This is a genomic window from Pedobacter agri, from assembly GCF_032678665.1.
GTDB classification, from domain to species: domain Bacteria; phylum Bacteroidota; class Bacteroidia; order Sphingobacteriales; family Sphingobacteriaceae; genus Pedobacter; species Pedobacter agri_A.
In genome coordinates this window covers 229,759-345,101 of record NZ_JAVTSH010000001.1, presented here as the reverse complement: position 1 = coordinate 345,101, position 115,343 = coordinate 229,759, and the positions used below count along the sequence as shown (strand labels likewise).

Sequence of the window (115,343 nt, the reverse complement as noted above, 5' to 3'; positions counted from 1 at the left end):
TTCCTGTTGGCATAAATAAAGTATCGCCATGTTCTAAGAAAACTTCATACCCTTCTACACCTTTTAAGGCAGGGAATTTTTCGAAATCCGGATTTGCAACATCGTAATCCTCTAAAGCATAGGTAGCGTTTGGCAGGCAATATAACCGGTCTTTCCACTTGTTGTCAAAAAGAACAATATGCTTTCTGCCACCAAAATGAGTATGAAAAATATGAGGTAAATCGATGTCGTAGTGCAAAAAGGTAACCGAGTTTGAACCACCAAAAAACATCGCTGGCATACTTTCGATAAAACCACCCATTAAATCTTTAGGAATTTTAACATCGTTGATTAAACTTGGAACTTTTTTAAATAAATTGAAAAAGAAAATCCTCAACTCTGTTGGCTCACGTTTAATCAAATCCAGGTAATCGCCGAATTTCATGTGTGCTGTTGCTGCATTAATGGGCTTAGAAGGGTCTGCTTTAGAGTTGTCGTACAAAGGAACTTCTAAATCGCCCCCAATTTCTTTCAAATATTCAGTAGTCCATTTTTCTCTCGCTGGCCAATCTTTTGTTAAGCCCCGAATCACTAATGGTTTTTTTGTTTTCAGGTAGTTTTTCTTGAAATCCTCAGGAGTGATATTCTCGACGATGTCTACTGGTTTTAAGATGAAACTCATGCGTTTTATTTTGGTTTTTGTTGCCGAACAACAAATGTGTAAATTTTATTTTACAAATAATATACCTCAAAAGAAATGTGACGAAAATTACTTAATTCTAATCTAGCCTTGCGTTAATGATTACTTAACATCAGGCCATAACTTTCCTGCCAATTATTTCTGCATAAGCTGCATCCCATAAATCGATGCGTTTTTGCAAGGCATATCTGGTTGTTTCTTCGGCTTCAGCCCAATAACTTTCGTCTTTTTCACAAAGTTTTTCTGTCATGGCCAAAGCCAAATGACTGTGGTGGTCGCCATCTACCTCAATATGGCGTTCGAGGTAGTATTTAAATATCGAAACGCGTTCGGGTTGTGTGCTGTTTAAATCGTTCACCATGCTAAAAAACATGTTCGGAATTAAATCTTCTCTACCAAAAGTAAAACTTGCCGCCTGTAAATGTGTTTTGCCGCTATTAATGGTTTCAAAAGTGGAATTAACGAAATCTCGAGCAGATTGAGGTACTTGTGCCAGTTCAAAGGCCATGTCAAAATCTCTTCCCTTTTGCAAGGAGCTTAAGAAGTTTTTAACTGGTGAAACATTTGCGCCACATTGCACCATTGCATCCAGGTAGAGCTCAAAATGACTTTTGATATTGCCATCTGCATCTACATCGCTCTCTTCGCCGGCAACTATTTCATTAATGAGCTGCCTGGTAACGGCGTCGCCAACCGGAAACCAGGGCAAAGTGGTACAGGTTAAGTTTATTTGTAAAGCCTTAAGTAACGACATAAAATCCCACACGGCATAAATGTGGTGCTCCATAAATACCTGAAGATCTTCGAGCTCACTAATTGCTGAATAAACTTTATGGTTAACAATTTGTTGCCTAAGCGGCTCAATGTTCTCTTGAATTTTTAAAATGTTGGGATGCATATTTTAATTGTGGGTTGAATATTTTATGGCGCTGATTATTCGCCTTAGAAATCATCCGATTTTTTATTTCGGTAAATTATGTAGAAGTGATTTTTTTGCCCTTTTGATGGCCAGATTTTCTTTCCAACTCATGTATTTTTCTCTGTAATTGGCTTTCATAAAATCATCAAATTTGCGCTGTAGTGTTAGGTTGTATAAACTTTTTGCTTTCACCTTCCAGCTTTTATCCCATGCCCGTAAGCTAATAGAAAATGAACCATCTAGATATTTCATCCAGTGCCAATAACCTGTAGGCATAAAAAGTGTATCGCCATGTTCAAGAAAAGCCTCAACTCCTTTTACGCCTTTTAACGCTGGGAACTTTTCGAAGTCTGGATTTTCCACATCGTAATCTTCCAAAGCATAGGTGGCATAGGGAATCTGATAAAGACGTTCCTTCCACTTGTAATCAAATAGAATCACATGTTTTCGGCCATTAAAATGTGTATGGAAAATGTGCGCCAAATCGATGTCATAATGTAGAAACGTTACTGATCCTTTTCCTCCAAAAAACATATTGGGGTATCGATCTAAAAAACCACCCATAAGTTTTTTCGGTGCGATATAGTCATCAAGTAATTTAGGTGCAAATTTTAAAGGATCGAAAAGAAATATGCGCAAATCTGTTGGTGTTTCTTTAATTAAATCAATATAAGCCGTAAATTTCATTTCAGCTGCTGCGGCATTAATGGGTTTTGATGGGTCGGCTTTTGAGCTATCGTATAATGGAATCATCTGCTCTCCAACTACTTGTTTCATGTAATCCATCGACCATTTTTCGTATGCAGGCCACTCTTGTGCCATGTTTTTTATAACCAGCGGTTTGCGGGGATTAAGATATTTTTTTTCAAAATCTACTTTGGAAATATCTTCCACCACATCTATTGGAGATAAATCGAACTTCATGTTATTAAATTGTTAATTCATCAAAATTAACGAGTTAAATCTGCAACGCCTATAATAGCTGAAAACTTGAAATACTATTGACAAAAAAGGTCGCTAACGATTAATAAAAAAACGCTCCAGCTTTCGGCTGGAACGTTAATTAATTATACGGGGACGTGATATGTTTCTTTTATATGGATGATTTTTCAATCAACACATATACTTACGATAAAAAAAAACAGCTGGTTTTTTATTGCTGCAATTTTTTTCAAAACATCTAAATTACTTTAGCATCACGTACTTTTTTTGAAAAAATCTTTGGGAAAAAGCGTTTGAGCAAAACGGCTTTAGTTTCTTTTCCGCCAATGTAAACCTCTTCTTTTTTGGCTTTTACTGCTTTTACAATTTCTAAGGCACAATCTTTTGCCGACATGGCTGTTTCATGCGCCTCGCCCATTACGTTAAGTGGTTTTCCATCTCCGGTAAGGGCATTATAGGTAACATTTGTTTTGATAAATCCGGGGCAAATAATTGTGATATCGATATTTTTATCAAAAACTTCTGATCGCACTGAATCGAAATAGCCATGCAAGGCATGTTTAGAGGCTGCATAAGCCGATCGTAACTTGGTTCCGAATTTGCCCACCAAACTGCTGATGACCACAATTTGACCGCCACCATTCCCGATCATGCTGGGTAAAACAGCTTTGCTTAAGGTAACTGTTCCCCAGAAATTGGTATTCATGATTTGTTGTTCTGTTTTTAAATCGGTTTCAAGTGCCAAGCCTCGTTGGCTCACGCCTCCGCTATTAATTAGCAAATCGATTTTACCAAAAATTTTAATGGCGTCCTGAGCCTTGCTTTCCAGGATTTCTGTTTCATTTAAATCAAACGGAAGCACATGCACATTGAACGAGTTTTGGCAATTTCCCTTTACCCTAAACAACTCATCGCGGTTGCGGCCCGAGATAATTAACTTGTCTCCGGCTTTGAAATATTCATAAACCAAGGCTTCGCCAATTCCTGATGATGCGCCTGTTATCCAAACAATTTTCGACATATACTCTAATTATTAAATTTTGAGTGATTAACGTTTGATCTCAATTTTTGCATTATTATCGAATCATTCAAAACTCACTCATTAATGATAAACAATTCAGCGGCAATATGGTCTGCAAAAAGCTTTCCATTTTGGCTTAATTTAATGGTGTCCGAATCAAATATTAACCAATCCTTGTCTTCAAAGCGCTTTAGATTGTGCATGGTTTCTTCAAAAAAATCTTTCCCGAAATCGCTGGCAATTTTTTTTAAATCAGTTCCCCACATGGTTCTTAAGGAAGTCATCATATATTCATTAAAACGATCTTCTAGGCTAAGCGTTTCAATAACTTCCGGCAACTTATTTCTTTCCAGGGCGTCAATATACATAGCGTTATTGGCAGGGTTCATATACCTGTTCTGCCCATCAAAACCATGTGCTGAGGGGCCGATACCGATGTAATTAATGCCTCGCCAATAATTAGTATTGTGGATAGCATAACATTCAGGTTTGGCAAAATTCGAGATTTCGTAATGATCAAAACCAGATGCCGTTAATTCGTCCATTAAAGTTACAAACTGTTCAGCGCTTTGGCTATCATTAACGGGTGTTTGCTTTTTAGTTTTAATGGCATGGGCCAAAGCCGTTCTGGGTTCTACAGTTAATGCATAAGCCGAAATATGCGGTACAGCTAGTTCAATCGCTTTGTTGATATTACCCAGCCATTTCGTATCAGTTAAAAGCGGATAACCATAAATCAGATCGAGCGTCAAATTTTCGAAACCGGCATCCTGACTTCTTTTGATGCAGTCTTCCGCCTCAATGGCATGATGTGCCCGGTTCATCCAGATCAAATCTTCATCAAAGAAAGATTGAATACCTACACTAAAGCGGTTAACGGGCAGTTGCTTTAATTCTTTTAGTTTTTGCGCAGTTAAATCATCAGGATTGGCTTCCATGGTAATCTCGGCATTCGAATCTATCTGATAATTTAAAGTGAGGGCATCGAAAATTTTTTGCAGTGCTGGCTGCGACAAAATTGATGGGGTTCCTCCTCCAAAGTAAATACTTCCAACCTGTCCTGGTATCCGATCTTTTTTCATTTTAATTTCTTTGCATATGGCTTCAACCATTTCATCAGCATATTTTAAGGAGGTGCTAAAATGGAAATCGCAATAGTGGCAAGCCTTTTTGCAAAAAGGAATATGGATGTAGATACCGGACATGCTTTTAATCTTGTATAAGCTTAAATAGCTTAATATAGTATTTAGTTGTTAATATGTTATTTGATAGCATTTTATGTATTCCAATTTTGTTTATTTTAATTTTATTCTTTCTTAGTTTATGCTATTTTTGTTACTCATGTGAGTAATTTGTTGATCTTTTGAGTAACAAAAATAACGAATGATAAGTGTAAGATACAAAGAACTTAAGTCTGGTAAGTTTAGTGCCTATTTAGATATCTATATGAAATCTGATGGCAAAGGTAAGCGCAATTATGAGTTTTTGGGAATTTATGTGAATAAGGATTATTCTAATCCGAAAAGTCGTGTAATTGGGGATTATCCCAAAAGTGGCCACAGATTTCCTGCTAAAGTGGTCACTTCATTTCACTCCAAAATGTGCACTGATTACCCCTTAAAGTGTGCAGTCGGCTGATTTTTAAGCTTTTTAAGCCTTAGATTTGCCCCGCTGGATTCATCTATCGTCTGAGGGTATTAGAATCTTTCCTGCGGTCTAAAACCGCCTCAAAACAAAAATAAATTCTGGAGATTGTTGCTGTGCTTTTCAAAGGCACTGAGGTGATGAACTGAAAGTTGATTGCTGAGTGTTCAGGCGGTCAGCAGCGCTGAAAACTTGTCCAGGTTGCCTGGAGACTCAAAGGGCTGGGGCATTGCCGAACCTTTGAACTGAAAATGATTTTGATATCTTTGATCGCACATCAGTGCCCTAATCCCAGACTCCGGGAACAAAAGCCGGATGCACAGTTTGCACCGGAATCAGGTGGCTACTATCCCTGAAATCCCCAGTATATCTTAACTTCGGTTAATTTTCATTCATTTTTTTTCTGAAAAGTGGAACCATAAGTTCTAACCTCTTGGCTGTTAATCAGGTCATGAATAAATAAGTCACAGGCATTGTATGTCGCATTATCATGCTAAAAATTGACAGGATGTTGCGTTAAAGCAAACTATTGAAGTGTATTTTAATTAGTATTTTTGTACAATTCAGTTTCTGAGAAGCGTTACACTCATTAGACCAATAACTACATCATTTGCCAATGTTTTTAGGGTCAATTCTTTCAAAACCTTTGTTGGATCCAGTGGTAAATCGAGTACAGTAGCCGCTCCACCTAGTATAAACTTTCCATTGTACATTTTTTTTGAATCCTCTCCTGAAACAATTTTTCCGGTTTGCAAATGAATACGATAGGGTCTTGGTTGTTTGAGTGAAAAAGCAAAACCATCGCTCATGTAATCCTGATCTATAGGCCACCACGTTTCCGGGTTTCGAAGCGGTAAAATCTCAGTAGTTCCATCAGTATAACTTATCACTATTTGACCATTTTCCAACTGGCTTTGCATAGGATTGGTGGAACCGGCCATTAAAAACCAAGCGTGTGATGCTTTTCCTGATAGGGGAATTTTTTTATCCTTTGGATAATTATCCCATTGAGAGGTGTAAATAATGTTTTTATCGGAGACGTTTCCTGGTGTTGCAAAGGTTATACCTTGCGGAAGAGTGATAATCCCTTTTTCTCCCGCAAGTTTTCGGAGCCCGCTGTCATTAACATCGAACTCATGCAACGGCTTAGGCCAGTCGCCAATTCCTTGCCAAGGCAATTGTAGCGTTGTCGCACTCGGGCGGGGAGTGAGGTATTTGTTTTTGAAGATTTGTGTGACTTTGTCATTGAAAAGAAGGGTTAAATCAATCAGTTCCAACTTAGTTGATATGCTTGTTGCATTCCAGTCGACAATTGTTCCTACCTTGTTTTTGACAGCTTCATTAATAAAGTTTACCTGATTTGTTCCTGTTACTAATGCCGACTTAGGCACGGTTATGATTGCTGATGATTGACCTGCTGGAATGGCCACAACAGCCTGAAAGTCATTTACTGAGATCGTTCCTCTAATTGGAGCAACAGCATTATTGATTATTCGGAATGTATTGCTATTTATTTCAGCATCCTCTTTTTTTAATAGTGTCAATTCAGGGGAAATGGTAAAACATAAAGGCATCCACCATGTTAATTTACCTTGGGTCACCTTTGCAAAGGCAGTATGCTCACCAGGTGAGTTACCTGTAATAGCATTAATAGCATCATTCGTGTGGGTAATTGAAGTGAATACTTTTTCGGGGTCGAATACTTTTATAATGCTTATATCTGGGGTGGTAATATTTACTTTGCTATTGTAAGCATATGTATTTTCCACACCTGGCAATGCCGGAGGGAGGCCTTCCCAGGCAATACTTATGTTGTATTTTTCACTTAAGGGGGCCTCAATCTGCACTATTGGACTACCAACAGCCTCTTCCAAATTTTTCCATTGAACAGCTGTGCCGTTGACAGTAATGCTTTTTACCTGTCCACGGGCAACAATCTGAAATTTTAAACCAAGCTTAACAGGAAGTTTTGGAATGATCGTATAATGATCGTTCATCTTCTCCCGCTTAAAATCGAAAGAAATGTCTGGCATGGAAAAACTTGCATAATTCCAGTTTTTAGGTAAACCTGGACGTATAGTCAATGTCCCATCTAAGGCGTTTGGAACAATTCCGAAAAGCCCTTCAACTAGTGCCCGGGAGAACATTGCGATAGGGTCTGCAAAGTCGCGATAAGCCTCGCCCCGGGCAGCATCATAATGGGAAATCTGCACAAAATTTCCTGGGCTGCCACCGAGGTACATAGATGCCAGAATCTCGCTCTTAAACAATTTATAACCTTCATCGATGCGGCCTGCCTGCCAATTGGCCAGTGCTGTGTGCATCGACTCCGCTAATGCCACATTATTCAATGACCATTGATACGGCATCCAACTAGTTGTAGAAACCGTATAATAACCCTCATCTTTAAGTCCCTTTGCCCTGACAGGAATATGAGGTATTTTTGTATCTATATAACGCAGGCTTTGGAAAGCCTGAAAACGGTCGGGTACCTCTGAATCTATGCTATGATATATTGTCCAAAGCGCTGCAGAAGGGTGAAGTGCTCTATTGCCCAAAGCATCCCTGAATTCAGCATAATGGCCGTCTTTTGGCATCCATAATATATCATTTATTGCTTTGAGTATTTTCTCAGCTTGCTTTTGGTAGGGAAGAGGATCTTCTCCGAGTAGCCTAGCAATTTGCGCAGCCTTTTTAAAAGCATAGTAATTATAAGACGAAGAGTGAGTTACATCTCCGCCACTATAATATAGCGCATCACTTGCCCAGATAACCGCATAAGCATCATATAGCCCGTTCCCGTCAACATCAAAATTTCTGTTTTCCCATTCAAGATGCCGCTTTAATAGTGGCCAGGTTTTCTTTACAAAGTCCAAATTGCCTGTCCACTCATAATGTCGAAGAAGCTCATCTATATAAACCATATTCATGTCGTAATGGTGTGCTTTGAGATTTCCTCCAGGGTCATTGCTAATGTAGCCTTCAGTAAACATACCAATGCCTAACTTTTCTTGGCTACGGGCCAGATGCATTGCTGAATCCGCAACGATCGGACCACTTGCTGGAGTAGTTACCTGCGAAGGTATATAAGCTTCGAAGTGACTTTTTGCCCTGTTGTGCCAGCCTAATTCATCCCCCACATAAGGGCCACGCCATCCATTTAGCCTCGTACGCCATCCAATAGATCCATGAAGATAGCTTGGTGCTTCCCAGATTGCATCAGCTGCTATGCCTAAAGCGCCACCAATGGTATTTATGTACGGATCTGGGGTGTTCACTACGATTCTATTTGCAAGTTTAAGTCGGGCATCTTCCGCCTCACTAAACAGATGTGGCAAATCAGAGTAGCTGATTTCTTTTTGGTTGCTGGGATTATATACCGTAAAATAGTTTTTCGTTCCAGACTTAATTTTTAGCGTTCCGCTGATTACAGGGGCTTTTGATGCAGATGAAGTATGTAATTCTATTGGGGAGGTTAAACGACTCGCATCAGCTAATTTAAGGGTAGATGAGGGGTCGAATAGTCCATTTAACTGTTGTATAGAAACTTGTTTTGATGCAGTTATCAGCCCATCGCCATAATTGAGGCTGAAATTTCCTGTTCCCAATTTGTAGTCATTGTTAACACAATATTCAGGTTTGAGATAGTAATTTGATTCGGGATCTGGTCCCATGTCTCCATCTCTGGAAAATTTCTTACCGCTAGCACCGCCAAAGGCATAATGGAGTATCACGGTTTTTTCAACCCCATCCAACATCGATTCAATTATAAATCCTTCTGCATTGGCCAGTGCAAGAATTTTGATATATAGCTTTGTTTTCTGCAGAAGTGGATCTTCAATAGTATAAAGCATTGCTCCAGGACTGTATCTTGCTGTAATTGTTTTAGCATTGGTCAACCATTTGCTTTCATTACCCACTTGAATGCCGAGTTTGAAGTTTCCACCCATACCTGGCATGTAAAGGGCAAATTCCGGGCGATCGCCAGTTTCCACCCTAAAAGTAGTGTTGGTGCCGTATAGTGCCCGAGTAAAAAGTCGGTCTCCATTAACAATGACAAAATCACCTCCATCAGGTTTATAACGCAATGCTCTTTCTTGCTTGTGCCATTGATCTGGCGACAATTTAACTGGAAAATTTTCTTGAGAAATAGAGATCATCGGAAGCAATAATATTAATATCACTAACAATGGTATGTTTTTCAAGATTCGAGAAAAAATGGATTTACCGATCATGTTGAATAAATTATATTTGGTTAGGTTATTATAGCGAATATGCACAGATTTTCTTCCCTTGCCAACCCGTACTGTGCTGACGGAGGTTGTCTTCTAGTAATGTGCTTCCCCTGTGTGCCTTTCTGATATGTCCAAAGTGCGGCTACATGCGCTCCGCTAATGCATAAAAAAGTCACACTAAGTCTATCACTATTTCCATTGCTTTTGAAAATGTGGAGTGAGATATAATGCGAACAAAGTCAATAAGCTTTTAGCAGAGGGTTTAACACAGTATGTCATAAATCCACTTTTGTATGAGGCGTATGTTATGATTATGAAACAGGTTTATTAAGCTTTCTCAAATGAAGATAATAATGAATTGTCAAATGTAAAAAACTCATTAGAGGAGTTTAATAATAGAATTTACATGGCTAGGGGACAAGATGTTCAATTAGGTTTCTTCGTTTTTTGAGACAAGATATTGTTAAGTCTATCGATCTATCGCCTACTACCATTATGCTTTAACATACTTGGTAAGGACGGCGTTAGAACAACATTTGCCAAATTCAATAATCATCATTTAAAAGAACATATCGCCAAGAGTATTAATAAATAGTACCAATGTAGTAACGACACAAAACGTAATATTTGTAGCAGAGTTCAAAAATTAAAGCTTACTTTTTTCGTTTACGTTGAATTCTTGCTCTCCGTATACAACGCCACTATCAGTAGTGCCTTGAATCACAATCTTGAATTTATCGGCAAGTTGACTATTTTTAAATGACAAATCAACTTCACCTTTATCATTCACCAAAATTCCATGATTCCAATAAGTTGTTGAACGGTAATCGTCCTGACCTGCCTCAACAACTTGATCGGCTTGATAAAATTCCTTGGAAATTTCAATGCCACTGATTTTGGTAAGTTCATGAACCTGATTGCGCTCTAGCCAACAACCAGAATATTTTACCCGGTCGATGGTAATTACTACTTTTGCTGTTTTAGTACTGTTATAACCATTTCTGGTTGTGAAGGTCTGATTATGTGTAGGCAAATAATAGCTATCGTCGTTGGGTATGGTTGTATTGTACAGGTGCGCTACGTTTTGGCAATTTAAGTGCCTAAATGAACATAGGTAATCTCCACAGAGATTGGTCTTTATTTTAGGTATGGGTGCTTTATAAAGTAAATCGCTTTTATTACCTTTAATGGTTACGTCGTTCAGTATAATAGCTCCTTTGTTTTTAGGAATCAATTCATAATCTGCTGTTTCGAACGCACCTGAGTTTTGAGAATCAAAATACTGTGCAATCTTTATCCTGGGTTCCTGAAAACTAATTTTATAGCCTTCTTTTGATTTCTCATTCACCATCATCCAGACTTTTTTATTTTGGCTCACAAGAACATCGTTATAAGCAAGTGTAAAGTCTCCTATTCCATCTGTATTGATAAGTTTGAAAGAGCTGTCGCTGATCAAGGTAATTGATGCAGCTCTTTTTATCTGGGCTCCATAACGCGATAAGCTGCCGCTAAAGGTTAAGTTTTTAAGTGTATCTGCAGTTGAGCTGGTTGGAACTTCGGCTAGTTCCGACCAAACATACTTCCTCCATCCTTTTACCATTAAAATGTTTTCCAGGTAATCAGCTTGCTGGTAACTCAAGTTGGCTTCAAGTGTTGATATGCCTTTCAATTCATTTTCTAATGAGAAATAACTATCAATTCTTTTCTGTTTGTCAGATCCTATCCTGTTATTTTGAACCACAGCTATTGATACAATTCCGGATTGCAAGGCTTTAGATTGTTCATTAGTCAATTTGATTTTTACCTTCGTACTATCTTTTACAAAATAGTTTAGCTCATTGGTAGAGATCGTAATGTTATTTTTATGATTGTAATGAGCAAAAAATAGTCTTTCGATGATCGGACGCTGCATACTGTCCAGAATGGTTATGGTACCGACACCCTTGGGCATGGCTTTCAGATCAACATCAAAACGAAGTTTTCCTGGACTAACTTGCATGGGCAAGTGCGCATAAGGTGTATTATAATCATGAACCAATACTGTTAAAGTTTGTGGTTTATTACATAGGAGGCTCACACTGAGCGTGTCATTTACTACCGCATGTTGTAAATTGATGGTAATTCCGTTCGTGTTTATTTTAGGTAATAAAAATTTGTTGGTATCTAACTTACTGGAATTAATCAGTTTGACACTGTATGAATATTTTGTGTCAGGAATAATTTTAAATTTCCCAATTCCATATCCTTCAGTTTCAATCGTATCTACAATTTCAGTTCCACGATACAAAACAGCTTTGCTATTTAGATTTTTTCCAACCGAATTTTTAACTTCCCAGGCCACTTGATTTACAACTCCATTAATCAAATTGCCACCTTCGGGATAAAACTTTACTTGAGTGGAAATATCTAATGCTTTAGGCCACTTAACTGTGGTGTATTTGACACGATCCTTATAGTCAATGCGGATAACGAGGTCGCTCTTATATTTTTCAATATCTGCTAAAGCAATCTTAATAAAGTATTTTCCATTGATATCCTCTTTAACAATTTCTTTGATATCATTTTGGTTTAAAAAAGATACCAGAGGTTTTTTCTCTTTTTTCTCTTTTTCAGCGACTATCTTAATTTCTACATTTAAAAAATCTTTGGCCTCAGGATTATTAATTGTAGTAGTTGTTTTAAATACATTATCGGTTAAGGATGCAATAATTAGCTGTTGACTATACCTTGCAACCGGTATATTACCCGAGCCAAGCACATTGGTGTAGGCGAACATCGTATAATTTCCTGGCGGAATGGTGTCAGGCAAAGTTAGATTCCCAAACGAAATGCCATCTTTCATTAAAAACCGATGTTCCAAGAGCATTTTGTCGTGGTCTTGCCGGCATAAATAAACACTTAAAAAATTATGATTATTGGATTTATGGGATAGGGAGTTTTCCAAATAACCGGTAAACCAAATCGTCTCGTTATTGGTGTAAAGTGTTTTATCAGTATGAAGAAACAACTTGTCATCTTTTTTCAGAAAGCTATATTGATCAAATTTTTGCTTTAAAGTTTCGTTGGTATCGGTCGCTTGTTGAGCCTGTAAGCTGGTAGAAAGGAATTGGAAAACTAAACAAAATAAAAAAGAATATAGGTATCCAAGAAAACGGGGATGATCAATACAAAATGTAGATCCAATCATTGAAACTATTTTAAGAGTGTTAATAATAGAGGGTGATTTTTTATTTCTAAAATAGAAAAAAAATGCATGGTTCCGCATTTGATTAGATATTTTTTAGATGTACATAGCTTCATAAGCTGTTTCAAAACCGTTGTAATTTTCAAGCTGATTCTGAGCTTTAGTCTATTAATGGCGTTATGCTTTTTCAACCCCATTAAATAACATCGATATAATGATCAGGGTGAACATCATTATTGTTTTTCCTTTTTGGAAAAACTCTTATGTCTACTGTTTTATATTATTCAACGATATTTTCCATTTAAGCGGAACAAAGGATTTATGGTTTAAGTATTTTGTATAATTCTTCGTTTATTGAAATGAAATTTATGCTTTAGGTTTTTTGGACTATTAGAAAACAACCGTTTAATTTAAAATGTGATTCGTCGCGTTTTTAAACAAAATTGATGAGAAATTGATGAGCTTTTGATGAAGGACAATCGATTGTTTAATAGTGAATTAACTTATTTTTCATCAATTCATCAAAAAAATAATATTAATTTCACACTCTACAAATTTGGAAGTCTTAGCTTGGGTAATGGTTATGGAAATTGAAAATACTGAGTTACTCAAAAAAGTTGAAATAAATCCTGATAAGATATCGGGAGAGCTATAATACGTGGTTTGAGATTTGTGGTATTAGATGTCATAGAAATGCTCGAATCTGGGATGAATAAGAAAGATATTGTTAGCCAACATCCAAGTTTGGAGATGCTAGATATCGAAGCTTGCATACTGTTTGCCAAAAAAAACTGACATTTATATCCGTAAACACAGAACTAAATTTTAATTACCATCAAATATTTATAGTGAAAATTAAATCTAGCTTGCTTAGATTGATATTGGCTATCACTCTGGCACTTGGCTTTAAAGTAGCATCTGCACAATCAGCCGTAACTCTCAATGTTATAGATGAAAGTAAACAGCCCATTCCATATTATACCATTAAACATAATAACAGGTACATAGTTGGCGATAGTGTTGGAAAGGCGGTTATTGATACAGCCATGATTGGAAAAAGTATTAGTATTCACACAGTTTATGGCGACTCCACAGTAACCATTTCAAAAAATGCCGAAATCATTTTTAGGACAGGATTAAACCTTGAAGAAATAAAAGTATATCCCTCATTCAAATTGTCGACAGAAAGGAAATTAATTATAAGAGAAAATATTTTTAAATCAGTTGATTATGCATTCTTGATTAACTCCCCGACTGAATTTGCCAAAGGATATAGCTTTGTAAAAAAAGTTAGAATTAAACAATTTTCAATAAAGGCACTTAAAAAAGAAGCATCCACTCAACAACCCATTCTCCATCTTTATCTTGTCGATAGCCTAGGGCAGAAAGTTCCGATAAGAGTTGAACAGTTTGCGGGCTTAAAACCTCAAATAGAACCAAAAACATTAAAATTTAATTTTAGGGATGTCAATATCATCCTGCAGCCTGGTAAATATTTTTTTAGTGTGGAGTTTTTGCCAATCAGCAATTCTACGAGAACTGTCAAAAGCTATTGGGTAACATTAACTCCAAGCATAACCGCCAATACAGCGGTAAAAAACTTAAGCGGCTGGAAAACCCAACTACACAAAGGTTATCAAATGGATCTTGTGTCAGAATTAATTTATCAGGATGTTTTGTAGGCATAATCTGCTTTCAAAATTACATCACCGCAATGCGGAAATGGAACATGTATTCGATTATTGTTTTCTATGATATTTTGAATAATCATTTTCTCATATCTTTTTTACCTACGTTTCTTCTAAACCGTTTACCATCTTTATTTCCGTCCCATACATCGGTAACAGCAGAAATTTTTATTGGTGCTTCATTGCCTTTCAAGATAAGCTTTCTACAAAATTTTCTAAAAACTCTATTCCATTTTCTTTTATCCTGCTTTTCAGAATTTCCATAGGCGTTTCCGAAAATCGGAGTTTTTCTAACTGACCTAGACATGATTTTGGGTGCTTATTTGTTACCTCAACGTTCTAACTTGCTGTAATTTAGCTTGGTATTCTATTACGGACATTGCCGCAAAGATACAGCATATTCTAAATCCATTTATTTTCTTTAGGTAAACAATGATTATTCAACTACTTTTGTAAGCTGAAAGTTTTGATTTAAAGCATGCCGAAATTCGTTTTCATTTTATTTGCGTTTTTATTGTGTGGAAATATAATAGCTGCACAACAAATTCCCGTGAATATTGATTCCGCATCGGTAGTAAAATATCAATACAAAAGATATCGACTGGATTCGGCTGCACTCGCCCGACAGAAATTTGTTACAGATTCTATTGTAAAACATACCTGGGCACTGCCCGATAGTTTAATTAATAAAACTATTTTGCTTGATAGTGTAGAGAAAGAATATCTATTTCCTTCACTCAATTTAATTGCATGGCATAAAAAATATCAACACTTAAAGAAAAAAGCAAACCCTTATCAATTGGGATCTCAAATTCCGAAAGGAAATGTTGGTTTGTTGGGCTTTATTTTTGCCATGCTCGTTATTTTCGCCATTCTCAAAAATGCATTTTCAAAGCAATTGTCGGCGATTGTGCAGTCATTCTTCAGTAACCGGATTTTAAATAATATTAATAAAGAGGATAATCTTTTTAGTTCCTGGCCATTCTTGCTGTTGTTTGTTCAGTTCGGTTTTGTGTTTGGAATGTTTTTCTTTTTAGTAGCGCAGTGGCGTGATATGTATCAGGCGAAGGAGGGCTTTCGGTTTTTCTTTACGATTTCACTCACGATTATTGGTTTCTATGCGCTAAAGCTTGTTGTTCTGAGGTTTTTAGGTTTTCTATTTAATGTGCAGAAACCGGTTGGCGAATACATTTCGATATTATACCTCAGTTATTTCAATGCTTCTCTACTATTTATCCCTTTGGTGGTCTCATTTGCGTTGTCTCCGCTTAAATATGGCGAGGTATATATTGTATTGGCGGTCTTATTGTTAGGTGTTATTTTCGCCTTTCAACTTCTTCGGGCCGGAGTAACTATACTTTCTAATAATAAGTTTTCTAGAATGCATTTAATTTTGTACTTTTGCGCCCTCGAAATATGTCCTATTTTAATACTAATTAAAACGATAGGATTGTAGCAGGAAAAGGAAAATGCAAGAAAAGAACGACTCTAGAATTCGCAAAGTAAAAAGTATTTTGGTGACTTTACCAAAACCTGAAACAGAAAAATCTCCATACTACGACTTGGCCAAAAAGCACAACTTAAAAGTTGACTTCAGGTCTTTTATTCATGTTGAGGGTGTGCCTGCAAGGGACTTTAGGAAGGATAAAATCAACCTTGCCGACTTTACGGCTGTAATTTTTACCAGCCGCAATGCCGCAGATCATTTTTTCAGAATTTGTGAAGAAATGCGTTATGATGTTCCGGCAGAGTTAAAATATTTTTGTCTGTCTGAAACTATAGCGCTGTATTTGCAGAAATATATTCAGTATAGAAAGCGTAAGATCTTCTTCGGAAAACAAACTGCTGCTGACCTGGCTGAGGTTTTGAAGAAACATGCAAACGAAAAGTTTTTATATCCTTGTTCTGATGTTGCAACAGAAGATACAATGAAATTTTTAGAGAAAAGTGGTTACGACTTTACACCAGCCGTGCTTTTTAGAACCGTAGTAAGCGATTTGTCAGATCTTGCGGAGGTTTTTTATGACGTCATCGCTTTCTTTAGTCCTTCGAGTATCCAGTCATTGTTCAAAAATTTCCCCGATTTTAAACAAAATAACACACGTATTGCCGCGTTTGGCGTGAATACCAGTAAAGCTTGTACTGATATGGATCTAATTGTAGATATTGCGGCGCCTACCCCGGGTGTTCCATCCATGACTATGGCCATAGAAAACTACATCAAGACATCTAATAAATAATACATTCGATAATTTATTTTCAGTCAACACAATAAAAGCGTAACTTTGCTGTTATAAGAAGGTTACGCTTTTATTGTAACGAAAATATTAGGTGATAAATGGCCACAAACTATGGCTATTCACCATAAACAAACGATTTAACTTAAAATATTTGCAATTGTTGATAATTTCAATGATTTTTGATAAAATTGCTCCTAACGTGCGTTGCACACTATATTTAATATGAAGAAAATCTACCTTCTAGCTATTGTGGGTATATCTGTATTGCTAGCAAGTTGTGGTCATGGTGGCCAGGGCGAGTTAGTTGGTGCATACAACCGAAAATTCAAAAATAACAGAATTCCTTTAGGAATGGTTTACATTCCGCCTGGTCACACGCCACTCGGCGGGTCTGACGAAGATATTACTTTTTCACAGAATGGCCCGAGTAGGATGACTACCATTCCAGCTTTCTTCATGGATCAAACTGAAATTTCTAATGCAGAATATCGTCAGTTCACCAATTGGGTTCGTGATTCGGTTGCGATTGCAATGATGGGTAATCCACAGCAGTTCATGATGACCCCAAGAGGCAATGCGCCAACACCGGTTGGAGGTGAAAAATATATCGATTGGCGGAAAGTTGGCACAAATGGTTCTAATATTTGGCGCAACAGAGGCAGGGGAGCTAACGGCGCTCAAGCCAGTCAGTTAGATGGTATGTATTATTCAGGTTTAGATGCCTTACCTGGCAAAAAGGAAATCGATGTACGCAAGTTGGAGTATTCATATGCAGAATTAAATATGGATAAAGCTGCTTTAGGACATAAAAATCCTAACAGCAAACGTCAGGATTATATTGACAGGTATACAGTTGCCATTTATCCAGATACAATGGTTTGGAAAACGGACTACTCTTATTCAATGAACGATCCGATGGTACGTGCTTATTACAGCCATCCATCTTATGATGATTATCCAGTTGTTGGCGTAAGTTGGGAGCAAGCAAAAGCTTTTTCTCAGTGGAGAACAAGATTATATGACGGTGTTGCCCAGGCTAGAAAAATGCCGGTTGGATCAAGATCTGATTATAGATTACCAGCTGAAACTGAATTTGAATATGCAGCCAGAGGTGGTAATACTAAAACAAAATACCCATGGGGTGGCCCATACATTAGAAATACAAAAGGATGTTTACAGGCAAACTTTAAACCGGGTCGTGGAGATTATTCAAGCGATGGTGGTATTTATACCGTTGGCGTGAGGTCATATTTTCCAAACGATTATGGTTTGTATAACATGGCTGGAAACGTTTCGGAGTGGACAATCACTGCTTATAATAAAGGTGCTGCTCCATTACTTCACGATTTAAGCCCGAACTTTACTTACGATGCAAGTGCTGGAGACAGTAAATACAAAAAACGCAAAATAGTTAAAGGCGGCTCATGGAAGGATACAGGTTATTTCTTACAAAACGCCGTTTCAACCTACGAGTATCAGGATACCCAAAGATCGTACATTGGTTTTAGATGCGTGTCATCTTATCCAGGTACCGACTTAAGAAATTAAACCAAACAAAAACTAAAACTAAAGAAAAACATCAAAATTTTATGGCAGCAAAGAAACAACCAGGCTGGTTACACGTAGCGATTTCATGGGGAGCAAGTATTGTAATTGTAGGGGCTTTATTTAAAATTCTTCACATCGGAGGAATTGTAGGTAACTATATGATTGGTATCGGTCTTGGTGTAGAAGCGATATTATTCTTCCTGACTGGATTTTTTCCACCAGAACCAGAGCCTGCATGGGAGAGAGTGTATCCAGAGTTAAAGGAAGATTATAAAGGCGAATTGCCAACCGTATCTGCAAGACCAGTTGCAGCACCTGTTTCAGCAGGTAATACTGCGGCATTAGATAAGTTATTATCAGATGCTAAAATTGGACCAGAATTAATCGAAAGTTTAGGATCAGGTTTACGTACGTTTGGTGATAAAGTAGCTACGATTTCAAATGTTGCTGATGCATCAACTGCTACAAATGAATTTACAAGCAAAGTAAAAACAGCTTCTGCTGGTTTCGATAATTTAAGTGCTTCTTTTGAAAAGGCTACAGCTAATTTAAAAGCAATGGGCGACAGTAATGTAGATTCTCAGGCTTATCACGACCAGGTGAATAATTTAGCTAAAAATTTATCAGCTTTAAATGCGGTGTATGAATTAGAATTGCAAGATTCAAGCGCACACTTAAAATCGATGAATAAATTCTATTCTAACCTATCTTTAACCATGCAGAACTTTAATGAATCGATGGAAGATTCTAAACAGTTTAAAGAAGAGGTGAATAAGTTGGCTAAAAACTTAGCTTCACTTAACTCGATTTATGGCAATATGTTATCGGCTATGAATGGCCCACGTGTATAATTTATCTAGTTTTTAATTTTTAGAAAAAAAGCTACATAAAATATGGCAGGCGGAAAAGAAACAACAAGGCAGCGGATGATCAATATCATGTATTTGGTATTGTTGGCCATGCTTGCCTTAAACGTATCAGATACAATTTTAGATGCATTCAAAAATATCAATGATAGTTTGGATACTTCTAAAAACAATGTAAACACCAGTATTAACCAGCTGTTTTCTGCTTTCGAAAATTCGAAGTTGAAAGAAGAACCTGCTCGGGCACAGCCTATTTATGAAAGGGCTAAACAGGCACAAGCTGCCGCTGATGAGTTGAACAATTACATTGAAAGCATTAAAAAAGAATTTACAACAGCTGGTGATGGTATTGATCCTGAAACTGATGATTTGGTAAACAGATCCAATCAAGATATTGCTCAAGACATCATGATCAACCAAAAGAAAGCTGATGAATTAAAGAAAAGAATTAATGCTACCAGAGAAAAATTAATCTCTTTATTGGATCCTGCAGATAGAGCAACTGTTGCTTTTTCTTTAGAGGCTAAAGATCCTGAAAGAAAAAGAAAAGGGAATTGGCAATCTACCTATTTTGGTGAAGGAACACCTTTAACAGCTGCGATGACCATTTTAACTAAATTGCAGGCTGACACCAAAAATGCAGAAGCTGAAGTAGTTAAAAAACTTTTCGGAAATATGGATAAGGCACAGGTAAACTTAGATCAGTTTGCAGCGGTAGCTGTAGCGCCTACATCTTATGTAATCCAGGGTCAGCCGTATACTGCAGAAGTATTTTTAACTGCAAGCGATTCAAGATCAACTCCTGATATTACCGTTAACGGAAATAAACTTTCTATTAAAGAAGGTAAAGGAACTTATACTGGCGGAACAAGCAGTGTGGGTGAGTTTACCTGGGTGGGTACGATTCGTGTTCGCCAAACTGATGGACAGGTTAAAGAGTACAAAACTCAGCCTCAAAAATATCAGGTAGCAAAGCCTTCAGCTAGCGTTTCATCAGATAAGATGAACGTAATTTATGCCGGTATTCCTAATCCATTTTCAGTTTCTGCGGCAGGTTTTCCTTTAGAAACCGTTAATGCAAATGCTTTAGGCGCTTCTATGAGCAAAATTGGTGGTGGAAAATATAACGTTACTGCCGACGGAAGTAAAGTTGGCGGTGAAGTAACCATTAACGTTTCTGCTTCGAGTGGAGGTAAAACAGTTTCATTAGGTAGCAGCAAATTTAGGGTTAAAGCTATTCCAAAACCAGTTGCTAAAGTTGGTGGAAGAGCTGGTGGCGATATTGCATCTGTTCAGTTGAAAAGCGAATCAGAAATCGAAGCAGATTTAGATGATTTTCCTTTTGATGTTAAATTTAAAATTCAACGTTACAAGTTAACGGTAATCAAACCACGTTCAGACGCGGTTACTATTTCTGGTAGTGGTGGTAGTTTTGCAGGAGCAGTAAAAGCTGCAATCAATTCTGTAACGCCTGGTACCAGAGTATTTTTTGAGGATATCGTTTCTGTTGGTCCTGATGGTCGCCAGAACGTATTACCTTCATTAGCATTCAGTGTTAAATAAGAAAAAGATGAAAAGGATTGTAAGCATCATTGTTTTAGCGTTATTTGCAACGGTAGCTTTTGCCCAAAAAAAACCAACCAAGCTGGCACCTAAGAAAACGGCTGTTACTACGGCACCAGTTGCTGATACCGTAGCAGCTCCGGTCAAAGTTGCTAAGAAAAAGCTTAAGGTTCCGCCTAAAGATGGTTTTTACGCTCGTAAAGATATCGATAGTACGGAAATGGTGCCATTGGCTGATGTACGTGAAGAAGATGTGTTTTATGCAAAACGTATCTGGAGGGAAATTGATTTAAGGGATACCGTGAATTCGGCGTTAAAATCACCAAAGTCAAGATTAATAGATGTCCTGTTATCAGCAATTAAGTCGGAAGAATTAACGGCGTATGCACCAATTGATAGTGTTTTAAATGAGGATGATGCATTTAATACGCCAATGACAGCTGATTCAGCAAGAATGGCTGCAGCAGGAACTGTTGAGGTTACAGATGCTAAAGCAGGTACTGTGAAAACGGTAGCTAATGATCTTAATCCAGAATCATTTTTGAAATTCAGAATTAAAGAAGACTGGATTTTTGATGTGAAACGTTCCATCTTCGAACCTCGTATTGTTGGTATCGCTCCAATGAAGTATAACGAGGTTTCGAAACAATGGCAGCCTGTTTTCTGGGTTTACTATCCTGAAGCCAGAGAAATTTTAACGAAAAAACGTTTGATTAACACCAATAATGACGCTTCTTCTTTGAGTTTCGATGATTTCTTTATTCGTCGCCTATTTAGCAGTTACATTGTAAAAGAGTCGAATCCAGGCGATAATAAGCTGAGAGATATTATTACAGATCCAAGACAGCGTTTGTATGAATCAGAACGGATTAAAAAATCGGTTCTTGATTATGAACAAGGACTTTGGGAATATTAAAAAAAAAGCTTCGATGAAAATCGAAGCTTTTTTTTTGCCCACTTGAGCTATTGGTTATTTAATTTATTACAAAAACCTCGGCCAGCGGATTAAAAAGATAAATTCTCTTATCATCTAAGCACACACAACGGTAGCGTTTTCTGATGCGTTCGCCCTTGGTAAAACGCCGACCATCTTTTATTTTGAAAATGGTATTTGCAGGAAGTTGTTCGAGGTGTAAGGTTTCGGTTTGATCGGAATCGTATTTTTTCAAAGCTCGCGACAAATGTAAATCCGAACAGCTTGATGCCGCAGGATTAGACATATAGTTATCAATGGCTTTGTGAATGTCTTCCGGGAAAATATTCATTTCAAAAAATGGAACCATCATCCGCTGGAAGTTTTTCTTCCACTCTCCACCATGTGGTTTTACTTTATTTTTGAAATCGTTCCAGGTGAGTAAATGGGCGAACTCATGAACCGTTGTAACCAGAAAAGCATAGTGGTTTAAATTGAAATTTACTGAAATTCGATGCCCTTTATCGCGATAGGGATGACGATAATCGCCCAGCTTGGTAGAGCGGGTTTTCGCGATTTTAAATTCGCACTGAAAATAATCTATCCATTTTGCAATTAGCGGTGCTGCCTGAGCCGGCATGTATTGCGCTAAAAGGTTAACTTTCTCCATTTAACCGCAAAGTTCGCAAAGTTTTCCGCAAAGAAACAAAGAATTTATAAGCCATTAACAATACGTTTTAAACCATCCTTTAAAAGAGTTACATTAAAATTCATCAATAAGCCAAGTTTATAATTTCCTAACTTCATATAGGTCAACGTTTGAGCAAGATGAACATCATTTAAGGCTTCAACACTTTTAAGTTCCAATACTAATTTATTTTCAATAAGTAAATCAATTCTGTATCCATAATCTAATTTTATTTCCTCGAAAAGTAAAGGCATAATTTTTTCCTTTTCTACAAATAACCCTGATTTCGAAATTTTGTAAAATAAACATTCCTTATATGCGCTCTCTAGCAAACCTGGGCCTAAAGCATTGTGTACTTCGATTGCCAAACCAATTACAATCCTTGATAATTCATTTTCATCCATAATTCTGAAATTAGCTTTGTGTTCTTTGCGCCTTTCTCTTTGCGTTCTTTGCGGTTAAACTAAAAACTATTCCTCCGATGGAAACAGCGACGCTAGTACCAGCTTAATCTCACCAAATGAATAATCTTTACCTAAGAAATCGCGAATGGTAGCCATTGATTTTGTTTTCTGGCTTTCTACCGCATCAGCAATATTTTTAATTTTGTTGGGTTTAACCAATTTCTGCACATCAATTTGCTGAGTCGATACATAATAAGCTAAATGGCCTTCAATCGTGCCAACCGAAAATCCACGCTCTTTCGCAATTTCTTCTAATGTTTTTCCTTGTTCATAAAGTTCAAAACTGATGAGTTTTGTGTCTATTTTCGGTTCTTTTCTCTTCTTATCGGCAACTGATTTTACCTTAATTGTCTCGCCCTTTAGTTGTAAAGCTTTTTGTAATTGTTTGTTGCGTTCTGTAATATTCAATAAAGCATCAGTATCAGCTTTGCTAAATTCCTTGCCATCAATAAATGCTTTTAATAAAGCTTTGCTTTTATGCATCTTTTTAAGTTGCTCATAAACCAAAATCTCCACCTCAAGTAATTCAGTTAAATAAGTTTTAATCTGTTTTTCTTCCTTTACATCCTCAATTTGAGTTAGAAATTTATCAGAAACTTCTTTAACCAAAGGATTAAAATATTTTAGGGCAGCATCAACCCTTTTTGAAACATTAAATAGTGTATGTTCCGTTTGTGTAGCAAATAAGTTTTTAAGCTGGTTAATAAAAGTGTCGGCAGTAGCAGTAATTTTTTGAAAATCCTTGTACAGTTCCATTGTCCAGCCATCGTATTTTTGTTTGGTTGATTTTGCCTCGCTTTTATCAAAAGTTTCTACATGCTCTTTTAGGTAATACCGAACCATATTTAAATCGAAAGCCGCTAATAAATAACTTCTAATGAAATCGTAGCTTTCGGAACTGATTTGTTGCGTTAAAACTTCAGCAGGTTGTTTGGTGTTCGAAAAATAGTAGATATTCTGATCCTGCTGCAAGCCATTTTCTCGTAAATGCGAGGTTAAAACCAGTCCTTTTAGCGAACGTAATCGCGAAAGTGCCACATAAGCCTGTCCGGGTGCAAAGGCATCACCAATGTCGATGACTGCTTTGTCAAAAGTTAACCCCTGACTTTTATGCACTGTAATCGCCCATGCTAATTTGATCGGGTATTGAACAAAAGAACCCGCAACATTTTCTGCAATTTCATTGGTGGCCTCATTTAATTTGTATTTTACGTTTTCCCAGGTATATGGTGAAACAGAAATTACGGTACGTTCATCCGGAAGTTCAATTTCGATGATATCCTTTTCAATATGGTGAACCACGCCGATTTTGCCATTGTAATAACGTTTGTCGGCGGTCATGTCGTTTTTGATAAACATCACCTGGGCCCCCACTTTAAGCTCTAAACTTTTCTCGTTTGGATACGCATATTCATTGAATTCTCCTGTGATCTTTGCATCAAAAAAATAAGATTTAGTTTTTAATTGTGTTAACCGCTCCCGATTGATGGCATCAGCCTTGTTGTTGTGGGTGGTTAATGTGATATAATTTTCATCGGTGGCAGGCTTAAAATCTTGTTTGAAATGCTGGCGAAGTAAAGCTGTATCTTCAGCGCTAACCTTATTATTCCGCAGATTATTTAATAAATCGATAAAAACTGCATCATCCTGGCGGTAAATTTTGTCGAGTTCAATATAAACCGGTGGATTATTTTGTAATGCTAAGGCATCGAAGAAATAAATGCTCTTGTAAAAACCCGCCATTACCCGCCATTCATCATTTTTTACCACTGGTGGCAACTGGTGCAAATCGCCAATAAACAGCAGTTGCACGCCGCCGAATGGAACATTTCTATTCCTGCGAATATAACGCAGGGAAAAATCAATGGCATCGAGCATATCTGCCCGGAGCATACTCACCTCATCAATCACAAGCAATTCAAGCTCCTGAATCATACGCCTTTTATTGCCCTGCATGTTCAAATGCTTCACAATGGTTCGGGGTGTGTTAAAATTGAAGTTAATATTTTGATTCATAATGCTACTTGCCGCATCAGGAAAGAACGCACCAAAAGGCAACTGAAAAAGCGAATGTATGGTTACACCAGAAGCATTAATGGCTGCAATACCAGTTGGAGCACAAATCATCACTTTTTTATGTGTCAACTGAACAAGCTTGCGCAGAAATGTAGTTTTACCTGTTCCTGCCTTTCCGGTTAAAAAAACATGTTTAGAGGTATAATTAACAAATTTCGCCGCAATTTCTGCTGGCATAGAAGTTTCTTCTAATTCTGGCATCTTGATAAAAGCAATTGATTAATGGATATGGCGGGATGATTTAAAATTAGCCAATATTTAGCAAAGTAACATATTACTTTGCTAAATTCGTGAGCATTAAATGATAAATATGCCCTTAAAAAATTCTTTTTATTTTACTTTACTATTGTTTTTATCGATAGCTGGTTTTGCTCAAAACACTCATGAGCCTTACATTCTAGTTTTGGGTGTTGCTCAGGATGGCGGTTATCCACACATGGGCTTTAAGAAAATCTGCTGTAGTAAGGCCTGGCAAAATCCTGCAATGCAAAAAGCGGTGGTTGCACTTGCACTGGTTGATCCGAAAGCAAAAAAATGGTATCTGTTCGATGCCACTCCCGACATTAAACAGCAGTTAAAAGATTTTGGTAAGCAAACAAAAAACCAATATCCTTATTTACCAGATGGTATTTTTATCACTCACGCACATATTGGGCATTACACTGGTTTAATGGAATTTGGCAGAGAAGTAATGAATACCAAACATGTTAATGTTTATGTTTTGCCAAAGCTTAAATCTTTTTTAGAAGATAATGGTCCATGGAGTCAGCTTGTAAAACTGAATAACATTAAAATTACTGCCTTAGAAGATGGCAAACCAATCGCTTTTGAGGAGAATAAAATAACTGCTTTTACCGTTCCTCATCGCGATGAATATTCAGAAACTGCAGGTTTTAAAATTGAAACCGGAGCGAAAAACTATCTCTTTATTCCCGATATTGATAAATGGAGCAAGTGGAATAAAAGTATTGTTGAAATGGTTAAACAGGTTGATTTTGCCTTTTTGGACGCCACTTTTTATTCTGCAGATGAATTGGGAAACAGACCGATTAGTGAGGTACCTCACCCTTTAATTGTCGAAACTCAAAAGCTCTTCGAGCAGGAACCGATAAGTGTTAAAGCTAAAATTCAATTTATCCATTTAAACCATAGTAATAAATTGCTGTGGGATAAAAATGCGCAAAAGGATTTTTCAAAAACAGGTTTTAATTTGGCGCAACAAGCCCGGGTTTATTAAACCCAACCCCTGTAGATATAATTTTTATTTTGCGGCAACCTTGAATATGCTGCCATGCGGAGGAACGAAGCATCTGAACAGATGAAACAGATTTTCCGTTTCTCAGAATGACAGAAATTTAGAAGATTGCAATGTAGGGCGAGACTAACACGAACCGAAGTATCACTGCAACTGTTTTTCAAAAATTGAGTTGTTTAAAATTAAACCACCCCCAACCCCACCTTGAAAATAAGAAGGGGAGCCGGTCAATGCTAAGTTATAATATGTGCATTTATTTATGAATTGGATTTAGCCCACAGAAACAAATTAAATGCAGAAATTTGCTTTCATTCTTACTAATCCCTTTCTAATTTAGGAGGGGCAAGGGGTGGTGAGATCTTTCCTAAGAATTGCTAAAGAAGTGATCTAAACCCGACAGTAATGAAAATACTTTTTATTTGCAACAACCTTGAATATTCTGCAATGCAGAGAAACGAAGCATCTGCAACCGATGAAACAGATTCTTCGTGCCTCAGCATGACAGGAGTTTTAAAAGATTGTAATGTATGGCGGGACTAACCCGAACCGAAGAACTACCGCAATTGCTTTTCAAAAACTGATTAGCCATTTGGTTTTCAATTAAACAATTAACCAGTTCAAACAGTTAACCAATTTTCTTATCTTTGCAGCCTGATGAAACAAAATTATTCTAATCTAATCGCTGTTAAATTCCTTTAACCAGGTTTCATCGCCATCTTTTACCCAAAATTTTATTATGCTTAACCCTGAAATAGAAAAACGTAAAACCTTTGCCATTATTAGTCACCCCGATGCGGGCAAAACCACATTGACAGAAAAATTTCTGCTTTTTGGTGGTGCGATTAATACGGCTGGTGCGGTAAAACGTAACAAAGCAAACCAAAGCAATACTTCCGATTTTATGGAGATTGAGAAACAACGTGGGATCTCGGTGGCAACTTCGGTAATGGGTTTTGAGTACAGCGGCAAGCGAATTAATATTTTGGATACGCCTGGTCACAAAGATTTTGCTGAAGATACTTACCGTACTTTATCGGCTGTGGATAGCGTGATTTTGGTGGTAGATTGTGTGAAAGGTGTGGAGGAACAAACGGAAAAATTAATGTCGGTTTGCCGTATGCGGAACACGCCGGTAATTATTTTTGTGAATAAAATGGACCGTGAGGGTAAGGAAGCTTACGATTTATTGGATGAAATTGAGGAGAAACTGAATATCAGTTTGTGCCCGCTTTCTTGGCCAATTGGGCAAGGACATACTTTTAAGGGTGTTTACAGCATCTACAACAAACACTTAAATTTATTCAATTCTGATAAAACAAAAGTAACCGATTCGGTTGTAGCGGCTAATGATTTGAATGATCCATCGCTATTGGATTACCTAAAGGAAAACGAAATCAGCACCTTGAAAGATGATGTTGAACTGGTTGATGGTATTTATGGCAAAATTGATAAGGATTTGTATACCGATGGATTGGTTGCACCAGTGTTTTTTGGCAGTGCGATTAATAATTTCGGTATCAAAGAACTTTTAGATACGTTTATTGATATTGCACCAAGTCCCCGCCACCGCGAAGCAGAAGAACGTGATGTTTTGGTTGAAGAAAAAAACTTTAGTGGTTTCGTTTTTAAAATCCATGCCAATTTAGATCCGAAACACCGCGATCGCATTGCTTTTTTGCGTGTTTGCTCTGGAAAGTTTGAGCGTAATAAATTCTACTACCATACCCGTCAGGATAAGAAACTGAAATTCTCGAACCCGATGGATTTTATGGCCAATGAAAAAAGCATTGTGGAAGAAGCCTGGCCGGGTGATGTGGTCGGTTTATATGATAGTGGCAACTTTAAAATAGGCGATACGTTAACTGAAGGCGAGAAATTACAGTTTAAAGGTATTCCGAGTTTTTCTCCATCTATTTTTAAAGAGGTAGAAAACATGGACCCAATGCGTACCAAACAATTGGAAAAAGGTATCGAGCAGCTTACAGATGAAGGTGTTGCGCAATTATTCGTGATGCAGCCTGGAAACAGAAAGGTAATCGGTGCGGTTGGAGAACTTCAGTTTGAAGTAATTAACTTCCGTTTAGAGCATGAATATGGCGCCAAATGTCGTTTCCGTACGTTGAGCTACACACGTTCGAGTTGGGTAACATCAGCTGATAGAAAAAAATTAGATGAGTTTGTGAAACGTAAGCAACAACATATCGGTTTTGATAAGGAAGCAAATCCGGTTTATCTATCTGATAGCGAGTACATGATTAATTTAACCAAACAGGATTATCCTGATATCGACTTTCATAAAACAAGCGAATTTAAAAGTTAATTGGAAGGTGATGCAACCAAATTCATTAATTCATCGTCTGATTAATATAAAGTTTAAGATGATGAAAAGTAAAGTATTTGCAGTTGCTTCAGTTTTATTATTTCCTTTGTTCATGCTTTCATGCGCAACGTTGAAAACTGATCCAAAATCGTGGACTATAATGACGCCATTGGCATCAGGTAACAAACTCACTGTTCATCTAGCAGATCAATCAGCGTTTAATGTGGAAATCGAGAATCCCACTAACGGTAATTTGATGATTAGGCAAGCCAATACCAAGGATCAGGTTGTTGTGAAAAATAAGATATCGATAGCTGTATTGGCTGGCAACAGTATCGAGGTTTTGAATGTTTCTAAAGGAACCATTAAACCGATAGTAAGGGTGTATAATCATACCGCAAAAGTGATTACTCAAGTTACTGCGATTAAATAGCATCTGCTTTGATTTAAGTTGACAAATCAAATTGCAAATCAATGATTAATCTGATCAAATTTCTCCTTTCCTTTGCGACATAATTTGAAACATCATGGTTAATTACAGCGAGATTTTTAACGAGCAGGGCATGGATTATCTAACCTACCGGGCCTTGGTTGATCAACTTTTGTTAGAAGGAAAGGCTACGGGCGACGTAGCTTACGATTTGCATTATACGAAGATGAATGTTCAACGCATGAATCGGGTGGATAAAACTGCTAGTCTTACAGCTGACTTAACTGCAACTATAAATCAGCTCGATGAAAATTATAAATTTTTAGTAATTACAGAAGGTTGGTGTGGCGATGCTGCACAAATTGTTCCAGTAATTAATAAAATTGCTACCGCATCTTTAGGGAGAATTGATTTGAAGTTTGTGCTGAGAGACAAAAATCTTCCATTAATTGATGCACATTTAACTAACGGTGGTAGAGCAATACCTGTATTAATCATTTTGAATGAAGCAGCTGATGAGGTTTTGGCAACCTGGGCACCACGACCACAAGTTTTGCAGGAGCTTTTAAAAGAGTGGAGAAAAGAAACTACCGAAATGCCAATTTTAGCTGAAAAGCTTCATGGTTGGTATGCAAAAGATAAAACGCTAAGTACACAAGCAGAGTTGAATGAAGTTTTGAAGGGGATTTAGAATTAGCTAGTCTTCACTATCTTTTTCATATCCTTCATAGTAATATGATTGTTCTATACCATTAAAGATAACTTCTCTACTATTCACCTCATTTGTTAAATTGGATAAAAGTAAGGTTCTTAATTCGAGGTCGTTGATTGGGCTACGCTCCATTGCCTGTAAGTAAAGGGTTTTATCGATAAACTGCCAGTTAACTAATCTTTCAATTTGTTTTTTTAAGATCATGTCTAACCAAATTCGCATTGTTCTGCCATTTCCCTCCATAAACGGATGCGCAATATTCATTTCGACATATTTAGCAATAATTTCTTCGAAAGTATTTTCTGGCATTAATTCTATTTTTGCCAAAATTTCATTCAGGTAAAGTGCAGTTGCGAACCTAAAACCGCCTTTTGAGATGTTTAGTGTTCGTATTTTACCAGCAAAATCATACAAATTATCAAACAGGTATTCATGTATTTTTTGAAGACCTTTAGTTGTGCCAATTTCAATTTTATCTATATCACCACTTTCAAATAACCGGAAAGCATTTTCCAAGCTTTTTTTATCAACGTTTCTCATATTTAATTGAACAACAAGTATTAGTGATTTTTTAGGCTTGCAAACATTAGGATATCTCAGCTAATCAACCGAAACTGTTAATCCTTCCTGTTGTAAAATTTTGCGGTAAACTTCCATTTCGGTAAAAGAACCCTCAAGTACGGGGCATTTACCATCATTATGCACTTTCCATGCAATTTTTTCTGCTTGAGATTCGTTATAATCCAGATATTTCATCATGCAATAAATCACATGATCAAAAGTATTTACATCATCATTCCACAAAATAAGGCGGTGTACGGTTTTTAGGGAAGTTAAAATTTCTTCGAGCGTAAAGGTCTCTTCTTTGGTTTCTGTAGACATGGTGCAAAAATAACTAATTTTATGGAAGATGTAATAGGTTAAATGGAAGATGGTTGTGATTATTGGGACATGAAATAATATTTAGTGCTTGCATTACATTTTCCATCTTACCTCACACATGTTCCATCTGTTTTAATACATTTGTTAACCAAATAATATGAGCATGCATCAATCTAAAATAGCAGGAATAGGTTACTACGTTCCAAAAAATGTATATACCAATACAGATTTAAGTCGTTTTATGGATACCAATGATGAATGGATCCAAGAGCGGACTGGTATTAAAGAACGTCGCTTTGCCGATCGGAACGAGGAAACTACCACAACGATGGGTATTGAAGCTGCGAAGATTGCCATTGAGCGAGCAGGCATTACCGTGAAAGATGTAGATTTCATCATATTTGCTACCTTAAGTCCTGATTACTATTTTCCGGGTTGTGGTGTTTTACTGCAGCGTGAAATGGGCATGGGTGAAATTGGCGCATTAGATATTCGTAACCAGTGTTCGGGTTTTGTATACGCTTTATCCGTTGCAGATCAATTCGTGAAAACAGGTATGTATAAAAATGTTTTGGTAGTAGGCAGCGAGAAACATTCTTTCGCCATGGATTTCGAAACCCGCAGTCGCAATGTTTCAGTAATTTTTGGCGATGGGGCAGGAGCGGTTGTACTTCAGCCTACAGATGAAAAAGGTAAAGGTATTTTAAGTACCCATTTACATAGTGATGGTGCAGATGCGGAAATTCTGGCCATGTATTATCCAGGTTCTCACGCCAATAAATGGATGAAAGATAAACCCGCTTTCCCTGACCAGGAATTGGGCGGATTATTTATGACGCCTGAAATTTTAGAAAGCGGCGCTGCATTACCTTATATGGACGGGCCATCGGTTTTCAAAAAAGCAGTGGTGAAGTTTCCTGAGGTAATTAAAGAAGCTTTGGCTGCCAATAACTTGACAGAAAAAGATATTGATATGCTGGTGCCACACCAGGCAAATTTACGGATCAGTCAATATGTTCAAAACCTGTTGGGCTTAAGTGATGATCAGGTTTTCAATAACATTCAAAAATACGGAAATACCACGGCGGCCTCTGTACCTATTGCATTGTGTGAGGCTTGGGAAGCTGGAAAAATAAAGGATGGCGATTTGGTTTGCCTTGCTGCATTTGGTTCGGGTTTTACCTGGGCAAGTGCACTAATCAGGTGGTAAGCAAAAAAAACAGTTGAGGATATTATGCTTTACAGTTAATATCCTCAAATTCTTTTTTGTCAGTTTCAATTTAAAAATTTCTCTTAGAAAAAAGCGCAACAAGTCCAAATAGTATGAAGGAAATACTAATGAAAAAAAAAACTATCAGTGTTGATGTAAAACCTCTGCTGATACCATAATCTTTGTGGTAGTATATAGATTTCTTTAAACCGATACTATTTTTATCAATATCGCTGCTTTGATCCACAATTCTAATCGTCTTATTGCTATAGTGGAATTGAAATACGGGATAATATACATAGATAAACCTTTTATTGTGAACACGTTTAACAGCAACAATCTTAGCTTCAGTTTTTGTGCCGAATAAAATTGGTTTATAGGATCCGATTATTCCATATGCCAAAAAACCGCCAAGTAAAATTAATATGATTCCAAAAGTTCGGATTATTGTCATGTTGTGATGTTGTTGCAGATTAAGTTAATGTATTTGTAAATCAGTTATAAATCCAAAAATGCCTATTCAAAGCTGAATGAAATTATGGAAACCGCTAAAATACTTATCTTGCGCATATCAATTTTATGATTCAAAAGTAATATAAAATGCGAGCAGTTTTACAAAGAGTTAGCCAGGCAAGTTGCACCGTAGATAACCAGGTTACTGGCCAGATTGAAACCGGATTTCTGGTTTTGCTAGGTATTGAAGAGGCAGATACAGCTGAGGATTTAGATTGGCTTGCACAAAAAATTGTGAACATGCGTGTTTTTAGTGATGAAAATGGACTAATGAATAAAGCTTTAGCGGATGTTAATGGTGATATTTTATTGATCAGTCAGTTTACGTTGTTTGCGTCCACAAAAAAAGGGAACAGGCCTGGTTTTACGAGAGCTGCAAGACCCGCTGTAGCAATTCCACTTTACGAACAAATGATTGAAAAATTGACCCACTTAACTGGTAAAAAAGTTCAAACGGGAATTTTTGGAGCAGATATGAAAATTGCTTTGGTAAACGATGGGCCAACAACCATTTTAATTGATACGAAAAATAAGGAATAGAATATGACCATTAATGAAGCACAGCAAACGGTAGATCAATGGATTAAAACTACTGGGGTAAGGTATTTTAATGAATTGACCAATACAGCAATTTTAATGGAGGAAGTCGGCGAAGTAGCCCGAATCATGGCCCGTAAATATGGCGAACAATCTTTCAAAAAAAGTGATGAGGATGTAAACCTGGCTGATGAAATGGCTGATGTAATGTTTGTATTGATTTGCCTGGCCAATCAAACCGGAATTAACTTAACCGAGGCACTGGAGAAAAATCTCGAAAAGAAAACGATCCGCGATGCGGACAGGCATAAGAATAATGAGAAATTGAAATAAGTAATTAATCCACAAACTCCATCAAAGTTCTGTATGCCACAAATCGATTTTTAAACTTTTCGTTTAACTTTTCCTGCAAGGCTGGTGCATAAGTACTTTGGTATTCATTGTAGTTTTCTAACGTTTCTGCGATGTATTGGGCACAATAAGTCACGCCTTCGTTTGGCGAATCAACAACCTTTAACAAGCGGTTCGAAACAAACATGCCAGTTGCCAGTACTTCTGGAATATGAATTTCCTGCATCCACTGCAACCATTCCTGGGCTGCACTATCATCTAAAATAAGGGTAACGTTATATAAAAACATGTTGCAAAGATAATAAATGTGCGTTAGTAAATAAGTTCGAAAGCGGATTTCTTATCTTCGGCAATAACTACTTTTTGAAAATACATGATTAAAATTTTAACTTCCACTTCAACTGAAGATCTCGAAGGAATCATAACACTTCAGCAAAAAAATCTAAAAGCTGGCCTGTTTCCTGAAGAAATTAAAGAACAGGGTTTTGTTACTGTTTCACACACGCTTGATGACTTGCAAAAAATGCACCAGCATGTGCCAAATATTATAATAAAAGATGGCGTTCAGGTAATCGCCTACGTGCTGGGAATGACTGAACAATCAAAAAACGATATCCCACGTCTGGTAGAAATGTATGAAAGTTTTGATCATATTCAGTTCAAAGGGAAATCGGTGGCAGAATATCAATACATTGTGGTGGGGCAGGTTTGTGTAGATAAGGCCTATCGGGGCCAGGGTTTATTCGATCAGGCTTACGAGGCTTATAGAAAATATTTTGAACAGGAATACGAATTTGCAATCACAGAAATTGCGACAATCAATCTGCGATCAATGAAAGCACACGAAAGATTGGGCTTTAAAACCATACATACCTATACAGATGGCTCAGCCACAGCGTGGAATGTGGTAGTTTGGGACTGGCGATGATTCAGATTTTGCTTACGAAACCCCATCACCTCTTAAATTTCTAAATCTTTTTCTTGCTTCTGCGCTAAACATACTTCCAGGATGATCTGTAATCAATTTTTGAAAATACAGCTTGGCCTGAACAACATCGTTTAGTTTTTTTTCATACAAGTCGCCGAGGGTAAAAAGTGCATCATCTGTCCAGATGCCGTCTTTAAAATCTTCAGTCATTTTTTTCAAAATATCTGCAGCTTTCTGAAACTCGTTTGATTTAATCAGGATTTTCGATTTGGTCATCATAACAGCATCTGCCAAGCCATTTTCAGGATAGGCAATGGCAATACTGTCTAATTTTTTAATGGCTTGTTCCGGACGATTTCTAAAAATCAGCATTTCGGCATCGGCATACATTTTCAAAGCATTGCTGTCTGTTGGTGTTTGAATATTGTCTGAAATTAATAAGCCTAAATTCAACGCATCGTTTGCAATTAACTGTGATGTAGCCGCTTTTAACACCAGGCATTGACCGCTGCTGTAATCAAAATTCCCCTGATAAAAAGAAAGTTTGGCACTGCGAAAACGGGCTTCGTTGCCTATAGGCTGGCCTTCAAATTGTTTACTTACTTGCTCATAAACTAAAAATGCTTCCCAGGGTTGGTTGGTTAAAATGTAAATATCTCCTAACTCAAGCTTTAACTGCCCGATATCTTGTCCATTTAATCCCGGCATTTGTAACGCCTCTTCAAGTCCTTTCTCTGCCTGTGCCGCTTGATTTAAATAATAGGCTTGCAGGTTTGCCAACCTTTTAATGGCAAATAGCGTGTTTTTATTTTTTCCATTTTCATCCAGTAAAACCTGAAAATCTTTTGCCAACAGGTCAAGTTCTGCTGTGGTATATTTTCCAGCGGTTTGTATATTATACTTGGTATTTAACAGCTCTATTTTCGACGGAAGATAATACTGATTCTCTTTACCCTTTGTTAAGAGGTATTCGTAAGCTTTAATTGCGGTTTCATAAGCACTGTTATCCACAAAAGTATAAATGGCATTAAAAAGTGTGCCTCCATCAGCTTTTGTTCTTTTATCAAAAGCAATTAACTGGCGCAAAGCCATGTCGTACTGCTGCTGTTGGATATAATTCCACGTGAGCAGCTGTATATAAATTTCGGCATCTGGTTCTTTCTGTATTTTTTTAAGAATTCCGACCTGAAACGTTTGGTAATCTGCTTTATCATCAAAAATCATTGGCAAAACAGCCTGCGCTTGTGGCAGCAGCTGAGGGATTGTCGCCAATGCATCCAGATATTCCTGCATCAACATGGGTTTATCCTTCTTAAAACGATAGATATTTAATAACTCATAAATAAATAACTGATCGTTTCCCAGGATTTTTCTGCCTTGTTTAAACGTTTGCACGGCGAAATCATAGTTTTCAAATCGGTAGAAGTTATTGGCCAGGTTTCTTATCTTAAATTCATCTTTCGGCAGATTATTAATAATATCGTTAAAAATCTTGTTCCCATTTTGAACGTCTCCCTTCTCCTGATATAGTTTTCCCAGAGCAATGGGATAAGCATCATTTTCCGGATGCTGCCTCATCAGTTTCTTAACTGCTTTTTCGGCAACATCATAACGCTTTAATTTGAGTAGTGAATTAAAATAAATATCGAAATATCCTTCATTATTAGGGCTTGCAAAAATCTTCTCTAATAAAACAAGGGCTTTTTCATATTCACCATCGCGATAGTATTGGATAATTAAAGGAGTTTCATCGGCAACAATAGATGGATTCGATCGCAAAATCTGAGCTTCTGAGCTAAAGGTCAAAAGAAAAAATACAAAGACGATTAATCGATTCATGATCTTAATTATAAGCTTTAAATGTAATTAAAAACGGCGAAAGCTAAAACTCTGAACAACAAACGTTGCCTAAATGGATTTAGTTTAGAGCAAAGCGGTGCAGTTTTAATTCTAATAATAATGTTACCTGCTTTTTATTTTGTCTCCATTTTATAAATACTAAATTGAGCCGCAGGTTGATTTTTATCAATAGGTAACATTGTTGGTGTAATGCATGGTTAACTAATCGGGATATTTATTTTTGTCATCCCGTGAAAAAATATTTATGTTGAGAAGAATTATTTTATTGGTATTAGTAGCTTCAATTTGGGGGTGTAAGGGCTCCCGGAATGAGCAAACCATACCTGTAGATGATTTTTTTAAAACCTTTGATAAAGCTTACTATCACATTTCTCCAGATGGTAAAAGTTTATCGTACCTGAAGCTACAAGACCGGAAACTAGACCTCTTCGTAGAGGATCTGGCCACTGGAAACAGTGTTCAGCTTACTCACTTAACCGAAAAAACAATCAGTTTTCATTTCTGGACCAGCAATAACGAACTGATTTATTATACAGAGGATGAATCAAAAGATCGGCGATCAGACATATTCGTTATCAATAAAGATGGCAGCAAACAAGTTCAGCTAAGTGCAAACGAGAAGACCCGGCTGCGGGTAATTGAAGATCAGCTGATTGATGATAAATACATCGTAGTTGCTTCAAATAAAAGAGATTCTACCGTTTTTGATGTTTACCGCCTAAATGTGCGTAACGGACAAATGGATATTGCCGCGAAAAATCCGGGGAATATCACGGAGTGGATGACTGATCATAAAGGGGTATTGAAGATTGCCGTAGCCAGTGATGGAGTGAATGAAACCCTTTTATATCGCGAAAATGAAACTCAAACTTTTAAGCCGGTTTTAACCAATAACTTTGAAACTACTTTCCAACCCATTGCTTTTTCGGAAGAAGAACCGAACGTACTTTACGCCATTTCAAACGTAAATCGCGATAAAAATGCTCTGGTAGCTTTAGATTTAAAGAATGGCAAGGAGAAAAAGGTGTTGTTTGCAAACGATACGCTTAATGTTGTTGATGCAAGGTACTCGCGTATGCAAAAGAAGATGTTATTTGTAACCTGCGAAACCTGGAAGAAGAAAAAATATTATCTCGATGATCAATCGAGGAACACTTACAGTAAGATCGATCAGCTTTTGCCGGGCTCTGAGTGGCGCATTATGGAGAAGGATAAAATGGAAAATGTTTTCGTCATCAGAACATTTACAGATAAAAATCCGGGATCTTATTATCTCTATACCGCCAGCCAAAATAAACTTAGAAAACTTACGGATATCAATTCTGCCATCGATGAAGAAGTGATGAGCGATATGAAGCCTATTAGTTTCATGAGTAGCGATAGCTTACACATTAACGGCTATTTAACCTTACCAAGAAATAAAAAAGCGACTAATTTACCAGTTGTGGTATTACCACATAACGGCCCGGGCGGAAGAAACAGTTGGGGTTACAATGCTGAGGTACAATTTTTGGCCAGCCGTGGTTATGCTGTTTTACAGGTAAATTACAGAGGCTCAGCTGGCTATGGAAAATCTTTTTATGCAGCTGGTTTTAAGCAGTGGAGTGATAAAATACAGGAAGATGTGAATGATGGCGTACGCTGGTTAATAAATAAGCAAATTGCGAATCCGAAAAGAGTAGCCATTTATGGAAATGGTTTTGGAGGTTATATTGCATTAAATTGTTTGTATAAAAATCCCGATCTTTATAGCTGTGGCGGATCAAATTCAGGTGTAATCAATTTATTCAGTTACTTGAAAACGATTCCTCCGTTTTTGAAGTCGAACCTGCAGATGTATTATGAGATTTTAGGAAACCCTGTAACCGATACTGATTATATGCGTTTCGCTTCGCCTGTTTTTCATGCTGATCGTTTCAAGTCACCCTTATTTATCGCACAAAATCCAAAAGATCCGAGGGTAAACGTAGCAGAAGGGGTTCAGTTCATTAAAGAGTTGAAAAAACGAAATGTACCTGTTACGTACATAGAAAAAGAGGAAGGACCAAATCCGGTATTACGCCAGCAAGGTAGAACGGCTTTATATAAAGCTTTGGAAGAATTTTTAAAAACAAACTTGAGTAAGAAATAGGTTATGGCCCTGGATAAAAAAAGTGGTTACCGGAAAAATTCCTCGCTTGGCGTTACCTTCATTATACTCATCTCAATTCTTTTCATCCTCTCTTTATTTTTAGCGTTTAATTACAGTAAAAAATCTATTGAGAACGAATTCGTATCTGAAAAGGTAAATGTTTTAGAGCAAAGCATCAAAGCCTACAACGATTTCTTCCAGAATAAAATGCCCGAAATTTCTTACTACAACGGGTTTTTAGATTCGGCAACTGCTGCAAAGTTTGTAGATACGGTAACAATTAAATATCCGTTTATTGCAAAAGTTACTTTCTACGATACCGAAGTGAAAAATATAGCGGTTAAGGATGGAATGAACGTAGGAAATTTATCTATCGGTCCGAAATCGATATTTCAGTTTGGAAAAACCGTTTCACCCGATTCGGTGAAGCTGTTTTCAGAATACGATACACGATCATTCAAAGTTGGCGATGATTTTAATGCCATGGCCTACAAACTGGTTACTTTTGTAGATCAGTTGGATACAGCCGCAGTTCCCACTCAGGAAGAGCTTTTTACCAATTTTTCGGTGGTTAAGTCGAATAAGATCACTTACCTAAATATTCCAAGGCGTGAGGATTTGAAGATTTATAAGGATATGATGCGCCGCAAGCTTAATCCGCTGCCCATTTATCAGCAGGATATGCTGGTTTTTCAGCTCGATCCGAACAAAATTAAAGTGATAAATACACGCCCTTTATTGTATCAGAAAATTGAGGTTGAGCCATTAACTTACGATCCAATTGATACTTCGGATGAAAACATGACCACTGAAATAGCGCTTCCTGGTGCATTTTCCGATTTCAAACTCTACTTCACTTCATCCAAATCATACATCAAGAAGGAAATATTCATCTATTTCATGCCAATTGCATTAGTGCTTTTGCTGGTTTACGGTGTGTTGCTATTGGTTGCTTTTTTAATTTACCGCAATTTGAACATCAATAGCAAAATGTTCAAGCTGCAGTACGATTTTGTGAATAACCTTACCCACGAATTTAAAACACCTGTTAGTGTGATTAAAATTGCAGGGAATAATATTAAAAGTGCAACAGCTTTAAGTCATAAAGAACAGCAGCTTTATGGCAAAATCCTGGATGAAGAGGCTGACAAACTGAATGGTTTAATGAACAAGCTGTTAGCCTTTACTCAAATTGAAAATAAGGCAATAAAGTTAAATCAGGAGCAGGTTAATATTGAAGATTTTATTGAAAGTACAATTGAATCGCACACATTAAAACATCCTGATTTCAAAATCACCTATGAGATACTTGGCTTTAAAAGTTTTATCACCGATCCGGTATTGTTAGGCAGTTTATTCGATAACCTGGCTGAAAATGCTTATAAATATTCAAAACCGGCAAACAAAAAGCTGCATATCAGTGCTAAATTAATTAAAGGTGTTTTGGTTTTTCGTTTTACTGATAAAGGAATTGGCATTCCATCTTCAGAATTAAACAATATCTTTAAAAAGTTTTTTAGAATACAGAATGAATACAACCAAATGGGAAGTGTGGGCCTGGGTTTGGCTTTCTGCAAAGAACTGGTTAACTTTATGCAGGGAGAAATTTCTGTAAAAAGCAAAGTGGGCAACGGTACAGAATTTAAAATTGTGCTGCCTTATAATAGTTGAAAGTAGAAAGTGAAAAGTTTTGGTCTACTTTGAATTGATTAGTTAAAAATTAAATATAGTGAAGTTCGATTGTTGTGCTTTCTGAACAACTTTTAACATTTCAACCTTAGAACTTTACAACATAAATACACAAATAATGTCTAAAGAAGTAAAAATATTAATTGTTGAGGATGATGAAAATCTTCGCTTTTTAGTGGCCCATCGATTGAAGACTGAAGGCTATAATGTATTGGAGGCCAATGATGGTGAATCAGGCGAGCGAATGATTATTGCCGACCAGCCGGATATTGTACTGTTGGACTGGATGATGCCAGGAAAGCAAGGCGCAGAAGTTTGCGAAAATGTACGTAAACAAGGTTTCGAAAATCTGATTATCATGATGACTGCTAAAGCGCAGGATGTAGATAAAATTGATGCCTATAATTTCGGAGCTTCAGATTATATCACCAAACCATTTAATATGGATGTTTTGGTGGCGATGTTGGAGAGTAAAGTAAAGTTCATTGTGAATAAAGATACTGCCGAAATTCACCGTTTTGGTAACATGGAGCATCATCCAAATATTCATACTTTATTCAGAGATGGAAAGAAAATTGAGTTGACGATTCTGGAAAACCGCATTCTGCTTTACTTTCTGCGTAATCCTGGGAAAGTGATCAATCGTGATGAATTAATGTTGGTGGTTTGGGGTTACAATTCTGACGTAAACACCCGTACACTGGATATGCATATCGTTCGTTTGCGTAAAAAAATCGAATTAAACCCTGATAATCCACAATTGCTGCAAACCGTAAGAGGTGTTGGTTACCGCTTTAACGCAGGTTAATAACTTATTGAATGATTGAGTGAGTGAATGAATGATTGATTGATTGAATGAGTGATTGATTAGATGATTGAATGTTTTTTTGCTTTTGGCAGAAAATTCACTCATTCAAAATTCAGAATTCACTCATTCAAAACTCACTCATTTCCTTAAGCTCTCTTCAGGGTGAAAACTGTGATTTCTGGCAAAACGCCAACTCTGCCCGGATATCCTAAGAAACCATAGCCAACATTAACATACAGTTGTTGTTTCTGTTCCTGGTATAAGCCAGCCCATTCTTTGTAAATATACTGAACCGGGCTCCACTGGTACTCTTTTAAACGAACACCGAATTGCATTCCATGGGTATGTCCGCTGAACATGGCATCAATCTGTGGATATTTTTCTAACACTTCGCCACGCCAATGCGATGGATCATGACTTAATAGAAGTTTAACCGGTAAATCATCGGTATTTTTTACCGCCAATTCCATTTTACCATATTTCGGAAAACGACCCATGCCCCAGTTTTCGATGCCTAAAATGCCGATTTCCTCGCCGTCAACCTTAAGCCTGCGGTTTTCGTTCATTAATAAATCGTAACCCATGATCTTGTGTACATCAACCATATCTTTCAGGTTTTTAACCTTTGCAGGCGATGATTCTTTTCCAAAATAATAATCACCATAATCATGGTTGCCTAAAGAAGAATAAACGCCTAAGGGTGCTTTAACTTTAGAGAAAATATCCTGATAATCTCTCACCTCATTGGTTAGGTTATTCACTAAATCACCGGTGAAGAAAACGAAATCAGGTTTCTCTGCAAGTAACATTTCTACGCCACCTTTTACCGCTGTTTTATTATAGAAACTTCCCGAGTGAATGTCAGAAATTTGAGCCATTGTGATGCCGTCAAAAGCTTTTGGAAGGTTTGGGAGAATTAGATTTACCTTCCGGATTTGATAATCGTAAGCCCCGGAAATGATGCCCCAACTCAAAGAAGTTAGCGGAACTGCCGCTGCCACTAAACCAGCTTTCACCAAAAATTCTGAACGCGAAATTGGTTCTGCCTCACTGATGGGCTGATCCTTTACCACTTCTTTCTTTCTAAAAAGCCTGATAAATAATCTGCGTAAATCATCTATCACCAAAAAAGGAAGCATAGCCATTTTGCAGGCAACGGTTAAAAAGAAAGCCACGAGTATAATGGCCCGGAGCGTTAGGAAAAGATTAAGATAGATACCTGCAAAAATGCCAACAATTAAAAGCATACTGAAAGTCCAGTATAAAATCCCGAAGATCTTCTTTGTTCGCGGTTTCCAGTTTTTAAATACGGCCATCAAGGCATTGAAACAATAAATATCGAAGGCGGTAATGAGTATGCAGGCTGCAATAATGAAAGGTAATCTTCCCATTTAGAGGTTTATTTTAAAATAAAAAAGCTTTGATATTTCTCTCCTGTCAGAAAGAAATATCAAAGCTAGTAAAATGTATAATTTAATTGCTATCTGAAATCGTCCTCATCTTCTTCCTCGTCAAATTCGGCATTAAATAAACTGCCGAACATATCAGAAAATCCGAAACCGCCATTTAAATAATTCTTACTCAACTGAGAATATTCTGCTAAGCCATGCAATACAAACTCCATCAGTAACAGCGTTTGATTTTCACTTAATTTAGGATGGAACTTTTTAACGGTATCATACAAACTTGGCACCAGCATCAATGCTTTTTTGTATTGCGAATTGGTTAAGGTGTCTGTTACATCAACATTGTTCCCTTCTGTAAACCACTCTGTAATTTCAGTATATGGATTGGCCGTTTTAGATTTCTTGGCTTTTTCCGGATCGGGAAAATAACGGGCAAACAAAGTTTTTACCGCTTTGCCAATTAAAGTAGTGGCTACATGAGCCGGACCTTCCAGTTCACCTTCATAAACCAATTCTATTTTACCAGTAATGGCAGGAATAATTCCAGCCAAATCAGATAACCTAACAAAGGTGTTTTTCTCGCCTGAAATTAACATTCTACGTTCGGCTGTGCTGATTAAATTTTCGTAAGCTGAAATGGTTAATCTAGCCGAAACACCTGATTTCTGGTCGATATATTCACTTTTACGGGCTTCAAAAGCAATCTGTTCAACTAAATCTTTTACCAGTCCGTCAGCTTCAATATTGTCTTTTTGTTCTACGGTAAGTTTCGCTTCCTGGAAAGTAATTTTACGCGAAACTTCTATGCTTTTTGGATAGTGGGTTAAAATCTGACTTTCAATTCTATCTTTCAGTGGTGTAACAATGCTACCACGATTGGTGTAATCTTCAGGGTTTGCGGTAAATACAAACTGAATATCTAAAGGCAAGCGTAATTTGAAACCACGAATTTGGATGTCTTTTTCCTGCAGCATATTAAACAAAGCTACCTGAATACGGGCCTGTAAATCTGGCAACTCATTGATCACGAAAATACTGCGGTGCGCCCTTGGGATTAATCCGAAGTGAATTACCCGTTCATCATTATAGGTTAACTTTAATGTTGCTGCTTTAATCGGGTCAACATCGCCAATTAAATCGGCAACGGTAACATCTGGCGTAGCCAGCTTTTCGGTGTAACGTTCGCTGCGGTGTAACCAGGCGATTTCAGTTTCATCTCCTTTGGTTTCAATTTCATGCTTGGCATACCATGAAATAGGATTTAAAGGATCATCGAAAATTTCGCTTCCGGCAACATATGGCACATATTCATCCAGTAAATTTACCATTAAACGGGCAATACGCGTTTTCGCTTGTCCACGTAAACCTAAAAGTAAAATGTTGTGTCGTGAAAGAATAGCAGTCTGCAGTTCTGGAATAACGGTTTCGTCATATCCAATAATTCCTTCAAACTCTGTTTTTTTATCGCGTAAAACTTTGATGAGGTTTTCTCTAAGTTCTTCTTTAACTGATCTTGATTTATAATTTGTTGCCTTTAATTGGCCTAAAGTTGTGTTTTGCATATATCTGTGTTATGAGTTACAGGGTGTGGTCGCATGTCTAAATCGAAAAATCATGAGCGACTGTAGCAAACTCATGACCCGAAACTTACAACCTTTAACTCCTGTTACTTTACTGTTTTTCTTCTATTTTTAATGTAATCTTCAAAAATGTATTCCCCTAAGCCATTTAAAGAGCTGTAAAAGGCCCTGCCACCATTAATTTCAGTAAACTGGCGAACAAACTGTTGCAGGTATGGGTCTTTAGCAATCATAAAGGTGGTAATCGGAATCTTCAACCGCTTGCATTGGGCGGCCATATTCAAGGTTTTGTTTATTACCTTTCTATCCAAACCCATGCTGTTTTTGTAATATTTTCCATTTTCTTTCAGGCAAGTTGGTTTACCATCGGTAATCATAAAAATTTGCTTGTTATGGGTTTTCCGGCGACGAAGTAAATCCGTAGCCAGTTCCAGGCCTGCAAAAGTGTTGGTGTGATAAGGCCCAACTTGTAGGTAAGGTAAATCTTTCACCGTGATTGGCCAGGCATCATTACCAAAAACAACAATATCCAAAGTGTCTTTCGGGTACTTGGTTTTAATTAACTCGGCTAAAGCCATGGCCACTTTTTTAGCTGGCGTTATGCGGTCTTCACCATACAGAATCATGGAGTGCGAAATATCGATCATCAACACGGTTGAAGTCAGGGTTTTAAAATCCTTTTCTTCCACTTCCAAATCACGGTCAGTCAAGGTGAAATTGTTAATTCCATGATTGATCTGGGCATTCTGGATAGATGCGGTCATATCGATCTGATCCAGGCTGTCGCCAAAGCTATATTCCCGGCGATCGGCATTTTTTTCTTCGCCAATGCCCGATTGATTGCTGTTATGATTTCCCCTTCCCGATTTTTTAAGCTTACCAAAAATCTCATCCAGTGCTGATTTTCGGATAGTCTGCTCTGTTTTGGCTGTGATCTTAAATTCGCCAGATTGATTATCTTCAGTGAGGTAACCTTTATCCTTTAAATCATCTATGAAATTACCAATGCCGTAATCATTATTGGTTAATTTGTATTGTTTGTCGAGCTCGTTTAACCAACTCAATGCCTCTGCCGCATCTCCTGCCGTATAATTTAGCAATTCGCTAAATAATTTCAGCAACTCATCAAACCCACCCTTTGGCGTATCGCCAGGCTTATAATCAGAAAAACGAAAACCTCTCATGTGCTTGTATTAACGATTTATCGAAGATAAAAGTTTCAATCTGCATTAATTTAAGCAGGGTGTCATATTTGATGAAGGGAAGAAGTGAAAAGTTGAAAGTGAAAAGTTGAAAGTAAAAAGTAAAAAGTGGAAAATGCAGACTGCTCACTGAAAATTGTCAACTGAAAACCAATTTGGGCGTTCCCAATCCCGAAGAAAGATCGGGAAAGGGTCGGGCTTTTCAGGGCTCCGCTTCGCTGCGGTACCAATGAAAAATTGGTACTGAACCCTTACAATCCCTAACGCAAAACCCATTGCATCAAAACTGTTTATTCGTCCGTTGACTGAAGTCAACGGCAATGAAATTTTTACGCTTGCGCTCGTTTTACGCTTGCGCTCGTTTCTAACGAGCGCATTAATAGCAATACGACTTTGTCGTATTAGGTAAAAACCTAAGTCTTAAATCAAAATAATTTTAAAAATCTAAAAATGTTCCAATACCAGAACAATGGCATTATTACTTAATGCTTCCAGCTCAACCTTTTCAACATCCCAAAGTGCCAATCCGTCTCGGGCATGCATCAACCTGCCTTCAATTTCAAATGCACCATCAATAACCAAACAAAAGAATTTATGATCAGGATTATTTAAAATGTAAGTTGCTTCCACGCGACCATCAAAAATACCTGCACTTAATTTAAATGATAACTTAGGTGTAGAAACGATCTCAATGAGCTGATTCTTGTTTTGATCAAAATCGAATTTAAAAAGCATTTCGCTCGCCCTGAGTAAAAACAGATCTGTGGTCAATCACGCTTGCGCTCGTTTCACGCTTGCGCTCGTTTCTAACGAGCGCATTAATAGCAATACGACTTTGTCGTATTAGGTGAAAACCTAAGTCTTAAATCAAAATAATTTTAAAAATCTAAAAATGTTCCAATACCAGAACAATGGCATTATTGCTCAAGGCTTCCAGCTCAACCTTTTCAACATCCCAAAGTGCCAATCCGTCTCGGGCATGCATCAACCTGCCTTCAATTTCAAATGCACCATCAATAACCAAACAAAAGAATTTATGATCAGGATTATTTAAGGTGTAAGTTGCTTCCACGCGACCATCAAAAATACCTGCACTTAATTTAAATGATAACTTAGGTGTAGAAACGATCTCAATGAGCTGGTTCTTGTTTTGATCAAAATCGAACTTAAAAAGCATTTCGCTCGCCCTGAGTAAAAACAGATCTGTGGTCAAACCAATTTGAATATAATTAATCACATCATTAGGGTAGGGATTACTAATCTCCAAAACTTCACCTTTACCCAAATTAAGCACTTGTACTTGTCCGGTATCAACAGCGAATTCCTTTCCGCCCTGAACAATATCTAAACCACCGGTAATAGGGAAAAATATTTGGTAGGAATCTTCTTTCGATAGGAAAAAAATTAACTTTCCTGCGGCTATCGACTCATCATTACAAACAAATAATGTTCCCGATGGCTGCCGGTGTTCATCGTTATATTTTTCAAAGTTAAAGGTACTGTATCGCCTTAAAATATTGCTTTCTGTTAATCCCCGTTGATCGGCTAAAAAAATCTTTCCAGGTGTTGGACTCATCCTAACTTATTGTTTTAATTGAATGGATACTTACAAAGGGTTGAATCTGAAAGAGATTCGTAAATGTCTCTTCCGTTTCAGCTTCAGTAAACTGAGAAACCAGCAAATGATTATCTATACTCTCATGCCACACCAATGGTTTCGAAAAAAAATTGATGGCGACCTTATGTTTTTCAATGTCGGTAAAATCCGAATTAATGATTTCGAACTTAAAATTTTCGAAAGTAAGAAAACGCCTGCCCAGGTTGTCCAGAATATCGGGTATAATGCCATTAAGCTGCCGCAAATAACCTGTAATGGCAGCGCTCACCAAAAAATGAAGTTTATCTGCCCCCGGAACATGCATTAACAATTCTGCAAATGAGCTGTATTTTCCATCTTGATTGTAAAACTGAGATTGCATTTTAAACTCTAAAAAGCTATCTTCATGAACAAACTTATCCCAATGACTGGAATTAGAGTCATCAATGATTTTCCGATAACAAAGCGTAATTATTTTTTGGGACATGGTATAAAATTAAAAAAGACGCCAGGAATTCCTAACGTCTGTCAAAATAAAAAAAATAGGACAAATATTATGCTTTTACGTTTAGTTTAAATGTAAGATCAAAACCAGCAGCAGTTGTTCCGGTTACTTTAGCAATTTCTACACCGGCCTTATCATCACTAAAAACATTGTCTGCGTTATTGTACGTATAACCATTCATTCCCTTTGCATAACCATTAACCAGCGCAACAGCACTTCCCGCACCTTCCGGAAAAGCAATTTGTGTTACACTTAATGAGGTGCCGCTTGCACTGTAAACATGTACGTGGATATGTGTTGCACGCCCGCTGTACCAACCTGGAAAAATAGAAGTAAAGGTTACCAGGCCGTTTGCATCAGTTGTTTGGCGGCCACGTAAAAAGTGAACGGATTGATAGTTGGTTGACTGCATACCCGTGCCACCATATTCAGAATAATTGCCTTCGGCATCGCAATGCCAGATATCTACAATGGCACCTGCCAGAGCAGCGCAACTGTTATTGATATTTCCTATGGTAATTTTGGCTGTCATTTTATAACCACTTCTGCCATCGGTAATATCGCTACGTACATACGATGCCGGAACTTTTGTAGGAAATGGGCCTTCCGTTTCAGTAGGTGCAACGGTACAGGTTCCATTTGTTCCTGCTGATGTATTTGCCGTTCCTGAACCTGAGGTCGTATTACCTTCTGTAGTGCCGGCTTTTTTACAAGCTTCGATAATTACCGGAGTGGAGATTGCCCCAATCATTAAACTCCTGATGAAATTTTTTCTTTCCATGGTTATACTGTTTTGCTTCGTTAAAATAAAAGTAGCAAACCTATTGCTGGGTAACGGCGATGTGACGATGTACAGCGATTTTGTATCGTTAAATGTTAAAAATTGATTGCATTTACCGTACTGCTGGGCGCAAAAAGATATCGATTAATAGATTTAGGAATAGAGGTATGGTTTTTGAGCATGCGTAATTTCATATTGTAAAAGATTAAAACTAGCTTTGCGGCAAATTAATGAAACACCTCGTTACCATATCACTCGTATTTTTTAGCTTAACACATTTGGCGAAAGCCGAACGCGTTGAAGGGCTAAAACTGTTAAGTGAATATTGTAATGAGCATAAAATCAGCATTAATAATGTAGGGAAACCAACTGTTCAGCTTAATGATGAGCATAATCCTTATTTATTATCTTATACTGCGCTTGCTTTAAGCGGCACCCAGGCTCCCTCAAAAATTGTTAAGTATGTATGCGTTAATCAAATAATCTCTGATTTAACCATTCGGAAAAAACCAAAAAACAATAGCCCTTAGTTTTCTTTTTGGCAAATCTTATTTAAGATTTCAACCCTCAATACACTATAAACAGCCAAATTGACTTGAAATAAGCCAATGGATTGGTTGTTGTCATACACTTTTTTATTAATAACAAATACGATTTAAAATATAATGTTAGGATTTTTAGCGAAGATTTTCGGAAGTAAATCAGAGAGAGATATAAAGGCGATTCAGCCATTGGTTATTGCCATAAATGAACATTACAGTAAACTTTCAGCCTTAAGCAACGATGAGCTGCGTGGAAAAACAATTGAATTCAAAGAGCGCATTTCTGCATTTTTGACTGAAATTGATGGAAAAATTTCGGCTTTAAAAACCGAAGCAGAAAGTGAAGATTTAGACCTTCACCAAAAAACAGCTATTTATGATCAGGTAGATGCCTTAGGAAAGGATCGTGATACAGAATTGGAAAAAGTGCTTTTGGAAATTCTTCCTGAAGCATTTGCGGTAGTGAAAGAAACTTCCCGTCGTTTAAGTGAAAACGATTATTTGGAAGTTACTGCCACACAGTTTGACAGAGATTATGCAGCCCGCAAAAGCAATGTGAAAATTGTAGGCGATAAAGCACAATGGGCTAACCGTTGGGATGCTGCCGGTACAGAAGTGGTTTGGAACATGGTTCACTACGATGTGCAGTTAATTGGTGGTATCGTTTTACACAGTGGTAAAATTGCCGAAATGGCTACGGGTGAGGGTAAAACTTTAGTTTCTACATTGCCTGCTTATTTAAACGCACTTGCCGGACAAGGTGTTCACATCGTTACCGTGAATGATTACCTTGCCCGTCGTGATAGTGAGTGGAATGGTCCATTATTCGAATTCCATGGCATTAGTGTTGATTGTATTGATAAGCATGAGCCAAACTCCGAAGAAAGAAGAAAAGCTTATGCTGCGGATATCACTTATGGAACGAATAACGAATTTGGTTTCGACTACCTGCGTGACAATATGTCGCAAACGCCTGACCAGTTGGTGCAGCGTAAATTACACTTCGCAATGGTTGATGAGGTCGATTCAGTTTTAATTGATGATGCCCGTACACCATTAATTATTTCTGGTCCGATTCCACGTGGTGATGAGCATGAATTTTATGAGCTAAAACCACGCATCGAACGTTTGGTAAATGCACAAAAAGCTTATGTTTCTCAAGCTTTAAACGAAGCAAAAAAATTAATCAACGCTGGTAATACCGGTACAGAAGAAGGCGAAGGTGGTTTAGCATTATTACGTGCTTATCGTGGTTTGCCTAAAAACAAAGCTTTAATTAAATTCTTAAGTGAAAGTGGTGTTCGTGGTTTGCTGTTAAAAACAGAAAACTACTACATGGCTGATCAATCTAAGAATATGCCTAAAGTTGATTCTGAATTGTATTTCTACATCGACGAGAAAAATAATCAGGTAGAATTAACGGAAAAAGGTATTGAATTGATTACGCAATCTGGAGAAGACCCTAATTTCTTCGTATTGCCTGATGTAGGTACTGAAGTTGCTGATTTAGAAAAATCGGCATTGCCTTTAGAAGATAAAGTGGTGCAGAAAGACGCTTTGATGCGTGATTATTCTGTAAAAGCAGAACGTATTCACTCTGTTAACCAGTTGTTAAAAGCTTATACCTTGTTCGAAATTGATGTAGAGTACATCATCGACGAAGGAAAGATTAAAATTGTTGATGAGCAAACAGGTCGTATTATGGATGGTCGTCGTTATTCTGACGGGCTACACCAGGCGATTGAGGCAAAAGAAAACGTAAAAGTTGAAGATGCCACGCAAACTTATGCAACGGTAACTTTGCAAAACTATTTCCGTATGTACCACAAACTTTGCGGTATGACTGGTACGGCAACTACAGAAGCAGGTGAATTCTGGTCGATTTATAAATTAGATGTAGTTGAAATTCCAACCAACAGAAATATATCAAGGGCTGATCAGCAAGATTATGTTTACCGTACAGTACGTGAAAAATATAATGCTGTAGCTGATGAAATCGTAAAATTAACCGAAGCAGGTCGTCCGGTATTGGTGGGTACCACTTCTGTTGAGATTTCGGAATTGTTAAGCCGTATGCTTAAACTTCGTGGAATTAAACACAACGTGTTAAACGCTAAAATGCACCAGAAAGAGGCCGATATCGTTGCTGAAGCTGGTCAGGCAGGTACGGTAACCATTGCTACCAACATGGCTGGTCGTGGTACGGATATTAAGTTAGGTGCGGGTGTTAAAGATGCAGGCGGTTTAGCCATTGTTGGTACGGAACGCCATGAATCTCGTCGTGTAGATAGACAGTTACGTGGTCGTGCTGGTCGTCAGGGAGATCCGGGTTCATCTCAGTTCTTCGTTTCACTAGAAGATAACTTAATGCGTTTATTTGGTTCTGAAAGAATTTCAAGCATCATGGTGCGTATGGGAATCGAAGATGGTGAAGTTATTCAACATTCAATGATTACCAAATCTATAGAACGTGCTCAGAAAAAAGTAGAAGAAAACAACTTTGGTATTCGTAAACGTTTGTTGGAATACGATGATGTAATGAACTCACAACGTACGGTAATTTATGCTAAACGTAAAAATGCCCTGTTTGGCGAACGTTTGGATGTAGACATGAATAACATGGTTTACGATGTTGCTGAAGATATTGTAAGTGAGTACAAACAAGAAGCAAATTATGATGGATTCAAATTAGAAGTAATTAAAAACTTCTCTTTGGATACTGCAATTAGTGAAAAGGATTTTGCTTCTACGAATGCAGCACAGTTAACTGAAAGATTATTTGAAGAAGCTGAGGCTTTTTATGCCCGTAAATCGGATGCGATTATCCAACAGTCGTTACCTGTTTTAACTCAAGTTTACGAAGAGCGTGGTCAGCATATCGAACAAATTGTAGTTCCGTTTACCGATGGTATTCGCGGTATTCAGGTGGCTGTTGATTTGAAAAAAGCGATTGAAAATAAAGGAAAAGAGGTGGTTCGCTCATTCGAAAAAACAATCGTTTTAGCCTTAATTGATGATAGCTGGAAAGAGCATTTACGTGAAATGGATGATTTAAAACAATCTGTTCAAAATGCAGTTTACGAGCAAAAAGATCCATTGGTAATTTATAAAATGGAAGCTTTTAACTTATTTAAAAACATGCTTAATGCGGTAAATAAAGAGGTAGTAAGTTTCTTGTATAAAGGTGGTATTCCGGTTCAGCAAGAAGCTGAAGAGGTTAGGGAAGCACCAGCTCCGGTAAAACAACCAAAATTGCAAACCACTAAACAGGAGTTTGGTGCAGAGCAACCAGGTGTTGAGTTTGGAGATACCCGTGAAGCAGTACCACAACAACCCATTCGCAAAGAAGCAGCTATTGGCCGTAATGAGCCATGCCCATGCGGAAGCGGCAAAAAGTACAAAAACTGCCACGGTGCAAATTTGTAAGAACAAGCTAAGTTGATTAAGCCAGGTATTTCCATCATCGTCACCCTGCATTTATTTCAGGGTCGTAATTAGAAAGATGCTGAAATAAATTCAGCATGACGGTATGCTGGCTCAACCTAATGGCCAAACTACCATTTGCACAACCCATAAAGAATGCCGATTTTTGCAAAGAATTCGGCATTCTTCTTTTTAAACAATTTGAGAATGCTCTTGGTTACTTACAAATGAAAATAACAATAACTTTTATATTTAGCTTTTTACTATTTACGGCATCTTTTGCACAAAGAGGAGAAGTAACGGTTATAAAAGATCCGTTAATTGATAGTTTAATTGCTAAACGTTCTGCTGTTTACAAAGCTCCTGGCGAAGTAAAAATCGGCAAACCCATTGTATCTGCTTATGGTTACAGGGTTCAGGTTTTTTACGGTTCCGATCGGCGGGAGGTATTTAACCAGCAAGCCCGTTTTAAAAGTCTTTATCCGAAATATAACACCTACCTGGTTTATAAGGAACCGAATTATTACATCCGCGTAGGCGATTTCAGAACCCGCCTGGAGGCGCAGCGTTTAATGAGTGAAATCCGTCCGGCCTTTCCAACATTATTCATTTTTAGGGAAAAAATTAATGCCCCACAATTAGATACGACCACTACTGATGATCAAAGATAAAATTCAAGAACTGGCTGCTACTATTTTCAACGATGTAGTAGGCTACCGTCAACATATTCATGCAAATCCTGAATTATCCTTCAAAGAATTTGAAACCTCAAAATTTGTAAAAGAAAAACTAACAGGTTGGGGGATTGAATTTACCGACTGTGCAAACACTGGCGTCGTTGGTTTGATTAAAGGAAATTTACCATCTGATAAGGTGATCGCTTTGCGGGCTGATATGGATGCCTTGCCCATTTTAGAAGATAGCAACAAGCCTTATGCCTCACAAAATCCAGGGGTAATGCATGCCTGCGGCCATGATGTTCATACCTCTTCTCTGTTAGGGACAGCCTACATTATCAATCAGTTAAAAAATGAATTTGGCGGCACTGTTAAATTAATTTTTCAACCCGCCGAAGAGTTACTTCCAGGTGGAGCGAGCATTATGATTAAAGAAGGCGTGCTCGAAAATCCAAAACCAAATTATATTGTTGGTCAGCATGTGATGCCCTTAATCGAATCCGGTAAAGTAGGTTTTCGTTCTGGCATTTATATGGCTTCAACCGATGAATTGTATGTTACGGTTACCGGAAAAGGTGGTCATGGCGCACAACCTCATCAAAATATCGATCCGGTTTTAATCGCTTCGCATATTATTATTGCCTTGCAACAAATCGTTTCCCGTAATGCCGATCCTCGTTTGCCATCGGTGCTATCCTTCGGAAAAGTGACGGCAAATGGTGCTACAAACATTATTCCTAACGAAGTTAAAATTGAAGGTACCTTTAGAACTTTAGATGAAGACTGGCGAGCAGAAGCGCACAAGCGCATGAAAAAAATGGCCGAAGGTATTGCAGAAGCAATGGGTGGAAGCTGCGACTTTGATATCCACAAAGGTTATCCGTTTCTGATCAACGAGGAAAAACTAACAGCCAATGCCAGATCATTTGCGGAGGAATTTTTAGGTAAGGAAAATGTAGTTGATCTGGATATCTGGATGGCTGCTGAAGACTTTTCTTTTTACTCGCAGGTAACAGATGCTTGTTTTTATCGTTTAGGTACTGGGAATGCAGCAAAGGATACGCGGTATTCTGTGCATACGCCAAAATTCGATATTGATGAAGATGCACTAAAAATTTCTACCGGTTTAATGGCTTACATTGCCTTAAAGCAACTCGGAAACTAAAGAAAGAGGGAAGATGTAGAATAGAAGATGGAATTGAGTTTCAGAATTAAAGCGTACATTATCATCAAACATTTTCCATTATCCATCTACCATTATTCAATACACCATTTTTACATGAAAAAAATACTTTTGCTATTAATATCATCTGCTTTCATCTTTAGTGGCTTTGCGCAGGAAATTCCACGTTTCAATCCCGATACCATCAAAACGATTACTTTGGATTCTGTTGTAAACATTAAAGCAGAGCGTTTAAACATTGAAACATTCATTAATAAGGTGGTGAATGATACCTCATTTTATGAGTCTTTCAGAGATATGAAGCGTTACAGTTTTATCGCTGAAAACCGAATTTTCAGCTACGATAAAAAAAACAAGGTTGATGGCAAAATATACCGCAAAATCAAACACAACAATGCGGGCAAATATAAAATGGAGTACCTGGTAAAGGAAGAAAGTGGCAACCTTTACAAAAAGAACGGCAAATATCAGTTGTATACCATCGAAATGTTTGATTATATTTTCATGAATGCTTACAACACGGATTTTGTTCCGAACGCTCCTGCAGGTGATGGCAAAGGCGGTACCAATGAGGGCTATAAAAGTAAACTTAAAACCTTGATATTCAATCCGGGTAGACCGGTAAAAGTTCCTTTTATTGGTAGTAAAACTGAAATATTTTCGGCTAATATGCGCCAGTATTACGATTACGCCTTTACCAGCGGCACTTATCTGGATTCCATTCCTGTCTATCGCTTTAAAGTTTCTGTAAAGCCAGATTTATCCAGCTGGACAAAAGATGGTATCATGATTAAAGAATTGGTTACCATTTTCGATAAAAGAAATTTTAACATTCTGGGTCGCTACGTAGATATGAAATACGGAAATATGCTTTTCGATTTCGATGTAAAAATGAACATTGAGATGGGTTATTTTGGTGAAGATAAATTGCCTACCAAGATCACCTATCAAGGCAATTGGGATTATCCTTTTAAAAAAGAAGAACGGGCCAGCTTTTTGATCGTTCACAAAGATTACAAGTTGGAAAAGGGTAAATAAGTTTAAAAACGCTTTTGAAAGATTTATTATCTTTAAACGATTATTTAAAGCAAACCCAATGCGATCTATTCCCACTTACCTGTTTAGGCTAACCGCCTGTGCCTTAATTTTCTGTAGCATACACCTCAAAGCACAGGTACTAACTACCAAACAAATTGATAGTGTTGCCGAGAAAACTTTAGCAGCTTTTGATGTTCCCGGCCTTGCTGTTGCTGTAGTAAAAGATGGCAAGGTGATCCATGCAAAAGGTTATGGTGTTCGCTCCCTGAAAAATAATTTTAAGGTTGATGAACATACACTTTTTGGTATTGCATCAAATACAAAAGCGTTTACCGCTGCAGCTTTAGGTATGTTAGTTGACGAAAAGAAAATTACGTGGGACGCTAAGGTTACAGACATTATACCTGAATTTAAATTATATGATGCCTACGTAACTTCGCAATTCACCATTAGCGATTTATTGTCGCACAGAAGCGGATTGGGCCTTGGTGCCGGCGATTTAATGATCTGGCCAGATTCTTCAACGGTTACTAAAAAACAAATTATTCACAACCTAAGGTATCTTAAGCCTGTTTCTAGTTTTCGTACCCAGTGGGATTATGACAACTTGCTTTATATTGTTGCCGGCGAAGTAATTGAAAGAGTTTCTGGGCTTAAATATGAGGATTTCATCGAAACCCGAATGATGCAGCCTTTAGGGATGACCAAAAGTGCTTTATCATTCAATCGTTTAAAAGATAAAACCAATATTATTGATGCCCATGCTCCTGTAAATGGAAAAATAACTGTGATTCCAAAAGACTTTACAGAAAACAGTAACGCTGCAGGCGGTATGAATGCCAGCGTGAGTGAGTTAAGTAAATGGGCGCTGGTACAACTCAATGGAGGAAAGTACGGCGAAAAACTCGAGAAAACGTTGTTTAGCAAAGCGGCTCAAAATCAGATGTGGACGTTACACAGTATCATTCCTGCTGGAAAAGGAGCTTACAACAGGCATTTTTTTGGATACGGCTTGGGCTGGTTCTTAAGTGATGAAAAAGGTTATATGGTTGCTGAACATACCGGCGGCCTTGCCGGAATGGTGAGTGAAGTAACGCTGATTCCGGATTTAAAATTGGGCATTATTGTATTAACCAATCAGCAAGCTGGCGGTGCTTTTACTGCAATCACCGAATCTATCAAGGATGGTTATTTCGGTATCACCGGAAAAAACCGGATTAAGGCTGCATCTGATAGTGAAAAGCAAGAAAAAGCTAACGGTAAAAAAGTAACCGACAAAGTTTGGGCAGATATAGCTAGTACCCAAAAAAACGCTAACAATAAGCCCGCTGTTAAAAATTATCTGGGTACCTATCAGGATGAATGGTTCGGAATGGTTACCATAAGTGAATTGAATGGCAAAATGCATTTCGAGGCAAAAAACTCTCCTAAATTAAGGGGCGATATGGTGTATTACAAAGGCAATACTTTTATTGTGAAATGGTACGACAGAAGTATGGATGCGGATGCCTTTGTTAATTTTTCGCTAGATTTTGAAGGGAAACCTACAGCCATCAAAATGGAAGCCATTTCTCCTCTAACCGATTTTAGTTTCGATTTTCAAGACCTCGACCTTAAAAAGGTTGATTAAATAGCTAACCAAATCCATATGAAAACATTAATTAGAACAAGTATTTTACTGAGCTTTTGCTTCATTGCATTCACTTCGATGACATTAAAACCAAAACGAATCATATTTTTCGGCGATTCCATTACACAACAAGGCGTTTCGAAGAACGGTTATGTTACTTTGATTAAAAAGTCGCTTGATTCTGCCAAATATGAAGTTTTAGGTGCCGGAATTGGCGGCAACAAAGTTTACGATTTATACCTGCGTTTAGAAGATGATGTGTTAAATAAAAAGCCTGATTTAGTGGTGATTTATGTAGGTATTAATGATGTGTGGCATAAACAATCTTCTCATACCGGAACAGATTATGATAAATACCTGAAGTTTTATCAGGCACTGATTAATAAAATTCAGGGGGTTGGAAGTAAAGTGATTTTAGTTACGCCATCTGTAGTAGGAGAAAAAAAGGACGGTACGAATGAATTAGATGCCGACCTAAATAAATATGCTGCAGGCATCAGAGAACTGGCAAAGAAGAATAATCTTCCGCTGTGCGACTTGCGAAAAATATTTGCCGAATATGAGGCCAGAAATAATCCGGAAGATAAAGAAAAAGGCATTTTAACCACCGACCGTGTTCACTTAAACGAAACAGGAAACAAACTGGTGGCTGAGCAATTGTTGCCATTGGTAAAATGAGGTTAAAAGTTATAGGTTATAAGTTGTAAGTCTGGACGCTTATAGTTTATAAAATTCACATGTAACTTATAACATTCAACTTGTAACTCAAAAAATGATAAACCGCGAAACGATAGATAAGATAATGGATACCGCCCGGATTGAGGAGGTAGTAGGGGATTTTGTGCACTTAAAAAAACGCGGAACCAGTTTAATTGGCAACTGTCCTTTTCATGGCGAAAAAACACCATCTTTCCACGTATCGGTAACCAAGGGAATTTACAAATGCTTTGGTTGTGGTAAGGGTGGCGATTCAGTACGTTTTATTATGGATCACGAAAAGTATTCGTATCCTGAAGCACTTAAATTTTTAGCCAATAAATATAATATCGAGGTTGAAGAAACTGAACTCACACCACAAGATGCCGAAGCCCAAAGTGCCAAGGAGAGTCTGTACATTGTTTCTCAATTTGCAGCAACATTTTTTGTAAAACAACTTTGGGAAACCGACGAAGGCAAAAGTATTGGCCTAAGTTATTTTAAAGAGCGTGGTTTTAGAGAAGATATCCTTAAAAAATTCGAGGTTGGTTACTCTCCTGATGTTTGGGATGCGCTAACGCAGAGTGCGACCAATGCAGGGCACAAACTTGAATTTTTGGAGTCAACAGGTTTATCTATCAAAAATGATAACGGGAAAATTTACGATCGCTTTCGTGGTCGCGTGATGTTTCCCATTCATGGCTTTACGGGGCGGGTGATTGGTTTTGGCGGACGAACGTTAAAAACAGATAAAAATGTTCCAAAATATGTAAACTCACCAGAAAGTGAAATTTATCATAAATCGAATGTGCTTTATGGCTTGTTTCATGCAAAGAAAGCCATCCGAGATTTAGATAACTGTTACCTCGCAGAAGGTTACGCGGATGTGCTTTCCGTACATCAGGCGGGCATTGAAAATGTAGTGGCTTCTTCCGGAACTTCATTAACTGTAGAGCAGATTAAGCTTATTGGTCGTTTTACGCAAAACATCACCATTCTATTTGATGGCGATGCTGCGGGTATAAAAGCCTCGTTGCGTGGTTTGGATATGATTTTGGAAGAAGGGCTGAATGTGAAAATCGTTTCCTTTCCTGATGGGCATGACCCTGATTCGTACATGCATCACGTAGGTGCAGGTGCTTTCAAAACCTATTTAGAAAATAACCGCAAAGATTTTATACTTTACAAAGCCAACGTTTTATTAAAAGATGCTGGCGATGATCCAATCAAACGGGCAGGCATCATTCGGGATATTGTAGAGAGTATTGCCAAAATTCCTGATCCAATTAAAGCTTCGGTATTCGTTCGTGAATCGAGTAGTTTGTTGGAAATTGAAGAAAAGATCTTAATGAGCGAACTGAATAAAATGCGCTCCGGTAAGGTAAAGAAAAACTTCGAAAGCAATCAAAGAACACAAAGCAATTTCTCAAACAATCAGGCCACTTCCTATTCTTCGGGTTCGCCAGAACCACTTGGGCCGCCAGATGATTTGTGGGATGACAATGCCGGGCCTGGCCATGTACATACCCCTGCCGAAACAGATGAAAATCAAGAGAAGGAAATTGTGCGTTTATTGTTGGCTTATGGCCATGAATTTGTCAACTGGGATAAAATTGATGACATGTACATTGGCTCTTTCATTATGCAAAACCTGGCCGATGTGGAATTTGAAAACATCCTCTGTAAAAAGATTATCGATCACTATAAAACGGAAATTGGTAACGGCCGCTTGCCTACTGCAAACCATTTCATCAAACACGAGGATAGAGATATTGCTGATTTAGCCATTACCCTTTCTACATCAGAATATGCGTTAAGTGAAAATTGGTTGAACAAACATCTGATTTATGTGAAGGATGAAAGTATGAACCTTAAAGCGACAATTTTGGGTGGGATTTTTCATCTGAAAAAGCGTAAAGTAGATAAGATTCTGACCAATTTGCTGAAGGAGATCAAAGAAGAAAAAGACACTGATAACCAGATGATTTTAATGCAACGTTATGGAGTGATCAAAGGAGTAGAGCGGGAGATCTCTAAATTTTTGGGGTCGGTGATTGTGAAATAACTTGGAAAAGGGAATTAGGGAATTGAAAATAGACATTCAAACTGCCAATTACCCACTGAAAAATGAAAACTTTCAACTGAAAACTATAAAACATGGCCAGTCATAACGACTTAGGTAAAGCAGGTGAAGATATTGCCAAACAATATCTGGAAGCCAGTGGTTATGAAGTGCTGGATGAAAACTGGACGTTTGGTAAAGCTGAGGTTGATTTAATTGTTTACAAAAATGGAATTATGGTTTTTGTGGAAGTGAAAACCCGAACATCAGTTGCTTTTGGTCAGCCGGAAGAATTTGTGCACAAAGCCAAACAGAAACAGATGGAATTGGCCTCAGCGGAATATATTGCGCTGATGAATCATCAGAATGATATTCGTTTTGACATAATTGCCATTACCTTTACAAAAAATAAAAATTATAACTTAAATCATATTGAAGATGCTTTTTGGCCTGAAGATTAATCAAATCAAAAAACTAATATTTGTTGGAATTATTGTTGCTTTTGTAAGCGCATGTAAGGATGATAAACCAAATGTTTACCGAAACTTCTTGTCGCCGATGATTGGATTAAATGTTCCGGTAGGGAATGAGTTTGAAACAAAAATTCAATTTGGTAAAGAGAAAAAGGTAGATTCAGTTGTCTATTTAATTGATAGCACAAAGGTTGCTGCAAAAACCGATACTTCGGCAGTTAAACTAAAAACAGAAGGCCTTAAGTTGGGAAGCCACATTATAACGGCGAAAATTTATGAGGGCACAGATGCCGAAGATTTAACAACCAACATTAATGTTTTAGCGGCTCAGGCTCCGGTTGAATACACCTACAAAGTCATCAAGACTTTACCTCATGATACCTCTTCGTATGTAGAAGGTTTGGAATATCATGATGGATTTTTCTATGAAAGTGCAGGAGATTATGGACATTCTAGTTTACGTAAAGTAGAGCCATCAACAGGTAAAATAGTACAATCTACACCTGTTGATAAGCAATATTTTGCAGAAGGCATAACCGTAATTGGTGATAAAATTATTCAGCTTACTTACCGTGAAAAAGTAGGCTTTGTTTATGATAAAGCAACGTTAAAAAAGCTTTCTGAGTTTTCTTATACCACCGGAAGAGAAGGATGGGGTTTAGCCTTTGATGGTGAGAAAATTTTAAATACGGATGGTTCAAATACCATATTTTTTCTGGATAAAGATAAATACAACCGGATCGGTTCAATTGATGTTTATGATAACAAGGGGCCGATTCAAAATTTAAATGAACTGGAAGTGATTGACGGGAAAATTTATGCAAACGTTTATACCACCAATGAGATTTTAATCATCAATCCTGAAAACGGTGCTGTAGAAGGTAGAATAAATCTGGCTGGCATATTTCCTTCAGATTACTTTAAAACTGAAGATCAAAAAGCAAATAATGTGTTAAATGGAATTGCTTATGATAAAGCAACCAGGCGACTTTTTGTTACGGGGAAAAAATGGCCATACATCTACCAGATACAGATTAGTAAGAAATAGCAAATTCATTAATTGTCATGCTGTGCTTGTCGATAGAGATTATTAATCGTTTCGACAAGCTCAGCGTGACAAATGTGGAGATGTATCTAATTCCCCGTTATTTCGACTATAGTCTACAAAGCTTAAAGAAATTACTCATCCTTTTTCTTCGGCTCCTCTAAAACCCCGTTAAATGTAATGGGCTGTTTATTATTTCCACTTGCAACCAATGTGGCATAGCCGTTTTTTGATACACTTAAAGTAAAACGGTAGTTTTCCCTTTTAACATCTTTGGTGTTGATCTGTACCGTATAGTTGCCTTTTTTACTGGTGGTTTGATTGTAGGTAAAATCCTTAGACGTAAATTTTATGCCGCCTTCGTTAGGATTGTAAGGCGCAGTAAAAGCCCTGCCATAAAAAGGCAAGTAAGCAACTACGCTATCTTTGGTAACTCTAAAATCATAATTGGAACCAGTGAGATTTATTGATCCTCCACCGCCAATATTTCCGGGCATCCTTTCCAAAACCCGCGAAACATCCAGATTCGCCATTGGAATAGCCGTGTTCGCAATGAAGATATAATTTTTTTCTTTGATGATTTTATCGGTTACTTCCTTATTTGTTTGGGCAAACAATGGCACTGACAATGCCATCAAAACCATGCTCAATAATACTTTCAATTGTTTCATAATGCGTGTGTTTTATTGTATAACAATTTAAAGATGTGCAAGTTTCATTGATTCCATAAACAAAATACTAATAAATGCTGAACAGTTCAATAGAAAAGGCGCAACATGATGTTGCGCCTCAAAAAATATAGTTTTAATTACTCCTCATGCTAAGCCTCCATGTATAATAGGTTAATCAAAATTGATTAGATAATATTTCAATCCTACTATATGCCCGGAAATATACAACCTAGGTTATTCATGAGCTTCGTTTTAAAAATTGCCTAACCATCTTGATCTACTTCTACAAAAAACACGGTTTTGAAGAATTCACCACTTTGAATTTTATAGGTGATGATGGTTTTATCTTTTCTTTATTAGGTTGTAACAATTGCGAAGATTATCTCCAGGCTTTATACTGGTTAATCAATCCGTTGGTTGAGCCATCATGACTCTCCACTTTTTGATCGCCTTCCAATTCAGGAAGAATTTTTTTCGCCAGTTGTTTACCCAATTCAACGCCCCACTGATCGAAACTGAATATATTCCAGATCACGCCCTGAACAAATATTTTATGTTCATACATGGCAACCAAGCTGCCTAGTGTGTAAGGTGTAACTTTTTTCAATAGGATAGAATTGGTTGGTCTGTTTCCTTCAAAAACTTTAAATGGCGCAATTTTAGCAATTTCCTCTGCCGATTTGCCATCTTTTTTCAGTTCTTCAGTTACCTCTTCTTCCGTTTTGCCATTCATTAAGGCTTCGGTTTGAGCAAAGAAGTTAGATAATAAAATTGGATGATGATCGCCTAATGGATTTAAACTTTGTGCCGGTGCAATAAAATCTGCAGGAATAATCCTCGTCCCCTGATGAATCAGTTGGTAAAAAGCATGCTGACCATTAGTACCTGGCTCGCCCCAGATAATCGGTCCTGTTTCATAGTCTACTTCATTACCGTTTCTATCCACATGTTTACCGTTACTTTCCATATCACCTTGTTGAAAATATGCCGCAAAGCGATGCAGGTATTGATCGTAAGGTAAAATGACTTGTGTTTCAGCATTGTAGAAATTGATATACCAGACACCCAGCAAACCTAAAATAACAGGGATGTTGCTTTCAAATTCTGCTGTGGCAAAATGATTATCGGTAGCATGTGCACCCGCCAAAAGTTCTTTAAAGTTATCGAAACCAATGCTTAATGAAATTGATAAGCCGATTGCACTCCACAAAGAGTAGCGACCGCCAACCCAATCCCAGAACTCAAACATGTTTTCAGTATCAATTCCGAAAGCCGAAACATCTTTTGCATTCGTAGATAAAGCAGCAAAATGTTTTGCAATATCGTCCTCTTTACCACCTTTTTCTAAAAACCATGAACGGGCAGAATGTGCATTCGTCATGGTTTCTTGCGTGGTAAATGTTTTCGAAGCCACTAAAAATAAAGTAGTTTCCGCATTTAAGCCTGATAAAGTTTCAGCAATGTGTGTACCGTCAATATTGGAAACGAAATGAATATTTAGGTGGTTTTTATAATGTTTCAATGCCTCGGTTACCATTACCGGACCTAAATCAGACCCGCCAATACCAATATTTACCACATCAGTGATTGCTTTGCCCGTGTAACCTTTCCAATCGCCGTTGATGATGCTGTTGCTAAACTTTTCCATTTTGGCTAAAACAGCATTAACCTCAGGCATCACATCTTTTCCATCAACTAAAACAGGTGTGTTGCTCAAATTACGTAATGCAATATGAAGTACCGAGCGATCTTCAGTTTCATTGATTTTATCACCTGCATACATCGATTTTATCGCTTCATCCAGTTTACATTCACGAGCCAGTTGCATTAAAAGCGCCAATGTTTCATCACTTATTCTGTTCTTGCTGTAATCAAGCAAAATGTCTTCAAAAAAAACAGAAAACTTATTGAAACGATCTGCATCTTCAGCAAAAAGATCTTTAATGCTTTTCTGATTAATATCAATAAAATGATCGGCTAAATATTTATAGGCCGCTGTTTCAGTAAAATTTATTTTTGGTAACATATTCTTTGTTTTTTGTAAAAGTAATAAAGCAAACTTTTAAAACTGTCTTTTTAATGTTCAAAATCATTAAGAATTTTTATTGTTGATTTTAGAGTGTAACTTTGAGGCAAGTCCCTATTGATATTGAGCATTCAACATTATTTAATCAGAAACAATTATGTTAGAAAATTTAAATCAATTGGTGCGTGAAAACGTACAGGAGGCCGTTGTAAATAACAGCGAAGTTCCGAACGAACAAAATTAAGAAGTTATTCAAGCTGCCTCAGGCTCTATTTTCGATAGCTTAAAAGATCAGCTTGCATCAGGAAATGTTGGTGGTTTAGCCGAAATTTTCAATTCAGGCAATGCCGAAGGTTCGGCCGTAACACAACAGGCTGCAGGTAATTTTACGGATAAGTTAGCAGGCTTAGGCATTAACGCAGAAACCGCTAAAAAGTTAGCTGCCACTGTAATTCCTGTAATTATTGGTAAGCTCACGCAAAAAACAGCTGATCCAAACGACAGTTCTTTTAATATCAAAGATGTTTTGGGGAGTTTAGCTGGCGGAAGCGATGGCAAATTCGATGTGAGTGATGTCATTGGTATGTTCAATGGCGGTGGTCAGCAATCTAATCAAGCAGGTGCAGCTCAAGGGGAAGGAGGAATCCTTGATAAACTCAAAGGAATGTTTAACTAGTTAACGATTATATTTATACTTTAAGCCATCCCAACGGATGGCTTTTTTTATTAGTTTTGAGTCAACTGATTCACGTATCTCATGATTAAAAAAATCTTTTTTGTTTTTGCTTTAGCACTCATGTCGCAGCTTATTGTTGCTTGTGTAGATTGTAAATGTTTACCGATTAAAACCGTTTATTACACCAATAAAGCCCTATTGCTTAGAAACATGGATTTTTCTTTGGCAGAGCCTAAAATTTCTAATGCTGCAATAATTTCGGGTGCTAATTATGGCATTCAAATCCAATTGCAAACTGAAATCATCGTTTTAAATAAAAAACAGATCAGATTTGGTTTGATGCAAACTGCATATGCTTGCAGTTGCCCTGAAGATGATTTTATTGCCAAAGATAATATTGCATCCTTAAAAATATTTTCCAATAATGATTTTGATGCCGCTCATCCAAAAAACACTGACCTGAGTTTATATTTCAAAGCCAAGAGAAATAATGCTATGGTTACCATAGCCGATTATATCGCTGCTATCAAGGATCAATTCGATGTTTATCCAAATAATTTTTACGAAGGCGTTTTTTTACAAACGATGCCAACCTTAAATAAAAAGCACAGATTTAAGATCGTTATTGCCTTAACCGATGGCAGGGTTTTGGAAGCCGAAACAACGGAAGTAGAGTTAACTTAAATATTACTCACTTAAGGAACCATCAGGCCGTGTAATTTATTGCACGGCTTTTTTATTTAAGGAGAACCTGAAAATTGTTAGATTAGTACATCCGTAAACCTAGACAGGAATCATGAAAAAATTTTACCTCGCTGTATTTTCTTTATTATCAATTAACGCCTTTGCACAAAAGTCTGATTTACGATCAGCGGTTACAAAAAAAGCTGATGCAATAGAAAAAAAAGTAATCGAATGGAGAAGAGATTTTCATGAACATCCTGAACTTGGAAATACCGAGGTAAGAACAGCGGGCATTATTGCCAAACATTTAGAATCATTGGGGATTAAAGTAACTACTGGCGTGGCAAAAACAGGCATAGTTGGCGTTTTGAAAGGCGGCAAACCTGGTCCGGTTGTAGCATTAAGAGCCGATATGGATGGTTTGCCTGTAGTTGAGCGTGTAAATATTCCTTTTGCTTCAAAAGTTAAAACGCAATATAACGGACAAGAAGTTGGTGTGATGCATGCTTGCGGGCATGATAGCCACATGGCTATTTTAATGGGCGTTGCAGAAGTGCTGGCTTCCATGCAAAAGGATATTCCCGGAACAGTGAAGTTTATTTTCCAACCTGCAGAAGAAGGTGTTCCGGCAGGAGAAGAGGGTGGAGCGGCATTAATGATTAAAGAAGGCGTTTTGGAAAACCCGAAGGTGGAAGCCATATTTGGTTTACACATTAATGCGCAAACGGAAGTTGGAAATGTGACTTATCGCCCGGGCGGAACCATGGCTGCGGTTAACGATATGAAAATTACCGTTACCGGCAGGCAAGCGCATGGCGCCTATCCGTGGAGCAGTATTGATCCGGTGGTGATTTCTGCCCAGATCATCAATAACCTTCAAACCATTGTCAGCCGGAATCTAAACGTAACCGAAAACCCAGGTGTGGTAACCATTGGCGCCATAAATGGCGGTGTCCGTTCGAATATCATCCCTGAAAAGGTGGAAATGCTGGGTACTGTCCGCAATTTCAGCAAAGAGGATGAAGCCATGTTTATCGAACGCATTAAAACCATCGCTATTAAAACTGCTGAAGCTGGTGGAGGTACTGCAGAAGTTAAAATCCCTTACAGCAATCATTATCCAGTAACTTTCAACGATATCGCTTTAACAGAGAAGATGCTACCAAGTATGCGGGCAACAGCCGGTGCAGATCACGTGATGCTGAAACCTCCTGTAACAGGTGCTGAAGATTTTTCATTCTTCCAGGAAAAAGTGCCCGGCTTATTTGTTTTTTTAGGTGGAATGCCAAAAGGAAAGGATCCTTTGAAAACCGCTTCGCACCACACTCCAGATTTTTATCTGGATGAAAGTGGCTTTACATTAGGGGTAAAATTGCTTTCAAACCTGACTTTGGATTATATGAGCATGAAGAAATAATTCCTTAATATCACGCTTCTGATATTAAATGAAGCGCCTGTGCCGGTTGATCAACCCAATTTTATATATTTGCCACTATGACCAAAGAACAAATTCAGGATTTAAGGGATAGAGTAACGTCCCTGAGGAGGCATCTTTGACGTCGATGAGCTACTATACGCCATCCGTGAAGAAGAAAAATTAACGATGGCGCCCGATTTCTGGGACGATCCAAAAAAAGCAGAGAAAATTCTCGCCGAAATCAGTTCAAAGAAAAAATGGACAGATGGTTTCAACCAAACCAATAATGCGGTGGAAGATGCTGCAGTCATGTTTGAGTTTTTTCAATCTGGTGATGCATCAGAAGCTGAACTCCAGGAGCAGTTTGAGCTGAGCAAAACTTCGGTTGAAGAGCTGGAACTGAAAAATATGCTTCGCAATAAGGAAGATCAGCTTTCGGCAGTGGTACAAATTACCGCTGGTGCAGGTGGTACGGAAAGTTGCGATTGGGCTTACATGCTCATGCGTATGTACATGATGTGGGGCGATAAAAATGGCTACAAAATTACCGAACAGGATAGTCAGGAAGGGGAGATTGCCGGCATTAAATCGGTAACGCTTCAGTTCGATGGCGATTTTTCGTATGGTTATTTGAAAGGCGAAAATGGCGTTCATCGTTTGGTGCGTATTTCACCGTTCGATTCCAATGCCCGTCGGCATACTTCTTTCGCATCTGTTTATGTCTATCCTTTGGTAGATGATACCATTCAGATTGACATTAACCCGGCAGATATTGAATTTGAAACTTTTAGGGCTGGTGGTGCTGGCGGACAAAATGTAAACAAAGTAGAAACAGCCGTTCGTTTATACCACAAGCCATCAGGCATTATCATCAAAAATCAGGAGTCGAGATCGCAACTTCAGAATAAAGAAAATGCCATTCGTTTGCTAAAATCTCAGTTATATGAAATTGAAGAACGTAAACGCAATGAGGCGATTGCTGCGGTAGAGGGTTCGAAGAAGAAAATTGAATGGGGATCGCAAATTAGAAGTTATGTTTTAGATGATCGAAGGGTAAAAGACCATCGGACCAATTACCAAACTTCAAACCCTGATGCAGTTTTAAACGGCGATATTAATGACTTTTTGAAAGCATATTTAATGGAATTTTAAAATCAAACGGTTAGCTGGCTAAATTTTAGTTTTTGTATATTTGATTTGATGATAGTTTTATAAGATCGATATTATGAATACATTAACGATAGAGTTAACAAACGAAAAAGCCTATAAAATATTGAAGGAGCTTGAGGAGTTAAAACTCATAAAGGTTATTAAGAATTCGGTAAAAGCCTCAACACTTCGTAATCAAATCAAAAGTCCTATGAGTTCAGATACTATTGATGTTCAATTGAATGATTTACGTAGTGAATGGCAGAGAGATATTTAGTTGATACGTCAGCGGCTATAAAATATCTGAATGGAACATTTCCGCAGATAGGTTTGGAGTACATGGATAATATTCTAGATGCAGAATCTATCATATCTTTTATCTCTGAAATTGAATTGCAAGTATGGAACCCGTTAAATCCAGAAGACATTACTATCTAACAAAAATTTGTATCAGTTTCATTGGTGCTTGGCTTAGAACATGATGTTATTGCCGAAACCATAAGAATTAGAAAAACTTATAACCTTAAATTACCTGATGCATTAATTGCAGCAACCTGTTTGGTACATGATCTAACATTAATAGCTGATAATGATAAAGATTTTTCCAAAGTAGCTTTGCTGAGATGTATTAATCCTAATAAATTATCCCTTCATGAATAAGTTCTCCATAATTTTAATGCTGTCGTTTTGTTCCATTTTTTCACAAGCACAAGAAGTAATTCCCTTGTACGCGGATAGTATTCCCGGTGCCAAGCCAACCCCTGCCACCTATGTGGAAAATACAGAGACGCGGGCAAACGGAACTTTAAGTGTTACGAAGGTTTCTGTACCAACATTAACCGTTTTTGAAGCGCCTAAAAACATTGCTACAGGTACTGCGGTAATTATCTGCCCGGGCGGTGGTTATGGTGCTTTAGCATTCAGTCATGAAGGAACGGATGTAGCCAAACGATTCAATGCCATTGGGGTAACGGCTTTCGTTTTAAAATACCGCTTGCCAAGTGATCAGATTATGGTGGATAAAACTTATGCCTTATTGCAAGATGCGCAAAAAGCCATTTATTTAGTGAGAAAAAATGCCAAAAAATATGGTATCAAAACAGACAAGTTAGGCATCATGGGTTTTTCTGCGGGAGGACATTTTGCTTCCACCCTGGCTTCACATTACAGCGATTTAAAAATTGCAAATCCTGAAAAGATTGATCTTCGCCCGAGTTTTGCGGTATTGGTTTATCCGGTAATCAGTTTTGAAGAATCTGTGCATACGGGGACTATGAAAAATCTTTTAGGACCAAATCCGTCGGATTCATTAAAGAAATACTTTTCTGCAAATGAAAATGTAAACAAGAAAACGCCGCCAATGTATTTTGTTCATGCTAAAGATGATAAAACGGTGCCGGTTGCCAATAGTGAATTGATGCATAAAGCGTTGCTAGCTGCTAAAATTCCGAGCAATTTATTTTATTTCGAAAAAGGCGGCCATGGTTTCGGCTTAGTTAATAAAACCTCTGAAACAGATTGGTTTAATTTAATGGCTGGCTGGTTGAAAGTTCAAAAGTTTAAAGTAAAAGGCGATTTTTAGAATTGAGATTGCGAAAATATTGCAAGAGATTACGTCATAATCAAGAAATGTCATCCTGAGCCTGTCGAAGGACTTGTTTATAATATTTTAAAGCGTGTTTCGGCAGGCTCAACATGACAACATTTAAGGATAAAATGATTAATGGTACATCTTCTTTCTTATTTTCCCAACGTTTCATGAATAACACCAAGCAGCCCGTTTGAATACGCATCATCAGTTAGTTCCCAAAACATAATGCCGTCTAATTTATGGTCAACCACATATTTTGTTTTTAATGCAATCGATTTAGGATCATCAAAAGTGGCCAACTGCTTGGTTGCAGAATTATAATAATACGGTGCCTTAGCGGCTTCATCCCAATAATATTTAAATCCTTTTTCTTCCGTAAACTGATCAGGAAAGTGCTTGTAGGAAACTCCGCTTAAAAATTTGGTAGGTTGATATAAACCCTGATTTGCATCTGTAGTATTTTGAAAAATACGGGCATAAAATGCGGCACCTAATGCGATTTTATTCGCAGGAACGCCCTTTTTGATCATCTCTTTGATGCCATAATCAGCCGATAATAAAAGTTGAGGCGTGGAAAATAAGGCAGTATGATGTCCGCTCTGGGTAGCATAACCACTTACCAGATCATAGCTCATTAAATTCACCCGGTTAACCAGCGGCATAACTTTCTTCCATTCGAAACAAGAATCAATACAGTTTTTGGTTCCGCCTGCAGCAAAGCTTATTTCTGCCTTTTTACCCAGTTTCTTGCGGAGCTCCTGAATTAATAAAGTGAAGTTTTGTTTATCATCCTCTGTGTACCGATGCCCCGGGTAACCTGCAACTGCAGGATATTCCCAGTCAATATCTATTCCATCAGCATGAAAATAATCAAGCAGTTCTTTCGTGGTTTTTGCAAAGGTTTCTCTGCCATTTTTCCTGCTGAATACTTCCGAACACGGGCCGCAGGCGCTCCAGCCACCCATGGCAATCATTACCTTTAAATCTTTATTGCGGCTTTTCAAAGCCACCATTTTCGAAATTAACGCAGAATCTTTTGCACTGTGAATGTTCAGGCTATCGCCTTTCAAATGGCCGAAACTGTAAATCAAATGGCTTAACTTTTCAATGGGATAACTTTCAATTTCCGTACCGCCGCCACCTGTGTAATATGCGATTACGTTAGGCTTAGCGGTTTTCTGCGCCTTAACATTAAATCCAAATAGAAGCAATACTGCTGTTAAGATTAAAATTGGCGAAGAAAGGGGAGATAGGGAGTTTGTTTGGTGGTTCAAGGTTGATTTGTTTTTTATGGTTCAGCAATAATATTTTGCAATTCGGTGAGTTCTGCAACCTTTTCCGTAGCGCCGGCATTTTCATAAGCAGAAATTAAATTCCTAATTACACGGCGGATAATATCGGTATTGCTGCAGGGGCGGTAATATTCTGGTAAAGATTCTAAGTTCAGCTGACGTAAAAATTGATCTACATCGTGTTTGCCGAATATATTTCCGCGGTTAAAAGCATTGATGTAAAACAGCACACCATATTCAGTGCCCTCCTGTTTACTTTCATCAATAAAGCCTAAAATGAAATGCTGCGGAAGGTTAATGCCATAAATAGGTAAATCCAGTTTCTGCGCCAGCGTAGAATAAATAATCGCCAACGAAATCTGGTTGCCTTTTTTGCTTTCTAAAACCTGGTTTAAATAAGAGTTTTGAGGATCGTGGTGGTTTTTTGTATTCCCGCCAAAACCATATTGCTGGTACAAAATATGGTTAATCAGTTTTACTTTTTCAACCGAACTCATTTCATATTGCAAACCTAACCAGATGTCCCTTTTAATTTCTTCTATCTGGTTAATTACTTTTTGTTCATCTAAATCCGGGTATTGGTAACGGTTAATGATTAAAGCACCCTGCAACAAATCAAAAGCACCACTCAGGTACCAAAGATTTAAATCTTCTTTAACTGTGTTAAACTGAATTTGATGTACGATGTTCTCAATCCGCTCCTGCAGCAGACCATCGAAAGATTGTTCCCATGCATTTTCAAGGTAATGGATTACCTCGCCACCATATTCAAGAAGTTTTTGTTCCACATGTTGATAAACTTCCTCATCAGGATCATCCAACAATTTTACCAAAGCACTTATCTCAGCGATATTTTCCATAAAACATACACACGTTTGCCGCGTTTAATTACTTTTGCAATATTATGCTATTTCAATTTATTACCGACTATCTTAAACACCGTTTCACAGCGAAAACCCGTCATGGAACGCACTCACCATTTGTTTATAAGCTAGCTGATGAGGTAATTTACGATTTTACTGATAAATCTCCATACCAAAACATAGAACAGCAACGAAAAAAACTTTTTTCTGACGATTCTGCCATTACCGTAACTGATTTAGGTGCGGGTTCTCATCTTAACAAAAACCGAACTAAAAAAGTAAGTCAGATTGCTAAAAATGCCTTGAAAAGTCCACGATTGGCGAAGTTGATTTATCGTTTAGCGCAGGATACGAATCCGAAAACAGTTATTGAATTGGGTACCTGTTTGGGCGTTACCTCATCTTATTTGGCAAAAGCTTGTCCTGATGCTGAAGTTATTACCATTGAAGGTTGCCCGCAAACTGCTGAAGTAGCAAAAAATAACTTTCAGCAGCTCGATTTGAACAACATTGAGTTGCATGTAGGTAATTTTGATTTGATCTTGCCTGATATCATTGCCAAGCAGCCCACACTCGATTTCGTTTACATTGATGGAAACCACCGAAAAGATGCCACTTTAAATTATTTCAAGTGGTGCCTGCCCAAAGTAACCGAAAATTCTTTGCTGATTTTTGATGATATTTACTGGAGCGAGGGAATGAAAGAAGCCTGGACGGAAATAAAAAACCATCCTGATGTTACGGTAACGGTTGATTTATTTTGGATAGGCCTGGTGTATTTCAAAAAAGGCCAGGCAAAAGAACATTTTAAGTTAAAATTCAATCAATAAAATTTTAATGCTTAAGCAAAATGAAAATTGAACCTAAACTTGATGGTATTCAGAAGCTATCAGCCATGTACATTTTGCTGATCAGTGTTTTTGCAGGCATTTTGGGCTATTTAGTTTCTCTGGCATTAAACATGGATGTTTTAACACACATCATGTTTGGTTGGGATGTTTTCTGCTTACTGCTTATTTCATTGCACTGGTACATGTTTTTTAACACCTCAGCATCAGAAACGCACCTTAAAGCCCGGATGCAGGATGAAACCCGTGGAGAAATTTTTGCGATTGTTGTGGTATCTACTTTTGCAGGGTTATTGGCTGTTGTTTTACTATTAATTAATAAAGACATTGAACCAGTTGATCTCATCGTCGCCATTTCCGGAATGTTTTTGTCGTGGTTTTTGGTGCATACCACTTTCGGCATGCGTTATGCACATCTCTATTATGGCGATAGCGAAACAAATAAAGGCTCAGGTTTGGATTTTCCAGGCGATGATGAACCAGACTTTATAGATTTTGCCTATTTCTCTTTCGTATTGGGCATGACTTTCCAGGTATCTGACGTCGAAATTTCATCTCGAAAAATCCGTCGGCTTTCCCTTTTGCATAGCCTTATTGCCTTTATCTTTAACACTGTTATAGTTGCTTTAACAATAAACGCTCTGGCTGGGTTGAGCAAATAATACGTTCTGTTGAATTGAATTTTCGATTATTTTTGGAAATTAACGGTTCTGAGTTAATGGCGGTTTTCAGTCCCGCTCCCGTTTCTGCCCCAATGAAAAATTGTGGCATTCACTTCGATCGGGTTTAGGTACAGCAGGCGGTGCTTATCGCCCGCTCATCATTGCAAAAACGATTTATGGTCTATAACAATTTCACTGCCTGATTCGAATTTCCGGAATGAGATTATTATGTTTTGCGACATCGTACAGAACTTAAGTGCTACTTACGAAACCGTTGTCAGTCTGAGCTTGTCGAAGACCTTTTTTAACATTCAGAAACAAAATAGTGATTGAAACAAGGGGTGGGCAAACAATCCTAAGAATTCCCTGCTCAGTTTTTAAACCCGACAGCCGCGGCAGCCCCGAGTTTTTCACGAGGGCTATAGCAAATGGCGGGGCTTTCGTAGCCAAAAACTCGAAGCTTTCATTTTCTGGTAAAAATTAATAGATTGAAAATCAATCAATTGTATTTTAAAACTGAAAAATAAGTTATATAACTTTTTAATTAGTTGTATAACTGAAAAATAAGTTATAAGTTTGAGTATGGAAGAATTAACCAAAGCAGAAGAGCGCATTATGCAGGTTTTATGGAAATTGCAGAAGGCTTTTGTAAAAGACATTATTGATGAGTTGGATGAAGAGCCGAAACCACCTTATAATACAATTTCATCAATTGTGAGGCTCCTTGAAAAGAAAGGATACATCAATTACAAGGCTTATGGAAAAACGTATGAATATTTTCCTGCAATAACGAAAGATGCATACACTAGAACAACTTTTTCAAAGATGTTTTCAGGGTATTTCGATAGTTCGCCGGCAAATCTTTTATCGTTTATGGTGAAAGAAGAAAAGTTAAGTGAAAAAGATATAGAAGAAATTAAAAAGCTCATCAGTGAAAATGCTAAGTCATGATTTTAATTTATTTATTAAAGGTTTCAGCCTGTACAGTTATTTTCTTCGCTACCTATCAGGTTTTGTTATCGAAACTTACCTTTTTTAAACTTAACCGTTTATATCTGCTGTCGGCAATTATCTTTAGTTTTTTGATTCCTGCTTTAACCGTAGAAAGCACGAGGGAAGTAGTGGTACAAAAACAAGAGTTGCTTACCCAAGTGGCTTATGGTAAAGGCGAAACTACCGAGACGGATTTTGAAGGCGGCGGTGCCACTACAAATCATCAGATAGATTGGAGCCAAACGCTTACTATTTTATATTTTTTTATTGCAGCAGGCTTAATGCTTCGAACATTATGGATGATCGGTTATGTTAGCTTTTCGATACGAAAAAGTGTTTCTTCAAAGGTTGGTACTTTGGTGTATGTGCCAGCGGATTCAGCGATTAAAAACTGCTCATTTTTAAACAAAATTATTGTTGACGAATCATTAGGAGAGCCTGAGCAGAAATTGGTGATTAGCCATGAAATGGCTCATGTGGTTCAGGCCCATGCCATTGATAAATTATTAATCAATTTTATTGCCTGCATTTTATGGTTTAATCCAATTATATACTTCTGGAGAAATGCGATGGCGCATAACCACGAATTTTTGGCCGATGAAGCCGTTTTGAAATTAGCGGATAGAAATTTGTATGCATCGCTTCTGCTGAATCTGGCCACGCCACCAACTAACACCATCGTAAACAGTTTTAGCAAACTTCCACTTAAAAATAGAATTACGATGATGTATAAAAAGCCGAATTCTAGTTTGCGCAAGCTGCTTTATTTCTTAGCAGTTCCAGTCGTTTTGCTTTGCATTGTAGCCTTCATCAACCGCAAGGAGATAATTGTTCAGCGAAATGTTGATGGAGTAAACCAGTCTTTCTCATCTCTTGCTGCTAATCAGAATCAGTTTTATAAAACCAGTATAGTGCTTAACCCGAATGCAAAACCAGCATTTAAAGAAACTGAAGTGGTTTTAGTGTTAGATGCCGGGCATGGAGGAAAAGATGGCGCATCGGTAGCGCTCGATGGGCAGCGGGAAAAGGATATGAACCTTAGGGCAGTAAAAATTCTAAAAGAAGAAGCTGTAAAAAGAGGTATAAAAGTACGCCTAACCAGAAATAGCGATGAATTTGTTTCACTTCGCGATCGTTTACCCCTTCAAGCTGCAACTGCTTTTATTTCCATTCACCATAACGCAACGCCTAAAGGTGCTGCGGTAGTTTTTGGAGGGATAGAGGTTTACGTTTCCAAATTAAACAGCAACATTAAAATTGCAGAAGAATTGGGAGCGGGCATTTTAAGTAAACTCAAGCAAGGGCGTGGCATCGCCGTCCAGGATTCTCTGAAAAACGCCAGTCTGCTTCTTTTGCGGGAATCTAAAACACCTGCGGTTTTAATTGAACTGGGAAATATTACCGACCAGAAGAGTTTGGATTTTATTAAGCAGGAAGCTAATCTGCGTAAAATCAGCAATTTGATTTTGGATGGTTTTGTAGTGTTTTCTAAACGTGGCTGCTAAAATTATAGATGATGGAATGGTTAATATATTTGCTTAAAGTAAGTGCCTGCACCGTTTGTTTTTTTGCGGTATATCTGCTGGTATTGAAAAAACTAACTTTCTTTAAATTCAACAGGTTTTATCTGCTCGGATCGTTGGTTTGTAGTTTGATTATCCCGGCTTTACAGTTCGAGCTTAAACGCGAAATACTGGTGCCGGAAATCAGGGAATGGAGCGAAAAGCCTCAACACGAGACACTAAGTGATGAGCCTTTCCAGATGGTGCAGCCTTTGGCAATTGACTATCAGCCGCAACAGGTAACTGAAATAGACTGGAATATAATCGGTTTTTACGCTTACCTGAGCATTTCTGCAATGCTGTTATTGGTTTGCATCTGGCGTTTGTTTGATCTGTTGAAATATGCAAAAAGTTCTAAGCAAATTGATGGATTAAAGTTGATATCCAAAACCGAAGGTTTTACCAATTGCTCGTTTTTCAATTACGTTTTTATAAATGATCAGCTGAGCGAAAGCGAATTGCAGGTTTTATTAAGGCATGAAAAGGTTCATGTGCAGCAGTTTCATTCAATAGATAAGTTGCTGCTTATGCTATTTAAAGCTTTGTTTTGGTTTAATCCTGTAGTATATCTTTTTGATAAGGCGGTAGAGCAAAACCATGAATATGAAGCGGATGAGATTACTTCATCGGGCTGCGGCAATCAGGCTTACGCTCATTTACTTTTGAAACTGGCTGTTGCCAAAAGTGATATGCCGCTCATTCACAATTTTGTGAAAAGCCCGATTAAGGACCGAATTAAAATGTTGTTTAACTCAAAATCTAAAAACATGAAGAAATTAACGTATTTGTTGGCATTGCCGGTGGCATTGGGATTGGTTTGGCTATTCGCAGTGGAAATAGTTTATGCGCAATCGGTTTCAAAAAAGGATGTTTCATCACAGGATTCATCAAAAAATAAAGTTCCAAAATATCATGAATTGGCTTTGCCAAATGTGAAACAAACCGATCCTTATTTTACCTCTAAAGAATATTTGGAATTGAAGGAAATCTCTGAACTTGCAATTGGAAAAACCTTAAATGGTATCATAAATGAAAATTATAAGTCGAAATCTAAAATTGGTTTCGATGATGGTAAATTATTCAAATCGCAAGGCATAACTTACATTCTGCCAAAAATGTATTTGGGGCAGCAAACGCTAAATCTTTTAGAAACAGGTGATGAATTAAAAATTGTTGTTGCTTCAACCGGTTTTACCAGAGGTGAAAATTTCGTTTGCATTAAACCGAAGCAAATTTTTGCCGGGAATAAACTTATTTATCAAATGCCCGAACCCGAAGTTTACCCATTTCTGTATGAGGCAAATAGAGTGAGGTTTAACGACGGAAAAATCACAAGTATAATCTCTTCAGGGGATAAAAGGATTGTTAATGTAAATGCAAACGGCTACATTTTTAAATTGATGGTAAATAAATCACAAACGGATTTAGCGTATTTAAACGATTTTAAAAAAGGTGATGATGTGAGGTTAAGATTTGTGCATGAAGTGAAAACCGGAGCTAAATCTTATGCTATTAATGATTGGATTTCAATCTCTAAAAATATCAGAACATTTGGCGTTCAGAATAAAAAGTTGTTCTATAAATTTTATAAAGAAGATGGTCATCAAAAGGTGGCTACGTTAAAAAAGGATACTTCAAAAAAAACTTCATTAGCTATAGTTCCAAAGGATTTTTACTTGGCAACAGTTAATGGAGACAACAAATATAAGACTACGAATTCAGCAGATGCTGTGATTGAACTTAAATCACCGGGAAATGTTAACGGAGAGGTATTAAATGATAAAGCTCACCTTGATAAGAAGGTAGAATACAGAGCAGATTCTGTAAAATTTAATAAAAGTAAATCAATTGTTTACATGTTTGGAAATGTAGAGGTTACTTATGATGATGTAAAGATATCGGCTAATAGAGCTATCTATTATTCAAAAAATAGCCTGCTCAAAGCTTCCAATTCTACAATTTATCCAAACAACCAAAAAAAGATCAAAGCAGATAGTATTTACTACGATGTGAAAACTTCTAAAGCCAAGTTATTCGGCGCTGATTTAAATCGCTAATGCATAAATTATTATTCGGAATTACCTTATTGTTCATCCTGATTGCTTCAGGTGTTCAGGCGCAGTTCAAAATCGTCGGAACATCGCTTAAAGAAAACAATTTAGATCAGGCATCAGTTTCCATCAAGCTAACTAATGCGGGCAACAAATCAATTTATACCCAATCAGATAGTTTAGGGAATTATGCTTTTGTGAATTTGCCAGCAGGAAAATATACCATGGTTTTCTCCGCAATCAATTACCTTAACCAGCAAAGCAGTTTTCAATTGCGAAGCGATACTTCCATTAATGTTAAGCTAAAGGAAAATAACCAAATGCTTGCCGATGTGCAAATCCATTCAAAGAAACCTTTGTTGGAAAAAAGGATCGATCGGACAGTTTTTAACGTGGAAAACAGCGTTGCAGCTATTGGAACCGATGCGCTTGAGTTGCTGTCCAAAGTGCCTGGTGTCAGGGTAATGAATGATCAGGTTTCATTAGTGGGAAAGGGCGCCGTTAATGTCATGATTAACGATAAACTCATTCAGCTTAGTCAGGATGATTTATCAAACTACCTTAAATCTATTTCTTCTGATCAGATTTCAAAAATTGAGGTCATTACGAATCCACCGGCCAAATATGATGCTCAGGGAAATAACGGTTTGATCAATATCGTACTTAAGAAAGTTACTGTCGAAGGGTTTAGGGGATCAATAAATACGGTTTTCACAAAAGCTACGCATCCCACGGTTTCTGCTGGAGGAAATCTCAGTTATCGTAAAGATAAAATCACACTTAATTCTACTTTTAATATTCGCAAAGGTTCAATTGTACCTTTTGAGCAAAGCACCATTTTTTATCCCAACCAAACCTGGAATGTGATTAATAAGGATCGAAATTTCAGAACGGTGCCCAGCGGACAAATTGGATTGGACTATCAAATCTCGAAAAAAACGTTGCTGGGCTTATCCTACAATGGCGGATTAACCAATTTTCATTCGGAAGAAAACATTAAAACAAACGTTATTCATCCTAACGGAAAATTAGATTCTCTGTTAAATTCTGATGCGAATGCAAAAATCAGATCGAATTTCAATGCAGCAAATCTTTACCTCAAGCAATCGTTGGATTCAATAGGAAAGCAACTCATCATCAATGCCGATTGGTTTAAATTTGATGATGATAAAAGTCGTTTTTTTAACAATCAAAGTTATTTCTCGGATGGATCGCTAATTCCAAACTCATTTGCTGAATATTTATCTGCCAGCAAACAAAATATAGACTTATACACTCTTAAGGCTGATATTGATTTGCCTTTTAAAACTTTTAAGCTTGCTGTTGGGGCTAAACTGAGTTTCATCCACAATGAAAGTGATGTTGCCTTCTACGAAAAAAAGAATGAAGTTTATGATCTCGACTTAAACCAGAGTAATGTATTCACCTATCGGGAACATACGCAAGCACTTTATGCAAATGTGAATAAAACCATTCAGAAGTGGGACTTTCAGATTGGACTAAGAGGAGAATATACCCAAATTGATGGTGTTTCCGTTAACCAGCGGAATGAAAACAGTTACTTTCAGTTGTTTCCAACCTTATACGTAGTATATCGGGCAACAGATCAAAGTATCTGGAATATCAACTACGGAAGAAGAATTAACAGACCTGCTTACCGGAAATTAAACCCTTTCCGTTGGTACAGCAACCCGTTTGTGTATGCCGAAGGTAATCCGTTTTTGCAGCCATCATACAATAACAATGTCGAAATTTCACATGCTTACAAAAGTATATTCATCAGCACTTTCTCTTTTAGCAATACTCAAAACGGTTTTAATGATGTGAATTTTATTGATGCGAGCTCCAATACGCAAGCATCAAAGCCTGTTAACTTTATCACCGGGTATCAATATCAGTTGAGCAACTCAATTGTGCTAAATCCGTTTAAGAACTGGCAAACCACCAATCAGTTTGATGTTTTTTACAGTGTTTCTAACTCAAGCATTATCCAAACCTTATCAAACTTAGAAGGCGCCGGAGCGTATTTTTCTACGTTAAATCAATTCACTTTTAATAAATCGAAAACTATTCTGGCTGATGTTAATTTCTGGTATCAATTTCCAACGGTAGAAGGATTGAATGAAAATAAAAGCCAGTGTAATCTTGATTTTGGTTTTAAAACTTTGCTGCTGAATAAAAAACTTCAGTTATCGCTGAATGCAAATGATATTTTTAAAATGAATAAGTATCGGTATAGTAGTTTGATCAATAACATCAGGCAGGAATACAGTAACTATTACGATGCGAGACAAATCCGCTTTACCGCCCGGTTTAATTTTGGTAATGAGAAAATCAAATCACAGGAAAGAAAAGCTGGAAATGACGAGGAGCGGAGGAGAAGTAAATGATGGGAGAGGTAAGATGGAGGATAGAAAATGGACAATTTGCCCGTCATTGCGATCCCGATTTTACATCGGGAGAAGCAATCTCATCGTGAAAACTATTTTTTTGAGAAGAGATTGCTTCGTGCCTTTCAATGACGATCGCTCTAGAGTACATTTATATCTATAGATTATTTTTTAGGATGATTAGACTCTTCCATCAAACATTTTCCATCTACTAAAATGCTTCGGCAATGCTGATATAAAATCCACTCTGACGTTTTTCATTCGGACGCTTCTCTCCAATGCCATAATCTAAGCGAACGCTAATTCCTTTTTCAGGATCGAAGAAATACCGGAAACCGGCGCCGTAGTTGGGTTTGAAAGCATCTTTCGAGAAATCGTCAACTCCCCAAACTGTTCCCGTACCACCAAAAACAGTGGCCCCAAAACGGCTGCTGTAACGATAACGCAGCTCAGCTTGAAAAGCCAGTAAATTTTTATCGCGGTAACGGCCGCCATAATAACCCCGCATCATCTCATCATTACCCATTTGTGGCAACAAATAAATTGGGGTGTTATTGCCAATTACGGTATTGTACAGGCCTTGCACACCAACAGCGAAGCTTTTGTTTAATCTCCAGAAATTTCGGGCATCAATTTTTATCTGACTGCCGGTAAAGTTGCCCGCTGAAAAAATATCTGGCGCATATTGGTAGGTTCCCCTGATAAAAAAGCCTTTGGTAGTATAGTTATTATTGTTTCGGGCGTCATAACTCTGCGAAACGCCAAGGTATAAAACGCTTCCGGTTCTGTTGTTATAATATGGATCTTTACTGAAAATGCCATCTGCAACCACATCTCTATATTCGTAATTTTCGAAACCTAGTGATACTCCGGTATAAGCTTTGGGCAACAACTGTTTTTCGGCTTGCAACAAAACTTTAATTTGTTGCTGGATCAGCTTGTCTTCATTCGCTTCGTCTGTGCTGTTACCGATGCCGTAAAAGTTGAAAGGCATGCGTTTGAAACGCAGTTCGCCAATATAATGAAGCTTATTTCCTTTACCCCAAATATCAATCAGCGAGCTCATGTTATAGGCTTTCAATGTAGAATAATTGAGGTTTAGTGTTAACGATGATGATCGGTTTGTGGTATCAAGGCGGTCTGCATAAAAACCAACAATAGCACCAACACCAAATTGAAAACCTGTTTCCTGGGCATAACCAAAGGATGGGATAGGTAAAAAGCTGGCCTTACGCAACGTGTCTTTCTCGTTAGAAAGCAGCTTTTTAATCAACTTCATTTGAGCAAATGAGCTTCCAGATAGTATCACAAATAACAGGAGCAAGCAAAGTTTTTTCATTGCCGCAAATTAACTGAATTTTTATTTAAGATTTATTTCCTGCCAGTTGCTAGTGCATTTTATGACGGTAGCTTAGAAATCATTAACAGTAGTAATGGCCAGGCCACCTAAACCGGATTGACGGGGAAAGCGGCCAATTTTTCATTGGGCCTTGAACCAAAAGCCGGACTAACTTTAATCATGATACAACAATTGCTTTCCGAGAAAAACATCTTTCGGCTTTCCTCGGGATGAAAATAGCGTAGAGAATTTATCAATCATTTGAATTGCTTAATCACTTCCCAACGTTAAGCTCGCAACTGCAAACACTTTTAATGTTTTATCGTTTCGGGCTAAATGCCTACTTTTGCGCAAAACAATACAAAACAAAATGAGCAATACAAGAGGACCAATATCTCAGTTCATGGAGCGTAATTACCTCCATTTTAATGCTGCGGCAATGATGGATGCGGCTAAAGGTTATGAAACGCATTTAGATGAAGGTGGTAAAATGATGATCACGCTTGCTGGTGCAATGAGTACTGCTGAATTGGGAATTTCACTTGCAGAAATGATCCGTCAAGATAAAGTGGCCATTATTTCTTGTACAGGTGCCAACCTTGAAGAAGATATTATGAATCTGGTAGCGCACTCACATTACAAACGTGTGCCTAACTATCGCGATTTGAGCCCGCAAGATGAGTGGGATTTGTTAGAAAACCATTATAACCGTGTTACGGATACCTGTATCCCTGAAGAGGAAGCTTTCCGTCGTTTGCAAAAGCACATTCACAAAATCTGGAAAGATGCAGATACCGCAGGAGAAAGATATTTTCCACATGAGTTTATGTATAAAATGTTGTTAAGTGGCGATTTAGAGCAATACTATGAAATTGATCCAAAAAATTCATGGATGCTGGCTGCAGCTGAAAAGAATTTGCCAATTGTTGTTCCGGGATGGGAAGACTCAACAATGGGTAACATCTTCGCTTCGTATGTAATGAAACAGGAGCTAAAAGCAACAACGATGAAAAGCGGTATTGAATATATGGGTTGGTTAGCCGATTGGTATATTGCTAATAGTGACGGTAAAGGAATCGGTTTCTTTCAGATTGGTGGTGGTATTGCCGGCGATTTTCCTATTTGCGTAGTGCCAATGTTATATCAGGATATGGAAATGGAAAATATTCCGTTCTGGAGCTATTTCTGCCAGATATCAGATTCTACAACTTCTTACGGATCGTATTCAGGCGCAGTGCCGAATGAGAAAATTACCTGGGGCAAATTAGACATTCATACGCCTAAATTTATTGTAGAAAGTGATGCAACAATTGTAGCGCCGCTAATGTTTGCGTGGATATTGAAACAATAATTATAAATCTTAGTAAAACCAAATTGGTTTTCTTAATGCCCGTTGGAGATGGATTCGAAAATGGGCATTTTTCTTAGCTGACGAGCCTGAATCGGCGTTTGTTTAGAATGATTATAAATTGTATTTCACGTCAGTATTATGTCATGGGATTTATTAATAAGTTATACTTTTGTTCAAGTTTTGATGGGGCTATATCAGTTCAGGCATCAATTTCACAACAAAAAGTAAATTAAATAAGTATAAAGTGTTCATTATGAGAGATATCTCGATGATTTTAAAAAGCGTTTGGAAGTCGTTATTCGTGTTTTCAGCAGTTACTGTAATGGCGGTTTCAACCGTTAGTGCGCAGGATGCTAAAGAAGGGAGAACGCTTTTCAGGGCTAAATGTTCATCATGCCATGCGTTAGATGCCAAATTAATAGGTCCTGCTTTAACAGGGGTGAGCGATCGCCACTCAGAAGAATTCCTTTTAAAATGGATTCCTAATTCACAAGGTATGATTGCTGCCGGTAATCCGGAAGCTGTGAAATTGTTTAACGAAAATGGAAAAGTAGCAATGACTTCTTTCCCTGAGTTAGATGAGGAAAAGGTAAAAAGCATCTTAGCTTATATCAAGGAAGGTGAACCAAAACCAGCTGCGGGTGCTGCAGGCGCTGCTGCTCCGAAAGATGACACTACTTCAGGTTTATCTATCGCTGGTATCATTGCCATTGTATTAGTAGGTATTGTAATTTTAGTAATCTTAGGTCGTGCATCTAAATTATTAGAGCGATTAATTCTGCAAAAACAAGGTATTGAAATTGAAGAAGATGTGCCTTTAGCGGTAGGTGTTCGTAAAATGTTCAAAAACAAGAAGTTCGTGATGTTCTTCATTTTATGTTTGATCATTTGCTTAGGTTCATTTGGTTGGATGGGTATGTGGGATACAGGTGTTCACACCGGTTATCAGCCAGTACAGCCAATTAAATTCTCACACGAATTACACGCAGGTATCAATCAAATCGATTGTCAATACTGCCACAACGGTGCGTTTAAATCTAAAAATGCTACCATTCCATCATTAAATGTTTGTATGAACTGCCACAAAGCTGTTCAGGCAAGAGATAATTATGATGGTGAGATTTCTCCAGAGATCAAGAAAATCTACAATGCGTTAGGTTACGATCCTGAAACTCAGCAATATGATAAGAGCAAAGAGAAACCGATGGAGTGGGTGCGTGTACATAACCTGCCAGATTTTGCTTACTTCAATCACTCTCAACACGTAGTGGTTGCAGAAGATGCAATTCGTAAAGCAAAAGGTTTACAACCAACAGAACCTGTATGTTTCGCATGTCACGGTCCGGTTAATACGATGGAAGAAATTTATCAATATTCTCCATTAACCATGAAATGGTGTATTAACTGCCACAAGGAAACTGATATTTCTGGTCAGAAAAATAATGCTTTCTACGCTAAAGTTATCGAAGCGCATGAGAAAATTAAAAAAGGCGAGAAAGTTACACCAGCGTTATTGGGTGGTTTAGAGTGTGGTAAATGCCACTATTAATAGATAGAGTTTAGTAAGAACGTTCGAATAAACAGTAATATAGCTTAAATGGAAAGCAACAAAAAATACTGGAAAGGCTTAGAGGAGTATAACAATACACCCGATTTTGTTAAAAATAACAAAAACGAATTTGCCGAGCCACTTCCAATAGAAGATGTTTTAAATGAAGCAGGGTTAAGTACCGTTACCCCACGCCGCGACTTTTTAAAGGCGTTAGGTTTTGGTTTAGGTGCAGTTACTTTAGCTGCATGTCAAAGTGCCCCTGTTCATAAATCTATTCCTTACCTGGTAAAACCTGAAGAGGTTACGCCTGGTATTCCTAACTATTATACTTCGAGCTTTAACGGCCAGAGTATTTTAGTTAAAACAAGAGAAGGTCGTCCGATCAAAATTGAACCAAATCCTAATGCAGGTCAATTCAATTGCGGTACGGATGCAAGAGCACAAGCTTCAGTTTTAGATTTATACGATGTTTCTAAATTAAAAGCACCTGTTCTTAAAAACGAAGAAACAACCTGGGCTAAGCTGGATAGTTTTGTGAAAGGCGAATTGGCAAAAGCACAAGCGGGTGGCAAAAAAATCCGTGTAGTAGCTTCTACAGTTAATAGTCCTTCAACAAATGCAGTTTTAGCACAGTTTATTACTAAATATCCTGCTGCTAAATTGGTTCAGTATGATGCTGTTTCTTATACAGGTATTATTCAAGCCAACCAAAATAGCTTCGGTAAAGCTGTATTACCAAAATACAATTTTGATAAAGCTGACTTAATTGTAAGTTTCAGTGCAGATTTCTTAGGTACCTGGATTAGTGGTGAAGAGTTTACTGCTCAATATACTGCTAACCGTAACTATAAATCTTTAGAAAATAAAAAAATGAGCCGCCACATTCAATTCGAAAGTGGTATGAGCTTAACAGGTACAAATGCTGATACACGTGTTCCTGTAAAATTATCTGAAGAAGGTCCTGCGTTAATTGCTTTATATAACGCCATTACTGGTCAGTCATTAGCTGGTGGTACTTTAGGAAACAACGCAACTGCTGATAAAGTAATTAAATTAGTAGCTAAAGAATTACTACAAAATAAAGGTAAAGGCCTCGTTGTTTGTGGTTCAAATGATGTTTCTACGCAGATTTTAGTAAATGCCATTAACTCCGCTATCGGAAGTTACGGTACTACGATCGATTTAGATAATCCTTGCTATTTATACGCTGGTAACGATGCTGAGTTTAATGGCTTAGTTGCTGAAATGAGCCGTGGAGAAGTTGGTGCTGTATTTTTCTTAAACAGTAACCCTGCTTACGATTTCATGAATTTTAAAGCATTTACTGATGCTTTAGCAAAAGTTCCTGCAAAAGTTTCATTCTCAGATCGTGCTGATGAAACAGCTTCACTTTGTGATGCCATTGCCATCAACCATAATTATTTAGAGTCATGGGGTGATGCAAATGCTTACGAAGGATATTATTCAATCGTTCAACCAACCATTAATCCGGTTTTCAACAGCCGCCAGGCTGAAGAAAGTTTATTGGTTTGGGCTGATGCTCCGGTTAAAGATTATTATCAGTTTGTTCGCAGTAACTGGGAAACCAAAATGTTGCCTGCACTTGGCTTAAAATGGAATGATGTTTTAGAAAAAGGTGTAGTTGCGGTAACTCCAAAAACTGCTGCAGCTTATTCTTTCACTCAATCTGTTACTGAAGTAGCAAGCAAAATTGTTTCGGCCAGCAAAGCTTTAGCTAAAGATATCGAGTTACAGGTTTACGAAAACATCCCAATGCGTGATGGTAAAAATGCAAACAATGCATTCTTGCAGGAGTTACCTGATCCGGTTTCTAAAGTAACCTGGGATAACTATGTTGCCTTAGCACCAAAACACGCTGAAAAATTAAAGATTAAAGAATTTGATGTAGTTACGGTTAAAGGTAGCAACGGATATTCAGTTGATCTTCCTGTATTGATCCAACCAGGACAAGCACAAGGAACTGCTTCTATCGCATTAGGTTACGGCCGTACCAAAGTTGGTAAAGCCGGTAACGATGTGGGTAAAAATGCTTTCCCTTTTGTTTCTTTTGTAAACGGAACCATGCAATATGCCACCAATGTAACCATTACTCCAACAGGAGGTTACTATGAATTGGCACAAACACAAACGCACCACTCTTTCGAAGGTCGTGCAGTAATTAAGGAAGCTACATTCAAAGAATACTTGAAAGATGCTTCTGCAGGTAACCACAAAGGTGAGCACAAAGATTACGATCTTTGGGATGCTTACGAAAAACCAGGAAATAACTGGGTAATGGCAATCGATTTGAATGCTTGTACAGGTTGTGGTTCTTGTATCGTTGCTTGTAACGTTGAAAATAATATTCCTGTTGTAGGTCGTGATGAGGTTCGCCGTCGTCGTGAAATGCACTGGATCCGTATTGATCGTTACTACAGCTACGAAACTAAAGATGGTGATGTAACTAAAGAAAAAGAAATCGCTAAGTTGGAAGACTTAGATCACGTTTCGGTTGTTCACCAGCCAATGTTGTGTCAACACTGTGATCACGCACCTTGCGAAACAGTTTGTCCGGTATTAGCAACTGTTCACTCATCAGATGGTTTAAACCACATGGCTTATAACCGTTGCGTAGGTACACGTTATTGTGCGAATAACTGTCCATACAAAGTTCGTCGTTTCAACTGGTTCAACTACTGGAATGATTCTCGTTTCGATAACTACTTAAATAATGAGTTTACTCAATTGGTATTAAATCCTGATGTTACTACACGTTCACGTGGGGTAATGGAAAAATGCTCAATGTGTATCCAACGTATTCAAGGTGGTAAATTGCAAGCTAAATTAGAGAAACGTCCATTAAAAGATGGCGATATCAAAATGGCTTGTCAGGAAGCTTGTTCAGCAAATGCGATCATATTTGGTGATTCAAACGATCCTAATTCAGAGGTTTCAAAAGCATTACGTTCTGAGCGTATCTACTACGTTTTGGAAGAGATCAATGTGAAACCGGGTATCGGATACATGACAAAAATTAGAAACACAGATACAACAGTACAAGCGTAAGCTTTAGTATAAAGAAAATACAAATTATGTCAGGACATAACGAATCAATACTTAGAGAACCATTAATTACCGGCGATAATATCACGTATGCAAAAATTACGGATGATATTTTAGGACCGGTAGAAAACAAGCCGAATAAGGCTTGGTGGATTGGTTTCATCGTTTCAGCATTAGGTGCTTTACTTTGGGTTGTAGCTGTGAGTTACACCTTTTGGAACGGTATCGGTGCATGGGGCTTAAATAAAACAGTTGGATGGGCATGGGATATCACCGGTTTCGTATGGTGGGTAGGTATCGGTCACGCCGGAACACTAATTTCAGCGGTACTATTACTTTTCCGTCAAAACTGGCGTAACTCAATCAACCGTTCGGCAGAGGCGATGACTATTTTCGCCGTTATCTGTGCGGCAACTTATGTTGTATCACACATGGGCCGTCCTTGGTTAGCTTATTGGGTATTACCATTACCAAATCAGTTCGGATCACTTTGGGTTAACTTTAACTCGCCATTGGTTTGGGATATGTTTGCCATCTCTACTTATTTCTCTGTATCATTATTATTCTGGTACACAGGTTTATTGCCAGATATTGCAACCATTCGCGACCGTGCAGTTGGAACACGCAGAAAAATCTATACCATCTTTTCTTTCGGTTGGACTGGCGGTGTTAAAACATGGCAACGTTTCGAAGCAGTATCATTAATTTTAGCAGGTATTTCAACACCTCTGGTACTTTCTGTACACACAATTGTATCAATGGACTTTGCAACATCAGTAATTCCTGGATGGCACACTACCATCTTCCCTCCATACTTCGTGGCAGGGGCGATTTTCTCAGGTTTTGCGATGGTATTAACTTTATTATTGGTAGCACGTAAAGTATTAGGTCTTGAGAACTACATCACCATGTTCCACATTGAGTCGATGAATAAAATCATCATCTTAACAGGTTCAATTGTAGGTGTGGCTTATTTAACTGAGTTCTTCATTGCATGGTATTCAGGTTCTGAATACGAGCAATACGCATTTATCAACCGTTCTACTGGTCCTTACTGGTGGTCATACTGGATGATGATGACTTGTAACGTAATCTCTCCGCAATTACTATGGTTCAAAAAAATCCGTTTAAGCATCAAAGCCACCTGGATTTTATCAATCGTGGTAAACGTAGGTATGTGGTTCGAACGTTTTGTAATTATTGTTACTTCATTACACCGTGATTATATTCCTTCAAGCTGGGCAATGTTTTATCCAACCTGGGTTGATGTGAGTGTATTCGTTGGTTCAATTGGATTATTCTTCACTTTATTCTTATTATTCTTAAGGGTATTGCCATCAATTGCAATTGCAGAGGTTAAGTTATTATTGAAAACTGCAAGTGAGCAATCTAAAATGAAACAGATTAAAGAAGGGCATGAGAATAAAGAGTACGTTGCAGAATACGTAGAGTCTTTACAGAAATTTGATAGTGTTAAACAAGAAGATTACGCAAAAATATAACAATGAGTGATATCAAATATATTTTAGGCAGTTTTGGTGATCCTGATGAAATGATGCATGGCATCGAAAAGCTTCAGGAAAATGGTGTAAGCATTTACGATGTTTATACGCCAATGCCTATACACGGAATAGAAGCCAAATTAGGAATTAAAAGATCGAGAATCGATATCGCAGCATTTTGCTTTGGTATTACCGGAACTTGCGCAGCTTTTGCTTTAATTTATTTTTGCGCAGTAATCGATTGGAAAGTAAACATTGGTGGTAAGCCATCATTTGCATTACCGGATTTTATTCCGATAATGTTCGAGCTTACCGTATTGTTTTGTGCTTTCGGTATGGTTTTAACTTATTATGCTTCTACGCATTTGTTTCCGGGAAGAGCACCAAGAGTGATGGATCTTCGTGCAACTGACGATCGTTTTGTAATCGCAGTTGATGCAAGGGAAAATGCAGCGCACACTGTTATTGATGGTTTATTAAAAGATGCAGGTGCTTTAGAAGTAAAGTATAATGAAAGGAAGTACATTAGCTATGAATAAGAATAAATTTGTTTATATAGCGTTTTTAGCTATCGCTTTCGCAGCTACGGTATCCGCTTGTAAAGATAAACGCAGTACTGGTTTAGAGTATGCCAGAAACATGTATGATGCATTAGCATTAAATCCGGATCAGCCGGTTGATACTACCAATAAGTTATTGGCTAGTTTCAAAGGCCATACCGCACAGGTTCCGCCAGCAAATACAAAGCCTGTTGGTTTTACGGAATATGACGAATATCCTAATACAAAAGAAGGATATGAAGCTGCAGGTGTAAGCATGGTAAATCCGTTACCTGTTGATACTTTAAATTTAGCAGAAGGAAAACATTTATTTGGTGTTTTCTGTAGTCCTTGCCACGGCGAGAAAGGCGATGGTCAAGGTCACTTAGTTAAAATTGAAAAATTTAGTGGTGTTCCGGCTTATCAAACAGGCGCTTCATCACGTGGTGGAAATATGGTAGATCTTACTCCTGGTAAAATTTATCACACCATCACTTACGGTGTAAATAACATGGGCTCGCATGCTTCACAAATTACGCCAACAGATCGTTGGAAAGTAGTGATGTATGTTCAACAATTACAAAAAGGACAATAGTAAAGCAGAATATAAATGGGAACTCACAATATTAATTTTAGTGAACAGTTTGAGTTTACAGGTAAAGTAAAAACCTTAAGCATTATTGGCATCGTTATCGGTGTGGCAGCAGTGTTATTTGGTTTCTTAGCTGGTGATAAAGTAATGCATGAGCGTACTTTTGCTAACCTGTTGCTTATGGGCTACTACTTTGCATGCGTATGTATGTCGGGTATGTTTTTCCTAGCTGTTCAATTTGTTGCGCAAGCAGGATGGTCTGCTTCAATTTTACGTGTACCACAGGCATTAGCTAAAACATTGCCTATTGCTTCTATAATCCTAATCGTGATTATTTCTGCTGGTTTATATACACATAATTTATACCACCATTGGCATGCTGATGGTTTAACTGACCCAAATAGCCCTAATTACGATTCTTTAATCGCAGGTAAAGCGGTATTCTTAAATGTACCTTTTTTCCTAGGTCGTCAGGTGGTATTTTTAGGCGTTTACAGTGCATTTGCAATGAGCTTTGCTAAATTATCATATAACGAAGATTTAGCTGGTGGATTGGTTTCGTACCGTAAGAGCTTTAAAAATGCTTGTATCTTCCTAGTAATTTATGGTTTTACCACTCCAATCTTTGCTTTCGATACGATCATGTCATTAGAAGCACACTGGTTCTCAACCATGTTCGGTTGGTATAACTTTGCTGCAATGTGGGTAAGTAGTTTAGCAACCATTGCCATCATCATCATCTTATTAAGAAGAGCTGGTTACATGCAGTGGGTTAACAATAGCCACTTACACAACTTAGGTCAGTTTATTTTTGGTTTCTCTATCTTCTGGACTTATGTATGGTTCGCACAGTTCTTATTAATTTACTATGCAAACATGCCAGAGGAAACTGTGTATTTTTACAAACGCTTTGAGTATTATAAATTCTGGTTTTTCTTAAACCTTGCAATGAACTTCTTAGCTCCGGTTTTATTATTAATGGACAGAGACAACAAAAGAACAGACGCGAAGTTGCTATTTGTTTCTATCGTTGTATTGTTAGGTCACTGGGTAGATTATTACCAAATGATTATGCCAGGTGCAGTTGAAGATGGACACAATGGTTTCGGTATCGTTGAAATCGGTACAGCATTAGGTTTTGTAGGTTTATTTACCTTTACCGTTTTAAGCAACCTAAGCAAGAAACCTCTAATTGCGAAGAATCACCCATTATTACAAGAAAGTTTGCATCATCAACTTTAGTAGATGATATATAGGGCAAATATTTAATTATTATTATAATAGAAGTACAGCGTACTACTTTTAAGAAAATGAGTTTAAGAAAGTTTATCACGAATAAAACGACCGCGGCTTTAGCAGTATTACTTACTGTTTTTGCAAACACCAGCGCATTTGCGCAAGAGGCGGCAGCAGGAGCTGCAGCGGCACCGAAAGTTGATATGGGCGAGGTTTATAAATCAGTAATATTTTATATTCTGATTTTTCTTGCCGTATGTTTATTCATCGCTATTATTGGTAAATCAATAAAAGTATATGAATTAAGCCGCGAAGCACAGGGAAAGCCAGTTGGTATTAACTGGAACGGTGTGCATGCAAGTTTATTTGCATTGTTTCTTGTTTTAGGTTTATACGGTGTGTATTGGGAATATACGGTTCATGGATCGATGTTGCTACCTGATGCTGCATCAGAGCATGGAAAGAAGATTGATGAAATGTTTAATTTAACATTAATCATTACTACAATCGTATTCATCTTAACCCACATCTTATTATTTGGATTCGCTTATATCTATAAATACTCTGCGAAAAGAAAAGCTTACTATTACCCACACAACAATACAATCGAAAAAATCTGGACAATTGTTCCGGCTTTAGTATTAACTGTTTTGGTTTTGATGGGTTTCTTAACCTGGAGATCGATTTTCTTCAAAGTTGAAGATCCGAATAACAAGCCTCTTCAAATTGAAGTTACCTCTGAACAGTTCAAATGGTCTATCCGTTACCCGGGAGCCGATGGCATTGTTGGTAAGAAAAACTATAAGTTAACTACTTCTTCGAATACTTTAGGTATCGATTTCAAAGATTTAAATTCTCGTGATGATGAGATGGCTGATGAAATGGTTATTCCGGTAGGTAAGCCAGTAAAGTTAATCTTAAACAGTAAAGATGTTATCCACAGTTTTTACATGCCTCACTTCAGGGTGCAGTTAAACACTGTTCCAGGTATGCAAACGATTTTTGAATTCACTCCAACAAAGACTACCCGTCAGATGCAGGAGGAAACAAACGATCCTAACTTTAAGTTCCTTTTCTTCTGTGCTAAAATTTGTGGTTCTGGTCACTGGAACATGCAGAAAGATGTGCGTGTAGTTTCAGAGGCTGAATACAAAACCTGGATTGCAGAACAAAAAACATACTTAAACGACGATTTAAGAAAACAATTTAATTTGCCTGTGGCGCCTGCGCCTGCTAAACCAGCAGCAGAAGGAGATTCGTCAGCAACCGATTCGGCAGCTGTGAAAGGTAACCAAATGGCTTTAAATAAATAATATTAAGCAGGAGCGAAAAGAATTATGTCAACAATAGCATTACACGACGAACACAATCACGACCACGCTGATCACGGTCACCACAAGGAGACGTTGATCTCGAAGTATATCTTCAGCATGGATCACAAAATGATTGCTAAGCAATTCCTAATTACGGGTATCATTATGGCCGTAATTGCGATGGGTTTATCAATCTTATTCCGTATTCAATTGGCTTGGCCAGATCAAAACTTCCCTTTCTTAGAAACTTTCTTAGGAAAATGGGCTGAAGGTGGTCGTATCAAACCTGATTTTTATTTAGCCTTAGTTACTATTCACGGTACCATCATGGTATTCTTTGTATTAACTGCCGGCCTAAGTGGTACCTTTAGTAACTTACTTATTCCGTTACAAATCGGAGCAAGAGATATGGCTTCGCCATTCTTAAACATGCTTTCATACTGGTTCTTCTTTATGGCTTGTGTGATCATGATGTCTTCATTTTTTATTCAAACTGGTCCTGCTTCTGGCGGATGGACGGTTTACCCACCATTATCGGTTGTTGCTAAAGCAATGCCAGGTTCGGGTATGGGTATGACATTGTGGTTAATAAGTATGGTACTTTTCGTTGCCTCGTCACTAATGGGTGGTATCAACTATGTAAGTACAATCTTAAACATGCGTACTAAAGGTATGGATCTTTGGAAAATGCCATTACCAATCTGGGCTTTCTTCTTAACGGCTATTTTAGGTATCTTATCATTCCCAGTGCTTGTAGCGGGTGTTGTGTTAATGGTATTCGATCGTAGTTTTGGAACAAGTTTCTACCTATCAGATATCGTAATGGGTACTGATATTTTACCAAATGAAGGTGGTTCTCCAATTTTATGGCAACACTTATTCTGGTTCTTAGGTCACCCTGAGGTATATATCGTAATCATGCCGGCATTAGGTATTTCATCAGAGGTTATTTCTGTAAATGCCCGTAAACCAATCTTCGGTTACCACGCGATGGTTTATTCATTAATTGGTATTACTGTACTTTCATTCATCGTATGGGGTCACCACATGTTTGTGACGGGTATGAACCCACTTTTGGGTGGTGTATTTATGATCACTACGTTAATCATTGCGGTACCATCAGCGGTGAAAACATTCAACTACCTGGCTACACTTTGGAGAGGTAACATCCGTTTCACTCCAGCCATGTTATTTGCTATAGGTTTAGTTTCATTCTTTATTTCTGGTGGATTAACCGGTATCTTCTTAGGAAATGCTTCACTGGATATTAACTTACATGATACGTATTTCGTTGTTGCCCACTTCCACCTGGTAATGGGATCTGCAGCTATCTTTGGTATGTTGGCAGGTGTTTATCACTGGTTCCCAAGAATGTTTGGTAAAATGATGAATGCTAAGTTAGGCTACTTACACTTTTGGTTAACTTTCATTGCAGCTTACCTGGTATTCTTCCCACTTCACTTCTTAGGTTTAGATGGTGTACCTCGTCGTTACTATGCTTTCACGGAGTTCGAATTCATGAAAAAATGGTTAACCGTTAACGTATTCGTAACCTGGGCAGCTATTTTTGCAGCCTTGGCTCAGGTAGCATTTTTGTTTAACTTCTTCTATTCAATCTTTAAAGGTAAAAAAGCACCTCAAAACCCTTGGGAAGCAAATACTTTAGAGTGGACAGCACCAGTTGAGCATATCCACGGAAACTGGCCAGGAGAAATTCCTACGGTTTACAGATGGCCATATGATTATAGCAAACCTGGTCATGACGTTGATTTTATCCCTCAAACAGTACCTTTTTCTCAAACGATGAGTTCAAACTTGCCTCATGATTTTGAAGGAAATGCTGAGGCAGAAAAAATTCAACAGGATTGGGAATTGGCTAATCCGGTTAAAGAAAACTAAGATAAGCGCAAAGCTTTAATACAATTTTAAAAGGGGTATCTGATTAAGTTTCTGCTTATCCGGATACCCTTTTCATCTTAAAAGATATATGGTCAGTAGATCAGAACAACGTTTCATCAGGATAAACTTCATAACCATAATAGTTACGCTATTGGTTATTCTTGCCGGCGGTATCGTACGCAGTACGGGTTCTGGCATGGGCTGTCCTGATTGGCCGAAATGTTTTGATCGCTATATTCCGCCAACTGATGTATCGCAACTTCCAGCAAATTACAAAGAAAAGTATGTAGCCGGAAGGATTAAAAAGAATGAAAAATTTGCCAAATACCTGGAAAGTATGGGTAAAGTAGCCTTGGCTGATAGCATTAGAAATGATAAAAGCATTACGCTTCCTGAAGAATTTAATCCGGCCAAAACCTGGGTTGAATATTTAAACCGCTTAACTGGTGTATTTGCAGGATTATTTTTGCTTTTAACCGCTGTTTATTCTTTCACCTATCGAAAAACCGCAAAGCGAATTATAATCCTTAGCATTCTGAATATATTTGTGGTGGGTTATCAGGCCTGGCTGGGTTCGATTGTAGTATCTACCAATTTGGCACAGTGGGTGGTTACCGTACATATGCTCTTAGCGATTGTAATTTTGGCCATTTCGATTTACACCTATAACTACGCGAAGCAACTTGGAAAAGCACCATCTGTGATCATGTATCGCATATTATGGTTAAAGGGGTTTTTACTTTTTACATTGGTTATTAGCATCATGCAAATTGTATTAGGTACAGAGGTTCGAGAAGCCATAGATGTGATTGCAAAATCTGTTTCTTATGGATTAAGGGGTACATGGATTGATAAAGTAGGTGCCGTATTTTCGTACCATCGCGATTTAGCCATACTGGTAGTAATTTGTAATGGAATCATCTATAAAATGGTTATCGATCGTTTTAGCGGAAAGGCAGCTCCATTACTAACCGCAAGGTTTATTTTAATCACGCTTCTCATACAATTGTTAAGTGGCTTCGCATTGGCTTACATTGCGTTTCCACCGGCAGCGCAGGCAGTGCATATTTTGTTTTCTACGCTGTTATTTAGTTTACAGTTTTATTTGTACTTGCTGGTTTACAGAACGAGTACCTACAAACAATAATATAAAGAGAATTGAAACAAGTTATTTCAGATTTTTCTAAACTTATCAAATTCAGGCTATCGTTTACGGTAGTGTTTTCTGCGTCGATTTCATTTTTAATCGGTCAGAAAATGCAGGTAGGCAGAGGGCATATTCCATCAATTGATTGGGGTAACTGGGGTATATTGATAGCCGGAGGTTTTTTAGTCACTGCAGCGGCCAATTGTTTTAATGAGATTATTGAAAAGGATTTAGATAAACTGATGTCTCGCACTAAAGACCGTCCTATGCCAGCAGGAAGAATGACCACCGGACAGGGCTTAATTCTTGGTGTATTTATGGCTTTCTTAGGCACATGGTTACTGGGGCACTTGAATCTTGAAACAGGTCTGTTATCGGTATTTTCGATTTTGCTATACGCATTTGCCTACACACCATTGAAAAGAAAATCGCCTATCGCGGTTTTTGTTGGCGCCATACCTGGTGCGTTGCCACCATTAATTGGTTATTTGGCTGCCTTTGGTAGCTTAAAAGCAGAGATGTTTTATGCCATCGATTATAACATCGCGGTTATTTTATTTCTGATCCAGTTTGTATGGCAATTTCCTCACTTCTGGGCCATTGCATGGGTATTGGATGATGATTATAAAAAAGCCGGGTTCAGGTTATTACCAACCAAGAAACGTGATAAAGCAACAGCGTTGATAACTTTCATCAGTACTTTAATTTTAATCCCTGTGAGCCTAATGCCAACTATTTATGGTTTCGGCGGCTATTATATTGCAGGTTTATCATTAATCGCTGGCATAATATTTAGCTGGCTTGCCTTAAAACTTTTATTGAACAGGGAGTTGATTGATGCAAAACGAGTGATGTTCTGTTCGTTTTTTTACATTCCTGCTGTACAGCTGGGATTATTATTAAATTTTATCGCAAAATAATTTATGGTGCTAACAATGGAAAATATCCAAGATACATTTGATCCAAAACCAAGGAAGTTCATCGTTTGGTTATTTGTGGTTTCATCAACCATTATGTTTGGTGGATTCACCAGTTATTACCTGGTTTTCTCAGCGTCGAAAGGAAAAGGCCATGGTTTGGTTTTACCTGATGCATTTATTTACTCAAGCCTTGTAATCATTGCAAGCAGTATTACACTTTTCCTGGCTTCGAAAGCATTACGCAAACTGAAGTTCAGCTTACAAAGAAATCTACTTTGGATAACTGTAATTTTAGCGATAGCTTTCGGCGTAATGCAGTTTAGCGCATGGGGCAGCATGGTTAATACGGGTGCAACTCTAGTGGGAAATAATGCTGCTATATCATTTATTTACGTGGTAAGTTTTATTCACCTGTTACACATTATTGCAGGTGTTTTCTTAATAATCAGCGCCTTAGTAGGTAGCTATAGAAATATTCCATTAGCGAAAAGCCAGTATCGCATGGAAATCGCATCTATTTTCTGGCATTTTATAGATATATTATGGATATATCTGTATGTTTTTTTACTTTTGAACCGTTAAATTTGTTAACAAACTATTATACTATTTCCAAATGAATTCAGTATCACAATTAGATCAAGTTAAAACCGGACCATGGAATGGTGGTCGTTCTCCGTGGTCGGTAGAATATGGTAAAATCATGATGTGGTTTTTCCTTTTGTCAGATGCTTTTACTTTTTCATCGCTATTGATCTATTATGGCGCTCAGCGTTTTTCAAAATTAACATGGCCAGATCCTGATTTGGTTTTCCAGTCAATCCCTGGTATCATGGATCACGGTGCGCCGTTGGTTTTCGTGGGTATCATGACTTTCATCTTAATCATGAGTTCGGTTACAATGGTTTTAGCCGTAGAAGCCGGACACAGACGTTCGAAAAAAGAAGTAATCTGGTGGATGATCGCAACAATTATCGGTGGTTTTATGTTCTTAGGCTGTCAGGCTTTAGAATGGACACACTTGTTCCACGAAGGATTTGGTTGGGGAAAAATCCCATCTGCTGAAGAATTGAAACACTTATTCTCAGGTGATGTATCATTAATCGCTGCACAACAGTTCTCTAATTTATTTTTCACCATCACGGGGTTCCATGGTTTTCACGTATTTAGTGGTGTGATCATCAATATCATCATCTTAATCATGACCATCAACGGCACGTTCGAAAAAAGAGGTCACTATTTAATGGTTGAGAAAGTTGGTTTATATTGGCACTTTGTAGATTTAGTATGGGTGTTTGTATTTACATTCTTCTATTTGGTTTAATTTATCACGTTATAAAAATATTATCATGTCAGAACATCATTCAAATACAACAGAAGGACACGAACACGACGAACATGCTGGTTTAACAAAAAGTAAAATTTGGCAGGTTTTCGGTATTCTATTGTTAATAACAGTTATTGAATTTATCATTGCTTTGGTGATTTTACCTAAAGGGTATATGTCACACGGAGTAGGGAACTTTGTTTATATTGCATTAACATTGGTTAAAGCTTTTTATATCGTTGCCTATTTCATGCACTTAAAGTACGAAAAGCTTGGGCTTCAACTCTCATTAACAGTTTCATTCATTTTCATTATCTACTTCATCGTTTTAATGTTAATTGAAGGCGGTTTCTTAAACCTCCACATGTTAAGCCATTAATGAAAAGAAATCCTATAAAAAAGGTAATAATCCTGGTAAGCATTTTAGCTATACCAGGATTTTTGTTTTTTTACTTATTGCCACAATTTGCAAAGAACAGGTATAAGAGTCTACCTATCTTTGGTGAAAAAAATGTAGCATCGACATTCCATACCGTAAAAGGGAAGAAGATTCCCGATACCATTTATCACCAGATTCCTGATTTTAGTTTAAGCAATCAAAAAGGAAATGTTGTCAATTGGGCATCGCTAAAAGATAAGATTGTGGTGATGAACCTTTTTTATGCTGATGCGCTGAGCAACAATGTCATTCAGTACATCAAGCAATTATCTGAAGGCTACGAGAAGAAACCGCTGGTCCGATTCGTAAGCTTATCCATAAATCCTGACGACAAAAACAAGCTTGATGGTTTCGCTACCAAGCTTAATGCCAAACCAGGAAAATGGGATTTAGTGACAGGTGATACCGCATCTACATATCCACTCATCAGGAAAGGTTTGATGCTCGATGTGATAAAGGATGATACAAAAGATAAACCTAACTTTATTTTTGGTAATAAGATTTTGCTGATTGATGTCCAACATCGCATCAGAGGCATTTATGAAATTGATAACCCGGAGGCAAGAGGTAGGTTAGAAGACGAAATTAAAGTATTGATTGCCGAATACCTCAGAAATGTAAAGGACGGCAGGTAATTGGGAATGTAGGGTGGAAAGTTTAAAGTACAAAGTAAAAAGTTGAAAGGTAATTGGAGCCAGGCAACATAGCGATTTAAAGTAAAATGAAGTCATCAGTTGAACAAAAATATAATAAGTGGATTATTGTTTTATCCATTGCCATCCCGTTAGTTGTTGCACTACTGTTTGGCGTAAATTTAAGAAAGCTTGGTTATGATGTTAAGCCCTTGTCTTTTTTACCTCCGATTTATGCAGCCATTAATGGAATTACAGCTGTTGTATTAGTGGTAGCGGTATGGGCCATTAAAAACGGCAAACAGAAGCTACATGAGAACCTGATGAAATGCGCAATAGGATTGTCTGTTGCATTTTTAGGTATGTATGTTGCTTACCATATGACCTCAGATTCTACTAAGTTCGGCGGAGAGGGCATAATCAAGTATGTTTATTATGTGATTTTGATTACCCATATCTGCCTGTCTGTAATCATCATCCCTTTCGTATTGGTTACCTATGTTAGGGCATTAGCGCAACGATTTGATAAACACAGAAAAATTGCCCGCATTACTTTCCCAATGTGGCTTTATGTTGCAGTAACTGGCGTAATCGTTTATCTGATGATATCCCCTTATTACAATTATTAAACTAAGTAAAAACACTGCTTTCCAAAAAAGCATCTATTTTCTGTAAGTTTTTTGCGCATTAATTTGTATTATTGATTTGATATTAGCAGGTCAACGCGTTACAATTAATGGATGTAGCAGAAATAGAAACGGGAAGTGATTTAATTACTTTAATTGAGAAAGGTCAGACTTCGATCTTTACCCGCTTCTACACGTCGTACTTTCAAAAACTTTTGTTGGCTAGTGATAAATATTTAAAAGATATTTATGCAGCAGAAGAACTCGTACAGGATGTTTTTCTGAAAATTTGGGAGAATCCGTACCAGTTAACAGAGGTAAAATCTCTTAAATCATATCTCTACCGGGCGGTAATTAACGCATCTATTAATTACATCAATCGCCAGAAAAATATCGAGCAACATCATTTGAAATTAGCTTCCTCATTATCTGATGAATATTTACTCGAGTTGGACGAGGAGCATGAAATTATCGTACTGCTCAGAAACGAAATTGAAAAGTTGCCAACGCAATGCAAGAAAATTTTTAAATTGAATCGATTCGAGAATTTGAAATATAAAGAGATTGCCCAGCAACTTAATATCTCCGAAAAAACTGTCGAAAACCATATTGGCAATGCTTTAAAGATTCTAAGAGAACGGTTTTTGAAAGATTCTCACTTAAATAAACGCGGAAAAGCATATTTGATGCTAATGAATGCATTTTTATATTAAGGTTAAGCATACAAAAAGGCCTTTTATCTAATAATTTTACCTTTATATCTTTTTTTTGAAATAGACTAGGGGTTTTATGAAACTTATTTGTCTATATTATACAAACCCAAACTAACTAATGCCTAACCAACCTGAATACCTGGACTTAATTGTTCGGTATTTAAATAATCCGCAGGATGAAAAACTTCATGCTGAAATTATTTCTTTTTGCGCTGAATCCAAAAGCAATGAATCCTACTTTAGGGATATTGAACGCGTATGGAAATTATCTTCCAAATCTGCCAGTTTAGATCAATTGGATGAAAGGCAAGCGGTTGCTAATTTCCATAAAGCTTTAAATAGCGTTTCAGGGCGCCCGGTAAAGCTTGTTAAATGGCTGAGTGGTATAGCAGCAACAATTTTACTTGCTGCAACTTGCTACTGGTGGTTTGATACAAAAAACACTTCAGCATTATTGAGTTTAAATACGGCTAATAATATCGATTCGGTTAAGCTTGCAGATGGATCGACTGTGATTTTGGCTGAGCATACCACGTTAAGTTATCCCAAATTATTTAGTGGGTCATCAAGAGAAATTATTTTACGCAAAGGAAGAGCTTTCTTTAATGTAACCAAAGATCCACAACATCCTTTCAGTATTACCATGGGCGAATCAAAAGTAAGCGTATTGGGTACTTCTTTTAATATCGACTATTCACGTGGTAAAATTGATTTGGATGTGAAAACAGGTAAAGTGATTTTCTCGCCTTATTCAAACGGCGCATCTTCAATTTTAACAGCAGGACAGGCTCTAACCTATAGTATTCAAAAAAGAGAATTTACCACGCGTTTATCACAAAATGCTGATGCATGGCTAACTAAAGAACTGGTATTTGTTGATACGCCACTTGGAGAGGTTTGCAAGCAACTAAGCCATTATTATGGCAAGAATATTCAGCTGGAAGCCAACCACCAGTTTGTAGAGAAGTTTAATGCTAAGTTTCAAAACAACAATTTAAATGAAGTTTTAGAAGTATTAAAAGCCACATACAATATAAAAGTCAAAGAAACCAAAGATAATATCACCCTAACTACACCTTAACTAATCAAACAAACAAACAATTAAACTATGGAGAGAAATTTCTACCAAAGAAATGCGGGAATGGGTCTGCGCCGTATGGCACTGCTTCTGTGTGCAATCTTTTGGACGGTTTTAGCCAGTGCTGATGCACAGCAAGGCAAAGCCCGGCCCGAAAGATTAGACAGCTACTTAAAGAAAATTGAACAAACTTACAGCGTAAGTTTCGTGTATGATGCAGCTGAAATTAACAAAACTATGATTCTGGATGTTCCTACTAAACTAACATCCATTACCGAATCATTAGACCAGTTAAAGCAAAAAAACATTGCTTATAAATTAGTCGGAAAACAGGTAATTCTAAAAGTTCAGGAATCGCCAAAGTCAAATCAAAAAGACATCATTATTAAAGGAAGAGTTAGAGATAAAAAAGATGGCTCGCCAATGCCGGGTGTGAGTGTTCGCGAAAAAGGCGCATCAAATGCCGTATCGACCAACGGAAATGGAGAATACCAAATTCGTGTTAAAGATGGCGCAACTTTATCTTTTGCCTCTGTAGGTTACAAAACCATTGAGGTTGTTGTGAATGGCAGAACCACTATTGATGTTTCTATTGAAGAAGATGCTGCACAACTTAAAGAAGTTAATGTGGTTTCTACAGGTTATCAGGAACTGAACAAAAAACTATTTACGGGTTCGGCAACAGCATTAAAAGCTTCTGATGTAAAGCGTGATGGTATCACGGATGTGAGTCGTATGCTCGAAGGACGTGTTGCCGGTGTTTCAGTGCAAAACGTTTCAGGTACATTTGGTGCCGCACCTAAAATCCGTGTTCGTGGAGCGACTTCAATTTCTGGCGATAACAAACCACTGTGGGTGGTTGATGGAATTATCCTGGAAGATGTGGTGAATATCTCTAACGAGCAATTATCAACAGGAGATCCATCTACATTGGTAGGTTCATCTGTGGCGGGCCTAAACCCTGATGATATTGAAAGCTTCAACATTTTAAAGGATGCTGCTGCAACAGCACAATATGGTGCCAGAGCGATGAATGGTGTGGTAATCATCACCACCAAAAAAGGTAGAAATACTGAGGGTAAACCATTGATCTCTTACACGGGAAACTTCTCCAGTTATATGAAACCATCATATAATAATTTCGATATCTTAAATTCAGCTGACCAAATGAATGTATACATCGAAATGCAAAACAAAGGATGGTTAAATCACTCTAGCTCATCTCGTAGTGCAAATGGTGGCGTTTTCACAAAAATGTACAACCAAATGTATATCTATGATCCGGCTACAGATAGTTATGCTTTAAGAAACGATGCGCAAAGCCAAAAACAATTTTTACAGCGTTATGCTGATGCGAATACAGATTGGTTTGATGTATTGTTTAAACAATCGTTAATGCAGGAACATTCGGTAAGTGTGGCTACTGGTACGCAGAAATCTAAAATTTATGCTTCAACAAGTTTCCTCCAGGATAATGGATGGACAGTTGGTGACAACGTAAAAAGATTCACCGGAAACTTTCGTGGTAACTTCGAAATTAGCGACAAGCTGAGCTTCGAATTAATTACACAAGGTTCAATTCGTGATCAGAAAGCACCTGGTACCTTAGGCAGAAACGGAAATCCGGTTTACGGAACCTATGATCGTGATTTCGATATTAATCCTTTCAGTTATGCTTTAAATACCAGCCGTACCCTAACACCTTATGATGCAAATGGTAACCGTGAGTTCTTTAGCCAAAATTATGCGCCGTTTAACATTTTAAATGAGCTGGAAAATAATACTTTAGAATTAGGTCTTATCGATTTTAAAGTTCAGGGCGGTTTAAAGTACAAAATCACCAACAACTTAAAGTATTCATTTGATGGTGCATATCGTTTCGCAAAGACTACTCAGGAGCATAAAATCACTGAAAACTCAAACATGGCACAGGCTTACCGTGCCGGTATAAGTCCTGATGATGCAACCATCAGAAACAATAACAAGTTTTTGTACAGCAATCCGGATGATCCGAATGCGTTACCGGTTTCTGTGCTTCCTTACGGAGGTTTTTATAAAACTAACGATGACAACATCATAAACTATTACGTTCGTAACAGTTTAGAATACGATAAAACATTCAATGAAGATCATCTTTTTAACGTGTTCGCCACACAAGAGATGCGTTACATTAACCGTCAAAACAAAGTTTTTGATGGCTACGGATATCAATACGACAAAGGTGGTGTTCCGTTTATAGATCCAAACATCGTTAAACAAAACGTAGAGGGTGGTTTTAACTATTACAGTATGAACTATCGTTACGAGCGTTATTTAAATTATTCGTTAAGAGCTGCTTATTCATACAAAGGAAAATATAGCCTAAATGCTACTGGTCGTTACGATGGCTCTAACTTGCTGGGTGAATCACCAACAGCAAGATGGTTACCAACCTGGAACGTATCAGGTGCCTGGAATATCGACACTGAGAATTTCATGCAAAGTGAAAGACTTAGAAGCATCATCAGCCGTGCTACTTTAAGAGCAACATATGGTTTAGTAGCTAGTATGGGTTCGGCAACTAACTCTAGCTTAGTGGTACAAAGTATGGGTACACGCCGCCCTTATCTTGGGGAAAAAGAGACTAAACTATACATTGCTGGTCTTGAAAACTCTGAGTTAACTTTCGAAAAATTAAACGAGTTAAACATTGGATTAGATTTAGGCTTATTTAAAGAAAGAATGACCTTAACGGTTGATGCTTACAGAAGAAAAAGTTTCGATTTAATTGGTGCATTCAGAACTTCTGGTATTGGTGGTGAAGCCATTAAACAGGCCAACTATGCTGATATGAAATCAGAAGGTATAGAGGCAGCCTTAGGAGCAAAAGTAATCACCTCGCCAGGTTTCAATTGGTCCACCCAGTTAATTTTTGGCTACAACCGAAATGAGATCACCAACTTAAAAAATCAGCCGAATATTTTTGGCTTAATTGGTGCTGATGGTGGACCGCTTGAGGGTTATGCGCAAAGAGGTTTGTTCTCTCTTGATTTTCAAGGTTTAGATCCCTTAAATGGATCGCCAAGATTTATAAATGATGAGGGTGTTGTAAGTGGTGATGTTTACCTTCAAAGTGATGTGGTAAAATACCTGAAATATGAAGGACCAATTGATCCGAAATATACAGGTGGTTTCTCAAACACTTTTAAATACAAAGATTTCACCTTATCTACATTAGTAACATTTGCTGCTGGAAACAAAGTTCGCTTATCACCAGCTTTTAAAACAAGTTATACTGATTTAGATGCCATGCCAAAAGCTTTCTTAAGCCGTTGGGAAAAACAAGGTGATGAATTGCTAACCAATGTGCCATCTATTTTAGACGTTTTGGAAGCACAATCATTTGGAAGCAATTATGCTTACAACAATTACAATTATTCTACTGAACGTGTAGCTGATGGTGGTTTTGTAAGAATGAAACAAATTATTTTAAGCTACAACATACCAACTAAATTTACGAAGAAGCTTGGTTTAACCAACTCATCAATTAGTGCGGTAGGTAATAACTTGTTTTTAATTTATTCAGATAAAAAATTAAATGGCCAGGATCCTGAGTTCTTTGGATCTGGTGGGGTGGCTTTGCCAATCCCTCGTCAGTTTACATTATCTTTAAAGGTGGGATTCTAAACATAATATCATGAAAAAAATATATATATCGATAATTGCTTTAGCGCTTATATCGACAACTGGTTGCAAAAAGTTTCTAGAGCAGGCGCCAGATCAAAGAACTCAGGTTAATACAGTTGAAAAGGTTGCAGAATTATTAACCAGCGCATATCCAGAAGGTAACTATATTGCTTTTACCGAAACTTCATCAGACAATGCTGAAGATAAAGGGCCAGGAATTGGCAGCGAGGGCAGAACAATTACCCAACCGTACTACTGGCTGGATAATGACGATGACGGTAGCGATACCCCTACTCAGTATTGGAATTCTTGCTACGAAGCTATTGCAGCAGCAAATGCTGCTTTAGAAGCGATTGAGGTAAATAATTTGGGAGCAGCAGCATTACCTTATAAAGGTGAAGCTTTAGTTGCCAGAGCTTATGCTCACTTTATGTTGGTAACCTTATATTCAAAGGTATATGATCCGGCAACCAGCAATGATTCTCCAGGAATTCCGTATGTAACTGCACCAGAGAAAATTGTGTCAGCTCAGTATACACGTGGAACAGTTGCTTCTGTATATGCTAATATTGAGAAAGACTTATTAGCTGGTCTTCCGTTAATCAAGAACACTTCTTATAAAGTTGCTAAATACCACTTTAATGTAGCTGCTGCGAACGCTTTTGCAGCAAGATTCTTTTTGTTCAAAAAGGATTATGAAAAAGTGATTCAGTATGCCAGTGCAGTATCGCCTGGAAACGCTTTTGCTACCATACTTAGACCCTGGAATACAAGATACAATACTTATACTTTGGATGAGCAGGTGATTAACTTTACTCAGGCGAGTGAACCCTCTACATTGCTATTAATCGAAACTGCTTCGTCATGGGCGAGAACAACCTCTCCAAGATATGGTTTTGGTCAGATTCAAAACAATGAAATGTTCTTAGTAAATGTTACTGGAGCACGTTGGGCATATAAATCTGCTTACTATGGTGTTCCGCATTATACCATGTTAAAGTGGAATGAATATTTTGTTAGAACAAGTCCTAATGCCACTATTGGTTTCCCTTACACCATTGTGCCAGTATTAACTGCTGATGAGGTATTGTTAAATAGGGCAGAAGCTTATGCATCATCAGGACAAAATGCTTTAGCGCTTGCTGACTTGAATACTTACTGTAGTACCAGAATTTTGAACTACAACGCCACAACACATGCGGTAACGCTAGCTAAAATCGCTGCTTTTTACGGTACCGCCGATCCTAAAGCGGGTTTAATTGCAACAATTTTAGATTTCAAAAAGAAAGAATTTACACAGGAAGGTTTAAGATGGTTTGATATTTTAAGGTATAAACTACCTGTCCAACACAGGGTTTTTGCAGTAAACGGTTCCTTTACTACAAATACACTGGCTGCAGACGATCCGCGTAAATTATTTCAACTGCCAAATCAGGTTACACTTTCAGGTATTGCTCAAAATCCAAGATAATTATTATGAAAAAAATATTTAATAAAGGCGTTGTAGCATTAGGTATGCTTACAATCCTGGCATCTTGTAAAAAAGAAGGCACCTTAAATGCCAATCTGGATGCGATTGATCAAAATATTATTACCAATAAAAATGCAACTGATTTATGGTTAGATCAGAATTTTTTAAATCCATATAACATCGAAACCAAGTATCGTTTTGATCGTTTTGAACTCCCATCTGGTAAAAATATTACACCACCTTTGGTTGGGCAGGTTATTCCGGCCATGGAGATGGTTCGTGATGTCTGGATTAGACCTTTTGAAGCTGCAGGTGGCAGCGATTTTATTAAAAGGATATCGCCAAAACAATTTGTTTTAGCAGGTAGTGCAGAATATAATAGCAATGGATCCATTACTTTGGGTACAGCAGAAGGTGGACGTAAAATCGTATTGTACGTAATTAACTCCTTTGATAAAACCAACCTGGCATCAGTAAAACAAATGATCCAGGTGATTCAGCACGAATACACCCACATTTTGAATCAAACTGTTGATTTCTCTCCCGAATATCAAACGGTTTCGAGAGGAGGTTACGAGGCAAACTGGACACAAAGACCACTCTCAGAGGCTTATTCTTTAGGTTTTATTACACAATATGCCCGGGTATCACCTGGAGAGGATTTTGCAGAACAATCATCGAACATGTTAATGATGGGTGGCGTTCAGTATAACGGTATTGTAGCTTCGGTTCCTGCAGATGCACAAATTAAATTGAAGAAAAAGGAACAATTCGTTGTTGACTATTTTAAAACAGCATTTAATATCGATTTCTATAAACTTCAAAAAGAGGTGCAATTGGCTCTGTTCAAAGTTTCGGCGCCTGTTCTTTCGCGTATGATTGGTTTAGGCGTGGGATATACTACGCTCACTTCAAATCCTTCTACTGACCCGAGTCAGTCTGCAGAATTTTTAGGCTTGTGGAATGCAGCAAAAACTTCAATGACAGCTGGTGGTTTTGTGCTAAAAGATTTCAAAATGACTTTTAGAGCATCCAATTTGATGACTTTAAGATATACATTTACAAATGCTGCCGGTACGACTACTTATTCAGCTGATGCGGATTATACTTTAGCATTAAATACAACTACTGGTGTAACAACTTTTACCTTAAATGCTACGCAGCCTACGGCAACCGTTCCGGCTGTCGATCCTGTACCTTACTCCAACATGGGCGTTATTAATGCAAGAATGGCTGGCGTAAACAGTTATTTTACTTCGGGCTCATTCAGGGTAAACTGGATTAACCAGATTATACCGGGCGAGATCGGTTTTGTAGGTTCACTAGGTGCTTTTTACAAAACTACTAATGCCAATTCATATTTTTACGGAACAATGGGCCATTAATAAAGGAGAAATTAACATGAAAAAAATATTTTTATATTCATTATTGTCTCTTGCTTTTTTTGCAGGTTGTAAAAAAGAGGAAGTTTTAATTGATGGACAAAGACCAGAGGAAAGGGTTACCGAAGCGGTAACAAAATACACCAATGCTTTAACTGGTAGTACAACAGGCTGGAAAGCTTTTTTATATCCCGATGGTGGTGGCGGCTACTCCTTTTTTCTAAATTTTAACAAAGAAAACAAGGTAAGCATGTATGCCGATTTGGATTATGCTCCCGCTTCGGACATTATGGAAAGTACTTACAGGGTTAAGGCTTTTCAAAACCCAACTTTATCGTTTGATACCTACAGTTACATGCACATTCTCGCTGATCCAAATCCTAATACTTTTGGTGGTGTGGCTGGTTGGGGTGTTTATTCTGACTTCGAATTTACGTTTGATAAGCAGGTAGGAGATTCAATTATGCTTACCGGCAAACTCCTTAAAAGCAAGTTGATTTTAGTGAAAGCAACAGCTGCTGAAAAAGCATCTTACGATGCAAAAGGTTTGTATAATTCTGTTGCCACTGCAGTAGACTACACTACATTGAACAAAAATTTATACGCATTAATTGGTGATCAAACAAAAGTTCAGATCAGCATTGATGTTTACAATAAAATATTCAGTTTAATCTGGGATAGCAATGGCGAAGTAAATACGGCTACCACTGGCTTTGCTTTTACGCTTACTGGCATCGTACTAAAAGAGCCATTGTTTTATAAAGGCAAGAAAATAACAGAATTGACGTGGGATCCGGTAAAGAAAGTATACTACACCACTATCGACGGACAAAGAGTTGAAGTTGTAGTGTCTTCAACACCAATTCTTCCATTGCATTTATTGATGGGGCTAAATTATTCGAGAATTGTGGTTCCGCAAGCTACTACAAGCCCGGGATGGGGGGCAGATTTTATTGCCCAAAGAGCCAGTGCTGCAACCGGCGTGGCTACTTTTAGCGTAGGTGGAAGTAGGTTAACATTAGGTAGCATGACCTACATATTTAACACAAACGCTCAAACCATGACACTTAATGTGATTACACCATATGCAGCAACAAGTTTAACACTTACCTACCCGTACACCTATACGAAAACCACAGCCGGAACTTATAAATTTACAATAGGTACTGCTGGTGGAAACGCAGCTGCACTGGCTGGTGTAATGGCACCATTACTTGCTCAACGCATTAACGTAGACGAATTCACTTTGGATTATTTTACAAATCCAACAAATGGTGCAACGCTGGGGCAGTTTAAAAGTGTTCAGCACCCAACATTTACATTTACCGGTACTTTACAATAATTAACAATCTCTCCCTAAAACCCCGCCTCATCAGCGGGGTTTTTTTATGACATAATTTTTGCCACCCGGCGTTCGTTTAATCTTATATTTGCAATGATGAAAAAGACATTCACTTTTATCTTATTTTCAATCGCTTGTGTAGTGCTATTTGCTGCAAATGTACAGGCGCAATGTGCCATGTGTAGCATCAATGCCGAGCAAGGCGTAAAAAACGGCAATACGGTTTCTGCAGGATTAAACACCGGGGTTTTATATTTATTGGCTATTCCTTACCTGATGGCAATGATTGTTGGTGTGGTGTGGTATAAAAAATTCCGTAAGAAAAATGTAGACCTAAACATGAAAAAGGAGCCTTTTCATTTAAACTAAAAAATGTCGGGTAAAACCTCAAAACTATCTGCAATTGTTCATTGCAAATGCCCGCACTGCCGTAGGGGAGATATTTTTACGGGCAGTATGTATGGTTGGAACATTCAGCACACCAAAGAAATTTGCAGTTATTGTGGCCAACGCATAGAAATCGAACCGGGCTATTTTTACGCAGCCATGTACGTAAGTTACGCCATGAATGTGATTGAAATGCTTATGGTAAGTTTTGTTACCTATTTAATTTTTGGCCCGTTAACTGACGCTACCTTTTGGCATTACCTGATCACCATTTTTTCTGGTTGTTTTATTTTGTATCCATTCAATTATCGTTATTCCAGGATAATCCTGCTTCACGTATTATCGCCTAATATAAAATACAAACCTTATTACGATAAATAGTATCTTTAATTAAAAGCTAATTATGATTACTAACCATGCATCGTTTACGAAAAATATATTTTTTGTAACCTTAATAACCTCAATTTATTTTGTACTGGCATTTACAGGTATATTGGCTAAGTTACAAACGATAACACTAATTGGCGCAGTCTCAGAGTTAATTACCATTCCGCTTATAATTTTATTGATCGTTATTTTCTTGTTTTCATTGTATCAGTTATTTACAAAACGCAATCATATTTCAGGTTATTCAGTAATCACACTATCGCTATCATTTAGTATTATCACTTTGATGTTCATCATCAAATAGCTTTCAAAAAAACTAAAACTCTATCTATATTTTACGAATGTTAAAAAAAGAAACCTTAAAATTTATTAAAGATGTTGCGGAGAACAATAACCGCGAATGGTTTGCAGAACATAAAGACATATATGAGGAAGCAAAGCAGGATGTTTTAAATTTAGTTTCTGCCATCATTCCGGAACTTGCCAAAGTAGACCCATTAATTTCTGCCGAAACTGATCCGAAGAAAAACCTGATGCGCATTTACCGTGATGTTCGTTTCAGTAAAAATAAAGATCCATACAAAAACAACTTTGGTATTTGGTTTTCGGCTAAAGGCAAGGGAGGAAACGAACCGGGTTATTACCTGCACATTCAGCCTGGTAAAAGTTTTATTGCAGGCGGTTATTGGATGCCCGAAGCCGCACACTTAAAACTAATCAGACAAGAAATCGATTACAATATCGATGAATTTAAAGAAATTATATCTGCTAAAGATTTTAAAAAATACTTTACGCTGGGTACCAGCAATGCACTGAAAAATGCACCGAAGGGATATGATCCTGCCGATCCGAACATTGAATATTTGAAACTGAAAAGTTTCGAAGCCACTACTTCATTAACTGACAATGAATTTTTTGATCCCAAACTCGTTAATAAGTTAATAAGTTCTTTTGGTGCAATACAACCATTAATTGCATTTTTACGAAACGCGATTAGTCAATAATCAAACTCGAAATTTATCAGGTTTGATACCTGATGCTAAATTCCTGATACTTAAATATGAAAAATACCTTTTTAACTTTTGCCATTCTTTTATTTATTTCATCCCTAACATCATGTGTTGTATTGTCTCCAAAAAAGTATAAAGCTTTATTAGGGAGCAAAGATTCTTTGTATACCGCGTTTAACGAGGGTTTGGTTAAAATTGAGAACCTGGAAAACGAAGTTAAAAAGCTGAAGAAAGATACCTCGATGATGGCTGAAGAGTTGAGAGATTTGCAGAACAGCTACAATGAAGTAGACGCCAGTTATAAAAAACTTAAAAATAATTCAACTACAGAAATTACCAAGCTATCAGGCGATCTTGCTGCCCGCGAGAAACGCCTGAAGGAGGTCGAAGAGGTGTTGCGTAAACGCGATGAAGCCACCAATTCTTTAAAAGAAAAATTGCAGCAAGCATTGCTCGGTTTTACAAAAAGTGGGTTAACCGTAGAAATTAAAAATGGTAAGGTATATGTTTCCTTAACAGATAAATTATTGTTTCCATCGGGAAGTATTATTATTGATGATAAAGGAAAACAGGCGTTAACGCAACTGGCAAACGTACTGAAACAACAGCCTGAAATTAATATCGCTGTAGAAGGTCATACCGATAACCAGAAGATTAATAACCTTGGCCAGATCAAAGATAACTGGGATTTAAGTGTTTTAAGGGCCACATCGGTAGTGCGTTACCTTACCGAAAATGAAAAGGTAGAGAGTGTGCGGATGACGGCAACCGGTAAAGGCGAATTTCAGCCTTTAGGTTCAAATGCAGGAGCCGATGGAAGAAGTAAAAACCGCAGAATTGAGATTGTACTTTCTCCTAAACTGGATGAGCTTTACAACTTAATTAAGTAACAAAAAACAAATAGATTAAATGTCCTGCTGGGTAAACCAACAGGACATTTTATTTTTTATAGGATTTCAAAACTTTAAAAGTCTGATCAAACTCAAAGTTATTCAGGTTACTATATTCAGGTAATGAAATTTTATGTAACGATAAAAAATTAAAAAGCTGTTTAATTGCGTTCGAAACTTCTTCCGGGCGATCGCAATGTTTTAATGAATCTATTTTTAGTAACTGCAGAGCAATCTCATAAATTTTAAAGTCTTCCTGGCTGGCCATTTTTATTCCCATTTCGGTTTCTACAACTGCTTGTTCATAGTTATGCGTACAGTTATAAAAATTTGCCTTAAAAACACTAAAGCCAACGGTAATAAAGTTGGTATAGTAAGTGTAATCGCACTCAATTATCTTTTCTACAAACTCAATAATCCGCTTTGCTTTTTTATAGTAATTAAGTTTTAAATAAGTTTGTCCCAGGTGAAGCAACAAGAAGGGGGAGAATACCGAATACCGTACGTAGAAAATATTCGGATACCTATTTAAAATGGCCATGATGAACCGGTGGCATTCGGCATAATTTTTTTGTGCAAAAAGGGTAAGCAGCACCATCCGGTACGAGAGCACTTCTGTCGTGGTAATTTGACTGTTTCGTAAGGGTTCGCTTTTATCAATTTGCTGGCAAAGGCTTATAATTTTTTCTTCAAGTGTTTTACTTTCATTTGGTTTGCCAATCAGGTTGTTGTGGAAGTATAAAATTAAATCATAAGGGTTAATCGGAAATAACTCCGTCAACCTTTTATAGTGCCTTTTTAACGATTGCATGGCATTAACCAAAAGCGTTTTGTCAATGTCGATGAGTGCAATGTTACACTCAATAACCAATAGCATGATCTGAACATCTTCGTTGAGCACATTATCAGAAATCGCTTTTACGGTTTCTTTATATAATGGGCTCATCGTTCTGCCATTAGCCAAAATATCAATAAAATCCATATTGATACTTTGTTTATTGAAATTAGAATTAGGCTTACTTATTTCATATTTCGATACACTGCAGATAAAGTCAAACGAGTCGTTTTTTTCTTCATTTGTGAAAGGCAATTTCAGAATGTTTCTCAACTCCAAAATTTCATTTCTATTGATACAAAACCTGATAGACCAGTTTAAAATGTGATTTCTGATTAACGTTTTTGTGGTGTAGTGTTCTAAAATATGCTCAAAAAACGCTGCACTCGGTTTGTAATTAAATTTTTCGGTAATTTGAATAAACAGAAAATAGGTGTAAATATCATCGTTCAGGAAACGAACTACTTCTGTAGGGATAGCAGTACTTAACCGTTTTTCCTGAATTAGGATCCCATCATACAGGAGTTCGTCGTAGGCATCAGGATAGTCATTAATATAGGCTAGGATGTTTTCTTTAGCTACGCGAAGCCCTTTATTACCTTTAGAAATGTTTTCACTGATTTTTTTAAGCAGGAAGATCTTTTCAGTACTTTTTTTCGCCAGAAAGATTTTCTTCTCCAGAAAGTAATTAATCAGTTCATAGCATAAAAGTGGATCATCTAATTCAAGCGAAAAATTTTCATTCTTTAACTGAAAATAAACCTGTAGCCAAAAGGGAGATTTTAACTGTTTCAAAAGCGTTGGGTGAACATCCTCCTGGGTTACATCTTTTTCTTCAAGATGACTAAGGATACCCAACATTTCCTCGGCATTTAATGGCGGAACATTATCAAGCACATCAATGTCATAGAACAGGCCATTATACCAGTTTTTGGTCAAGAAGGCTGAACCCGTAATAATGGGCTGTAGATTTACCCAGGTATTGGTTCGAAGACCAAACACCAACTTTAAAAAACTATTTTCCTCAATACTATAAAGGAAATCAACAAATATTTTAAAAAAATCAGTTCTGGCCAGGAATGGGTCAATTCCGTCGACAACAATAACAATTTTTCCCTCTCTTTTATCGGGATGTTTTTTAAAATAGCTTACTAAAGCACTAAGACTTTCAAATTTAAACTCTTTCAGAAACCAATCTTTTAATGAAAGCCCATTTTGAATGATGGTATTTATGCTATTCACATTGAGTAGCAAAATGATGTCATTTTTATATAAAGCTTGTTCAGCATAAAAAAAATGTTCTACCATGTGCGCAATCAATATAGACTTTCCTTGTCCAGGTTGTGCACTTATAGTCGTAAACTGATAATTATTCTTTAAGAAATAATCGAAATCGGGATAGTAAAAATTTCGGTTGGCTGTAAAATTAAATGGAACCCCTGAGTTGTTTTTCTTGGCAACCAGTGCCAATTCTGTAATAGACTTAGCTGTGAGCTTAATGGTTTGCCAAATACTTTGCGAGGGGACAATTTGATTCTCTTTTTCTTTACAAAAGGCATTCCAGTCGGCATAGCCGATGTATTGTGAGAGGCTGTTTAAGGTAAAAAGAGAGAACTTATGCAGCGTATTGGCAAAACCGAAGAACCTTTTTATAGTGGTTTCACTAACGTAGTTTTTCGTGTCCTGGAATACATACTCAGAAATTACTTTACAATGTGCAGGATCGATGTTTCTTAACCCTGATTTGATAAGTACAAACTTCCTGAGCTCAATAAGGAGTTCGTTAGCGTTCATTAATTTATGGGATGACTACGCTAATGTCATCAAATTTTCACAATACAGGAAATGAAATGCGTAACAATTAGCGCTATGAATAAAATGAATGAAAGAACAAGCCAAACAATGAATAGGAATGGATAGAATAGAAGTCTATCCGAAATGTAGATTTGTCATCGTAGTGTTTACATCTACTCTAAAATCGTGAACGCCTGCAAAAAACAAATCATCCCAAATTACGCCTGACATGATGAAAACTTTTACCTCTCGTTCCTTCAAGGGAATAATCTGCAATGTGCTAACATTTGCAGTCATCATTTTATTAACGTTCTTAAATTCGAAATCGTATGCGCAAACATCAATTTATGCAAATAGTGTTAGCGCAAGCTCAAATGTCGACAATCCCACTAATGCGACCAATGCTGATGAAAGTACCTTTGCCCAGGTAAATTCGTACGGAGGGCTACTACTCGGGGGTGGGCGTTATGAAGGAGAACTGGAATTGAAATTCCCCTCAAATGTAGCGGCAAATACAACGGCTTACATTAGAATTGATTCTGATCCTGATTTATTGAATGCGTTATTGGGGGGGAATTTAGGTGGTTTACTGGCTAATGTTGTGGGCAACGTTGCTTTGGGAAATCATAGTTTTACTGTTGGTGCTAGAAATTCATCAGGCCAAACCGTGCTGGAGGGTTCGAGTGCCGGGCAGTTTTCAAGTAATAATCTTCGTTTAATTAAAGATGCTGCGGGTAAATTCTACATTGCGATTACACCAAACCAAATTTACGATCGCATATTTGTTCGCGATGCTACTAGTGCATTGTTGCTTGGAACAAACAATAATACTAAAGTGTATTATGCACTTCATTTTTCAGGAAGTGACCCTTGTGCACAGGCGCTGGCTACCAGTTATGAAGGTACAGGTATTTCACTTGATGCTTTAAAACTTGGAAATTCGGGGGGGATTAATACGGAAAGAGCCATTGATTCCGATCCCAATAATTTTTCGCAGTTAAGCTTGGGTATATTGGCAGTTGGCGGTACCGCCAGTCAGGTTTTTTATTTTTCTGGTCTGTCAAATCCAACGGATGATGTTAATTTAAGATTTAAAACCACTCCGTCATTATTAAATCTTGGTTTACTAAACAATATAAGTGTAACCACTTATAACGGCACACAAGTGGTTGCCGTTCAGAATATAAATCCCAATTTATTGAGCCTTGATTTACTTGGCTTACTTAATAACGGATCCATCGTTACGATTCCATTTTCTCCGGGAGGGGCTTATGACCGCGTTAAAATTACGCTGAATTCGCTTGTAGGCGTTAACGTCTTGCAAGCAATTGATATCTATGGTGTTACACGTTCTGCCGGGAGGCCAACCTTTACAGGCCCGAACGGCAATACTTTTGCCGCATGTTATAATGTACCTGTAAGTTTAACCGCAACCACGGCAAATACCAACGAACTCATTTGGTATGAGGCGGCAGAGGGTGGAAGTCCTTTAGCCACTGTTGCTTTTAACGGTACTTATCAAACGCCAGGATTAACAGCCAACAAAACGTACTATGTTGCGGCAAGGCGATTAACCTGTACAACGGAGTCGGCCAGAGTGCCTGCGCTAGTTACTGTAAATCCTATAATTAATTTCAGTGCTACTACCTTAACCAATGCAACTAGCGGAACCAATTATAATCGGCAAATTGCGCCTGCAACAGGTGGAACCCCAGGTTTTACTTATGCGTTGGCATCTGGCAGTACGCTGCCGGCAGGCTTAACATTATCGTCAACAGGAGATATTGCAGGTAGACCAACGGTACCTGGCAACTATAATTTTTCTATTGTAGCTACTGATACCCGAGGATGTAACCTTACCGCCGCTTATACACTTACCGTAACAGGTCCTTTAACATTGGTG

The 115,343-nt window shown here is 37.6% G+C and carries 99 protein-coding genes (2 of these 99 only partly in view); 70 read left to right on the top strand and 29 right to left on the bottom strand.

What is annotated here, in order from left to right; all coding sequences use genetic code 11:
- The 5 genes from R2Q70_RS01515 to hemW form a co-directional block, all read right to left on the bottom strand.
- On the bottom strand, positions 1–661 hold the 5' portion of the coding sequence (locus tag R2Q70_RS01515) for a cupin-like domain-containing protein (protein WP_316805922.1). It extends 218 nt beyond the left edge of the window; 661 of the gene's 879 nt are visible here — the first part of the coding sequence; its start codon is at positions 659–661; the stop codon falls past the left edge of the window.
- Between the two features lie 130 nt (positions 662–791).
- On the bottom strand, positions 792–1,577 hold the full coding sequence (locus R2Q70_RS01510) for a DUF3050 domain-containing protein (protein WP_316805921.1): 786 nt from the start codon (positions 1,575–1,577) through the stop codon (positions 792–794).
- Positions 1,578–1,640: 63 nt separating this feature from the next.
- A complete protein-coding gene (locus R2Q70_RS01505; protein WP_316805920.1) occupies positions 1,641–2,522 on the bottom strand; it encodes a cupin-like domain-containing protein in 882 nt (293 codons plus the stop codon).
- Between the two features lie 256 nt (positions 2,523–2,778).
- Entirely contained in the window at positions 2,779–3,561 is a 783-nt protein-coding gene (locus R2Q70_RS01500) for an SDR family oxidoreductase (RefSeq protein WP_316805919.1), read from the bottom strand.
- 74 nt (positions 3,562–3,635) lie between these two features.
- Positions 3,636–4,766, bottom strand: coding sequence for a radical SAM family heme chaperone HemW (hemW, locus tag R2Q70_RS01495; RefSeq protein WP_316805918.1), 1,131 nt, complete (start codon positions 4,764–4,766; stop codon positions 3,636–3,638).
- Between the two features lie 178 nt (positions 4,767–4,944).
- Here hemW and R2Q70_RS01490 point away from each other — a divergent pair, with 178 nt between their 5' ends.
- On the top strand, positions 4,945–5,199 hold the full coding sequence (locus R2Q70_RS01490) for an Arm DNA-binding domain-containing protein (protein ID WP_316805917.1): 255 nt from the start codon (positions 4,945–4,947) through the stop codon (positions 5,197–5,199).
- Between the two features lie 569 nt (positions 5,200–5,768).
- Here R2Q70_RS01490 and R2Q70_RS01485 read toward each other — a convergent pair.
- Together R2Q70_RS01485 and R2Q70_RS01480 are read right to left on the bottom strand one after the other, a co-directional pair.
- Positions 5,769–9,389: a DUF4450 domain-containing protein gene (locus R2Q70_RS01485; RefSeq protein ID WP_316805916.1), complete on the bottom strand. Its 3,621-nt coding sequence runs from the start codon at positions 9,387–9,389 to the stop codon at positions 5,769–5,771.
- Between the two features lie 697 nt (positions 9,390–10,086).
- On the bottom strand, positions 10,087–12,627 hold the full coding sequence (locus R2Q70_RS01480; RefSeq protein WP_316805915.1) for a hypothetical protein: 2,541 nt from the start codon (positions 12,625–12,627) through the stop codon (positions 10,087–10,089).
- A 636-nt stretch (positions 12,628–13,263) separates the two neighbouring features.
- Here R2Q70_RS01480 and R2Q70_RS21875 point away from each other — a divergent pair.
- Positions 13,264–13,419 (top strand): DUF433 domain-containing protein, encoded by a 156-nt coding sequence (locus tag R2Q70_RS21875; RefSeq protein ID WP_410478353.1) that lies wholly within the window; start codon positions 13,264–13,266, stop codon positions 13,417–13,419.
- 53 nt (positions 13,420–13,472) lie between these two features.
- Complete coding sequence (locus tag R2Q70_RS01475) at positions 13,473–14,306, top strand: hypothetical protein (protein WP_316805914.1); 834 nt, start codon at positions 13,473–13,475, stop codon at positions 14,304–14,306.
- 85 nt (positions 14,307–14,391) lie between these two features.
- On the opposite strand, the gene R2Q70_RS01470 is transcribed toward R2Q70_RS01475, so the two are convergent.
- Positions 14,392–14,619, bottom strand: a complete 228-nt coding sequence (locus R2Q70_RS01470; RefSeq protein ID WP_316805913.1) for a hypothetical protein — start codon at positions 14,617–14,619, stop codon at positions 14,392–14,394.
- A gap of 171 nt (positions 14,620–14,790) precedes the next feature.
- Here R2Q70_RS01470 and R2Q70_RS01465 point away from each other — a divergent pair, with 171 nt between their 5' ends.
- The 6 genes from R2Q70_RS01465 to gldN all read left to right on the top strand — a co-directional run bounded on the left by R2Q70_RS01465 (position 14,791) and on the right by gldN (position 21,445).
- Entirely contained in the window at positions 14,791–15,768 is a 978-nt protein-coding gene (locus tag R2Q70_RS01465) for a DUF4271 domain-containing protein (protein ID WP_316805912.1), read from the top strand.
- 13 nt (positions 15,769–15,781) lie between these two features.
- Positions 15,782–16,552 (top strand): uroporphyrinogen-III synthase, encoded by a 771-nt coding sequence (locus tag R2Q70_RS01460; protein ID WP_010599046.1) that lies wholly within the window; start codon positions 15,782–15,784, stop codon positions 16,550–16,552.
- A 222-nt stretch (positions 16,553–16,774) separates the two neighbouring features.
- On the top strand, positions 16,775–18,100 hold the full coding sequence (locus R2Q70_RS01455) for an SUMF1/EgtB/PvdO family nonheme iron enzyme (RefSeq protein ID WP_316805911.1): 1,326 nt from the start codon (positions 16,775–16,777) through the stop codon (positions 18,098–18,100).
- 41 nt (positions 18,101–18,141) lie between these two features.
- Positions 18,142–18,951 (top strand): gliding motility protein GldL, encoded by an 810-nt coding sequence (gldL, locus tag R2Q70_RS01450; protein WP_316805910.1) that lies wholly within the window; start codon positions 18,142–18,144, stop codon positions 18,949–18,951.
- 42 nt (positions 18,952–18,993) lie between these two features.
- Entirely contained in the window at positions 18,994–20,529 is a 1,536-nt protein-coding gene (gene gldM / locus R2Q70_RS01445) for a gliding motility protein GldM (protein ID WP_316805909.1), read from the top strand.
- Between the two features lie 7 nt (positions 20,530–20,536).
- Positions 20,537–21,445, top strand: a complete 909-nt coding sequence (gldN, locus tag R2Q70_RS01440; RefSeq protein ID WP_316805908.1) for a gliding motility protein GldN — start codon at positions 20,537–20,539, stop codon at positions 21,443–21,445.
- Between the two features lie 58 nt (positions 21,446–21,503).
- On the opposite strand, the gene R2Q70_RS01435 is transcribed toward gldN, so the two are convergent.
- The 3 genes from R2Q70_RS01435 to R2Q70_RS01425 all read right to left on the bottom strand — a co-directional run bounded on the left by R2Q70_RS01435 (position 21,504) and on the right by R2Q70_RS01425 (position 24,871).
- Positions 21,504–22,112, bottom strand: a complete 609-nt coding sequence (locus R2Q70_RS01435; protein ID WP_316805907.1) for a SprT-like domain-containing protein — start codon at positions 22,110–22,112, stop codon at positions 21,504–21,506.
- Between the two features lie 44 nt (positions 22,113–22,156).
- Entirely contained in the window at positions 22,157–22,534 is a 378-nt protein-coding gene (locus R2Q70_RS01430; RefSeq protein WP_316805906.1) for a GxxExxY protein, read from the bottom strand.
- Positions 22,535–22,600: 66 nt separating this feature from the next.
- Positions 22,601–24,871 (bottom strand): helix-turn-helix domain-containing protein, encoded by a 2,271-nt coding sequence (locus tag R2Q70_RS01425; protein WP_316805905.1) that lies wholly within the window; start codon positions 24,869–24,871, stop codon positions 22,601–22,603.
- A 109-nt stretch (positions 24,872–24,980) separates the two neighbouring features.
- Here R2Q70_RS01425 and R2Q70_RS01420 point away from each other — a divergent pair, with 109 nt between their 5' ends.
- The 4 genes from R2Q70_RS01420 to R2Q70_RS01405 all read left to right on the top strand — a co-directional run bounded on the left by R2Q70_RS01420 (position 24,981) and on the right by R2Q70_RS01405 (position 29,366).
- Positions 24,981–25,907, top strand: a complete 927-nt coding sequence (locus R2Q70_RS01420; RefSeq protein ID WP_316805904.1) for an MBL fold metallo-hydrolase — start codon at positions 24,981–24,983, stop codon at positions 25,905–25,907.
- 754 nt (positions 25,908–26,661) lie between these two features.
- On the top strand, positions 26,662–28,245 hold the full coding sequence (locus tag R2Q70_RS01415) for a peptide chain release factor 3 (RefSeq protein ID WP_316805903.1): 1,584 nt from the start codon (positions 26,662–26,664) through the stop codon (positions 28,243–28,245).
- A gap of 58 nt (positions 28,246–28,303) precedes the next feature.
- Complete coding sequence (locus R2Q70_RS01410) at positions 28,304–28,678, top strand: hypothetical protein (RefSeq protein ID WP_316805902.1); 375 nt, start codon at positions 28,304–28,306, stop codon at positions 28,676–28,678.
- 94 nt (positions 28,679–28,772) lie between these two features.
- Positions 28,773–29,366: a thioredoxin family protein gene (locus R2Q70_RS01405; RefSeq protein ID WP_316805901.1), complete on the top strand. Its 594-nt coding sequence runs from the start codon at positions 28,773–28,775 to the stop codon at positions 29,364–29,366.
- Positions 29,367–29,372: 6 nt separating this feature from the next.
- Here the strand turns inward: R2Q70_RS01405 and fic are convergent, their stop codons facing one another.
- Together fic and R2Q70_RS01395 are read right to left on the bottom strand one after the other, a co-directional pair.
- A complete protein-coding gene (fic, locus tag R2Q70_RS01400; RefSeq protein WP_316805900.1) occupies positions 29,373–29,927 on the bottom strand; it encodes a protein adenylyltransferase Fic in 555 nt (184 codons plus the stop codon).
- A 60-nt stretch (positions 29,928–29,987) separates the two neighbouring features.
- On the bottom strand, positions 29,988–30,269 hold the full coding sequence (locus R2Q70_RS01395) for an ATP-dependent Clp protease adaptor ClpS (protein WP_010599054.1): 282 nt from the start codon (positions 30,267–30,269) through the stop codon (positions 29,988–29,990).
- A 163-nt stretch (positions 30,270–30,432) separates the two neighbouring features.
- Between R2Q70_RS01395 and R2Q70_RS01390 the strand changes: the two genes are divergently transcribed.
- The 3 genes from R2Q70_RS01390 (at position 30,433) to R2Q70_RS01380 (ending at position 32,862) form a co-directional block, all read left to right on the top strand.
- A complete protein-coding gene (locus R2Q70_RS01390; protein WP_316805899.1) occupies positions 30,433–31,479 on the top strand; it encodes a beta-ketoacyl-ACP synthase III in 1,047 nt (348 codons plus the stop codon).
- 600 nt (positions 31,480–32,079) lie between these two features.
- Positions 32,080–32,532 carry a D-aminoacyl-tRNA deacylase gene (dtd, locus tag R2Q70_RS01385; protein WP_316805898.1) on the top strand — a complete coding sequence of 151 codons (453 nt, stop codon included), beginning with the start codon at positions 32,080–32,082 and terminating at the stop codon, positions 32,530–32,532.
- 3 nt (positions 32,533–32,535) lie between these two features.
- On the top strand, positions 32,536–32,862 hold the full coding sequence (locus tag R2Q70_RS01380) for a nucleotide pyrophosphohydrolase (protein WP_316805897.1): 327 nt from the start codon (positions 32,536–32,538) through the stop codon (positions 32,860–32,862).
- A 4-nt stretch (positions 32,863–32,866) separates the two neighbouring features.
- On the opposite strand, the gene R2Q70_RS01375 is transcribed toward R2Q70_RS01380, so the two are convergent.
- Positions 32,867–33,169 carry a DUF4286 family protein gene (locus R2Q70_RS01375; protein ID WP_316805896.1) on the bottom strand — a complete coding sequence of 101 codons (303 nt, stop codon included), beginning with the start codon at positions 33,167–33,169 and terminating at the stop codon, positions 32,867–32,869.
- A gap of 84 nt (positions 33,170–33,253) precedes the next feature.
- On the opposite strand from R2Q70_RS01375, the gene R2Q70_RS01370 reads away from it, so the two are divergent.
- Complete coding sequence (locus R2Q70_RS01370) at positions 33,254–33,808, top strand: GNAT family N-acetyltransferase (protein ID WP_316805895.1); 555 nt, start codon at positions 33,254–33,256, stop codon at positions 33,806–33,808.
- Positions 33,809–33,820: 12 nt separating this feature from the next.
- On the opposite strand, the gene R2Q70_RS01365 is transcribed toward R2Q70_RS01370, so the two are convergent.
- Positions 33,821–35,647: a tetratricopeptide repeat protein gene (locus R2Q70_RS01365; RefSeq protein ID WP_316805894.1), complete on the bottom strand. Its 1,827-nt coding sequence runs from the start codon at positions 35,645–35,647 to the stop codon at positions 33,821–33,823.
- Between the two features lie 265 nt (positions 35,648–35,912).
- On the opposite strand from R2Q70_RS01365, the gene R2Q70_RS01360 reads away from it, so the two are divergent.
- From R2Q70_RS01360 to R2Q70_RS01350, 3 genes are all read left to right on the top strand, one after another.
- Positions 35,913–37,799, top strand: a complete 1,887-nt coding sequence (locus tag R2Q70_RS01360) for a S9 family peptidase (protein WP_316805893.1) — start codon at positions 35,913–35,915, stop codon at positions 37,797–37,799.
- Between the two features lie 3 nt (positions 37,800–37,802).
- Complete coding sequence (locus tag R2Q70_RS01355; protein ID WP_316805892.1) at positions 37,803–39,470, top strand: HAMP domain-containing sensor histidine kinase; 1,668 nt, start codon at positions 37,803–37,805, stop codon at positions 39,468–39,470.
- A 136-nt stretch (positions 39,471–39,606) separates the two neighbouring features.
- Positions 39,607–40,296, top strand: a complete 690-nt coding sequence (locus tag R2Q70_RS01350; protein WP_010599064.1) for a response regulator transcription factor — start codon at positions 39,607–39,609, stop codon at positions 40,294–40,296.
- Positions 40,297–40,442: 146 nt separating this feature from the next.
- On the opposite strand, the gene R2Q70_RS01345 is transcribed toward R2Q70_RS01350, so the two are convergent.
- From R2Q70_RS01345 to R2Q70_RS01315, 7 genes are all read right to left on the bottom strand, one after another.
- The gene (locus tag R2Q70_RS01345; protein WP_316805891.1) at positions 40,443–41,687 is read right to left on the bottom strand and encodes a metallophosphoesterase; all 1,245 of its coding nucleotides are present in this window, start codon (positions 41,685–41,687) and stop codon (positions 40,443–40,445) included.
- Positions 41,688–41,776: 89 nt separating this feature from the next.
- Positions 41,777–43,264 carry a sigma 54-interacting transcriptional regulator gene (locus R2Q70_RS01340; protein ID WP_316805890.1) on the bottom strand — a complete coding sequence of 496 codons (1,488 nt, stop codon included), beginning with the start codon at positions 43,262–43,264 and terminating at the stop codon, positions 41,777–41,779.
- A 104-nt stretch (positions 43,265–43,368) separates the two neighbouring features.
- On the bottom strand, positions 43,369–44,466 hold the full coding sequence (locus tag R2Q70_RS01335) for a vWA domain-containing protein (RefSeq protein WP_316805889.1): 1,098 nt from the start codon (positions 44,464–44,466) through the stop codon (positions 43,369–43,371).
- 462 nt (positions 44,467–44,928) lie between these two features.
- Positions 44,929–45,219, bottom strand: a complete 291-nt coding sequence (locus tag R2Q70_RS01330) for a hypothetical protein (protein ID WP_316805888.1) — start codon at positions 45,217–45,219, stop codon at positions 44,929–44,931.
- A 151-nt stretch (positions 45,220–45,370) separates the two neighbouring features.
- Positions 45,371–46,060, bottom strand: a complete 690-nt coding sequence (locus R2Q70_RS01325) for a hypothetical protein (RefSeq protein ID WP_316805887.1) — start codon at positions 46,058–46,060, stop codon at positions 45,371–45,373.
- Between the two features lies 1 nt (position 46,061).
- Positions 46,062–46,568, bottom strand: coding sequence for a hypothetical protein (locus R2Q70_RS01320; protein WP_316805886.1), 507 nt, complete (start codon positions 46,566–46,568; stop codon positions 46,062–46,064).
- A 67-nt stretch (positions 46,569–46,635) separates the two neighbouring features.
- The gene (locus tag R2Q70_RS01315) at positions 46,636–47,367 is read right to left on the bottom strand and encodes an intradiol ring-cleavage dioxygenase (RefSeq protein WP_316805885.1); all 732 of its coding nucleotides are present in this window, start codon (positions 47,365–47,367) and stop codon (positions 46,636–46,638) included.
- 230 nt (positions 47,368–47,597) lie between these two features.
- On the opposite strand from R2Q70_RS01315, the gene R2Q70_RS01310 reads away from it, so the two are divergent.
- From R2Q70_RS01310 to R2Q70_RS01265, 10 genes are all read left to right on the top strand, one after another.
- Positions 47,598–47,897 (top strand): hypothetical protein, encoded by a 300-nt coding sequence (locus R2Q70_RS01310; RefSeq protein ID WP_316805884.1) that lies wholly within the window; start codon positions 47,598–47,600, stop codon positions 47,895–47,897.
- A 135-nt stretch (positions 47,898–48,032) separates the two neighbouring features.
- A complete protein-coding gene (secA, locus tag R2Q70_RS01305) occupies positions 48,033–51,335 on the top strand; it encodes a preprotein translocase subunit SecA (protein ID WP_316805883.1) in 3,303 nt (1,100 codons plus the stop codon).
- 224 nt (positions 51,336–51,559) lie between these two features.
- A complete protein-coding gene (locus R2Q70_RS01300) occupies positions 51,560–52,003 on the top strand; it encodes an SPOR domain-containing protein (RefSeq protein WP_316805882.1) in 444 nt (147 codons plus the stop codon).
- On the top strand, positions 51,990–53,174 hold the full coding sequence (locus tag R2Q70_RS01295; RefSeq protein ID WP_316805881.1) for a M20 family metallopeptidase: 1,185 nt from the start codon (positions 51,990–51,992) through the stop codon (positions 53,172–53,174). The genes R2Q70_RS01300 and R2Q70_RS01295 overlap by 14 nt, the downstream gene beginning before the upstream one ends.
- Positions 53,175–53,288: 114 nt before the next feature.
- Positions 53,289–54,230 carry a hypothetical protein gene (locus R2Q70_RS01290; RefSeq protein WP_316805880.1) on the top strand — a complete coding sequence of 314 codons (942 nt, stop codon included), beginning with the start codon at positions 53,289–53,291 and terminating at the stop codon, positions 54,228–54,230.
- A gap of 58 nt (positions 54,231–54,288) precedes the next feature.
- Entirely contained in the window at positions 54,289–55,860 is a 1,572-nt protein-coding gene (locus tag R2Q70_RS01285; RefSeq protein WP_316805879.1) for a serine hydrolase, read from the top strand.
- A gap of 18 nt (positions 55,861–55,878) precedes the next feature.
- Entirely contained in the window at positions 55,879–56,538 is a 660-nt protein-coding gene (locus R2Q70_RS01280) for an SGNH/GDSL hydrolase family protein (protein ID WP_316805878.1), read from the top strand.
- A 94-nt stretch (positions 56,539–56,632) separates the two neighbouring features.
- On the top strand, positions 56,633–58,621 hold the full coding sequence (gene dnaG, locus R2Q70_RS01275; protein WP_316805877.1) for a DNA primase: 1,989 nt from the start codon (positions 56,633–56,635) through the stop codon (positions 58,619–58,621).
- 92 nt (positions 58,622–58,713) lie between these two features.
- Positions 58,714–59,079: a YraN family protein gene (locus tag R2Q70_RS01270; protein WP_316805876.1), complete on the top strand. Its 366-nt coding sequence runs from the start codon at positions 58,714–58,716 to the stop codon at positions 59,077–59,079.
- Positions 59,057–60,139, top strand: coding sequence for a glutaminyl-peptide cyclotransferase (locus tag R2Q70_RS01265; RefSeq protein ID WP_316805875.1), 1,083 nt, complete (start codon positions 59,057–59,059; stop codon positions 60,137–60,139). The genes R2Q70_RS01270 and R2Q70_RS01265 overlap by 23 nt, the downstream gene beginning before the upstream one ends.
- Before the next feature lie 131 nt (positions 60,140–60,270).
- On the opposite strand, the gene R2Q70_RS01260 is transcribed toward R2Q70_RS01265, so the two are convergent.
- From R2Q70_RS01260 to R2Q70_RS01250, 3 genes are all read right to left on the bottom strand, one after another.
- Entirely contained in the window at positions 60,271–60,807 is a 537-nt protein-coding gene (locus tag R2Q70_RS01260) for a DUF4251 domain-containing protein (protein ID WP_316805874.1), read from the bottom strand.
- A 379-nt stretch (positions 60,808–61,186) separates the two neighbouring features.
- Positions 61,187–62,833, bottom strand: coding sequence for a glucose-6-phosphate isomerase (pgi, locus tag R2Q70_RS01255; protein WP_316805873.1), 1,647 nt, complete (start codon positions 62,831–62,833; stop codon positions 61,187–61,189).
- A gap of 291 nt (positions 62,834–63,124) precedes the next feature.
- Positions 63,125–63,352 carry a hypothetical protein gene (locus tag R2Q70_RS01250; RefSeq protein WP_316805872.1) on the bottom strand — a complete coding sequence of 76 codons (228 nt, stop codon included), beginning with the start codon at positions 63,350–63,352 and terminating at the stop codon, positions 63,125–63,127.
- A gap of 7 nt (positions 63,353–63,359) precedes the next feature.
- Between R2Q70_RS01250 and R2Q70_RS01245 the strand changes: the two genes are divergently transcribed.
- The 7 genes from R2Q70_RS01245 to R2Q70_RS01220 all read left to right on the top strand — a co-directional run bounded on the left by R2Q70_RS01245 (position 63,360) and on the right by R2Q70_RS01220 (position 68,341).
- Positions 63,360–63,509, top strand: coding sequence for a hypothetical protein (locus R2Q70_RS01245; RefSeq protein WP_316805871.1), 150 nt, complete (start codon positions 63,360–63,362; stop codon positions 63,507–63,509).
- An 81-nt stretch (positions 63,510–63,590) separates the two neighbouring features.
- Positions 63,591–64,193: a DUF5034 domain-containing protein gene (locus tag R2Q70_RS01240; RefSeq protein WP_316805870.1), complete on the top strand. Its 603-nt coding sequence runs from the start codon at positions 63,591–63,593 to the stop codon at positions 64,191–64,193.
- A gap of 112 nt (positions 64,194–64,305) precedes the next feature.
- Positions 64,306–65,610: an amidohydrolase gene (locus R2Q70_RS01235; RefSeq protein ID WP_316805869.1), complete on the top strand. Its 1,305-nt coding sequence runs from the start codon at positions 64,306–64,308 to the stop codon at positions 65,608–65,610.
- A 77-nt stretch (positions 65,611–65,687) separates the two neighbouring features.
- Positions 65,688–66,762, top strand: a protein-coding gene (prfB, locus tag R2Q70_RS01230; RefSeq protein ID WP_124911150.1) for a peptide chain release factor 2 whose coding sequence is annotated in 2 segments (ribosomal slippage) — positions 65,688–65,747 and positions 65,749–66,762 — 1,074 coding nt in all. Because the reading frame shifts where the segments join, the coding sequence is not laid out codon by codon here.
- Between the two features lie 73 nt (positions 66,763–66,835).
- Positions 66,836–67,036: a hypothetical protein gene (locus tag R2Q70_RS01225; RefSeq protein ID WP_316805868.1), complete on the top strand. Its 201-nt coding sequence runs from the start codon at positions 66,836–66,838 to the stop codon at positions 67,034–67,036.
- Positions 67,037–67,221: 185 nt separating this feature from the next.
- A complete protein-coding gene (locus tag R2Q70_RS21870) occupies positions 67,222–67,419 on the top strand; it encodes a PIN domain-containing protein (RefSeq protein ID WP_410478352.1) in 198 nt (65 codons plus the stop codon).
- The gene (locus R2Q70_RS01220; protein ID WP_316805867.1) at positions 67,412–68,341 is read left to right on the top strand and encodes an alpha/beta hydrolase; all 930 of its coding nucleotides are present in this window, start codon (positions 67,412–67,414) and stop codon (positions 68,339–68,341) included. Before R2Q70_RS21870 ends, R2Q70_RS01220 begins: the two co-directional genes overlap by 8 nt.
- Before the next feature lie 158 nt (positions 68,342–68,499).
- Here the strand turns inward: R2Q70_RS01220 and R2Q70_RS01215 are convergent, their stop codons facing one another.
- A complete protein-coding gene (locus R2Q70_RS01215) occupies positions 68,500–69,624 on the bottom strand; it encodes a glycoside hydrolase family 18 protein (RefSeq protein WP_316805866.1) in 1,125 nt (374 codons plus the stop codon).
- Between the two features lie 14 nt (positions 69,625–69,638).
- Entirely contained in the window at positions 69,639–70,502 is an 864-nt protein-coding gene (locus R2Q70_RS01210; RefSeq protein ID WP_316805865.1) for a transglutaminase-like domain-containing protein, read from the bottom strand.
- 44 nt (positions 70,503–70,546) lie between these two features.
- Between R2Q70_RS01210 and R2Q70_RS01205 the strand changes: the two genes are divergently transcribed.
- From R2Q70_RS01205 to R2Q70_RS01180, 6 genes are all read left to right on the top strand, one after another.
- Entirely contained in the window at positions 70,547–71,335 is a 789-nt protein-coding gene (locus tag R2Q70_RS01205; RefSeq protein WP_316805864.1) for a class I SAM-dependent methyltransferase, read from the top strand.
- 20 nt (positions 71,336–71,355) lie between these two features.
- Complete coding sequence (locus R2Q70_RS01200; RefSeq protein WP_316805863.1) at positions 71,356–72,015, top strand: DUF1345 domain-containing protein; 660 nt, start codon at positions 71,356–71,358, stop codon at positions 72,013–72,015.
- Between the two features lie 582 nt (positions 72,016–72,597).
- Positions 72,598–72,966 (top strand): BlaI/MecI/CopY family transcriptional regulator, encoded by a 369-nt coding sequence (locus R2Q70_RS01195; protein WP_316805862.1) that lies wholly within the window; start codon positions 72,598–72,600, stop codon positions 72,964–72,966.
- A complete protein-coding gene (locus R2Q70_RS01190) occupies positions 72,963–74,513 on the top strand; it encodes a M56/M15 family metallopeptidase (RefSeq protein WP_316805861.1) in 1,551 nt (516 codons plus the stop codon). The genes R2Q70_RS01195 and R2Q70_RS01190 overlap by 4 nt, the downstream gene beginning before the upstream one ends.
- An 11-nt stretch (positions 74,514–74,524) precedes the next feature.
- Positions 74,525–76,627 carry a M56 family metallopeptidase gene (locus R2Q70_RS01185; RefSeq protein ID WP_316805860.1) on the top strand — a complete coding sequence of 701 codons (2,103 nt, stop codon included), beginning with the start codon at positions 74,525–74,527 and terminating at the stop codon, positions 76,625–76,627.
- Positions 76,627–79,011, top strand: a complete 2,385-nt coding sequence (locus R2Q70_RS01180) for an outer membrane beta-barrel protein (protein WP_316805859.1) — start codon at positions 76,627–76,629, stop codon at positions 79,009–79,011. Before R2Q70_RS01185 ends, R2Q70_RS01180 begins: the two co-directional genes overlap by 1 nt.
- 211 nt (positions 79,012–79,222) lie before the next feature.
- Here the strand turns inward: R2Q70_RS01180 and R2Q70_RS01175 are convergent, their stop codons facing one another.
- Complete coding sequence (locus tag R2Q70_RS01175) at positions 79,223–80,350, bottom strand: polymerase (protein WP_316805858.1); 1,128 nt, start codon at positions 80,348–80,350, stop codon at positions 79,223–79,225.
- Between the two features lie 370 nt (positions 80,351–80,720).
- On the opposite strand from R2Q70_RS01175, the gene R2Q70_RS01170 reads away from it, so the two are divergent.
- The 26 genes from R2Q70_RS01170 (at position 80,721) to R2Q70_RS01045 (ending at position 110,811) form a co-directional block, all read left to right on the top strand.
- Entirely contained in the window at positions 80,721–81,701 is a 981-nt protein-coding gene (locus tag R2Q70_RS01170; protein WP_316805857.1) for a deoxyhypusine synthase family protein, read from the top strand.
- 253 nt (positions 81,702–81,954) lie between these two features.
- Positions 81,955–83,250, top strand: a complete 1,296-nt coding sequence (locus tag R2Q70_RS01165) for a c-type cytochrome (RefSeq protein WP_316805856.1) — start codon at positions 81,955–81,957, stop codon at positions 83,248–83,250.
- Between the two features lie 48 nt (positions 83,251–83,298).
- On the top strand, positions 83,299–86,319 hold the full coding sequence (locus R2Q70_RS01160; RefSeq protein WP_316805855.1) for a TAT-variant-translocated molybdopterin oxidoreductase: 3,021 nt from the start codon (positions 83,299–83,301) through the stop codon (positions 86,317–86,319).
- Between the two features lie 26 nt (positions 86,320–86,345).
- Positions 86,346–87,818 carry an NrfD/PsrC family molybdoenzyme membrane anchor subunit gene (nrfD, locus tag R2Q70_RS01155; RefSeq protein ID WP_316805854.1) on the top strand — a complete coding sequence of 491 codons (1,473 nt, stop codon included), beginning with the start codon at positions 86,346–86,348 and terminating at the stop codon, positions 87,816–87,818.
- A 2-nt stretch (positions 87,819–87,820) separates the two neighbouring features.
- A complete protein-coding gene (locus tag R2Q70_RS01150) occupies positions 87,821–88,357 on the top strand; it encodes a DUF3341 domain-containing protein (protein WP_010599104.1) in 537 nt (178 codons plus the stop codon).
- Positions 88,329–88,952 (top strand): cytochrome c, encoded by a 624-nt coding sequence (locus R2Q70_RS01145; protein WP_316805853.1) that lies wholly within the window; start codon positions 88,329–88,331, stop codon positions 88,950–88,952. Before R2Q70_RS01150 ends, R2Q70_RS01145 begins: the two co-directional genes overlap by 29 nt.
- Before the next feature lie 15 nt (positions 88,953–88,967).
- Complete coding sequence (locus R2Q70_RS01140; protein WP_316805852.1) at positions 88,968–90,191, top strand: quinol:cytochrome C oxidoreductase; 1,224 nt, start codon at positions 88,968–88,970, stop codon at positions 90,189–90,191.
- Positions 90,192–90,259: 68 nt separating this feature from the next.
- A complete protein-coding gene (locus R2Q70_RS01135) occupies positions 90,260–91,498 on the top strand; it encodes a cytochrome c oxidase subunit II (protein ID WP_316805851.1) in 1,239 nt (412 codons plus the stop codon).
- 24 nt (positions 91,499–91,522) lie between these two features.
- The gene (locus tag R2Q70_RS01130; RefSeq protein ID WP_316805850.1) at positions 91,523–93,397 is read left to right on the top strand and encodes a cbb3-type cytochrome c oxidase subunit I; all 1,875 of its coding nucleotides are present in this window, start codon (positions 91,523–91,525) and stop codon (positions 93,395–93,397) included.
- Positions 93,398–93,485: 88 nt separating this feature from the next.
- Positions 93,486–94,544 (top strand): COX15/CtaA family protein, encoded by a 1,059-nt coding sequence (locus tag R2Q70_RS01125; RefSeq protein ID WP_316805849.1) that lies wholly within the window; start codon positions 93,486–93,488, stop codon positions 94,542–94,544.
- A gap of 11 nt (positions 94,545–94,555) precedes the next feature.
- Positions 94,556–95,464 carry a heme o synthase gene (gene cyoE, locus R2Q70_RS01120; RefSeq protein WP_316805848.1) on the top strand — a complete coding sequence of 303 codons (909 nt, stop codon included), beginning with the start codon at positions 94,556–94,558 and terminating at the stop codon, positions 95,462–95,464.
- A gap of 15 nt (positions 95,465–95,479) precedes the next feature.
- Positions 95,480–96,046, top strand: a complete 567-nt coding sequence (locus tag R2Q70_RS01115) for a cytochrome c oxidase subunit 3 (protein ID WP_316805847.1) — start codon at positions 95,480–95,482, stop codon at positions 96,044–96,046.
- A gap of 31 nt (positions 96,047–96,077) precedes the next feature.
- Positions 96,078–96,785 (top strand): cytochrome c oxidase subunit 3, encoded by a 708-nt coding sequence (locus R2Q70_RS01110; protein ID WP_316805846.1) that lies wholly within the window; start codon positions 96,078–96,080, stop codon positions 96,783–96,785.
- Between the two features lie 25 nt (positions 96,786–96,810).
- The gene (locus tag R2Q70_RS01105) at positions 96,811–97,167 is read left to right on the top strand and encodes a cytochrome C oxidase subunit IV family protein (protein WP_316805845.1); all 357 of its coding nucleotides are present in this window, start codon (positions 96,811–96,813) and stop codon (positions 97,165–97,167) included.
- Positions 97,167–97,862: an SCO family protein gene (locus tag R2Q70_RS01100; RefSeq protein ID WP_316805844.1), complete on the top strand. Its 696-nt coding sequence runs from the start codon at positions 97,167–97,169 to the stop codon at positions 97,860–97,862. The genes R2Q70_RS01105 and R2Q70_RS01100 overlap by 1 nt, the downstream gene beginning before the upstream one ends.
- 86 nt (positions 97,863–97,948) lie before the next feature.
- Positions 97,949–98,488, top strand: a complete 540-nt coding sequence (locus tag R2Q70_RS01095) for a DUF420 domain-containing protein (RefSeq protein WP_316805843.1) — start codon at positions 97,949–97,951, stop codon at positions 98,486–98,488.
- 107 nt (positions 98,489–98,595) lie between these two features.
- Positions 98,596–99,198, top strand: a complete 603-nt coding sequence (locus R2Q70_RS01090) for an RNA polymerase sigma-70 factor (protein WP_316805842.1) — start codon at positions 98,596–98,598, stop codon at positions 99,196–99,198.
- Between the two features lie 118 nt (positions 99,199–99,316).
- Complete coding sequence (locus tag R2Q70_RS01085) at positions 99,317–100,279, top strand: FecR family protein (RefSeq protein ID WP_316805841.1); 963 nt, start codon at positions 99,317–99,319, stop codon at positions 100,277–100,279.
- A gap of 27 nt (positions 100,280–100,306) precedes the next feature.
- Positions 100,307–103,942 carry a SusC/RagA family TonB-linked outer membrane protein gene (locus tag R2Q70_RS01080; protein WP_316805840.1) on the top strand — a complete coding sequence of 1,212 codons (3,636 nt, stop codon included), beginning with the start codon at positions 100,307–100,309 and terminating at the stop codon, positions 103,940–103,942.
- A 10-nt stretch (positions 103,943–103,952) separates the two neighbouring features.
- The gene (locus R2Q70_RS01075; RefSeq protein WP_316805839.1) at positions 103,953–105,413 is read left to right on the top strand and encodes a RagB/SusD family nutrient uptake outer membrane protein; all 1,461 of its coding nucleotides are present in this window, start codon (positions 103,953–103,955) and stop codon (positions 105,411–105,413) included.
- 5 nt (positions 105,414–105,418) lie between these two features.
- On the top strand, positions 105,419–106,798 hold the full coding sequence (locus R2Q70_RS01070; RefSeq protein ID WP_316805838.1) for a putative zinc-binding metallopeptidase: 1,380 nt from the start codon (positions 105,419–105,421) through the stop codon (positions 106,796–106,798).
- 16 nt (positions 106,799–106,814) lie between these two features.
- Positions 106,815–108,137 carry a DUF4302 domain-containing protein gene (locus tag R2Q70_RS01065; RefSeq protein WP_316805837.1) on the top strand — a complete coding sequence of 441 codons (1,323 nt, stop codon included), beginning with the start codon at positions 106,815–106,817 and terminating at the stop codon, positions 108,135–108,137.
- 93 nt (positions 108,138–108,230) lie between these two features.
- Positions 108,231–108,506: a hypothetical protein gene (locus R2Q70_RS01060; protein WP_316805836.1), complete on the top strand. Its 276-nt coding sequence runs from the start codon at positions 108,231–108,233 to the stop codon at positions 108,504–108,506.
- Positions 108,507–108,509: 3 nt separating this feature from the next.
- Positions 108,510–108,905, top strand: coding sequence for a DUF983 domain-containing protein (locus R2Q70_RS01055; RefSeq protein ID WP_316805835.1), 396 nt, complete (start codon positions 108,510–108,512; stop codon positions 108,903–108,905).
- 347 nt (positions 108,906–109,252) lie between these two features.
- Complete coding sequence (locus R2Q70_RS01050) at positions 109,253–109,915, top strand: DUF2461 domain-containing protein (protein WP_316805834.1); 663 nt, start codon at positions 109,253–109,255, stop codon at positions 109,913–109,915.
- Between the two features lie 56 nt (positions 109,916–109,971).
- Entirely contained in the window at positions 109,972–110,811 is an 840-nt protein-coding gene (locus tag R2Q70_RS01045) for a flagellar motor protein MotB (protein ID WP_010599746.1), read from the top strand.
- A gap of 49 nt (positions 110,812–110,860) precedes the next feature.
- On the opposite strand, the gene R2Q70_RS01040 is transcribed toward R2Q70_RS01045, so the two are convergent.
- Positions 110,861–113,440 carry a hypothetical protein gene (locus R2Q70_RS01040; protein WP_316805833.1) on the bottom strand — a complete coding sequence of 860 codons (2,580 nt, stop codon included), beginning with the start codon at positions 113,438–113,440 and terminating at the stop codon, positions 110,861–110,863.
- Positions 113,441–113,669: 229 nt separating this feature from the next.
- Here R2Q70_RS01040 and R2Q70_RS01035 point away from each other — a divergent pair, with 229 nt between their 5' ends.
- Positions 113,670–115,343: the 5' portion of a putative Ig domain-containing protein gene (locus R2Q70_RS01035; RefSeq protein ID WP_316805832.1), read on the top strand. The gene runs 11,814 nt beyond the window's last position; 1,674 of the gene's 13,488 nt are visible here — the first part of the coding sequence; the start codon lies at positions 113,670–113,672; the stop codon falls past the right edge of the window.

Excerpts from the sequence above, each read along its gene's own strand:
- R2Q70_RS01355 (WP_316805892.1), top strand. The coding sequence starts at position 37,803 with ATGGCCCTGGATAAAAAAAGTGGTTACCGGAAAAATTCCTCGCTTGGC.
- secA (WP_316805883.1), top strand. The coding sequence starts at position 48,033 with ATGTTAGGATTTTTAGCGAAGATTTTCGGAAGTAAATCAGAGAGAGAT.
- R2Q70_RS01465 (WP_316805912.1), top strand. The coding sequence starts at position 14,791 with ATGCCGAAATTCGTTTTCATTTTATTTGCGTTTTTATTGTGTGGAAAT.
- R2Q70_RS01050 (WP_316805834.1), top strand. The coding sequence starts at position 109,253 with ATGTTAAAAAAAGAAACCTTAAAATTTATTAAAGATGTTGCGGAGAAC.
- R2Q70_RS01375 (WP_316805896.1), bottom strand. The coding sequence starts at position 33,169 with ATGTTTTTATATAACGTTACCCTTATTTTAGATGATAGTGCAGCCCAG.
- R2Q70_RS01430 (WP_316805906.1), bottom strand. The coding sequence starts at position 22,534 with ATGGATGAAAATGAATTATCAAGGATTGTAATTGGTTTGGCAATCGAA.
- R2Q70_RS01075 (WP_316805839.1), top strand. The coding sequence starts at position 103,953 with ATGAAAAAAATATATATATCGATAATTGCTTTAGCGCTTATATCGACA.
- R2Q70_RS01235 (WP_316805869.1), top strand. The coding sequence starts at position 64,306 with ATGAAAAAATTTTACCTCGCTGTATTTTCTTTATTATCAATTAACGCC.
- R2Q70_RS01390 (WP_316805899.1), top strand. The coding sequence starts at position 30,433 with ATGCATCAATCTAAAATAGCAGGAATAGGTTACTACGTTCCAAAAAAT.
- R2Q70_RS01405 (WP_316805901.1), top strand. The coding sequence starts at position 28,773 with ATGGTTAATTACAGCGAGATTTTTAACGAGCAGGGCATGGATTATCTA.
- R2Q70_RS01310 (WP_316805884.1), top strand. The coding sequence starts at position 47,598 with ATGAAACACCTCGTTACCATATCACTCGTATTTTTTAGCTTAACACAT.
- pgi (WP_316805873.1), bottom strand. The coding sequence starts at position 62,833 with ATGTTACCAAAAATAAATTTTACTGAAACAGCGGCCTATAAATATTTA.
- R2Q70_RS01105 (WP_316805845.1), top strand. The coding sequence starts at position 96,811 with ATGTCAGAACATCATTCAAATACAACAGAAGGACACGAACACGACGAA.
- R2Q70_RS01300 (WP_316805882.1), top strand. The coding sequence starts at position 51,560 with ATGAAAATAACAATAACTTTTATATTTAGCTTTTTACTATTTACGGCA.
- R2Q70_RS01195 (WP_316805862.1), top strand. The coding sequence starts at position 72,598 with ATGGAAGAATTAACCAAAGCAGAAGAGCGCATTATGCAGGTTTTATGG.
- R2Q70_RS01190 (WP_316805861.1), top strand. The coding sequence starts at position 72,963 with ATGATTTTAATTTATTTATTAAAGGTTTCAGCCTGTACAGTTATTTTC.
- R2Q70_RS01210 (WP_316805865.1), bottom strand. The coding sequence starts at position 70,502 with ATGGAAAATATCGCTGAGATAAGTGCTTTGGTAAAATTGTTGGATGAT.
- R2Q70_RS01295 (WP_316805881.1), top strand. The coding sequence starts at position 51,990 with ATGATCAAAGATAAAATTCAAGAACTGGCTGCTACTATTTTCAACGAT.
- R2Q70_RS01040 (WP_316805833.1), bottom strand. The coding sequence starts at position 113,440 with ATGAACGCTAACGAACTCCTTATTGAGCTCAGGAAGTTTGTACTTATC.
- R2Q70_RS01270 (WP_316805876.1), top strand. The coding sequence starts at position 58,714 with ATGGCCAGTCATAACGACTTAGGTAAAGCAGGTGAAGATATTGCCAAA.
- R2Q70_RS01320 (WP_316805886.1), bottom strand. The coding sequence starts at position 46,568 with ATGTCCCAAAAAATAATTACGCTTTGTTATCGGAAAATCATTGATGAC.
- R2Q70_RS01260 (WP_316805874.1), bottom strand. The coding sequence starts at position 60,807 with ATGAAACAATTGAAAGTATTATTGAGCATGGTTTTGATGGCATTGTCA.
- R2Q70_RS01150 (WP_010599104.1), top strand. The coding sequence starts at position 87,821 with ATGAGTGATATCAAATATATTTTAGGCAGTTTTGGTGATCCTGATGAA.
- R2Q70_RS01425 (WP_316805905.1), bottom strand. The coding sequence starts at position 24,871 with ATGCCAGAATTAGAAGAAACTTCTATGCCAGCAGAAATTGCGGCGAAA.
- R2Q70_RS01380 (WP_316805897.1), top strand. The coding sequence starts at position 32,536 with ATGACCATTAATGAAGCACAGCAAACGGTAGATCAATGGATTAAAACT.
- R2Q70_RS01220 (WP_316805867.1), top strand. The coding sequence starts at position 67,412 with ATGAATAAGTTCTCCATAATTTTAATGCTGTCGTTTTGTTCCATTTTT.
- R2Q70_RS01085 (WP_316805841.1), top strand. The coding sequence starts at position 99,317 with ATGCCTAACCAACCTGAATACCTGGACTTAATTGTTCGGTATTTAAAT.
- gldN (WP_316805908.1), top strand. The coding sequence starts at position 20,537 with ATGAAAAGGATTGTAAGCATCATTGTTTTAGCGTTATTTGCAACGGTA.
- R2Q70_RS01100 (WP_316805844.1), top strand. The coding sequence starts at position 97,167 with ATGAAAAGAAATCCTATAAAAAAGGTAATAATCCTGGTAAGCATTTTA.
- R2Q70_RS01125 (WP_316805849.1), top strand. The coding sequence starts at position 93,486 with ATGGTCAGTAGATCAGAACAACGTTTCATCAGGATAAACTTCATAACC.
- R2Q70_RS01110 (WP_316805846.1), top strand. The coding sequence starts at position 96,078 with ATGAATTCAGTATCACAATTAGATCAAGTTAAAACCGGACCATGGAAT.
- R2Q70_RS01265 (WP_316805875.1), top strand. The coding sequence starts at position 59,057 with ATGCTTTTTGGCCTGAAGATTAATCAAATCAAAAAACTAATATTTGTT.
- gldM (WP_316805909.1), top strand. The coding sequence starts at position 18,994 with ATGGCAGGCGGAAAAGAAACAACAAGGCAGCGGATGATCAATATCATG.
- R2Q70_RS01060 (WP_316805836.1), top strand. The coding sequence starts at position 108,231 with ATGATGAAAAAGACATTCACTTTTATCTTATTTTCAATCGCTTGTGTA.
- R2Q70_RS01225 (WP_316805868.1), top strand. The coding sequence starts at position 66,836 with ATGAATACATTAACGATAGAGTTAACAAACGAAAAAGCCTATAAAATA.
- R2Q70_RS01350 (WP_010599064.1), top strand. The coding sequence starts at position 39,607 with ATGTCTAAAGAAGTAAAAATATTAATTGTTGAGGATGATGAAAATCTT.
- R2Q70_RS01070 (WP_316805838.1), top strand. The coding sequence starts at position 105,419 with ATGAAAAAAATATTTAATAAAGGCGTTGTAGCATTAGGTATGCTTACA.
- R2Q70_RS01090 (WP_316805842.1), top strand. The coding sequence starts at position 98,596 with ATGGATGTAGCAGAAATAGAAACGGGAAGTGATTTAATTACTTTAATT.
- R2Q70_RS01065 (WP_316805837.1), top strand. The coding sequence starts at position 106,815 with ATGAAAAAAATATTTTTATATTCATTATTGTCTCTTGCTTTTTTTGCA.
- R2Q70_RS01435 (WP_316805907.1), bottom strand. The coding sequence starts at position 22,112 with ATGGAGAAAGTTAACCTTTTAGCGCAATACATGCCGGCTCAGGCAGCA.
- gldL (WP_316805910.1), top strand. The coding sequence starts at position 18,142 with ATGGCAGCAAAGAAACAACCAGGCTGGTTACACGTAGCGATTTCATGG.
- R2Q70_RS01510 (WP_316805921.1), bottom strand. The coding sequence starts at position 1,577 with ATGCATCCCAACATTTTAAAAATTCAAGAGAACATTGAGCCGCTTAGG.
- R2Q70_RS01055 (WP_316805835.1), top strand. The coding sequence starts at position 108,510 with ATGTCGGGTAAAACCTCAAAACTATCTGCAATTGTTCATTGCAAATGC.
- R2Q70_RS01360 (WP_316805893.1), top strand. The coding sequence starts at position 35,913 with ATGTTGAGAAGAATTATTTTATTGGTATTAGTAGCTTCAATTTGGGGG.
- R2Q70_RS01130 (WP_316805850.1), top strand. The coding sequence starts at position 91,523 with ATGTCAACAATAGCATTACACGACGAACACAATCACGACCACGCTGAT.
- nrfD (WP_316805854.1), top strand. The coding sequence starts at position 86,346 with ATGTCAGGACATAACGAATCAATACTTAGAGAACCATTAATTACCGGC.
- R2Q70_RS01415 (WP_316805903.1), top strand. The coding sequence starts at position 26,662 with ATGCTTAACCCTGAAATAGAAAAACGTAAAACCTTTGCCATTATTAGT.
- R2Q70_RS01395 (WP_010599054.1), bottom strand. The coding sequence starts at position 30,269 with ATGTCTACAGAAACCAAAGAAGAGACCTTTACGCTCGAAGAAATTTTA.
- R2Q70_RS01095 (WP_316805843.1), top strand. The coding sequence starts at position 97,949 with ATGAAGTCATCAGTTGAACAAAAATATAATAAGTGGATTATTGTTTTA.
- fic (WP_316805900.1), bottom strand. The coding sequence starts at position 29,927 with ATGAGAAACGTTGATAAAAAAAGCTTGGAAAATGCTTTCCGGTTATTT.
- R2Q70_RS01325 (WP_316805887.1), bottom strand. The coding sequence starts at position 46,060 with ATGAGTCCAACACCTGGAAAGATTTTTTTAGCCGATCAACGGGGATTA.
- R2Q70_RS01330 (WP_316805888.1), bottom strand. The coding sequence starts at position 45,219 with ATGCTTTTTAAATTCGATTTTGATCAAAACAAGAATCAGCTCATTGAG.
- R2Q70_RS01315 (WP_316805885.1), bottom strand. The coding sequence starts at position 47,367 with ATGGAAAGAAAAAATTTCATCAGGAGTTTAATGATTGGGGCAATCTCC.
- R2Q70_RS01175 (WP_316805858.1), bottom strand. The coding sequence starts at position 80,350 with ATGAAAAAACTTTGCTTGCTCCTGTTATTTGTGATACTATCTGGAAGC.
- R2Q70_RS01165 (WP_316805856.1), top strand. The coding sequence starts at position 81,955 with ATGAGAGATATCTCGATGATTTTAAAAAGCGTTTGGAAGTCGTTATTC.
- R2Q70_RS01185 (WP_316805860.1), top strand. The coding sequence starts at position 74,525 with ATGGAATGGTTAATATATTTGCTTAAAGTAAGTGCCTGCACCGTTTGT.
- hemW (WP_316805918.1), bottom strand. The coding sequence starts at position 4,766 with ATGTCCGGTATCTACATCCATATTCCTTTTTGCAAAAAGGCTTGCCAC.
- R2Q70_RS01145 (WP_316805853.1), top strand. The coding sequence starts at position 88,329 with ATGAAAGGAAGTACATTAGCTATGAATAAGAATAAATTTGTTTATATA.
- R2Q70_RS01180 (WP_316805859.1), top strand. The coding sequence starts at position 76,627 with ATGCATAAATTATTATTCGGAATTACCTTATTGTTCATCCTGATTGCT.
- R2Q70_RS01140 (WP_316805852.1), top strand. The coding sequence starts at position 88,968 with ATGGGAACTCACAATATTAATTTTAGTGAACAGTTTGAGTTTACAGGT.
- R2Q70_RS01200 (WP_316805863.1), top strand. The coding sequence starts at position 71,356 with ATGAAAATTGAACCTAAACTTGATGGTATTCAGAAGCTATCAGCCATG.
- R2Q70_RS01170 (WP_316805857.1), top strand. The coding sequence starts at position 80,721 with ATGAGCAATACAAGAGGACCAATATCTCAGTTCATGGAGCGTAATTAC.
- R2Q70_RS01115 (WP_316805847.1), top strand. The coding sequence starts at position 95,480 with ATGGAAAATATCCAAGATACATTTGATCCAAAACCAAGGAAGTTCATC.
- dtd (WP_316805898.1), top strand. The coding sequence starts at position 32,080 with ATGCGAGCAGTTTTACAAAGAGTTAGCCAGGCAAGTTGCACCGTAGAT.
- R2Q70_RS01470 (WP_316805913.1), bottom strand. The coding sequence starts at position 14,619 with ATGTCTAGGTCAGTTAGAAAAACTCCGATTTTCGGAAACGCCTATGGA.
- R2Q70_RS01290 (WP_316805880.1), top strand. The coding sequence starts at position 53,289 with ATGAAAAAAATACTTTTGCTATTAATATCATCTGCTTTCATCTTTAGT.
- R2Q70_RS01160 (WP_316805855.1), top strand. The coding sequence starts at position 83,299 with ATGGAAAGCAACAAAAAATACTGGAAAGGCTTAGAGGAGTATAACAAT.
- R2Q70_RS01340 (WP_316805890.1), bottom strand. The coding sequence starts at position 43,264 with ATGCAAAACACAACTTTAGGCCAATTAAAGGCAACAAATTATAAATCA.
- R2Q70_RS01280 (WP_316805878.1), top strand. The coding sequence starts at position 55,879 with ATGAAAACATTAATTAGAACAAGTATTTTACTGAGCTTTTGCTTCATT.
- R2Q70_RS01480 (WP_316805915.1), bottom strand. The coding sequence starts at position 12,627 with ATGATTGGATCTACATTTTGTATTGATCATCCCCGTTTTCTTGGATAC.
- R2Q70_RS01505 (WP_316805920.1), bottom strand. The coding sequence starts at position 2,522 with ATGAAGTTCGATTTATCTCCAATAGATGTGGTGGAAGATATTTCCAAA.
- dnaG (WP_316805877.1), top strand. The coding sequence starts at position 56,633 with ATGATAAACCGCGAAACGATAGATAAGATAATGGATACCGCCCGGATT.
- R2Q70_RS01365 (WP_316805894.1), bottom strand. The coding sequence starts at position 35,647 with ATGAATCGATTAATCGTCTTTGTATTTTTTCTTTTGACCTTTAGCTCA.
- R2Q70_RS01420 (WP_316805904.1), top strand. The coding sequence starts at position 24,981 with ATGCCCTTAAAAAATTCTTTTTATTTTACTTTACTATTGTTTTTATCG.
- R2Q70_RS01135 (WP_316805851.1), top strand. The coding sequence starts at position 90,260 with ATGAGTTTAAGAAAGTTTATCACGAATAAAACGACCGCGGCTTTAGCA.
- R2Q70_RS01410 (WP_316805902.1), top strand. The coding sequence starts at position 28,304 with ATGATGAAAAGTAAAGTATTTGCAGTTGCTTCAGTTTTATTATTTCCT.
- R2Q70_RS01205 (WP_316805864.1), top strand. The coding sequence starts at position 70,547 with ATGCTATTTCAATTTATTACCGACTATCTTAAACACCGTTTCACAGCG.
- R2Q70_RS01045 (WP_010599746.1), top strand. The coding sequence starts at position 109,972 with ATGAAAAATACCTTTTTAACTTTTGCCATTCTTTTATTTATTTCATCC.
- R2Q70_RS01460 (WP_010599046.1), top strand. The coding sequence starts at position 15,782 with ATGCAAGAAAAGAACGACTCTAGAATTCGCAAAGTAAAAAGTATTTTG.
- R2Q70_RS01080 (WP_316805840.1), top strand. The coding sequence starts at position 100,307 with ATGGAGAGAAATTTCTACCAAAGAAATGCGGGAATGGGTCTGCGCCGT.
- R2Q70_RS01455 (WP_316805911.1), top strand. The coding sequence starts at position 16,775 with ATGAAGAAAATCTACCTTCTAGCTATTGTGGGTATATCTGTATTGCTA.
- R2Q70_RS01335 (WP_316805889.1), bottom strand. The coding sequence starts at position 44,466 with ATGAGAGGTTTTCGTTTTTCTGATTATAAGCCTGGCGATACGCCAAAG.
- R2Q70_RS01490 (WP_316805917.1), top strand. The coding sequence starts at position 4,945 with ATGATAAGTGTAAGATACAAAGAACTTAAGTCTGGTAAGTTTAGTGCC.
- R2Q70_RS01240 (WP_316805870.1), top strand. The coding sequence starts at position 63,591 with ATGATTAAAAAAATCTTTTTTGTTTTTGCTTTAGCACTCATGTCGCAG.
- R2Q70_RS01285 (WP_316805879.1), top strand. The coding sequence starts at position 54,289 with ATGCGATCTATTCCCACTTACCTGTTTAGGCTAACCGCCTGTGCCTTA.
- R2Q70_RS01370 (WP_316805895.1), top strand. The coding sequence starts at position 33,254 with ATGATTAAAATTTTAACTTCCACTTCAACTGAAGATCTCGAAGGAATC.
- R2Q70_RS01500 (WP_316805919.1), bottom strand. The coding sequence starts at position 3,561 with ATGTCGAAAATTGTTTGGATAACAGGCGCATCATCAGGAATTGGCGAA.
- R2Q70_RS01345 (WP_316805891.1), bottom strand. The coding sequence starts at position 41,687 with ATGGGAAGATTACCTTTCATTATTGCAGCCTGCATACTCATTACCGCC.